We start from the raw sequence: 115,343 nt of genomic DNA on the forward strand, positions 1-115,343 counted from the left end.
TACTGAAGAACGAGGGATCGCACTAGCTGATCGAGAGAAAAAATGGGGGTTTTCTCCTCGAAGCTTCTTGTGAGATCCTTTGTTCTTCAGAATGATAAAAAATAGGTTGTTATTATTCAAACCTCTGTTAAAGTTTTAAACTTCGACAGAGGTTTTTTCTTTTTTAATTCAAAAAAAATCCGTTTTCATCTGCGTTTTTACGAAGTAAATCCGTTAAATCCGCGTCCCTTAATCTCTACGAAATTGCTATTCTTTTAATATTGTCGTAATTTTGGCACTTTAAAATTACAGCCTTGAATTCAACACCCATTATTACCGATACCCACACGCACTTATATTCTGAAGAGTTTGATCAGGATCGTGACGAAATGATTCAGCGTGCTATTGATGCCGGAATTACACGTTTTTTTATTCCTGCAATTGATGCTGCGGCAACTCAATCTATGTACGATTTAGAAAGAAATTATCCTGAAAATATATTTCTAATGATGGGTTTGCATCCCACTTACGTGAAAGATAATTATCTGGACGAATTGGCGCATGTGGAAGCAGAATTGTCTAAAAGAAAATTCTATGCAGTTGGCGAAATCGGAATCGATTTGTATTGGGATAAAACGCATTTAAAAGAACAGCAAATTGCTTTTAAGAGGCAAATTCAGCTGGCAAAACAGTACAAATTGCCAATCGTAATTCATTGCCGTGAAGCATTTGATGAAATTTTTGAAGTATTAGAAGAAGAAAAATCTGAAGATTTGTTTGGGATTTTTCATTGTTTTTCCGGAACTTTAGAACAAGCAGAACGCGCAATTTCTTACAAAATGAAATTAGGGATAGGCGGGGTTGTTACTTTTAAGAACGGAAAAATCGATCAGTTTTTAAATCAAATCGATTTAAAGCATATTGTTTTGGAGACAGATTCACCGTATTTAGCACCGATTCCGTATAGAGGAAAAAGAAATGAAAGCAGTTATTTGGTCAACGTTATAGCTAAGTTGAGTGATGTGTATGGAGTTTCTGCAGAAGAAATTGCAGCAATTACCACCCAAAACTCAAAAGACGTTTTTGGGATTTAACCTGAGCCTTACAAAACTTTAATTTTTTTTTTGTTCTTTTGCCCACTTTAAACAATTATAAATAATGCAGAAATTTGATGCCATTCGACCGTTTTATGATTCCGAAATAAATGAAGCACTTCATGCTGTGGTCAATCATCCTATGATGAAAACCATGATGAACTTTACTTTTCCGGATGTAGAAGATGAGGTTTGGAAGGAGCAATTGAAGAAAACACACTCGATTCGTGATTTTCAATGCAACTTTATTTATAACACTATCCAGAAAGTTTTAGAAAAAAGCTCTGAAGGATTAACGACTTCAGGTTTTGAAAAACTGGAACCAAATACTTCTTATCTATTTATCTCAAATCATAGAGATATTCTTCTAGATACTACATTGCTAAATGTCTGTTTATTTGAACATGGTTTAGTAATGACAGCTTCGGCAATTGGAGACAATTTGGTTAAAAAAGCTTTTCTGGCAACTTTGGCAAAATTAAACCGAAACTTTTTAGTTTTAAGAGGTTTATCGCCTAGAGAAATGCTTCAAAGTTCAAAATTATTGTCTGAATATATGGGACAATTACTGCTTCGCGAAAACCGTTCGGTTTGGATTGCTCAGAGAGAAGGAAGAACAAAAGATGGAAATGACGAAACCAATCCAGGAGTTTTAAAAATGATTGGAATGGGTTCTGATGAAGAAAACTTAATGGATTATTTTAAGAAATTAAAAATAGTTCCTGTTTCTATTTCATACGAATACGATCCAACAGATGTTTTAAAAATGCCACAATTAATGGCAGAAGCAAACAACGAAGTGTATGTAAAAGATAAAAACGAAGATTTCATGAATATCATTAGCGGTATCATGGGAACCAAAAAGAGAATACACATTTCGGTAGGCGATGTTTTAGACACTGAAATCGATCAGATTGTGGCAGAAAATGATAATGTAAACAAACAGGTTCAAGCATTGGCGCAGACTATTGATGATGTTATCTTGAAAAACTACCAATTATGGCCAACAAACTTTATTGCTTACGATATTTTAAACGAGGCAGATAGATTTGCTGACAAGTACAAAGAAAGTGAAAAACAGCTTTTTGAGCGTCGTTTAGAAATGCGTATCGGAAGTGATAATCCTGTGACAAGACAAGGATTTTTAGCTATGTATGCAAATCCTGTTGTCAACAAATTAAAATACCAAGATGTCATCTAAAGCAAAAATATTATTGGTTTATACCGGAGGAACCATCGGTATGAGCAAAGATTTTGAAACAGGAGCACTAAAAGCTTTCAATTTTGGTAAACTAATCCAGAAAATTCCCGAAATCAAACAATTGGAATGTGAAATAGAATCAATTTCGTTCGAACATCCAATAGATTCTTCAAATATGAATCCCGAAATGTGGACCAAGATTGCCGCAATTATCGAGGAAAATTACAACGCTTACGACGGATTTGTTGTCCTTCACGGATCAGATACTATGTCGTATTCGGCTTCGGCATTGAGTTTTATGCTCGAGAATTTAGCAAAACCAGTTGTGTTTACAGGTTCGCAATTGCCAATTGGAGATTTGCGCACCGATGCCAAAGAAAACCTAATTACAGCAATTCAGATTGCTTCTCTTCAGGAAAATGGAAAACCAGTTATTACAGAAGTCTGTTTATATTTTGAATACAAATTGTATCGCGGAAACCGAACTTCTAAAGTAAATGCAGAACATTTCAAAGCTTTTACAGCGCCAAATTATCCTGAATTGGTAGAATCTGGTGTTCATTTAACATTAAACAGACATTTATTTCTTCCTGTAAATAAAGACGCAAAACTGATCGTTCATAAGAATTTGGACAATCACGTTGCCATTATAAAAATGTTCCCTGGAATGAGCGAAATTGTTTTGGCTTCAATCCTTGAAACCAAAGGTTTAAGAGGAATTATTCTCGAAACTTACGGTTCTGGAAATGCACCAACCGAAGATTGGTTTTTAAACTTAATAGAAAAAGCCATCAAATCTGGAATGCATATCGTAAACGTAACGCAATGTTCAGGCGGAAGCGTAAATATGGGGCAATATGAAACCAGTACTGCTTTAAAATCGCTAGGAGTTATTTCAGGAAAAGATATCACGACAGAAGCGGCAATTACAAAATTAATGTATTTGTTAGGGCATAATATTCCGCAAAACGAGTTTAAAGATATTTTTGAAACAGCACTTCGCGGGGAAATCTCTCTTTAAATAAAAATTCCAATATTTTTAAATCCCAAATCCCAAATTCCAAGATCTAAAGTTGGAATTTGGGATTTTTTTATTGAAAATTTTATTAAAAATTTCGCTTAACCGCGTAGTTTGTCATCCTGACGAAGGAAGGATCACACAAGAAACTCGGCAACGTTAAGATAGCGAAACCCGACAGGTTTTAAAACCTGTCGGGTTTGTTTTTAATGGATTAAACGTTCAGTTTGTCATTTCGACGAAGGAGAAATCTTCGCGAGAAGCTCGATAAAGATTAGTTCATTAGCATGCGGAATTACTAGTGTAATCCTTCCTTCGTCAGGATGACAAGACTGTGGGAAATTGGAATTTAGTTTTTAGAATTTTGATATGGAACCGGGCAAGTTTCCAAGTCTTCTTCGGTTGCTTTATGTTTCTTGTAATACACATAAACAATTACAGAAAGAATACAAATAATTCCCTGAATGGCAACAGTAGTTCTTACGCCAAGCGAATGAGAAACATAACCAATAATTAAACTTCCCACAGGAATCATTCCTTGATAAGCCATCATATAATAACTGATGCTTCTAGAACGCATGCTAACAATACTGTGGGTCTGAATATAAATGTTGATAGATGAAGTTTGTCCCATCATCCCGATTCCGCTCAAAGTCATACAGATTAACGCAATTGTAATACTACTTGAAATAGCCAAAATAATGATACTGAAACCTAATAATAGACTGGCAGCAATCATTAATTTCCCCATATTTTCAGCTGATTTTAAATTGGCCAAATAAATTGCTGATATAACAGAACCAATTCCTGCAGCGCTCTCAAACCAACTGAAAGTTTCGGCATTACCGCTAAAAATATCTTTTGCGAAAACAGGCATCAAAGTATTAAATGAAATTACGAATAAACTGCTGCAAGTTAACATCAAAAGCATTCTTGCCATTTCGGTTTCTTTTTTCACATAATCCAAACCTTCTATAAGATCGTCTAGCATTTTAAGCTTGTTTTCGGCTTTGATATGAGGTGTAATTTTCATCATCATTAGCGAAATCAAAACAGGTACGTAACTCACAAAATTCCCGATAAAACAGATATCTTCTCCATATTGATGCAGAATGATTCCGGCAAGCGCAGGACCTGCAATTCGGGCAAAATTGTTCATGGTTGAGTTAAGTGCGACTGCGTTTGGAAGATCTTCTTTATTGTCGACAATATCAATCATCATAGTCTGGCGGCAAGTCATATCAAAAGCATTGATAATTCCTTGAATTAAGCTCAAAGCCAGAATAAAATTGATGTTGTAAATTTTAAGATAAATGAGCAATGCTAAAGTTCCCGCCTGAAGCATAGCGAGAGATTGTAAAAACAAAATGGTTTTATGTCTGTCGTAACGTCCAATAATACTTCCCGCAAGTGGTGCGAGAAACAAAGACGGAATCATACTTAAAAAAGTGGCTAAACCCAATAAAAAGACCGATCCTGTTATGCTGTAAACCATCCAGCTTACGGCGGTTTTCTGCATCCAGGTTCCGATAACCGAAACAGATTGTCCGTAAAAGAATAACTTGAAATTTTTTGATTTTAAGGCTTTAAACATGATCTTAATTATTTGATACAAAGGTCGGGATTATGATTTCATTAGAAAAATTAATAATTTTACTGATAATAAGTAGTAAAACTTATCAATATGGAAATCTATCAACTGCAATATTTTATTAAAACTGCTGAGGTTTTGCATTTTACAAAAGCAGCTGAATTGTGTTTTGTAACGCAATCGGGGCTTTCACAGCAAATTAAAAAACTCGAAGAAGAACTTGGAATGCCATTGTTTAAGCGAATTGGCAAAAAAGTGCAATTGACAGAAGCGGGCGCTGTTTTTCTGATTCATGCCAAAAAAGTGGTCGAAAATGTTGAAAACGGAAAACAGGCTATTGAAGATTTGAACGAAATGATTGGCGGAGAACTCCGAATTGGCGTAACCTATATTTTCGGATTATTGATTTTGCCCGTTGTAAATGCATTTGCCAAAAGATATCTGAATTTAAGAATAGTTGTAGAATACGGTACTACAGAAGCTTTAGAACAAAAACTGATTAATAATGAACTGGATTTGGTTCTAGTAATTTCATCACACGAAATTGGTCCTCCAATTCAGAAAGTGCCTTTGTTTACCTCAAACATGGTTATGGCGGTTTCAAAATCGAACTCTTTGGCTGAATTAGAAAAAATACCCTTTAAGAAATTAGATGAAGTGCCGCTAATTCTTCCGGGAAAAGGTTCCAATTCGAGAGAATATGTTGAATTGTTGTTTGCAAAACACAATATGAATCCGAAAATTTCGATAGAGTTAAATTCGATTCATGCTTTACTGCAAATGGTAGAAAATAGTGATTGGGCAACTATTGTAGCCGAAAAAGCATTGAAAGGTTGGGAGCATAGCCTTAAAGCCATTCAGATTACAGGAGTTGTAACCAAAAGAGATTCGTTTATGCTAACGATTGGCAGTTATCAAAAGAAGGCAGTTAAATTGTTTATGGAAGAATTTCGAAAAAGTATAAACGAAACTTAATTTTACTTTTTAAACTCGATTTTTTTTGTGTTATTTGCAGACCAAATAGAGAGGTGTCCGAGTGGTTTAAGGAGCTAGCCTGGAAAGCTAGTATATGGGTAACTGTATCGAGGGTTCGAATCCCTTCTTCTCTGCAAATTAAACTCAAATAATATGAAACCTCGGAATCTGTATTTCGGGGTTTTTTATTAACTTTCTCCAATTACCAAATAAACAACAAAATGTCTGAGGATCAAAAAAAACTTCTGGAACAAAAACTCTGGGCTATTGCCAATATTTTACGTGGTAAAATCAGTGCTAACCAATTTCAGGATTATATATTAGGTTTTATTTTTTACAAATATCTTTCTGAAAAACTGGAGAAAAAAGCAAATGAGTTTTTACAGCCAGATAATTTGATTTTTGCTGAAATTGATGAAGAAAGCGAACACGGAAAACAAATTTTAGATGCTTTAAAAGAGGCAACTGTTGATGCTTTAGGATATTTTCTAAAACCATCTGAATTGTTTAGTAATCTGGCAAAAAAAGGGAATGCTAAAGTAATTAATGAAGATGATGAAGAGCAGATACAAAGTACATTTATATTAGAAGATTTAGCGGCTGTTTTAAGCAATATCGAAAAAAGCACAATGGGTTCTGAAAGCCAGGATGATTTTGACCAACTTTTTTATGATATCGATTTAAACTCAACAAAAATTGGACGTACTACAAAAGACAGAAACGATGTTATTGTAAAAATATTAACAGCTCTAGATGCGATTGATTTTGATAGTACAAGCGATGGTTTGGGAGATGCTTATGAATATCTTATTGCACAATTTGCAGCAGGAGCCGGCCAAAAAGCAGGAGAGTTTTATACTCCGCAGCAAGTTTCAACTATTTTGGCAAAAATTGTAACCACTAAAAAAAGCAAACTAAAATCGGTTTACGATCCAACTTGCGGAAGTGGTTCTTTATTGCTTCGTGTGGCAAAAGAAGTGGACGGGATTGATTCAATTGGCCATTTTTATGGACAGGAACAAAACCGTACAACTTACAATTTGGCTCGAATGAACATGATTCTACACGATGTTAATTATCATAAATTTGATATTAAACACGAAGATACACTCGAAAGACCACAACACGACGGATTTAAATTTGAAGCTATTGTTGCCAATCCTCCGTTTTCTGCAAAGTGGAGTGCGAACCCGTTATTTTCTAATGAAGAACGTTTTTCGCAATACGGAAGACTGGCGCCGGCAACCAAAGCCGATTTTGCTTTTATACAGCACATGATACATCATTTGGATGATAACGGAATTATGGCGTGTATTGCACCGCATGGTGTTTTGTTTCGAGGTGCAGCCGAAGGCCATATTCGTAAATTTTTAATAGAAGATCGAAATTATGTAGATGCTATTATTGGCCTTCCTCCCAATTTATTTTACGGCACCAGTATACCGACTTGTATTTTAGTATTTAAAAAATGCAAAGAAAACCCGGATGATATTTTGTTTATTGATGCCAGCAACGATTTTGAAAAAGTAAAAAACCAAAATGTACTGCGCGATGAACATATCAATAAAATTGTAAGTACTTACCAATCCCGAGCAATAATCGAGAAATACTCAAACTTGGTGACTTTAGAACAAGTAAAAGCCAACGATTACAACCTGAATATTCCTCGTTATGTCAATACTTTTGAAGAAGCCGAAAGTATTGATGTAAATGCGATTGCAGAAAAATTACAAAGTATAGACCATAAAATGGAAACGGTTGATAAAACAATTGCTTCTTTTTGTGCAGAGTTGAATATAAAAACCCCTTTTTAAGATGGAAACTTTACAGCCAAAATTACGGTTTCCTGAGTTTGAAGGGGATTGGAAATTAAAGAAAATTAATGATACAATAAAGTCTATTGATTCAGGATGGAGTCCTCAATGTGAAGATTATTCGTCAGATATAAATGAATGGGGAGTGTTAAAAACAACTTCAGTAGTTTGGGAAGGCTTTAATGAAAATGAAAATAAAAAGTTACCAATAAAACTTAAGCCAAAAGAAAATATAGAAGTAGTTGCAAATGATATTTTAATAACAAGAGCAGGCCCGACTAATAGAGTTGGAGTTTCCGTTCATGTTGATAGAGTTCGACCAAAATTGATGTTATCCGATAAATTGATCAGACTAAGAACTAATGAAAATTATTCTAGCAAATTTATTTCTATTTTACTATCTCTTGAAAATATTAAAAATCAAATAGTAAGTAAATCAAGTGGCTTAGCAACTTCTCAGACAAATATCTCTCAGAATATTTTGTTGAATGTTAAATTATCAGTTCCTCTATTCGAGGAACAAACCAAAATCTCCAATTTCCTTTCTTCAATAGATGAAAAAATCAATTTATTAAAAGAAAAAAAAACACTTTTAGAAGAATACAAAAAAGGCATGATGCAGAAAATCTTTAATCAGGAGATTCGATTTAAAGATGATGATGGGAATGATTTTGAGGATTGGGAGGAGAAAACGATTTCTGATTTAACAAATGTAATTGTGGGTGGAACCCCAAGTACTTCAAAAGAGACATATTGGAATGGTGATATCCCTTGGCTATCTTCAGGAGAATTAAATAATGGTATAGTATCGGTAGCTAAAAAAAGCATTACTAAAATTGGACTTAAGAATAGTTCTGCTAAATTAATGAAAGAAAATACGGTGTTATTAGCTATGACTGGGGCGACTTTAGGAAAAATGGGTTTCTTGACTTTTGAAAGTTGTGGAAATCAGTCAATTGCGGGTTTTGAGCCAAATGATAGCTATTTTTCAAAATTTTTATTTTACACTTTACTTTATAATCAAAATTTAATTTTATCTATGGCAGGAGGCGCAGCTCAACAAGGGATTAATAAAGCATCAATAGAAAGTTTATTATTGATTTTCCCTTGTATAAAAGAACAAACCAAAATCGCCAATTTTCTTTCGGCGACAGATGAAAAGATTGCTTTGGTGGTAACACAAATAGAAGATACGCAGGAATATAAAAAAGGGTTGTTACAGCAAATGTTTGTTTAAACTTTAGGTAAGAATTTTTATAAAAGGTAAAAAATAGGGAGATTTTGTCAAAATCTCCCTATTTTCGTTTAACAATAATGGTAAGACTTTTTAATTCTTCGAGATTTATCAAGAATCCCGAACTATTTACAAGATATGACATCACAATCCGAATTAATTTTAGAGCAAAATTTAATCCATCAATTAACTTCAAATGGTTATGAAAAAGTAACCATTTTAGATGAAGCAGATTTGTTGGTTAATCTTAAAAATCAATTAGAAAAGCACAACAATAAAGTGTTTTCGGATAGCGATTTCAAACAAATTTTAAATCATTTAACCAAGACGAATAATGTTTTTGAAAAAGCATTATTACTTCGGGATAAGTTTGCTTTCAGGAATGAAGCGAACGAATTGGTGTATATTGAATTCCTGAATATGGATTTCTGGTGTCAGAATGAATATCAGGTAACCAATCAAATTACAGTTGAAGGAACTTACAAAAACCGCTACGATGTTACAATTTTAATAAACGGTTTGCCTTTGGTTCAAATAGAATTAAAGAAAACCGGACTGGAATTAAAAGAAGCATATAATCAAATTGATCGTTATCAAAAGCATTCGTTTTCGGCAAATACGGGTTTGTTCAATTTTGTGCAGTTGTTTATTATCAGTAATGGTGTAAATACAAAATACTTCAGCAATTTCGGAAACAAAAAACCTGATTTCAAACAGACTTTTTTCTGGACAGACGATAATAACAAACGCATTTCTAAGCTCGAAGATTTTGCCAATGTGTTTTTAGAAAAATGTCATTTGTCTAAAATGATTACTAAATATATTGTTCTGCACGATACAGATAAAATGCTGATGGTTTTGCGTCCATATCAATTTTATGCTGTAGAACGCATTATTGACCGAGTTAAAAACTCCAATAAAAACGGTTATATCTGGCATACGACAGGTTCGGGTAAAACATTGACTTCTTTTAAAGCCAGTCAGATATTATCGCAATTGCCAAAAGTAGACAAAGTTGTTTTTTGCGTAGACAGGCAAGATTTAGATTATCAAACCGCAAAAGAGTTTAACGCTTTTAAACCAGATTGCATTGACCCGACTAATAATACTAAAAACTTAGTTCGTCAATTTAATGACAACAACAATAAGTTGATTGTTACGACTATTCAAAAGTTGTACAATGCCACGACGCGAGAGCATCATCTTAAAACGATGAACAATCTAAAAGACAAAAAGATTGTTTTTATTTTTGACGAATGTCATCGCAGTCAGTTTGGCGATACGCACAAAAGAATAACCCAATATTTTGAGAATTATCAAATGTTTGGTTTTACTGGAACTCCAATATTTGAAAAAAATGCTTTATCTAAAAATAAGCAAAACCAAACTACAGCCAGTTTATTTGGAGAACAATTGCATAGTTATGTAATTACAGATGCGATTAAAGACGAAAACGTATTGCGTTTTTCGGTTGAATATGTTGGTAGATATAGAGAGAAACAAGATTCGCAAAATGAAATAGATATTGAGGTTGAAGCCATAGATACACAGGAATTACTGGAAAGCAACGAACGAATTGAAAAAATAGCTAACTATATCATTCAGCAGCATCCTATTAAAACACAAAATAAAACCTTTACAGCGATGTTTTGTGTCAGCAGTGTAGAAATGCTCATTAAGTATTACGATCTATTTTTAAAGCTCAAAAAAGAAGGAAAACATGACTTAAAAATGGCAACGATTTTTAGTTTTGGAACCAATGACGAAATGATAAGTGATGTTACAGATTTTGATGAACAAGATTTTAATAGTGTTGCTGATAGAGACGAGCGCGATGATTATAATTCTTTTCATAAAAGAGATAAACTGGAAAATTATATTGAAGAATATAATAAAACTTTTGGATCAAACTGGACAACCAAAAGCAGTGAATCATTTTACAGTTATTATAAAGATATTGCGCAAAAAGTACGCAATAAGCAAGTCGATTTGTTATTTGTAGTTAATATGTTTTTGACTGGTTTCGATAGCAAATCGTTGAATACTTTGTTTGTAGATAAAAATTTAAAATACCACGGGTTAATTCAGGCGTATTCTAGAACAAATAGAATTTTAGGAGATAAGAAATCGCAGGGAAATATTGTGGTTTTTAGAAATCTTAAAAAAGCAACAGACGATGCGATTGCTTTATTTTCGGATAAACAAGCTAAAGAAGTTATCATTTTGCAACCGTATGAAAAATATATTGAGGATATAAATGAAGCTTACGAAAAATTAAAAAGCGTTGTTCCAACTTCTGAATCTGTTGATGATTTGTATACAGAGGAAGAAGAGCTGGAATTTGTAAAAGCTTTTAGAGAAGTCATTCGATTAAAAAATATTATCAGCTCATTTGTTGATTTTACCTTTGAAGATATTGATTTGGACGAACAAGAATTTGATGATTATAAATCCAAGTATTTAGATTTATCTGATAAAGGAAAAAAAGTAAAAACTTCTATCTTAAACGAAGTCGATTTTGAACTAGAATTAATTCATCGTGACGATATTACGGTAACTTATATTCTCACTTTATTAGCCAAATTAAAAGGAATCACATTTGCAGAAAAAGAAAAGAAACAAAAAGAAATACTTGATTTAGTTTCGGGAGATGTGAAATTGAGAAGTAAACGCGAATTAATAGAACGTTTTATCGAAGAAAATCTTCCTTTGATTGATGAAAACAATATTGAGGAAGGATATAATAGTTTTATGATTGTTGAGCAGCAAAAAGCTTTTAATCAATTTGTAACCGATGAAAAGTTAAATGCAGATAAGTTAAAAAAATTGACAGAAGATTATTTATTCTCACAACGAATTCCAACTAAACAAGAAGTTGTTGCTGTTTTAGAAAATCAGCCGTCTATTTTACAGCGCGCAACAGTTGGAGATACAATTTTGAGTAAATTTTTGAATTTTATTGATACTTTTTTCAATGATTAATTTTTAAAAAAGGTGTAAAACAAAAAAGAGATTTCAAACCTGAAATCTCTTTTTACAATGCATTATATTTTATAAAACTGTTTATTTCCCGTTCAACAACTTCTCCAAATACTCATTTTTATCCTTTTCAGATTGCAATAAACGTTCGTAAAGTTTTTTGTTTTCCTCGTAAACTTCAACCAATTTGTCTAATGGGTTGAATGTGCAATGATTAGATTGTGGAGCAACAATACTACCATTAATTTCATTATCATAAATATTATTAAAATAATTAATAACGGCTTCTTCCGAAAAGTTTTTAATGGCTTCAACAGTCATTCCAAATGCTTTTGCGACTTCTTTTAGTTTTTCTTCGTCTACGGTTTCGCTGTTTTCCATAGCAGAAACACTTTGTTGACTCATTCCTAAAGCTTGTGCCAAAGCTTCTTGCTTCATGTCTTTCAGCTCGCGAATTCGGCTGATTTTTCTTCCTATATGACTTGGTTTTGTTGTTGTGCTCATACTTCAAAGGTATTTAAAATCTTAAAGAAAAATAATATTTTGGTAAAAAACAGGCTTTTTTTGTAAGATACAGCTTTCAATATATATGCAAAAATACAGTTTTTCAGCTGATTAATTAAATAGAAAACAAACGTTTAATTTATATTTTCTTATCAGAGTCCAACCAAACCACATTTTGCTCTGATTGATGATCTTGTCCAATAATATCTCTGTACAATTCTGGTCTTCGAGCTTTTATATACCGATTTCCTCCAGCCTGAATACATTTTTCTGGCGTAAGCACAGCCGTTGTGAAAGAATCATCAAAAGTGCGGCATTCTGCCAAAATATCTCCAAAAGGATCAATAATCATCGAACAGCCGTTTTTTAATTGATCATCGTCCATACCAATTGGGTTAGAAAAGATGGCATAAACAGCATTGTCGTATGCTCTTGCCGGAAGCCATTTCATTAGCCAATCACGGCCTTTCATTCCGTCAAATTCTAATCGCAGCGAAGTTGGATCTGTTTCTCGGTTTTCCCAAAGCTGTGGTGCCACAAAACCAGCGCCAGGTCGGGTCGAAGGTGTGCACATCGTAACGTGAGGCATAAAAATAATATCGGCTCCTAGAAGTTTTGTAGCGCGTACATTCTCGATAATATTATTGTCATAACAAATTAAAATACCGCATTTCCAGCCTTCAATTTCAAAAATACAATAACGATCTCCAGGCGTTAAATACGGATTTATAAACGGATGCAATTTTCGATATTTGGCGACTAAACCATTTTTATCGACACAAACATAAGCTTTGAATAGATTATCGTTTTCGTCTTTTTCGAAAAGTCCCGCCAATATTACAATGTTATTGTTTTTGGCAATTTCTATTAATTTTAGAATGCTTTCGCCACTCGGAATCAATTCTGCCAAGTCTAGCATTTGTTCTTTTGATAAATTCCTTGCAAATGTATATCCAGTTATAGAACATTCGTGAAAAGAAATCACATCGCAGTTTTCATCAGAAGCCTTTTGAGAAAGTTTTTCGATTACAGATAAGTTATAGTTCTTATCTCCGCTTTTGTTTTCAAACTGAGCTGTGGCTATTTTTAGATTTTTCATATTGTGCACTATTAATTTTGATCAAAAATAGTGAGGGCAATATCCTAGAAATTGTATAAAACCGACATTTTAAAATGTTCTTTTAATGAGATTGTTGGTTAATTTCCCAGTATTGTAAACATATTCTGTTGGAGTAATTCCCGTATGTTTTTTAAATTCTTTAATTAAATGAGATTGGTCAGAAAAACCAGTGTCATAACAAATTGCTGTTATATTAGCATCGTTAGGTTTGTTTTTTAATAGTTTTAAAAAATGATGCAGCCTTACAACGTTTCCAAATTTCTTCGGATTTAATCCAATGCATTCTTTGAACTTTCTTTCCAAATGCCTTTCAGTATAACCTGTATATTCTACTAATTGTTTTATAGAAAATTGTCCTTTATTGTTAATGATAAAGTTTAAAGAATGATTAATTATGAATTGATTTGAAGCCGATTTTGATGCAATCAGTGATTTGAAAAAATGATTTAATAGTTCAACACGAGTTTGATTATTTTGCTCTGATAGCTTCTCTTGTAATTCAATAATCTCATGATTAAAGATATCTTCAACAGGAATGATAGCATCGTGAAATTCGTTGGCAGGAATTCCTAATAATTGATGGATTCCGTTGGGCTGAAAAACTACAATAATCAAGGTTATTTCATTTTCAGAATAAAGATCTTTAAAACCATTGAGTTGTCCATATAAAAATGAAGAAGGCAGATATTCTTTTATTTCATGTTTAGTAATACTAGAAATAAGTTTGCTTTTTAAAGAAAATACGAGACCAGTATTTCCGTCTGAAAATAAACGGAATTTTTGCATAGCAGTTTCAGTATTATCTAAAAATAGATAATGCTTGATATAGGGTAATAAATCTTTCGGAACAGAAACCTGCATGTCAAATTAATTTATAGCAACATACAAAGGTACCTTTATTTTGTTTTAAAATATTTTACTAATTGTAAAACTAATTTATTTCTGCAAAGCAGTTTTAACCTGAGGAATCATTCTCTCGACAAACATCTTATAAGCAGTTTCAGAAGGATGCAGACCGTCTGAAGCAACTAAACTCGGATTGTTAAGACCTTGTCTCGTAATGTCGGTAATTGAAATAAATGCAACATTTCTGGAGATACAGCAATTCTCTGCAAAACTGTTATACTGATTTATCTCGTTAGAAATTTTCATTCGGTTTGAATCGCTATAGTTGGCAGCAAATGGAGTATAGGTATAATCTGGAATCGAAAGAACAATCACATTTTTGTTGTTGCCTTTTGCCAATGCAATTGCCTTATTGAGCAATTGTGGAAATTCTTTTTCGTAAATCGAAAAATCTAGATGCTGATATTGATTGTTGACGCCAATTAAAAGTGTAACCAAATCATAATTGGATTCTGGATTTTGAGAATCAATTGCAGAAATTAAATTAGCAGTTGTCCATCCTGTTGTTGCAATGACTTTTAATGAAAAAGCGGTTTCGGGATAAATTGTCTGTAATTTAGCTTTGAGCTGTTCAGGATAGCGACAAGTTTCGCAGACGCTTTGTCCAATGGTATAACTATCTCCTAAAGCGAGATAATTTATGGATTTTGAAATTGGGGTTGTAGGAACTTCTTCATTTGGCGGAGTTGTTGCAGGAGGAACCGAATTGTTCTCAGAATCTGATTGCTCAGCGCTACAGCTCAATAAAAATATGCTGAGTATAACAATAACTATTTGTTTGAAATGTGGTTTCATAATTTTGGCAAATTAGGTTTGTGAACATCTTAAACAAATAGTTACGTTAAATGGCTGGTTACGGTTTTGCGGCTTCTCTGTAAATATTTCTTTCCATGACGATGTTTAATCTTGTGAACATTTCAGAGATATTAAAACCTTCTTTTTTGTACTCATCCTGGACTGCTTCTTTTGCGCTTTTCAAGACCATTTCATTTTCCCAAACCGCAATTGTGATGTAAATTAAATTGCCATTTTCGTCAATACGTTCATAAGCATTGTCATTTACAAATCCGTTTAAATGTTTTATGAAGTTTCGATTGATGCGTACTCGTTCTAAAAATTCTTGTTTTGATTTTTCGGGAACAATAAATTTATCGATAAAAATTTGCTGCATGGTTTCTGATTTTTTAGGTTTAATTTCTGAATTGATAGCTGTTGATTGAGCATTTGTTCTATAGCTGAATAAGGTCAAAAAGACAATTGAGATTAAAAGATTTGTTTTCATAATTTCTGTTTTTATTGATGTAAAATTCAGAATTGTCAAAACCAAATCATTGTAAAAAATCATTGATTTACCAAAATGAAGGAAAGTTGAAAAACTCTGTTGGAGTTTGTCCTGTAAACAATTTAAAGTCTTTATTAAAGTGAGACTGGTCAAAATAACCCGCGTCAAAAGCCAGATCGATGAGGTTTTGTTTTTTTTGTTTGTGATCAATAATTGATTTTATACGTACAACATAGCAAAATTGTTTTGGAGAAGACCCAATTGTTTTTCGGAATCTTTTCTCAAATGCATCTTGACTGATAAAGAGTGCGTCGGCAAGTTCTTTTATTTTAACAATGCCTTTTTTGGATTGTATAATGTTAATGGCGGCAGAGATTAAATCGTCGGGTTTGTAATTGTGGAGTCTTGATAAAAGAAACTGTTCTATAATCGCAATTTTTTGATTGTTGGTTTTCGCTTCCGCTAATAGTTCTTCGATAACGGCAATTTTTTGCTGCGGAATAAAGTTGTCGAGCGAAACACTTTCTTCAAATAATTCATGAAGCGGTTCTTTAAAGAAGGCTTTAGCGCCAGCTTCTTTAAATTGAACGACAAGAGTTGCCGTATCTTTTGCATAATTAATTAATCGCACTGATTTGCGAATACCTGAAATTGTAGAAACGGGCAGTTTATCGTGCTGATTTTCTTTAATGTAGTTAATGCTGCCTTTGCAGCGAAAAGCAATTGCTAGCGAAGTGCTAGGCAAAACCCTGTTTGTCAATTCGTCTTCGCTTTCGATAATTCTGTAAGTCTTAATAAAAGACTTTAACTGTTCTGTTGGAATGAAATCGATAATTTTCATTTGAAAGTGTTTTTCAACAGGTTGAATGTCAAAGGTATGAAAAACAAAATTCCAATAACTTAGTTGTTTGTTGAAACAGTTAAGTTATTGGAATTTTTTAAAGAACTTATTTTATTTTTAAACCATTTCGGTTTTCATCACGATTTCTTCTTCAATGGCATCCCAAAGAGCGATACGTTTTTCTAGAGCAAGAATCGAAACTTCTTCTACTTCTTTCCATTTTTGTGCATCGTCTTCACATAATTCTGTAATCATTGTCATAGCCATCGGACCATGTTCATCAGCATCTAGTTCGATATGTCTTTCAAAATAGTATAACAATTTTGTCAAATCGGTTTCAGGAAGATTCTTTTGAAAGTTTTTCAAAATTTCTGTAAACATACTCGGAATAAGATCTTCTCTTCCGAAAGTAAATGCTGCTGCAATTTCGTGCGGTTTTCCTTCTTCGATTACTCTAAAAGTAAAATCAAGAAAAGCTTTCACATTTGGATGAAGTGAACTTTGTTTAATTGCCACGAATATATTGTGCAGAGAAGTCACTTCTGATAAAAAGCTTAAAATTCCTGTTGTATTAGCACCACAAGCTTCCATTGCTTCAAGATACATCTCGTAGTGGCTTTGTCTTCTTCCGTCTAGTGTTAAATCGGTTTCTTCTGCCAAGACAATTTCGTTAATTAAATAACGCGTTCCAGGATTTTTTGTAGCAAACCATGGTGTTGTAGTACAAGTAAGTTTAGCTTGTAAAGCTTTTAATAATGACATGAAATCCCAAACAGCAAAAACGTGAGTTTCTAAAAAACAGTGTAGGTCGTCTATATTTTGAATCTTATTGTATAAGGAATGTTTTAAAAGTTGATCTTTTTGAGGTTGTATGCTTTTGTTTATCGTTTCGATATTCATTTGTGAAAAAATTTTGATGCAAAGATAAAAAGCTTCTCCGTCAAGAAGAAGCTTTTCGCATTGATTTTATGTATATTTTAATAATTACAGATTATTTAAATGCTGGAATTCCAGTCACATCCATTCCTGTTATCAATAAATGTATGTCGTGAGTTCCCTCATAAGTAATAACACTTTCAAGGTTCATCATGTGGCGCATAATAGAGTATTCGCCTGTAATCCCCATACCTCCGAGCATTTGTCTTGCTTCTCTGGCGATATTGATTGCCATATTAACGTTGTTGCGTTTTGCCATAGAAATCTGGGCAGTTGTTGCTCTGCCTTCATTTCTTAAAACTCCTAAACGCCAGGTTAATAATTGTGCTTTTGTGATTTCAGTGATCATTTCAGCTAGTTTTTTCTGCTGTAATTGAGTTCCTCCAATTGGTTTTCCAAACTGAATTCTTTCTTTTGAATATCTTAAAGCGGTATCATAACAATCCATTGCAGCACCAATTGCCCCCCAAGCAATTCCGTAACGAGCAGAATCTAAACAGCCAAGCGGAGCGCCAAGACCAGATTTATTTGGTAAAAGGTTTTCTTTTGGAACTTTTACATTATCAAAAATTAATTCTCCAGTTGCAGATGCACGAAGTGACCATTTATTGTGAGTTTCTGGAGTTGTAAAACCTTCCATGCCGCGTTCTACAATTAAACCATGAATTCTGCCTTCTTCGTTTTTAGCCCAAACAATTGCAATATCAGCAAAAGGAGCATTAGAAATCCACATTTTGGCACCATTTAAAAGATAGTAATCTCCCATATCTTTAAAATTGGTAATCATACTTCCAGGATCAGAACCATGATCTGGCTCAGTTAAACCAAAACAGCCTATATATTCGCCAGTAGCAAGTTTTGGCAGATATTTCATTCTCTGTTCTTCGTTTCCATATTTCCAGATTGGATACATTACTAGCGAAGATTGAACAGATGAGGTAGATCTTACACCAGAATCGCCTCTTTCGATTTCTTGCATAATTAAACCATAAGAAATTTGGTCTAATCCCGCACCACCGTATTCTACAGGAATATAAGGTCCGAAACCACCGATTTCTCCAAGACCTTTAATAATTTGTTTAGGAAATTCTGCCTTTTGAGCATATTCTTCTATAATAGGAGAAACTTCTTTTTTTACCCAAGCACGAGCAGATTCGCGAACCAATTTATGTTCGTCTGATAGTAAATCGTCTAGGTTAAAATAATCTGGAGATTGAAATAGGTCTGGTTTCATGTTTTCTAATTTTTAGCAAAGCAAATTTACATAATAAAAATATAACAAATACAGGTTAAATTGTTATATTTTTTTACTGTAAAAATAAAATTAATAGGAATTTGGCAAATTAATTGTAGTTTTTTGATAATTTATAGACTATTTTTGAATACCAAAAATAAACTTAATGAGGCTAATCATCTCTTTTTTCTTTTTACTAATAATATTTTCTAGTGGGACTGCTCAAAACAGAGAGGAATTCACGGAGCAAAAGTACTTAGAATTACAGGATAAAATCCGTTTTAGCATGAATGGTAATTTTGACCAGGGGCTTGAATATGCAGCTGAATTAAAGAAATCTAACAATGATGAACATATAGCTTTTGCTTACGGGGCGGGATCTTATCTTTATCAATTAAAAAATGATAGAGCTAAATGCGATGAATGGTTTGCCAAGGCATTAGCTCATTATAACAAACTTCCAGAATCTGTTCAAAAAACAAATCTTAGAGCTTACCTATATAATTATAGAGGATTAACAGAATGGAAAAGACGAAATTTTAGTAATGCTCTCAGTAATTATCAGGAGGGAATTAAACTTTCTATTAAAACTAAAGATGTTATTCAAACCGTAAAGTTTAAAAGTAATATTGCTTTAGTTAATGAAGCTGTGGGCAATTACGAACTTGCTGTTAAAAACCTTAGACAGAACAGTGATTTTTTGGATAAGAATGAAAGTCTTTATGAAAAAGATCAATTCCAAAACAGTAAAAGTAATATTTATACCAATTTAGGAAACGTCTATGAAGGTTATTACATGAAGAACCGAAATAAGTCAGTTTTGCTAGATTCGGCTGAATACTATTATAAAAGGGCGATAACCTATTCGCAAAACTATATAGATAATAAAATGACAGCTACTTTAAGTCTGGGAAATATCTATTTGTTAAAAAAAGATTTTAAAAATGCAGAGAAAGCTTACTTTGATATTTCGATGTATGCGAAGCAAAATAATGATGAAAGTTATTATAAGACTGCAAATTATAATTTAGGAGACCTCTATTATTCTCAAAAAAAATACGATAAAGCTTTAATTTTCTTGAAAAAAGTCGATTCTCTTTACCTAAAGGAAAAGAAAATAGATATGAGTTATTTTCAGTCCAATTATATTCAAGCCAAAATTTATAATATTCAAAACGAACCTGAATTAGCTTTTAAGCATTCTAAAATTTATTTAGATTCTTATGAAAAATATGAAGGACAATTGCGAGAAGAAGCTTTAGAAGTTAATTATAAATTAGGAACTGCGAATCTGAGCGATGAGATGTTGAGCATTCAGGAGAAGTATAAATATGAGGTTTTATGGAATAAAGCCCTAAAAGTCTTCTATGTTATTTTGGTTGTCGGGATTGTATTTTTCCTAATTAAAAATATTAGAGATAAAAATAAAGCTCAGAAAAAAATGAATTCTTTAATTGAAGAATTTAAAGCTAATCTTGAGAAAAAGGAAATTGAAAAAGCAGAAATCGAAAAGGCAGCATTAGAAAAAACTATAGTTGTGGAAGAGCTTCCAGAACTAGAAGATGGTCAGCTTAAAAAGGAAAATGCAAATCTTAGTATTGATGAGGCAAAAGAAAATAAAATTGTGGAAAAATTATTGGCCTTAGAAGAAAAACTGGAATACTTAAATGCTGATTTTACGCTTTCGTATGTTGCTAAAAAAATAAAAACCAATACGACTTATTTATCTTATGTGGTCAATAAACGATTCGGAAAATCTTTTGGAGAATATTCAAATGAATTAAAGATTAATTATGTTATTAATCAGATGATTACAAATCATTTGTACCGCAAATATTCGACTCAGGCAATTGCAGAAAGTGTTGGTTTTAAAAATGCAGTATCATTTGCAAAATCGTTTCGCAAAAGAACTGGAGTATCTCCAGCTCAATTTGCGAACAATATTTAAAGCTGAATTATTAACCATTTCCTCCGCCATTAGTTTTTATTGGATAGCTTATAACGGGCGGATCAATAGTTTCCTCACCTCCTCGAATAATTCTTTGAGTTTTAGGGTCTATTTTTTCTAGTTCAAAATCTTTGAATGTCAATATTTTAGTTTTCATGATTTAAATTTTTTTAGTTGTTTTTTACATTGTGTATCTGCAAATGAGAATCAGCCGTTTCCTGCGCCATTGGTTTTAATAGGATAGCTTACAACAGGCGGATCAACAGTTTCATTTTCCCCTCCGCGAATAATTCTTTGAGTTTTTGTGTCTATTTTTTCTAGTTCGAAATCTTTGAATGTCAATATTTTAGTTTTCATGATTTAAATTTTTTTAGTTGTTTTTTACCTTGTGTATTTGCAAATGAGAATCAGCCGTTTCCTCCGCCATTAGTTTTTATGGGATAGCTTATAATGGGCGGATCAATAGTTTCCTCACCTCCTCGAATAACTCTTTGAGTTTTTATGTCTATTTTTTCTAATTCGAAATCTTTGAATGTTAATGTTTTAGTTTTCATGTATTCTTTTTGGGATTGATTTATTTGTATTTTACTGTTTAAGATGTTAGTTAACCGTTTCCTCCACCATTAGTTTTCAAAGGATCGCTTGGTGTAGCCGGATCAGTGGCGTCATTACCTCCTCCTTTAATAAGTCTTTGTGTTTTTGTATCAATTTTTTCTATTTCGAAATCTGTTAATGTGAATATTTTATTTTTCATGTTTTTGAATTTTTAGTTTATATTTTTAAAGTGTTAAGTGTTGTATACTTTTTTTAAAGTATTATCAAACGCACCAAAAAATGAGCGTTAAATGGAACTGTGCTAATAGTTTTTTTGAGTTGTTATTGATCAAAAGCAGTGAAAAAAACGAATTTATTTGTGAGGGATACTGACCAAATTATGGTTTGCTTTTTGCTTTTAGAGGAAGTTTTTTTGCTTCTGATTTGAGGTTTTTTTTTGACGATTTGAAGTCATTTTTTTGACCTCTTTTTATGATTTTCTTTCTTCAAAATCATGTCATTTTCTTGTCCTTATTTTCATGTTTTCCAATGTTTAGATTATTACCTATCCAAAACTAGATAAAAAGCAAAACCGTTAATCGAAAATGGGCTTTTTGAGCTTTTTGTTGAAAGAATAAACATGTAATCTTAAGTGTGTCAGGGTATTGCGAAGTTTACTATACTTGGTATAATTTATAAATTGTATGTGGTATAATTAATAAAATGTATGTGTTTATGTGATTTTTATCAATAAAAACCCCAATCTTTGCAGTGTAATTATGATTTTAAAACATTAAAAAACGATGTTAAAACTGGTCCAAAAATTTCTGCAAATCAATCGATACTCAGATATCAAAAATGAGTTTAAGGACCTGTTTTTGTCTCATCCAAATTATCCGAGTTTGTTTGCCATTACAGACTCGTTTGATTTGCTTTCTGTAGAGAATGCAGCTGTAAGAGTTTCGAAAGAACAGATTGAAGAGTTGCCTTCAAATTTTTTGGCGTATTTTAAAGATGAATTGACGCTAGTTGAAAAGATTAAAAGCGGTGTTAGAATTACAACTACAAAAAAAGGAGTACAAAAGTTATCCTATGATAAATTTCTCTTAGATTGGAATGGAGTAATTGTTGCCATTGAGCCAAACAATGTCGTAGCAAGAGATAATTTAAAAATAGAATACAACTGGCTAAAATATTTTCTGCCTCTTGTGCTTGTAGGGGGATTGTCTTTCTACTATAATCGTTTTGATTGGTTTAGCGCTTCGTATTTGGTAACATCAGTTTTGGGGCTAATTGTAAGCATATTTATTGTTCAGGAAAGATGGGGAGTTAAAAATACTGTAATTTCAAAATTCTGTAATTTGAGTTCTAATTCTTCTTGTCATTCTGTAATAAGCTTCAATGATGATATTGCAAATAGATGGCTGAGTTTCTCAGATTTGCCATTGCTCTTCTTTAGTTCAAGTATTGTAGCAATATTGGTTAATCCTTTAAGTTCAGCAGTTTTTGTTGGATTCTTAAGTCTTTTGGCAATTCCAATAATAGTTTGTTCGATCTGGATTCAAAAGTTTGAGATTCAAAAATGGTGCATAATGTGTCTTGCAATATCATTTTTAATATTGGCACAAAGCATTGTTTGGTTTTCGTCTGATTTTTTCACATTGAGTTTCAGTTTTAATGAAATCTTTCCTTATGTATTCTCTTTATTGCTTTTAATACCAATTTGGGCAGCAGTTAAAGTAATGATAAGAAAAATGCTTGATAACGAAAACTCTCTAAAAGAGCTTAAGAAATTTAAAAGAAATTACTCTTTATTAAACTTCTTGTCTAAAAAAGTAAAATATACAAAAGGATTTGAAGATTTAAGAGGATTGACATTTGGCAACAAAAATGCTGGAGTTAGACTTTCTGTAATTCTTAGTCCTAGCTGTGGGCATTGCTATAGAACTTTTCAAGAAGCTTTTGATTTAGTATTGAAGTTTCCAGACAAAATATATTTGAATGTTCTTTTTAATATTAATCCTGAAAACAATGACAATCCTTACAAGGCAGTTGTAGAAAGACTTTTAACTATTAACAGGACGTCACCTGGAAAAACAGTTGAAGCAATTTCTGATTGGTATATTAAGAGAATGACTCACAAAAAATGGCTTAAAAAATGGAATGTTGAATCTGTAAGCATGATGATAAATCAGGAAATTCAGAAACAATATGATTGGTGCTCTATGAACAATTTTAATTACACACCTATTAAAATTGTAAACGAAAGGCTATTTCCAAATGAATACGAATTGAACGAGTTAAAATATTTCTTGAATGATTATGTAGAGGAAGTTCAAGTTCTTGAAAAGATAGCTTAGAAATGCAGAAGCTTCGACTGCTAAAATAGAAGAAAATAACCCCGATTAAAAAACCTGCAGTTATGTTAAAGAATATTTTGAAATTGAAAGGTGCAGTAGAATTGACTGCTAATGAACTGAAAACAATAAATGGAGATCATGCTCCAATTTGTGAAGATGGATTTAAGGCCAAAAGATGTACAGAATTTGGAACCGTGCCAACATACTGGAACTGTATACCAAATAGCTATTTCGGAGGCTGTTAGAGAAAAATAAGTATCAAAAGTTATTACAGATTTGAGGCTTAAACCAAAAAACGTAAATAGCCAGTTATGTTAGAAAAGATTTTAAAAAGCAAAGAAACAAGAAAGCTGACAAAAAAAGAGCAGAAAAATATTTTGGGAAACGAGTATTTACAAGAACTTAATTGTCATGATACTGCTGTTGAGAAATACTCTGCTTGCTAATTTTTAATATTAATTAACAATAGATAAAATACTGTTGTTATATAAAAAAGGTATTGATTATGTTAAAGAAGATCTTAAACCTAGAAGGTGCTCAATGCATTAATAAAAATGAGCAAAAAAACATAAAAGGAGGAATTCCAGAATGTTGGGTTTATGCTTTAGAGGCAGGATGCTTTTTAATACCGCCAGGCGAAACTTGTCCGCTAAATACATCATCGGGTATTTGTGATACAAGTCGTCTTTGTTGTTGATTTTTAACTTTTTTAAAAGTAATACGATATAGCCTTATTTAGAATTTAGTCATGTTTTTTTTGAATGTATAGGCGCTCGATCGTGGAACATTGAGCATTTTCTCAGTATTGATGATTGGTACTGAGATTCTTAGGAGTTGGCCGATAGGTTGTTTTTATTTGGTTAGGGTAACCGCGGCCATGTCCTAAAGAAATTGTGTTGCTAAAAATTTGTTTTTAAATACTGAAACAGAGAAGATTTAGGTCTTCTCTGTTTTTTTTATGGATTAACAAGAATTTTTTTTCTTAATTTGGCCTTTAATAAATCAAAAACAATTGAAACGATTCATTCACTATAGACAAGCTGATCAAAAAGATTGTGGCCCGACATGTTTAAAAATTATTGCTAAATATTACGGTAAAACAATCAATATTCAGGAGTTGAGAGATTTTAGCGAAACAACTCGTGAAGGAAGTAATTTGCTTTTTTTGAGTGGTGCAGCCGAGAAAATTGGATTTAGGACCTTAGGCGTAAAATTGTCTGTAAAAAGAATTGAAGAAGCTCCATTACCTTGTATCCTGCACTGGAATGATAATCATTATGTAGTTCTTTATAAAATTAAAAAAGGAAGATATTACATCTCAGATCCCGCTTTTGGTCTTTTGGACTACAATAAAGAAGAATTTGTGAAGTTTTGGATTGGTAATAATGCCGACGATAAAACGAAAGAAGGAATTGCATTGCTGATCGAAGCAACACCTAAATTTTTTCAATCTGATTTTGACAAAGAAGAAAATTCAGGATTAGGATTCAGATTCCTTTTCAAGTATTTATTTCAATACAAATCGTTCCTTATCCAGCTTGCAATAGGGCTTTTAGCAAGCAGTTTGCTTAACCTGATTTTTCCATTTTTAACCCAGAGCATTGTCGATGTAGGTATTCAGAATCAAAATATCCATTTTATTTATCTGATTCTCTTTGCGATGCTTTTTGTTTTCGCTGGGAGAACAGGTTTAGAACTTATTAGAAGCTGGATTTTATTGCATTTGTCAACGAGAATCAATATTTCTCTTATTTCCGATTTCTTTATCAAATTAATGAGTCTGCCAATTTCCTTTTTTGATGTGAGAATGACAGGTGATATTATGCAGCGGATAAATGATCATCGCCGTATCGAAAAAATACTTACTACATCATCGCTTAATGTGTTCTTTTCTGTAATTAATATGTTTGTGATGGGAGCTGTTTTAGCCTATTTCAATTTGAAAATATTTCTTGTTTTCTTTGGAGGAAGCCTTCTTTACTTTGGCTGGATCGTACTGTTTTTGAAAAAAAGAAAGGCATTAGATTATAAACGGTTTGCGGAGGTTTCAAAAGAACAGAGTAAAGTAATGGAGCTGATAAACGGAATGCAGGAAATTAAGCTTCACAATGCCGAAAAACAAAAGCGATGGGGTTGGGAGTATGTTCAGGCAAGACTTTTCAGAGTTTCGATAAAAGGACTGATTTTAGAACAGACACAAACAATTGGCTCTTCGATTATTAATGAGTTAAAGAATATATTTATCATTTTCTTGTCGGCTAAATTGGTCATAGATGGTTCTATCACACTGGGGACAATGCTTGCAATAAGTGCTATAGTTGGAAGTTTAAACGGCCCGATTACTCAGTTGATTGAGTTTGTACGAGAATTACAAGATGCTACGATTTCACTTGCCAGATTGTCCGAAATTCATCAGAAAGAAGACGAATTACAGCAGGAAATTAATCAAACAAGCGATGTGCCGCAAGATGTAGATATCGAAATTAAAAATCTTACGTTTCGTTATTTAGGAGCAGATGTTCCTGTTTTAGATAATTTGAGCCTGTTAATTCCCTCCAATAAAGTAACAGCGATAGTAGGGGTCAGCGGAAGCGGTAAAACAACCTTAATGAAATTGCTTTTGAAGTTCTACGAACCTGAAAAAGGAGAAGTCCTAATTGGCAATACACAGCTTAAAAACATATCACAAAATGCCTGGAGATCTAATATTGGTGCCGTAATGCAAGAAGGTTTTATTTTTAGTGATACAATTGCTAATAATATTGCTTTTGGAGTAGATCATATTGATAAAGAAAGATTGTTGTATGCGGCGGATGTTGCCAATATTAAAAGCTACATTAGCGAGCTTCCTTTAGGTTTCAATACCAAAATAGGGGCAGAAGGATTAGGTATGAGTACTGGTCAGAAACAGCGGTTATTAATTGCACGGGCAGTTTACAAAAATCCTGAAATTTTATTTTTTGATGAAGCAACTTCAGCTCTTGATGCAAATAATGAAAAGGAGATTATGAAAAAGCTCGATCTCTTTTTTAAAGAGAAAACAGTGGTGGTAATAGCGCATCGATTGAGTACGGTTATGAATGCAGATCAGATTGTAGTTTTAGAGAAAGGAAAAATTATCGAAATAGGAAGCCATTCGGCATTAGTAGAACAAAAAGGAAATTATTTTGAACTGGTTAGAAATCAGCTGCAATTAGGAAATTGAGTATGAACGAAGATACATTTGAATTAAGAAGCGAAGAGGTTCAGGATATCCTAACCAAAGTACCGCATTGGATGATACGATGGGGAACCGTTTTGATATTTGCCATAATAATCATGCTGTTTTTTGTTTCTTGGTTTGTCAAATATCCAGATGTTGTAAAAACGGAAATTGTAATTACAACTAATATTCCTCCAGAGAAAATAGTGTCAAAGTCTTCTGGGCGCATTGAAGCTATTTTAGTTAAAAACAAAATGGTGGTTGCTAAAAATAGTATACTTGCTATAATTGAAAATACAGCCAATTATAAAGATGTTTTTTTGCTGAAAAAGATAGTTGATAGCTATGATATAAATAGTTCAAAAAAAGAGTTTCCTTTTGAATTATTACAAAATAAGCAGTTAGGAGAAATAGAAAGTGCGTTTGCAGTATTTCAGAAGGATTATCAGGCACAGGAATTAAATAAAGATCTGCATCCTTTTCAAGTGGAAAGTAGAGCGCAGCAGTCCGAAAAAATCCAAATAACCGAAAGAATAGAAATCCTGCAGCAGCAGAAAACAATTAATGAGCGCGAACTTGAGCTTCAGAGAAATGAAGTGGCGCGTTTTGAAACTTTATTCAATAAAGGAATTATTTCTGCCCAAGAAATGGAGGCCAAAAAACTGAGTTTTCTTCAGGCTCAAAAGAATTATAGAGGCTTGCTGTCGTCAATTTCTCAATTAAGGTCTTCTTTGATTGATAATACAAAATCAAGTCAGAATTCGCAGATAAATAGCACTAGGGAAGAAGTTAATCTCGGACGCAATGTTTCACAATCTTTTTATCAGCTGAAAAAAGTAATAAGAGACTGGGAATTAGCCTATGCGCTAAAATCTTCCATTAGTGGTAAAGTGACTTTTCTGCAAGTTTGGAATGAAAATCAAACTATAAACGTTGGGGACAATGTGTTTTCTATAATTCCGGACGCTAAAAACAGTTTTATAGGAAAAGTGAAAGCGCCGGCTTTAAATTCAGGAAAAATCAAAGTAGGGCAACGTGTTAATATCCGTTTAGCCAATTATCCCGACAGAGAATTTGGTGTTTTGAAAGGCGAAATCAAAAATATTTCATTGGTTCCTGATAAGGATGGAAATCTTCTTATAGATGTTGCTCTTCCAAATGGACTAAAAACATCATACGATAAAAAGATTACCTTTCAGCAAGAAATGAAAGGGAATGCAGAGATTGTAACCGAAGATCTGCGTTTAATCGAACGAATCCTGTATCAGTTTAAGAATATTTTTGAACAGGTTTAAAATTTCAAATAAAAATCTTTAGTCAGTTCAATATACTCGGGAGTATAAACATGGCGCTCGATTTCGATCACTAATTCATCGATTTCAATTTTAGAAACTTCATTTCGGCTAAAGGCCAGTAAACTACGTTTGATTTCAGATTTTGGAGTTCCTTTTACTCTAGTAATTTTTATCGGATATAATTCTGCTTCTTTTGCTAAAGCAATAAATTTTTCTTCTTCTTTGAAAGGAATTATTAAGGCAAATATTCCATTTTCTGAAAGTAATAAATCTGCAGCTTCAACCAATTCTTCAAAAGGCATTGCGTCTTGAAAACGAGCTAAATCACGTTGTTCATTTTCTGTTTTATAATCTTCAGCATAAAAAGGCGGATTTGAAACGATTAAATCATATTCATCTTCTGGTTCGTCAATAAATTCATCTAAACCAGCATGAAAACAAAATAATCTATCGCCCCACGGAGAAGCTTCAAAATTTTCTACAGCCTGTTCGTAAGCGTTTTCGTCAATTTCAAGAGCGTCAATTTGTTCTGCATGAGTTCGTTGAGCGAGCATTAAAGCAATAATTCCAGTTCCAGCACCAACATCTAAAACACTAAACGGATTATGGTAAATAGGAGCCCAAGCACCAAGTAAAACACCATCTGTGCCTACTTTCATAGCGGTTTTGTCTTGTTTAACAGAAAATTGCTTAAACTGAAACATAGTAAATTCTAATTTATTATTAAGATTTTGAATTCAGATAAGAAACTGAACACTTAAAACTGAGACTGAACACTAAATTACAAGTACATCTCAATAAGACCTTCAGGAAGATCCATGATTACTTTTTTGTTCTCACGATCGATTTTTACAAGAAATTGATCGATCATTGGAACTAAGATTTCAACTTCACCATTTAAAACTTCAAAAAGAGGTTGTGCAGTTGAATCATTAATAGAAGTTATTTTTCCGAAAACGCCTAAACGTTTGTCTTCAATTTCGAAACCAATAACTTCGTGGAAGTAGAATTTGTTGCCAGTAAGTTTTGGCAACATGGTTAAAGGAAGATAAATAGGGCTACCTACTAAGGCATCTGCATCTTCTTCGGTATTTACATCTTCAAAACGAACTCTTAAAAAGTCGTTTTTGTGTAATGAACTTGTTTCAATAAAAAAAGGAACCAAGTGTTTGTTGCTTTCAACAAACACTGATTCCAGATTTTCGTATAACTCAGGTTCATCCGTGTCTAAATAGACTAAGACTTCACCCTTGAAACTAAATTTTTTAGCGATTTTACCTAAATAAAAACAATCTTCTTTACGCATTATCGCTAAGTAAAATTATGCTTCAGTTGTTTCGTTATTCTCTTCAGCAGCAGGAGCTTCTTCAGTAACTTCAGCAACTTCTTCAGTAGCCTCAGCAGCTTGTGCAGCGGCAACAGCTTCAGCTTGTGCAGCAGCAGCGTCAGCTATACGCTTAGCGTTAACTTCTTTCTCTGCTTTTAATGCTGTAGCTTTAGCATCAGCTTTTGCTTTAGATAAACCATCTTTTTTAGCATCAACTTTACCAGCTTTTGCTTCTAACCAAGCAGTTAATTTAGCGTCTGCTTGCTCTTGTGTTAAAGCACCTTTACGAACTCCTCCATCAAGGTGGTGTTTCAATAAAGCACCTTTGTAAGAAAGGATAGCTCTAGCAGTATCAGTTGGTTGAGCACCATTGTGTAACCATTTAACTGCGCTGTCAAGGTTTAACTCAACAGTTGCTGGGTTAGTGTTTGGATTGTAAGTACCGATTTTCTCTAAGTATCTACCATCTCTTTTTGAACGTGCATCTGCAGCTACTACCCAGTAAAAAGGTTTTCCTTTTTTACCGTGTCTTTGTAATCTAATTTTTACTGACATAATCTAGTGATTAAATTTTGAGGTACTCGACCTCTGTTAATTAAGGGCGCAAAGATATAATTTTTTTATGAAAAACACGTTTTAAAAGAGATTAAATATATTTGAGCTGTTTTTTTAGCATTTTTTTGACTTTTTAATTTAAGTATTTAGCTCTTAATGCGATACTTTTGCATCAAATTCATTTTAAATATGAAAAAATACTTTTACTTTTTATCACTTTTACTACTGCTTGTATCTTGTACAGAGGATATAAAATTTAATAATCCAGCTTTTCAGTCCTTAAAAGATAATACTTTTTGGAGAGCACAAGTTTATGAAGCTGGAATCGAAACGAATAATTTTTTTAGTATTGAAGGGTCTTTAGGTTTAGAGCAAGTACGATTTCAACTTCCTGAGCCAGCTGAGAAGACATATATCTTAGGTATAAATGATGATGTAAAAGCCATTTATAAAAATACTTATAAAGGACAAGAAGCAGAATTTAGTACTGGAACTGGCAAAGGAACTGGAGAAATTGTCGTTACAGAATATAATACTGTCGATAATACTATTTCGGGGACATTTAAATTTACAGCAGTTAATACTGATCCTAATGCCGAAAAACAAACCATGCATTTTTCGGAAGGAGTTTTCTATAAAATCCCAGTGACATCAGGAGGAAACTTTGTTCCTGTTAACAATTAAGTTAACTGTTTAGATTACTTCAAATCAGAATAAAAACTTAAATAAATTGATAATATAGTGGATTAGATTTAAATAAGACTACATTTGTTTTTTATTTAAATAAATATCTATGAATATTTTCGTTGGAAGCCTTCCATTCAGTATTGAGGAAGCAGATTTAAGAGAGTCTTTTGAGGCTTATGGAACAGTTGACTCTGTTAAAATTATTACTGATAAATTTACTGGAAGAAGTAAAGGCTTTGGTTTTGTTGAAATGCCAAATGATAGCGAAGCTCAGAAAGCTATCGATGAATTGAACGGTGCTGTTGTTTCAGGTCGTACAATCGTTGTAAATAAATCTGAGCCAAAACCAGAGGGCGAAAGAAGAAGTTTTAATAACAATCGCGGAGGAAACGATCGCGGTGGTTACGGAAACAACCGTGGCGGAGATCGCGGAAACAGAAGAGAATATTAATGTTTTTTTTCTAAAATATAAAAGGGATCAACGAAAGTTGATCCCTTTTTTTGTTTCAGGTTTTATTTGTTTCAAGTTTCACGTTCCAACAACCTGAAACTTGACCCGAGGCTTTAGCCGAACGGGCGAAGCAGACAAAATAAACTGTTATACATTCGCAGCTAACCAGTCACCAACTTCTTTAGTGCCGTATGCTTTGCCTCCATTAGCTAAATCTTCAGTAACTACTCCTGCTTCTAAAGCTTTGTTTACAGCATCTCTCATCGCTTTTCCTTCTTCCATTAATCCGAAATTTTCGAACATCATAGCAGCAGATAAAATAGTAGCCATTGGGTTTGCTATGTTTAATCCTGTAGCTTGAGGATAAGAACCGTGAATTGGTTCAAATAAAGATACTTCAGCTCCCATAGATGCAGAAGGCATTAATCCCATTGAACCTGAAATTACAGAAGCTTCGTCTGTTAAGATATCTCCAAATAAGTTTTCAGTTATTAATACGTCGTAAGAATTTGGCCATTGAACTAAACGCATTGCGACAGCGTCAACAAATTCGTAGCTAACTTCAACCTCTGGATAATCTTTCTCCATTGCTTGAACCGTTTCTCTCCACAAACGAGAAGTTTCCAAAACGTTTGCTTTATCAACGCAGCATAATTTTTTAGAACGTGTCATTGCCAATTCGAAACCTTTTTTAGCTAAACGCTGTACTTCGGCTCTTGTGTAAACGCAGTTGTCGTAAGCTGTGTCTCCGTTGTCTTTTCTTCCTTTTTCACCAAAGTAAATTCCGCCAGTTAATTCTCTTAAGAAAACTAAATCAGTTCCTTCGATTCTTTCTCTTTTTAAAGGAGACTTGTCTAATAAAGATGGAAATGTAAAAGTTGGTCTCACGTTTGCAAACAAACCTAATGCTTTACGCATTTTTAACAAACCTTGTTCTGGACGAACTGGCGCAGAAGGATCGTTATCGTATTTTGGGTGGCCGATTGCTCCAAAAAGAACGGCATCAGCATTTTTACAAACTTCATGTGTAGAATCTGGATAAGGTTCTCCCACTGCATCAATTGCAGCCGCACCGGTTAAAGCTGGTTTCCAAGTAATTTCATGTCCAAATTTTTTTGCAACAGCATCTGATACTTTTACTGCTTCATTTATTACTTCTGGTCCGATTCCGTCGCCGGCTAAAAGGGCTATGTTTAATTTCATTCTATATTTTTTAAAAGGTTCTAAGATTCTGAGTTGCTAAGGTTCTAAGTTTTTTATTCTTAGTGTCCAAGTTTTTTTTATTTTAAAGGTTCTAAGGTTCTGAGCTGATAAGGTCCTAAGCTCAAAGAAATATCTTAGAACCTCACAACCTTAGTCTCTTAGCGCCTTAAGTAATTATATTAAGCATTTTTTGTGTCGCAATAATTGCCGCAACGGTCTGGTCAGAATCTAATCCGCGGGTTTTGAATTCTTTTCCATTGTTGACCCATGTAATAATGGTTTCGCACAACGCATCAGAACTACTTCCTGGTGGGATTCTCACGGCATAATCGATCAATTTTGGAAGCGTAAGTTTCTTGCTTTTGTAAATCTTGGATAAAGCATTCATAAAAGCATCAAATTGACCGTCCCCTTGTGCATTTTCTTCGATTATTTCTCCATTTAAATTTAAAGATAAAGTCGTAGATGGGCGCATTCCTTTAGAATGAACCAGCATATAAGAGTTTATTGTGATTCTTTCTTCGTAAGTATGACTGTCCAAAACATCTGAAATAATGTATGGAAGATCTTCTTTCGTAACAGTTTCTTTTTTGTCGCCTAGTTCGATAATTCTTTGCGTAACCAATTTCAAATCTTCGTTGTTAAGTTTTAAACCTAATTCCTGAAGATTTTTTTCAATATTGGCTTTTCCAGAAGTTTTTCCTAAAGCGTATTTTCTTTTTCTTCCAAAACGTTCTGGAAGTAAATCATTAAAATAAAGATTGTTTTTGTTGTCTCCGTCGGCATGAATTCCGGCAGTTTGAGTAAAAACGTTGTCACCTACAATTGGTTTGTTGGCAGGAATTCTATAACCTGTAAATGTTTCAACCAGCTTGCTTACAGAATACAAAGAGGTTTCTTTTACGTTGATATTTACTTCTGGCAGATAATCATTTATGACAGCAACAGTACTTTCAAGTGGCGCATTTCCAGCGCGTTCTCCCATTCCGTTTACCGTTACATGAAGTCCGTTGATTCCTGCTTTTATCGCTTCCATAACATTGGCAACGCTTAAATCATAATCATTATGAGCGTGGAAATCAAAATGTATGGTTGGATATTTTGCCCTGATTTTCGAAATGAATTCAAAAGTCAAAGAAGGAATTAAAACTCCTAAAGTATCTGGAAGTAAAACTCTTTTGATTGGTTGTGTTGCTAAGAAATCCAAAAATTGAAAAACATAATCTGGAGAATTTCGCATTCCGTTGCTCCAGTCTTCTAGATAAACATTGGTCTCAATGTTATTTTCTTTGGCTAAAACAATGATTTCAGCGATTTCAGCGAAATGCTGTTCCGGAGTTTTTTTCAATTGATGCGTTAAGTGATTCATTGAACCTTTGGTCAATAAATTCTGCACTTTTGCACCCGCTTTTTTCATCCAGTCGATTGAAACTCCTCCGTCAACAAATGTTAGGACTTCAATTCTGTTAATGTATCCTTTTTCTTCAGCCCAAGAAGTAATGCCTTTTACAGCCTGAAATTCTCCTTCGCTCACGCGGGCAGAAGCAATTTCGATTCTATCAATATTTAATTCTTCCAACAACAATTGCGCAATGGTCAGTTTTTCTGCAGCAGAAAATGAAACTCCTGATGTTTGTTCACCATCACGAAGCGTCGTATCCATTATTTCAATTTTTCTTTTTTCCATATTGATATTCTATATTTCTGATGTAATTTGACGCAGATTTTACGGATTTGCTATCGCAAAGACGCAGATTAACGCGGATTTTAATTTTAGTAAAAAATAAAAATCTGTTTTTTTCCGCGTCTTTGCGATAGCAAATCTGTTTTATCCGCGTCCTATTTATTCTAGAAAGACCCGACTGGTTTTTGAAGCCTGCCGGGTCTAATAGACTGAATGATATTTCTATTAGTACGGAAGTTTATCAGCGAAAGCCTTAATGTCTTCCTTCATGTCTTGTAAATAATCAATATCGTCAAAACCATTAATTAGGTTGTTCTTTTTATAACCGTTAATAGCAAATGATTCTTGCTCACCAGTTGACAATAAGGTAATTGTTTGGTTTGGAAGATTGATTTCTAATTCTGTGTTAGGGTCAGCTTCAATAGCTTTGAAAATGTTAGCTAGAAATTCCGGGCTGATTTGAACTGGCAAAACACCAATATTCAAACAGTTTCCTTTGAAGATATCAGCAAAGAAACTAGAAACTACAGCGCGGAATCCGTAATCGTAAACTGCCCAAGCAGCGTGCTCTCTAGAAGATCCTGAACCAAAGTTTTTTCCTCCAACTAAAATTTTCCCGCTGTAAGTTGGGTTGTTCAAAACGAAATCTGCTTTTGGAGTATCATCTCCATTATATCTCCAGTCTCTGAAAAGGTTATCTCCAAAACCTTCACGTTTTGTAGCTTTTAAGAAACGAGCTGGAATGATTTGATCTGTATCTACGTTCTCAATTGGCAACGGAACTCCGCTGCTAGTAAGTATATTAAATTTATCGTATGCCATTTTGATTTTTGATTTTAGATTAACGATTTCTGATTTTAGATTTGTTGTTGTGTCTTAAAATTGTAATCGTTAATGTTTTTTGTAAAATGTAAATTGAAATTTTAGAAGATTTTTTAATGAAGCGTATCGAAATCTGAAATCAAAAATCGTTAATCTTCATTCCTAAATCTTTAAAAAAGCTCTCTCGGATCTGTTAGTTTTCCTGTAACAGCAGCTGCAGCAGCCATAATTGGACTTGCTAAAAGCGTTCTTGAACCAGGACCTTGACGACCTTCAAAGTTTCGGTTTGAAGTACTTACTGCATATTTTCCAGCAGGAACTTTATCATCGTTCATTGCTAAACAAGCAGAACAACCCGGCTGACGCAATACGAAACCAGCTTCTGTTAGGATATCTAAAATTCCTTCTTCTTTAATCTGAGCTTCAACAACGTGAGAACCTGGAACTAACCAAGCGGTAACATTATCTGCTTTTTTTCTTCCTTTTACAATTTCAGCAAAAGCTCTAAAATCTTCAATACGTCCGTTTGTACAGCTTCCTAAGAAAACGTAGTCGATTTGTTTTCCAATCATTACGTCATCTTCGTTGAAGCCCATGTAAGCTAAAGACTTTTTGTAAGTTTCCTCACCGCCTTCAACCTCTTTTGCACTCGGGATATGTTTTGTGATACCAATTCCCATTCCAGGGTTAGTACCGTAAGTAATCATTGGTTCGATATCTTCAGCTTTGATATTTAATTCAGCATCAAAAATAGCATCTGCATCAGTTTTCAAAGTTTTCCAATATTCAACAGCTTTTGTCCAAGCTTCTCCTTTTGGAGCGTAAAGTCTTCCTTCTAAGAAATCGAAAGTAGTTTGGTCAGGAGCAATCATTCCTCCACGAGCACCCATTTCGATACTTAAGTTACAAACTGTCATACGGCCTTCCATAGTCATGTTTTCGAAAACATCACCAGCATATTCAACAAAATATCCTGTACCTCCAGAAGTAGTTAATTGAGCAATAATATAAAGAGCAACGTCTTTTGGACCAACACCTTTGCTTAATTTACCATTGACGTTGATACGCATTTTCTTTGGTTTAGGCTGCATAATACATTGCGTAGAAAGCACCATTTCAACCTCAGATGTTCCGATACCAAAAGCAATAGCTCCAAAAGCACCGTGAGTAGATGTATGCGAATCCCCGCATACAATAGTAGCACCTGGCAAAGTAATTCCGTTTTCAGGACCAACTACGTGCACAATTCCATTTTTTTGGTGACCTAATCCCCAGTGCGAAATTCCGTATTCGTTTGCATTGTCTTCAAGAGCTTTAAGCTGGTTTGCAGAAAGCGGATCCTGAACTGGTAAATGTTGGTTTATGGTTGGTGTATTGTGGTCGGCAGTTGCAAAAGTACGTTCCGGATATAATACGTTAACGCCTCTTGATTTTAATCCTAAAAAAGCAACAGGACTCGTAACTTCATGAATGAAATGACGGTCAATAAAAAACACATCTGGTCCATCTTCAATTTTACGCACAACATGTGAATCCCATACTTTGTCAAATAATGTCTTACTCATTTTTTATTTTTTTTAATTGTAATTTCTATAACCACAGCAATTTCCTGTTCATTATAATAGCAAAACAAAAGTAAAAAAAGATAAAAAAGCGTCAATTTCAATATTTCATTATATACGATACCCAAACTAATTTACAAATTGCCAAATGGCTTTTGCAGACTAAAATTTGAAAGAAAAATGATAAAGAAACTGATTTGCTTTTTCTTTTTCGGCTTTAATTTTTCTTGTTTGTTTTTTGTTTTAATAGTTTGCAAATTTATCTCAAAATCAGTATAAAATATAAGAATTTGTTTGAAAAAATCTAACAAAATGAATAAAAATAGTAATAATTGTTAGTTTTGATTTCTTTGTAAAAAGTGTGTTTTTTGGGTTTTTTAAAGCTTTTCAAGGTGCTTTTCGGGTATTATCTAGATTCAATAAAACATCAAAATACTACGACATCCAAGAAGTGTATTTTTATGAAATTTTATGATTTTTTGAGACAGAAATTGATTTTTTGAGAGTAGTATTTTTAAAAGTTAATTCAACGAATTTTTAAATTCTAATGGAGTAAGATTGGTTTTCTTTTTGAATAATTTACTAAATGACTGCGGATACTCAAAACCTAATTGATAAGCAATTTCTGCTACTGAAAGATTGGTAGTAATCAAGAAATCTTTTGATTTTTCTATTAATTTCGAATGAATGTGCTGTTGCGCATTTAGTCCCGTTAAGTTGCGAAGCATGTCGCTTAAGTAATGACTTGAAACATTAATCTGCGAAGCAAGAAATTCTACTGTTGGCAATCCTCTTTTTAAGGTTTCTGAATTGCTGATATAGTTATCAAGAGTTTCTTCGACTTTTAATAATAAATCGTGACTGATGGTTTTTCTGGTAATAAATTGTCGTTTGTAAAAACGATTGCTGTAATTCAGCAAAACATCAATATATGAAACAATTACATCCTGGCTCATTTCATCAATTGCGGTATTGAGTTCGTTGTCGATACTTTGCAATAATCCGATAATAATTGTTTTTTCACTGTCTGAAAGATGCAGCGCTTCATTGGTATCATAAGAAAAGAAGCCATATTTTTTGATGCTTTTTCCCAAAGGATAATTTCGAATAAAATCGGGATGAAATAGAAGTGTATAACCTCCGTATTCAACGCCTTCTTCATTTTCAGTAAAAATTAACTGAGTTGGGGAAGCAAACATAAGTCCGCCTTCGTTGAAATCATAATAGCCTTGACCGTAGCCCATTTTTCCTTTGGTAGAAAACTTATAAGAGATCTTATAAAAATCAAGCAAAAAGGCATGATTCGCCAAATCTTCATTAATGACCAACTGCGTATTGTCGACCAAACTTACCATCGGATGAAATGGTTTTGGCAGTTGAAGCAGGTCGTGAAATTGCGATATAGAAGAGATTTTTGCTGGATTATTGTTTTTCTTTTCCATGATATAAAAGTAAGAAAATTTAAGAGACTAAAATTAGCTTCGGAGAAGCGAAATATTTATAGAAATTGTTTTTAGTATTGAGAGCAGAGCTCCAGCGGAGCGACATATTCATTGCGATAAATATTTCGCTCCTCTGGAGCTCTTTTGTATCCGGATTATTGAATTTCTATACATATTTAGCTCCTCTGGAGCTTGATAAAAGAATGTTCAATGCTTTTTGGATAGCCTTATTAGGAATTATTATTCTCCAAAAAATTGTTTACCAAATTCAGAACGAAAAACTTCGTCTCCAACTTCTAGTCTTTGTTTGTAAAGCGCTTTTGCATCCTCACCCGCAACATATCTTAATTGATCTTTTCCATCTGTAGCAGCTTCATAAACCACGTTGGCAATTTGCTCAGGAGTTGAGGCCATTTCAAACATGGTGTCAACGTTTCCGAACATTTTATTGGTCATTGTTTCGTATTCTGGAAGAGTGCTTGTGTCAAGTGAACCGTGCAAAAATTCTGTTTTAATTGCTCCAGGAGAAACTGTTTTAATGTTTATGCCAAACGGATTTAATTCGTAAGCCATACTTTCGCTCCAGCCTTCCAATCCCCATTTTGTAGCATGATAGATTGATCCTAAAGGGAAAGCAATCAATCCGCCGATAGAAGTCGTTGAAATAAATGAACCATTTTTTCTTTCTCTGAAATAAGGAATAAATGCATTTGTAACGCGAATTACTCCCAATAAATTAGTGTCTAATTGTTTGGTGATTTGATCGTCAGTTAAACTTTCTAAAGGACCAATTAACCCATAACCAGCATTGTTAAAAACGATGTCAATATCACTAATTTCAAGCGCTTTTTGAACTGTAGTTTGAATTTGATCATAATTGGTAACGTCTAATGGTAAAAGCGTTACGTTTTTTAATTGAGAAAGCTCGGTTTCTTTTTCGGGATTTCTCATGGTTGCAATTACATTCCATCCTTGCTCGTGGAATAATTTTGCTGTTGCTTTTCCTAAACCTGATGATGCGCCTGTGATAAAAATTGTTTTCATAATTATTGTTTTTTTAATTGTTATAATTTGATGAAGCAAAGTTCAGAATACACTGCAGTTTGAAAGTGTTCATTTTGGTGTAATGAGTATCCAAAATGAATAATTAGAGTTTTTGGATTAAAAAGTTTTGAGTTTAATTGTTTTGAACACATAGAAACATAGTTTTTCTTTGTCTACAAAGGCGTTTCACTTATTTTAAAAACACATAGCTATGTGTAAAAATCTAGATTTTTTTAATTATCTTTTTAGAAAACTTTAATCTATGTTTCTATGTGTTTAATTTTTTTACGAACTGAATTCATGGAGTTTTAATTAACGTTTTTGTTAACAACTTTAGCTTCTTTATTTCTGTAAAAAAAGCGTAAATTTGAATTCCTCCGATTTTTCATTTTGCATTTTATTATGTTTCATGTTGTCAATGGTTTACAATGTGAAAGATATGAAATTTGGAGCTTTAAAACTTGACTTTTTATAATTCTATGTATTTAATATTCGATACCGAAACAACCGGATTACCAAAACGCTGGGATGCCCCGATTACCGATTCTGACAATTGGCCTCGCTGTATACAAATCGCGTGGCAGCTTCATGATGAAATGGGGCAGCTTGTAGAACATCAGGATTATTTGGTAAAACCAGAAGGATTTAACATTCCGTATGATGCCGAGCGTATTCACGGAATTTCAACTGAATTGGCTGAAGCCGATGGAATCACTTTGGCCGAAGTTTTAGAGAAATTCAATATTGCCTTAAGCAAAACCAAATTTATCGTTGGACAGAATTTAGGTTTCGACGTTAATATTATGGGAGCCGAATTCCATAGAATGGGAGTAGATTCGACTATGGCTTCGATTCCAGTTTTGGATACTTGTACCGAAGTTACGGCTTCGTTATTACAGCTTCCGGGAGGTCGTGGGGGAAAATTCAAGTTGCCAACTTTGACCGAATTACACAGCTATCTTTTCGATCAGCCATTCGCGGAAGCGCACAACGCAACTGCCGACGTTGAGGCAACTACGCGTTGTTTTCTTGAATTGGTTAGAAGAGAGGTTTTTACCAAAGAAGAATTAGATGTTCCGAAGGAATATTTCAAAGATTTTCAGGAAAGAAATCCAGAGCCATTTAAGCTTATTGGTTTAAAACACATCAATTTAAAAGCAGCTTCTGATAAAATCAGAGAACAGCTTAAAGCTTTAGCTGGAGAAGGAACCCAAAATGTTGTTTCAGAAGAAGACAAAGCCGATTTCAAAGCAGCAAAATTTGCACATTTACACAATCATACACAGTTTTCGGTACTTCAATCTACTATCGGAATTGGGAATATTGTTGCGGCTGCAGCTAAAAACGGAATGCCAGCCGTGGCCATGACCGATACTGGAAATATGATGGGAGCTTTCCATTTTGTGAGTGCTGTTATGAACCACAATAAAGCGGCTTCTGGAAAAAATAAAGCTCTAGTTGAAGCAGGAGAAGAACCAACAGAGACAGAGGTTAAACCAATTGTAGGCTGTGAATTTAATATCTGTGAAAATCATTTAGATAAAAGCAAAAAAGACAATGGTTATCAGGTTGTTTTGATGGCCAAAAATAAAGCGGGTTACCACAACTTAGCCAAAATGGCTTCTATTGCTTATACTGACGGATTTTACTATGTTCCAAGGATTGACAGAAAGATTGTGGAGCAATACAAAGGCGATATCATGGTTTTGTCTGGGAATTTATATGGAGAAATTCCGAGTAAAATCCTAAACATTGGTGAAAACCAAGCCGAAGAAGCTTTAATTTGGTGGAAAGAACAATTTGGTGAAGATTTCTATCTGGAAGTTATGCGCCACAATCAGGAAGATGAAAATCGTGTCAACAAAACCTTGATTGAGTTTGCTAAAAAACACGATGTAAAGCTAATTGCTACCAATAATACTTATTATTTAAATAAAGAAGATGCCAATGCCCACGATATTTTGCTTTGCGTAAAAGACGGTGAAAAGCAGGCAACACCTATTGGACGCGGACGTGGCTATCGCTACGGACTTCCAAATCAGGAATACTATTTCAAGTCGCAAGAAGAGATGAAAAAACTCTTTGCCGATTTGCCGGAAGCCATTATTAATATTCAAGAAATAATTGATAAGGTTGAAGGATATTCGCTTTATCGTGATGTATTGCTTCCGAAATTTGAAATTCCGGATGAATTTGTTGATCCAGAAGATGAAAAAGACAATGGTGTTCGTGGAGAAAATGCTTATTTGCGACACCTTACTATGGAAGGTGCCAAAAGGCGTTATGGCGAAATCACCGAATCGATTCAAGAGCGCCTTGATTTTGAGTTAATGACAATTTCGAATTCAGGTTATCCGGGTTACTTTTTGATTGTACAGGATTTCATCGCCGAAGCTAGAAAAATGGACGTTTCGGTAGGTCCGGGCCGTGGATCTGCAGCGGGTTCAGCCGTTGCATATTGCCTCGGTATTACCAATATTGATCCGATTAAATATGATTTACTTTTTGAGCGTTTCCTAAATCCTGACCGTGTATCGATGCCCGATATTGATATCGACTTTGATGATGAGGGTCGTGGCCGTGTAATGGAATACGTAATCAATAAATACGGTCAAAAACAGGTTGCTCAGATTATCACTTATGGTAAAATGGCAACCAAATCGGCAATTCGTGATACGGCGCGTGTACTGGATTTACCTTTATTTGAAGCCGATAGAATCGCAAAACTGATTCCGGGAATGATGCCGTCAAAATGGAACTTGGCGCGTTTTATTTCTGAAAGTGAAGAAGAAGTCAAAAAAGCCCTTCGTTCTGACGAATTTGATAATGTAAAAGAATTAATCGCCATTGCCAATGAAGATGATTTGGCAGGAGAAACCATTCAGCAGGCAAAAATTCTGGAAGGATCGATGCGTAATACGGGAATTCACGCCTGCGGGGTAATCATTACGCCGTCGGATATTACGAATTATGTTCCTGTTACCACTGCAAAAGATTCAGATTTATATGTAACACAGTTTGACAACTCGGTTGCAGAAAGTGCCGGATTGCTTAAAATGGACTTCTTGGGTCTGAAGACCCTTACGCTGATAAAAGATACCGTAAAACTGGTAAAATATAGAACAGGAATCGAATTAAATCCAGATACTTTCCCAATTGATGACGAAGAAACGTATGCGCTTTTCCAAAGAGGTGAAACGGTTGGAATCTTCCAATACGAGTCACCTGGGATGCAGAAATATATGAAAGATCTGAAACCAACAGTTTTTGGAGATTTAATTGCGATGAATGCACTTTATCGTCCGGGACCTTTGGAGTATATTCCGTCTTTCGTTCGAAGAAAAAATGGTGACGAAGAAATTAAATACGATTTAGATGCCTGTGCCGAATATTTGTCTGAAACCTACGGAATTACGGTTTACCAAGAGCAGGTAATGCTTTTGTCTCAGTCTTTGGCAGGATTTACAAAGGGTGAGGCCGACGTCTTGCGTAAAGCGATGGGTAAGAAACAAAAAGATGTACTAGATAAAATGAAGCCAAAGTTCGTCGAGCAAGCAGCCGCAAAAGGTCATGATGCTAAGATTCTGGAGAAAATCTGGAAAGACTGGGAAGCTTTTGCGAGTTACGCCTTCAACAAATCGCACTCGACTTGTTATGCCTGGATTGCATATCAAACGGCTTATTTGAAAGCGCATTATCCTGCCGAATATATGGCAGCGGTACTTTCGAATAACATGAACGATATCAAACAAGTTTCTTTCTTCATGGAAGAATGTAAACGTATGGGATTACAAGTTCTTGGACCAGACGTAAACGAATCGTACTATAAATTTACCGTAAACGATGACTACGCAGTTCGTTTCGGAATGGGGGCGATTAAGGGTGTTGGTTCTGGAGCTGTAGAAACCATTGTTGAAAACAGAAAAGACGGAAGATATAAATCGATTTTTGATTTGGCAAAGCGAATTGATTTGCGTGCGGCCAATAAAAAGGCGATCGAAAACTTAGCGCTTGCTGGAGGTTTCGATTCGTTTGAAGGAACGACCAGAGCCCAATATTTCCACGATGATGGAGATGGCATCACATTCTACGAAAAAGCAATGCGTTACGGATCGAAGTTTCAGGAAAATGAAAACTCATCTCAGGTAAGTTTGTTTGGGGAAACCAGCGAAGTGCAAATCGCTGAACCAGTTGTGCCTCCGTGCGAAGACTGGAGTACAATGGAGAAACTGGCAAAAGAGAAAGAAGTTGTTGGAATCTATATTTCGGGGCATCCGCTTGACGATTTTAGATTTGAAATGAAATATTTCTGTAATTCTCGTTTGGAAGCACTGAAAAGCATGAATGAATATGTTGGGAAAAATCTAATGTTTGCCGGAATCATTAATAACGTACAACATCGTGTAGCAAAGAATGGAAAAGGTTGGGCAGCTTTCAACTTAGAAGGTTATGATGAGAGTTATGAGTTTAAGATTTTTGGGGAAGAGTATTTGAAATTCCGCCACTTCTTAATTCAGAACAATTTTGCCTTTTTGAAAATATTGATCAAAGACGGATGGGTCAATCATGATACAGGAAAGAAATCTGATCCTAGAATGCAGTTTGTTGAGATTCGCCAGCTACAGGATATTTTGGAAGCTTTTGCTAAAAAACTGATTGTATTATTGAATATTAAAGATCTTCATCCTGAATTTATTCATAAACTGAGTCATTTGTTTGCTGAAAACAAAGGAGAGAATTCGGTGACTTTTGAAATTATGGAATTAGAAAAAATAAAGCGCTTAGTTGAGGTAGAAACACCAGCCGATTTTGAAGCAGATGATGCTGTTTTTGAAGCTGAAAATGAAAATGAAGATAGTGCGATGGAAGATACAAAGATTCAAGAAGTAAATGAAGTTGAAGAAATAAAAGTGGTAACCAAATTAACGATGCCTAGCCGCCGTTTGAAAGTGAAAATTTCAGCTGAATTATTGCAGGAATTGGAGAAAATGCAGATTAATTTTAAACTCAACTAAAAAATTAACAGTTAAAATTTGAACAGATGTTAAATTTTTATGTTAAAAATATGCATGCATAATACTTTTTTAGTAATATTGCCCAAAATTACAACGTTTTCGTTCCAAGTCTAACTTTACAAACTGTAAGAATGTGTTAAAATATTCTATGTTTGTACTAATCAATAAATCAAAATTATGAAAAAGAACCTATTTTTATTAGGATTATTAGTTTGCTCTATGGCCACAATGGCGCAAACAGAAAAAGCGGAAAAACCAGAAAGCTGGTATTTTAAATTAGGAGGATCATATTTCAACCAAACTGCTTCAACTGAGTTTCCAGAAGTGGGAGGTCAAGCACCAAACAGAGATGTGTATTCTGGTACTTTAGCTAATAATAAATTAGTTTCAAGAGAAAGTGTAACAGGTTCTTTTGGACAAGGTTTTAGAAGTGGTATTACTGCTGGTTACCGTTTTTCTACTCGTTTAGGAGTTGAGATGTCTGCAAACTATTATATCAGTAATAGTAAAACAATGGCTCAGACAACAGATAGACTTATTTCATATAATCCTGCTGCTAGCCCTGCTGCTACATATGTGAGTTTTACTGCGGAAGGACAAATTAAAGCTTTTGATTTAGCTCCATCACTTGTAATGTTTTTAGGAGAAGCTCATGGTTTTGAGCCTTATACTAAAGTTGGAGTAATTGTTCCAATTCACGGTACTTTAGATATTAAAACAAATAGAGAGTATACAACATTTGTAGGTGCTAACCAAGTTGCAAAAACTGATGCTTACTCTAAAGATGTAGTTAAGCCAAATGCAACAATTGGATTTATGGCTGCTATTGGTACTTCTTACAAATTAGGGAAACATATTTCTGCTTTTGCAGAATTAGAGTACCGTAACTTTACTGTTCACGGAAAAACAAAAGAAACTACTGATTATACTGAAAATGGTGTAGATAAATTAAATACAACAACTGCATTTAGAGCTGCTTCATATTCTGCTAATCATACGAACTACCATAGCAAAATCGATGCTAATTCTAATAGTATGGTTACAAATGCTGCAGGTTTTGATAATACAAAAGCAACAGACGATTTAAGTTCTTATGTTGGTATTTCTGGTTTAGGATTAACATTAGGTATCAAATACAGCTTATAGTTTTTCCATTTTTTTATAGTTTATAGTTTAAAAAAAAGAGGATATTCGAAAGAATATCCTCTTTTTTTATGCGCATTTTTGTCATTTCGAGGAACGAGAAATCTCCACAAGTAGCTCTACAAAGATTGGTGACAATTGGGATGGAGTTTCTCGCGAAGATTTCTCGTTCCTCGAAATGACAAACTACCCAGTTTTATCTTAGTCAAAGTTAAAAACTTTGACTAAGATTTTTCATGTATTAGCCAAGCTAAAGCTGGACAACTCAAATAAATACTATTTTGAAGCTTCTCTAAACTCTTTTAAAACCTGATCAATAACCCAAGTGGTTCTCGCGCCAGAAGTTCCTTTAGAAGGAGAAGCGTCTTCTTTTCCTAATAATTCAGCAATAACAGTTTCAATAAATGGTTGCTGAATATGTAATGGATTCTCGATAGTAATACTTTCTTTTTCTCCATTTACATATTGAATATGAATAGGATCATTTCCAAAAGTAGAGAATGAAATTTTTCCTTTATCACCAACAATTTCAGTATTATCGTAACGTTCAAAACTCGCAAAATTCCAAATGCCTGAGCCGTGAATTCCGTTTTCAAATAAAAATGACATCGAAACTGCATCTTCAGCAGGATAAGCCATTAACTGAGAAGTTGCATGCCCACGAACTGATTTTATTGGACCCAAAACAAAATCTAGGAAATCTAAAGTATGGCAAGCTAAATCCACAAAAATCCCGCCTCCAGAAATATGCGGTAAAACTGTCCACGGAAGATTGATTTCGTCGTCATAACGAGCTTCAAAAGGATGATACAAAACACAGTTTACATGTCTTATAGATCCTAATTTCCCTTGATCGATTATTTCTTTTATTTTCAAAAAACGAGGCAGAGCTCTTCTATAATAAGCAACAAATAACGGAACATTATGTTCTTTGCAAGCGCTGATCATTTCATTGCATTCTTCAAAAGTCAGAGCCATAGGTTTTTCTACATAAACTGGTTTTCCTGCTTTGGCGCATAAAATAGTATATTCTTTATGAGAAGATGGAGGAGTGGCAATATAAACAGCATCGACTTCTGGATCATTTATTAAATCTTCAGCATTTGAATACCATTTAGGAACGTTATGACGTTTGGCGTAATCTTCGGCAAGAGCAGCATCTCTTCGCATCACGGCAACTAAAGCAGAATTTGGAGCTTTCTGAAAAGCTGGCCCGCTTTTTACTTCAGTTACATTTCCGCAGCCAATAATTCCCCATTTTATAATTTCCATTGTGTAAGTTTTAAGTTTCTCAAATTTAAAAAAGGTTTGCCACGAATTACACTAATTTCCGCGAATTATTTTTTGAAGTTTTGCTACAGATTAAAAGGATTTCCACAGATTACAAAAAGTAAACGCATAGATATTAAAATCATTTTAATCCTTTTAATCTGTGGCAAAACAAAAAGCCACAAACTCACAAAATAATTCGTGAATTCGTGGCTTAAAAAAATCAGTTTAAAGTCTTATTTTTTAGGCAAAGCTCTAAAACCCATATTGTAAAGCGTGAAAGCTTGAATATCTACACTTTCTTGAATGCTAGCTGCAACAGATTTCCCTGCTCCATGTCCTGCTTTTACATCAATTCTAATTAGAACTGGATTTTCTCCTGTCTGTTTTTCCTGCAACTCAGAAGCAAATTTGAAACTGTGCGCAGGAACTACACGATCATCATGATCTCCAGTAGTTACCATTGTTGCTGGATAATGCGTTCCCTGTTTTACATTATGAACTGGAGAATATCCTTTTAAGTATTCGAACATTTCTTTGCTATCTTGAGCAGTTCCGTAATCAAAAGCCCATCCTGCCCCTGCTGTAAAAGCATTGTAACGAAGCATATCCATAACTCCAACTGCAGGCAATGCTACTTTCATTAAATCTGGACGCTGAGTCATAGTTGCACCAACCAATAAACCTCCGTTAGATCCTCCGCGAATAGCTAAATAATCAGATGAAGTATATTTTTGTGCAATTAAATATTCTGCAGCAGCGATAAAATCATCAAATACATTTTGCTTTTGAAGCTTTGTTCCCGCATCATGCCATTTTTTTCCGTATTCTCCGCCACCTCTTAGGTTCGCAACTGCGTAAACTCCACCATTTTCCATCCAAACGGCATTAGATATACTGAAACTTGGCGTTAAACTAATATTGAATCCGCCGTAACCGTAAAGGATTGTTGGGTTTTTACCATCTAATTTTGTTCCTTTTTTATAGGTAATAATCATCGGAACTTTTGTACCGTCTTTTGAAGTGTAGAAAACTTGTTTTGATTCGTAATCTTCACTTTTGAAATCTACTTTTGGTTTTTGATACACTTCAGATTTACCAGATTTTGGTTCCAAAGAATAGATGCTTCCTGGTGTTGTATAGTTGGTAAAGCTGTAGTATAAAATTTTATCGTCTTTTTTACCGCTAAATCCGCCAGCAGTTCCAACTGCAGGAAGTTTAATTTCGCGAACTAATTTTCCGTTGTAATCATATTGCTGTACAAATGAAACAGCATCTTTGGTATAATTGGCAAAGAAATAGCCAGCGCCAGTTGAAGGCGATAAAATATCTTTGGTTTCTTTAATAAAGTCTTTCCAGTTTTCAGGCTTCGGATTTGCTGCATCGACAGTTATGATGCGTTTGTTAGGAGCGTTAAAATCTGTTTCAATAAACAATTTGCTGCCTTGGTTGGCAATGATGCTATTGTCACTATCAAAGTTGTCAACGATTGTAACAATAGGACTGTTGGCTTTAGTCAGATCTTTAATGTATAATTCATTTCCGTAAGTAGAGTTAGCGGCTGTAATTACCAAATAATGATTGTCTTCAGTAACATACCCACCAACATATCTCCTTTTTTGATCTGCTCCAAAAATTACTTTATCGTCTTTTTGAGAAGTTCCCAGTTTGTGGAAATACAATTTGTGCTGATCCGTTTTAGCAGATAATTCACTTCCTTTTGGTTTGTCATAGCTAGAGTAGTAGAAACCATCATTTCCGTGCCAAGAGACACCGCTAAATTTTACATCAACCAAAGTATCTTCTAAAACTTTTTTAGAAAGTGCATCTATGATAATTACTTTTCTCCAGTCGCTTCCTCCTTCAGAAATTGCATAAGCAGCTTTGCTTCCGTCTTCAGAAAAATCAAGTCCGCCAAGAGAAGTTGTTCCGTCTTTAGAGAAAGTATTCGGATCTAGGAAAATTTCTTCCTTGCCATTTTCATCTTTTCTATAAACAACAGATTGATTTTGAAGGCCATTGTTTTTTGAATAATAAGTAAATTTTCCTTCTTTGGATGGAGCTCCAATTTTTTCGTAGTTCCAAAGTTTTTCCATTCGCTTTTTAAGTTCTTCGCGAAACGGAATTTTATCTAAATAAGCATAAGTAATTTCGTTTTCAGCTTTTACCCAAGCACCGGTTTCGGCAGATTTATCATCTTCTAACCAACGGTACGGATCGCTCACTTTTGTGTCAAAGTAAACGTCAACAGTTTCTCCTTTTTTAGTTTGCGGATATTGCATTTTGCCTTGTCCAAATGATATTCCTGCAGTTGTAATTGCCATTAATAAAAATGTTTTTTTCATAGTTAGTTTTTATCTGTTGTAACAAAAATAGCACTTTTTGTTGTGAAAATTGAAATGAAAAAATTAAACCATATAAGCTATATAAAATCATTAAACGGCGTGCTTAATTTTACTTATATGACTTATATGGTTTGAAATTGTTACAGATTAAAATTAACTCCCAAAACGATATTTCTTCCAATATTTGGAATACCGTCTGTCTTTAATCTAGAAAGGTGTGCAATGTATTTTTTATCAAATAAATTGTTTCCGTTTAAGTTAATGTCGAAAGCAGTTTTCCCTAATTTGACAGTTCCTCCAAAACCTAAATTTACCAAGGTATAACCTTTAGAAGCTGTTTCGAAACCGCTTACATTATCTTGGCTAAAAGTTGAAGAAACATTTAGCGAAGCAAAACCTTCACTTAACCAGTTTTTGATATTAAATTCAGTTCTAAGTGTATTATTCCAATTATTTGCAGGAATCAAAGGCAGATAATCTTTATTTTCTTTTTTACCTGTAACTGTTTCAAAACTAGTTTCAAAATGCAACCAGTCTAAAGGGTGCGGGTGAAAATGCAGACCAACTTCACCTCCATACAATTGTGCATTATCCTGAACATACGCAAAAACATCATTATCGTCTAGAACTTCTCCAGTTGGTGAAGTATAAATGTAATTGTTTACGTGATTGTAAAATCCGTTTACGAAAAACTCAAAGTGAGTGTTTTTGTATTCTAAGTTTAAATCGGTCTGAACGTTTTGTTCTGTTTTCAAATTAGCATTTCCAATTTCGTAACGATTTGTTCCTTCGTGAACACCGTTTGAGGTTAACTCGGCTAAGTTTGGAGCTCTAAATCCTGTCGCAACATTTAAACGAAGCGTTAACGGTTCTGCAAGTTTTGTTTTATATCCTAAAGAGGCATTAAAGCTGTCAAAAGATCGGTCTAAAGCTTGAAAATAACCTTCTTCGCCTTCAGTTCCGTGAGCGATCGAAGTAATATTACGATTGTCAAAACGCAATCCAGCTTGAATAACGCTGTTGTCCCATTCATAATTTGCAGTTCCAAAAACTCCAAAATCGTTCGTTGTAGCATCTGGAATTAAATATTCTTCTCCAGAATTTTTATTGGTTTGATGCATTCCTTGAACTCCCAAAATGGTTTCGATTTTTCCGAATTTAGGAAAATGGTATTTAGCATTATAATTGAAAGTGTTCAGTTTCATGTGTAAAGACGCTTCATTGCTGTCTTCAAACTCGCTTCTGTCATTGGCAATGTATCCTAAATCAACATCCAATTTTGAATTTTCGAAAAAGATAACATTGTTTAAACTCAATAAATGATTAAAAATTCCTTGTCTTGGAAATTGTGTGTCTTTGCTCGAAGATTGTTCTGCAATTCCGTCTTCTGGAATTCCAATATCCAATTTATTGTAGTTGTATCTTAAAACGCTTGAGAAACTTGAATTGCTGTAGCCAATGCCAGTTTTAAAGTCCGTTTCGTTATAACGAGAATTGGTTACGCGGTCACCGCCAGAGATTTTGTAATCAGAATGCGTGTTGTAACTTCCACGAGCTAAGAATTTCCAGTTTTCTGTAGACGTTTTTAATCCGATAGAAGAGTTGCTTCCTTGCGTATTAGTAAAATATTTTTGGCTGAAATTGGCTTTAAAATCTCCTGCATCAGCAAATTTTTCAGGATTAAAATACAAAACACCTCCCAAAGCATCAGAACCATATAATAAAGAAGCTGGGCCTTTGATAACTTCAACACTTTCAATTCCGGCATCATTCAAACCTAAACCATGCTCGTCTCCAAACTGCTGGTTTTCGATACGAACACCTTGAGAATAAACCAAAACACGATTGCCACTAAGTCCGCGAATGACAGGTTTTCCGATAGAAGTTCCCGTTGAAATCTGAGAAACTCCTGGAATTGTCGCTAAACCTTCAATCAAAGTTGAGGTTCCTTTTTGCTGTAATGTTTTAATGCTTTCATGCTCAATCTTCATTACGTTTTGCGATTGTAGTTTGTTGAAAGGCGTTGAAACCACAACTTCATCCATTTCTAAAATAGATTCTTCAAGAGTGATGTCTAGCGTATTATGCTTCAATAATTTGGCGATTGTTTTATTTTGATTTGCATATCCAACATACGTGAAAGCAATGCGAAGACTTCCGTTCGGAAGATTATTCAACTCGTATTTTCCGTTTGCGTCTGTTGTAGTTCCTTTATGTAATTCTGGAGCATAAACAGAAACTCCTGGCAATGGATTATTCTGATTATCAGTTACGGTTCCTGAAACCGAATTTTGAGCAGTAAGCATGCCCGAAAACCCTAAAATAAGGGCAATTATAAATTTTTTCATTTGAAAATGATGCTATAGTTAAATTGAGTTTTTTTCTTTGAATGAAAACCAAAAACTAACAATAAAGCATTCTGATCCTAATTGATGAAAATAGGACAAGGAAACTCAATGTTGTTTTGAATTTAAATGAAAAGAAATGTGATGTTTTTTCGAATAATCGAAACTTAAGAAACTATAGCAGCAGGTGGACCACGTAAGAAATACGAAGGAGATGAAATAGAGAAGATTTTCTCTGTAATGGGGAAGAAATAAGCAAATTCTTTTTCAAAAGAATGAAATTGAAATCGAAAAGTCTCTGGAACAACATAACTTCCAAAGGCAAAATTACAAACAAAACAAACGTCATAATCATGATGCTGATGCGTTATTTCTCCGCTCGGATCATTGTAATTATGATGACATTGTTTTTCTGAAAGCTGTTTTACAATATGCTCATAACTGTGTATCGACTGAAACAATATCGAGAACAATATTGTTACAGCAAACGATAAACTTAATATGAGCTGCTTTTTCTTCATACACCGCAAAGGTATAAAAGATAAAAATAAAATTGATTAATTTTTTCTCTCCGTGAATTGATTTATTGAAAAAAATGCAGCAATTAATTTTATTCGCACGCAAAATGAGAATATTTTCACTTCTTATCTTTACGACAGAAAGCATTATATTATATTTGTAAGTGAAATAAATGAGCGTAGAAAAGCGTTTATTTGTAATCATCTCTTAAAAAAACCGAACCACGATATGCGAATTATTTTTAGCTGCTTATTTTTACTCACTTTTTTTAACTCTTTTGCACAAGAAGACGTTAAGCCTGAGATAAAACCGGCTATAAAAATAGATTCTCTGTATCGAGAAGATCAGTTTTATTTCTCGGTAACTTATAATATGTTTACCGATATCCCAGTCGATTTCAAACAGAATAAATTCTCACTTGGACTTTCAGGAGGTTTCTTGCGCGACATGCCTGTTAATAAATCCAGAACCGTTGCTATTGCTGCAGGTTTAGGTTTGAGCTATCAAAATTATTATCAGAATCTGACTATTTCCCAAGACGGTTCGGGATCTATAATATATGGAGTAAATGATTACGGACAATTTGTATCCAATCGTTACAGACAATATTCTGTAGAGCTTCCAATAGAATTTAGATGGCGAAATTCTACTTATGAAAGCACTAAATTCTGGCGTATTTACGGTGGAGTGAAACTGAGTTATATCTTTTCGAGTGCATCTACTCTTGATGATGGCGAAAACACATATAAAATCAAAAACAACGGAGACATCAATAAATTTCAATACGGGCCATATCTTGCCGCAGGATACAACACGTGGAATGTGTATGTATATTATGGTTTAAGCCCTTTATTTAATTCAGCAATAACTTTGAACGGCGAAAAGATTAATATGAAGACTTTAAACGCGGGGCTGATTTTTTATATTTTATAACCACAAGTATAAAAATAAAAGCTGAGGCATTATTCCAATAAACAAACCTATTAGTATTTCTCTTGAAGTATGTGCATTCATTTCTAAACGCGAAGAAGCCACAATTCCTGATAGTAAAATAAGCAAAGCTGCCCAATACGGATTATGCAGCTGAAGATGAATATTTAATCCGATAACAAAAATTGTTAACCCTGAGATTGCGACCATGTGTAAGCTTGCTTTTGTCTTAAACAGTACACAGACCAATGCCAAAATTGTACTGAATAAAGCAGCAAGAAAAAAGAAGTGAAGTTCAGGATAACGCGTAATTATAATGCTTCTTTTTACCAATAAAATATACAAAAAGCATTGCAGAATAAGCGGAATTGTTCGTTCTGAAGTCTGGCTAAGCATTATTGATTTTACATGGCCAGTAGATTTTAACAGTAAATAAAATAAAACAGGAACGACTATATTAATTACTAAAATCTGAATTAAAACAAAATACTTTTCGTTCGTACTGAAAACATCATCTTTGTAAAATAAGTAAAACAAAGTAGCGTATAGCGATATAAAAATCGGATGTAATATATAAGAGAATATTGGAAGTACTTTTTTCAAAACATGGAATTTTGTGGTGTAAAAACAAATATAAACAATAAATGTTTTCTGCCACGAATTACACAAATTCACACGAATTATTTTTTTCACACTCCCGATAGCTATCGGGATAACCGGATTTAAAAGGATTATAATTAGTGATACTTTTTTAATCAGGCAAGAAGTTTTTCACGCAGATTTAGCAGATCTCACAGATTTTTTTAAAATTAATTTGCGGAATGTTTGGCTGGTCTTTTAGAAATCAGTGATAATCTTTTAATCTGTGGCTAAAAATTTTCACGCAGATTTAGCAGATTATTTTAAAAAATTAATTCGTGTGAATTCGTGTAATTCGTGGCAAATCTACTTTTTCTACACTTTCATATAAATGGAATAATTAGTGAAAATTTAGGAGTTTCGTGGCAAACCTTTTTTTAAATTTGAAAAAAAGAAATTTCCAAATGAGCCTAAATTTAAAAAGCCTGGTTTCAGTACTTAATGCCAAATGGATTGGTACAAATGCAGATGTTTTAATCGATCATATTTCAATTGACAGCCGTTCGCTTCAAAACGGATCACAGACTTTATTTTTTGCTCTGGCCGGTGTAAATAACGACGCTCATTTGTTTATTCCAGATTTAATAGAAAACGGAGTTCGAAATTTTGTGGTTCAGTATATTCCAGATGGTTATATAGATAAGGCTAATTTTTTGGTTGTCGAGAACACGCTTCAGGCACTTCAAGAATTTGCTTCTTATTATAGAAATCTTTTCCATTTCCCAGTGATCGGATTAACAGGAAGTAATGGTAAAACGATTGTAAAAGAATGGCTTAATTTTTTATTGAGTCCTGATTATAATATTATTAGAAGTCCAAAAAGCTATAACTCTCAAGTTGGAGTTCCGCTTTCTGTAATTGGTATTAATGAAAAGCATAATTTAGGAATCTTCGAAGCTGGAATTTCGACAGTTAACGAAATGATTAAACTGGAGAAAATCATAAAACCTACAATAGGAGTGCTTACCAATATTGGAAGTGCACACGATGAAGGATTTTTAAATTTAGTACAGAAGATTGATGAAAAATTACTTTTGTTCAAAGATTGTCCGATAATTATCTATCAGAAAACAGAAGTTGTAGAATCATGCCTAACCCAGTTTGCGGCAGAATATATGATTCATCCTCGAAAGCTTTTTTCGTGGAGTTTTACAGATAAAAAAGCAGATGTTTTTATTGAAAAAAGAGAATATAAAAACGACCATACTTTTATTGAATATCATTATAAAAATGAAATTTTCAATTTAGAAATTCCGTTTAACGATTCGGCTTCTATAGAAAATGCGATTTCTTGTTTATTGGTTTTATTGCATTTTAATTATGATCAGGAAACTATTCAAAACCGAATTCAGATGCTGTATCCAGTTCGAATGCGTTTGGAGGTTAAGAACGGAATCAACAACTGCAGTATTATTGATGATAGTTACAGTTCCGATTTTCAATCGCTAAAAATTGCTTTGGATTTCTTAGAAAGCCAGAAGAAAAAAGGGGCTTCAAAAACCGTTATTTTATCAGATATTTTTCAAAGCGGATTTACCAATGAAGAATTGTATTCTAAAGTAGCCCAATTAATTTCAGACAATAAAATAAATCGTGTAATTGGTATTGGACCAACAATTTCTTCTTTTGCGGCTAAGTTTCCAAACAGCACTATGTTTGAGAACACAGCCAATTTTATTGCAGCAATAGATGATTTTAATTTTCATAATGAAACGATTTTGATAAAAGGAGCAAGATCTTTTGAGTTTGAAGAAATCGTTTCGCTTCTAGAAGAAAAAACGCATGAAACCATTCTAGAGATTAATCTAGATGCCATCAGCCATAATTTTAATTACTATAAATCAAAACTGGCAGCAAATGTCAAAATGATGGTTATGGTAAAAGCATTTGGCTACGGAAATGGAGGTTTGGAAATTGCTAAACTTTTAGAACATCATAAGGTTGATTATTTGGGTGTGGCTTTCGCCGATGAAGGAATTTCATTGAAAAATGGCGGAATAAAAGTCCCGATTATGGTGCTAAATCCAGAATCGACGAGTTTTCCATCTATGATTCAGTATCAGTTGGAACCTGAAATATATAGCTTAAAAGGATTAAATGCCTTTTTGAAAATTGCTCGAGAAAAGAACTTAAAAGATTATCCAATTCATATCAAAATGGATACAGGAATGCATCGCTTAGGTTTTGAAAACAATACGATTGATGAGCTGATTGCAACATTAAAAGGAAATTCGACAGTTCGTGTTCAAAGTATTTTATCGCATTTGGCAACAAGTGATGATCCGAAACATTTTGATTTTGTGAGACAACAGATTGCATTGTTCGAAAAGCTTTCTTCAAAACTGATGTCAGCATTAAATATTAATCCAATCCGACATACTTTAAATACTTCAGGAATCAGCAATTTTCCAGATGCGCAATACAGTATGGTACGTTTAGGAATTGGATTATATGGCGTTTCAAACGATCCTGCAGAACAGAAATATTTGGAAAATGTAGGAACTCTGAAATCCATAATTTCTCAAATTAGAACCATTCCTACTGGCGACAGCGTTGGTTACGGACGACGTTTTATGGCCGATAGAGAAACCAAAATAGCAACAATCCCGATTGGTTATGCAGACGGAATTTCGAGATTATGGGGAAATGAAGTAGGATATGTAACAATCAAAAACCAAAAGGCAAAAATCGTTGGCAGTGTTTGTATGGATATGCTGATGGTTAATGTCAGCCATATCGATTGTAAAGAAGGAGATTCGGTAATTATTTTCGGCGAAAGCCCTACTGTGATAGAGATGGCAGTAGCCTTAAAAACAATTCCGTATGAGATAATGACGAGTATTTCGCAGCGTGTTAAGAGGGTATTTTTTAGATAATATTAAGAATTTCCAATAAAATTGCGTATTTTCGATATTGCTTAATTATAAATATAAACAGATACGATATGGGATTTTTTTCAGAATTTAAGGAATTTGCAATGAAAGGCAACGTGGTTGACCTGGCTGTCGGGGTGATCATTGGAGCTGCTTTTGGTAAAATTGTCAGCTCATTTATTGAAGATGTAATTACGCCGTTGCTGTTGAAACCAGCTTTAGATGCTGCGCATTTATCGACTATTGAACAATTAACTGCTTTTGGAGGTGTAAAATACGGAGTATTTATATCGGCAGTAATTAACTTTGTAATTGTGGCTTTTGTTTTATTCCTAATAATTAAAGGAATGAACCATGCAAAAAAGAAAGATGTTGCACCACCGGCTCCAGCTGGACCAACTCAAGAAGAATTATTGACACAGATTAGAGATTTATTGAAAAATAAATAAAAATATAATACCGCTACACTAAGTCTAACTTAACCGCCTTCTAAAGAGGCGGTTTTTTTACAAAATGTTTATTTTATAACATTTTGTTATTTTTTGTGAATCACCTTGCCATAACTTTTATTATACTTACTTTTGCGATACAAATTAGATTAATTGATTATTTAAAAATATAAAAATGAGAATTGCAGTTGTAGGCGCTACTGGAATGGTAGGCGAAGTAATGCTTAAAGTATTAGCAGAAAGAAATTTTCCTGTTACAGAATTAATTCCTGTTGCATCAGAAAGATCAGTTGGAAAAGAAATTGAATACAAAGGAACGAAATATAAAGTAGTAGGATTACAAACAGCTGTTGATATGAAAGCTGATATTGCTGTTTTCTCTGCTGGAGGAGATACTTCATTAGAATGGGCTCCAAAATTTGCTGCTGCTGGAACAACTGTTATTGACAACTCATCTGCATGGAGAATGGATCCTACTAAAAAATTGGTAGTTCCAGAAATCAATGCTGATGTTTTAACTAAAGAAGATAAAATTATTGCAAATCCAAACTGTTCTACTATTCAAATGGTAATGACTTTGGCTCCTTTGCACAAAAAATACAACATTAAAAGAATCATTGTTTCTACTTACCAATCTATTACAGGAACTGGTGTAAAAGCGGTGAAACAATTAGAAAACGAGTACGCTGGAGTTCAAGGTGATATGGCTTACAAATATCCAATTCACAGAAATGCAATTCCACATTGTGATAGTTTTGAGGAAAACGGGTACACTAAAGAAGAAATGAAATTAGTTCGTGAAACTCAAAAAATCTTAGGAGATAACACTATCAGAGTTACAGCTACTGCAGTTCGTGTACCAGTTGTAGGCGGACACAGTGAAGCAGTGAACGTTGAGTTTACTAATGATTTTGATGTAAATGAAGTTCGCGAAATTCTACATCACACAGATGGCGTAACAGTACAAGATAATTTAGATACTTTTACTTACCCGATGCCATTATATGCAGAAGGTAAAAATGATGTTTTTGTTGGAAGAATCCGTCGTGACGAAAGCCAGCCAAATACATTAAATATGTGGATTGTTGCCGATAACTTAAGAAAAGGTGCTGCAACAAACACGATTCAAATCGCTGAATATTTAATTCAAGCTGGTTTGGTATAACTAGAGATTAAATAAAATTGTTATAAAGAGAAAACCGTAACTACAGCAATGTAATTACGGTTTTTTTGATTTTTGTAGATGGCTTATTTTGTTGGTTTTATGGCTTGTGAGGGTTATTGTAAATATATAATTCGGATAATTTTGACTTCAATTTATAGTTCATGGAGGAAGAAATTAAACCGATTCATTTGTTGGTAGGAAACATAGTAGCTGAGAGATATTTTGGACCAGATAAAGAGATAAAAAAAGGAACAAAACATTTTAGTGGAGGAACAAAGATTTATATAATTGATTGGTATCCTGGTATGTGTGAAACTATTGTTGCAGTAGGACTCAATAAAAGAACAAAAAGAATTATTTCAATTTGTATCAAAGTAAATTTAGTTGAGAACTTAAGAATAAAATCAGTTTATAATAAAAATATAATAAAAAAAGTAGAAGAGCGACATGGTCAAATTGATTCAGAATTTATACAAGAATTAGCAGAGACTATGTTAAAAAACATACCGTATTGGCAAAAGGTTTAAACAATTTTTCAAATGAATTTAGCATGAAAAATTCCAATTGTTTAATATTTAATTCAAGCTGGTTTGGTATAATAGAGACTAAATAAAATTGTTATAAAGAGAAAACCGTAACTACAACAATGTAATTACGGTTTTTTTGATAAAAGGAATAAAGTGATTTACTTCTTTTTCATTAATTCTTCTCCACAAGATTTTCCAATTTTCTGAACTAAATCTCCATTTTTAGGATCTTGTAAATCTGCTGGACTAAGATTTTGATCCTTTATCTTAGTAATAGCACAATCTGCAAGAAATGTAGCATTTGAGCTGTTTACGCCAGAATTTAAAAACATAGCTTTAAGCATAGTTTTACATTGAGATTCGGTTTGAGAGTCCCAAGTATTTTTTCCCGTTTTAGAGAATACTTCTTGTGCGCACTCTTTCCCCATTTGTTTTACTAATGCAATATTTTCTGGAGTTTCAGAGTCATTTGGTTTTAAATTTTTACTTTTTATTTTCTCTAGTACGCAATCAGCCACATGAGTTGCTTGTTCATCTGAAAATATTCCTTTTCCTTGAGATAATAAACCTTCTTTCATCTCTTTTTTAAAGTCAGCTTCTTTTTCTGGTGTCCATTCATTTTTGTTGCACGAGAATAATGTCAATGCTATTAATGCAATACAGATGTAATTTAGATTTTTTTTCATTTTAAAATATTTTTGATTAGCTACGGAATAAACAAACTGCTTATAATCCTCAATTTTTTGCAAAAATATTTGTAATAGATGCTTTAGATGACCACTAAAAGGTTTTTGAATAATAGAATAAGGTATTTTAAAATGAACTTAATATGATAGTTTAAAAGCTTTTAAAGGCTATCTCGATTCTTGTTTTTGGCGTAGTTTTGCGTAATTAATTTATATTAAAAATGGACAGAATTAAATTAAAGAAACAACTTATAGATTTTACTATACAAGGAGTAGCAGAGTTTTTAAAAAATAATTCAAGTCTTGAGTTTTATGCATTTGCTTATGACTGCAATGCTGAATACGCGGAAGTTAATTTATCTTTCAATACGATGGAAGATTTTAATGAAACTCTTAAGGATTATCAGAACGGAAGATTTTCTGAAAATTACAAGACAGATGAAGCGATTAAAAATCTAAAATACAATACAGGCGATTGGGAATATCTATGTTTTGATTCAATCAATGTTTTGACGGAAGAAGAGTTAAATAAGATCTATAATGATTTTCCAGATGACGATTATAAGTCGTGGAATATTTTTGTAGAAGAATTAATGGAATTATTCTGTGAATCTTTAATTGAATTTAGAAATTCAAAAGTTTATAGAAGTATTCCAAAAAGTAAAGATTTTATCTCTTTTTGTATAGATCATGATGAAGATTTTGAAGATGCAGAAAAAAGATTAGAAAGAGTAGAAAACAAAAAAAGCGAGAATCAATAAATTCTCGCTTTTCTATTATTTTTAGTATTCAGGAGCTAGTTCTAATTCCAGTCCTTCCAAGTCTTCAGTAATTGGAATCTGACAACCTAAACGGCTATTAGATTTAACATAAAAGGCTTCTGAAAGCATGGCTTCTTCATCGTCTCCCATTTCTGGTAATGCAACATCATTTAGAACATAACACTGGCAAGAAGCGCACATGGCCATTCCGCCACAGGTTCCTTCAACAGGAAGTTCGTATGCTTTGCATAACTCCATTATATTCATTGCCATATCAGTTGGAGCCTGTAATTCGTGTATAACTCCTTCTCGATCTTTAATCTTTATTAATACATCCATTTTAATTATTGGAATTTTGTGTAGAATTTGAAAAACGTGTTCAAATTCTCTATTAATTTTAACTTTTCTCTTTTAAGCTAAAAGCATATTCTTTTCGATTACCGTCTTTAAGGCGCATTTTTACACCAATAATATTACCTCCTTTTTCTAGTATGGTTACTAGAGAGATAACAGAATAATAATCTTTGTCGGCCTGGAAAATTAAAGTCCCTTCATAAGTAGAGTTTAAAATTCCTTGTTTGTCTGTCTGCGCACTAAGTTTTCGCGGATGCGAAAAATCGGCGGAGCTATAAGTTGCCTTATTTGAAAACTTTGCTTTTCCGTCACAAAGGTCATATAAGAAATCATAATTTCCAATTCTTAAAGCGCCTTCTTCGGTTTTACCATTTGTAGAAAAAATGATTTGTCCTGAATATTGGAAATCTGACCATTCTTCAGACTCATTTACCCAAGCTTTTTCAGCAAAAAGTGTTTGGCCCTGTTGTGCATTTACAGCGCTTACAAAAAATAATAAAAAAAGAGCGTAAAAGTTTCTCATAAGTTTAAGATTTAAGGGTTATGTTGACAAATTTAAGTTAAAAATGTAACAATTCCTTAACAGAAACTCTTAAAACTTTGCATTGTTTTTTATGAATGTGACAAAAAGCGTTCTTTTTTCAGCGTTATTTTGTTGTTTTCTCAATTAAATAATAAATCACTTATTATTCTTGTTAAACTGTGAAGGTTTAATTTTGAGAAAAAACGACGATCTGTTACATAACATTTACCACAGTTTCAATTTGTGGCGCATATTTTTTTATAGTGGTTTCAACACCTGCTTTAAGTGTCATCTGATTAACACTGCAACTAATGCAAGCTCCTTCTAAACGAACTTTTACATGTTTATCATCTTCAATAGAGATTAATGAAATATCTCCACCGTCAGATTTTAAGAATGGTCTTATCTCATCTAAGGCCAATAAAACATTGCTTGTTATTTCTTCTGTTGTCATAATATTAATGTGTCAATTAGAAAATGTGTCAATTAGAAAATTCTTTAAAATTATCTAATTGTCACATTATCTCAATTATCTAATTATTTTTTAACTGCAGAGCAACCTGCCATTGTTGTAATTTTGATGGCTTCTGTTGCTGGTAAACTTTCGTTTCTGTTTACGGTTTCTTGTACAACATTTCTAGTAATTCCTTCGAATACTTTTTCTATTGGAGACGCTGTCTGCAATGCTGCTGGACGACCATAATCTCCTGCTTCGCGAATAGATTGTACAATAGGAACTTCTCCTAAAAATGGAACGCCTAAATCTTCAGCAAGGTTTTTAGCGCCTTCTTGTCCAAAGATATAATATTTATTTTCAGGTAATTCTTCTGGTGTAAAGTACGCCATGTTCTCAATAATTCCTAAAACAGGAACATTGATGTTATCCTGCATAAACATCGCCACACCTTTTTTAGCATCAGCAAGCGCCACAGCTTGCGGAGTACTTACAACAACAGCTCCAGTAATAGGAAGCGATTGCATGATAGAAAGGTGAATATCTCCAGTTCCAGGAGGCAAGTCAAGAAGCATGAAATCTAATTCTCCCCAATCTGCATCAAAAATCATTTGGTTTAATGCTTTTGCAGCCATTGGTCCTCTCCAGATTACAGCTTGACTTGGTGCTGTAAAAAATCCGATTGAAAGCATTTTGATTTCGTAGCTTTCAATTGGTTTCATTTTTGATTTTCCGTCAACTGTTACCGAAATCGGTTTTTCGTTTTCAACGTCAAACATGATTGGCATAGATGGTCCGTAAATGTCAGCATCCAAAACACCAACTTTAAAGCCCATTTTGGCAAGTGTAACAGCTAAGTTTGCAGTTACAGTAGATTTTCCTACTCCTCCTTTACCAGAAGCAACTGCAATAATGTTTTTGATTCCAGGAATAGCACGGCCTTTAATTTCCGGTTTTTCTGGAGCTTCAACTTTAATGTTTACTTTTACTTTTGCATCAGGTGATATTAAATCATGAATTGTTTTTCTAATATCATCTTCAGCTCTTTTTTTGATGTGCATTGCAGGTGTATGCAACACAAGGTCTACAACAGCTTCATCTCCAAATGTAATAACATTGGTTACAGCGCCGCTTTCAACCATATTTTTTCCTTCTCCAGCAATAGTGATTGTCTCTAAGGCTTTTAGAATTTCTTTTCTATCTAGTTTCATTGTAATGGGCTATTTTTTTATTCTCCAAAATCAATCTTATAAGATTATATTTATTTAAACTGATTTCAGGGTGCAAAGATAACAGATTAAGTTCGGAAATTTAGCGTTTTTGAATTGTAATTATTGATATAGAGATTATTCAAAATTATTCAAAAGTGTTTTTTATTGAAAATCATAATCAAGAATGATTTGTCGATTTAAAGTTGAGAGAAAAGTTTTCCCAATACAAATGAATATTTTTTACATAAAGTTTTCTTTCAATTAAATAAAATTCTCACAAAACTTCGTTATATTTGATTGCCCAAATCGATGATTACCAGACATGAAAAAAATATGTGAAAACTAAGGTTTTTTGAGTAATTTTTTGGGTTTTCGGTATTTTTTTTAAAGTTATTTCTACCATTTAAAACTTTAAAAATATGCGAAATTTTACTTTTACTTTAATTATTATTACAATCAGTTTTTTTGCATTTTCATTCAATTCATTAAATAGCAATGCTAAAAATAAAACTGATTTAACGAATCGAAAAACAGTTGCGGTCATCACTCTTGATGCAGCTTCGATTAATTCCTTTTTTAAAAAATATCCTAAGCTTAAAAAATATCAAAAAGATGTTGAGGATATTTATAAAGCCAAACAATACAAATCTATTTGGTACGATGATAAAAGTATAACTGAATTTGGCTCATTATTGTATCAGAAAGTAAATGTTCTGAGAGATCAGGGAATTGAAGAGAAAATGCCTTACAAAGAACAAATTGATGAGGCTTTTAATGAGAGCGCTTCCAGTAAACCATCACAGCTTGATACCGAATTACTGCTGACGAGCATGTATGTATTTTATGCCAGCAATGTGTATTCTGGAGTTGATCCAGCAACATTGAAAAAAATAGGGTGGTACTTGCCTGCAAAATCTATTTCGTATACTCACATTCTAGATTCGTTAATGGTTGATTCTGATCGATTGGATAAAGATGATAATCTTTTATTCAGCCAATACTACAGATTGAAAGATGCGCTGAAAAAATATCGTAAAATAGAAACCGATAATCTATGGCAGAAAATTGCGATTGACAGTGCTACTTTTAAAGATTTGAGGCCAGACGATACTGCTATTGCCATAAAACAAATTAGAAATCGCTTATTTGTAGTAGGAGATTTAAAAAAAGATTCTGGAAGCGATATTTATGATGAAGAATTGATGGCGGGAGTTTTAAACTATAAAAAAAGATATAATCTAAAAATAAATTATGCTTTAACAAGAGATGTTATTAATCAGATGAATGAGCCAATTGGTAAGAGAATTAGAACCATTATGCTGAATATGGAAAGATGCAGATGGATTCCGACCAAATTGGCCAAAGCAGACGAATATGTTATGGTTAATATTCCTTCGTTCAGGCTGTTTTATGTCAAGGATGGAAAGTATGATCTTGTTTCGGATATTTTTGTTGGTAACAGGCTAAGCGAGACTGTAATCTTTAGCGGAAGTATGGATCGAATCGTATTTAGTCCGTATTGGTATGTGCCAACAAGTATTATTCAAAATGAATTAAAACTCCAGATCGCTAATGATAAGAACTATTTGGAGGAGCACAATATGGAATGGAACGGAGGGAAAGTGCGACAAAAACCAGGACCTAAAAATTCTTTGGGATTAGTAAAATTTATGTTCCCGAATCCAAACGATATTTACATGCATGATACACCTGCAAAAAGTTTGTTCGAATTTGAAAAACGTACTTTTAGCCATGGCTGCATAAATGTAAAAGAAGCCAAACAGCTTGCATTGCATATTTTGAAAGATGATCCAGACTGGCCAGCAGACAAAATTGAGAGTGCTATGAACGGCGGAAAAGAAACGACTTGTATGCTTAAACGCAAAATTCCGGTTTATATAGGTTATTTTACCTGCTGGGTTCAGGATAATGGAGAAGTTAATTTTTTCCCAGATGTATACGATCGAGACCAAAATCTGGACAAGCTGATTTATAACGATGCCGTAACGATGAAAGATTAAAAAATAAAAGCCCGACGGATTTTACTGAAATCTGTCGGGCTTCTTTAAAAAAAATGGTCTACAAGCTTATTCGTATTTTAAATATTTTAAAACATCTATTTTGGTTACCTGAAACGCTTTTGTTAAAACAATTACTAAAGTTAAAATCAAAAGAGAAATCAAGGCAATTACAAAAGGAACAGATGATATTCCAATTCTAAAAGCGAAATCTTCAAGCCATTTCTGTAATAATATATAAGCAGGAACAATCCCGATTGCAAATCCTATAAGACAGAAAACAATATATTGTTTCGATAATTCTTTTAAGAGTATATCTGTTTCGGCTCCTAAAGTTTTTCGAATGGCGATTTCTTTCAGTCTTCTCTCCATCGAAAATGATGCCAAAGCGAATAATCCAAATATAGCAATTATGATTACGACTAAATTTAGGATGAAAAACAGGTTTTTTTGTTTCACTTGCTGCTCATAAGTCTTTGCAAATCCTTTGTTAACAAATTCGTAATCAAACGGATAGTCTGGGTTTACATTTTTCTCCCAATATAATTTCAATTTATCTAACGTTTCTGTTAAATTATTTGGAGAAACCTTAACAAGCACACTACCAAAGTTATTCCATTTTAAAGTTTTAAGATTTATAAAAACCATTGGTGGAACTTTATTTTGTAATCCGGTTAAATTGAAATCTTTCACTACTCCAACAATTTTAAACTTTAAATTGTCACCATTGTTGATGCTCCATCCCGAAGTTACAACGGTATTAATCGGATCTTTCAAGTTTAACATTTTAACCAACGTTTCATTCATAAGCATACCGCTTATAGTATCTGAAGCGTATTGAGGAGATAAATCGCGACCTTTAACTATTTTTATTTTCATCATATCTAGGAAACCAAAATCCATTTCAATGTTTTTTGGCTGTACGAAAATCCCATTGTGCTTAAATCCTGAACTTGAACCTGAATTACCTCCAAAAGCTCCTGCAAATGTAGTAACATCAACAACCCCTGGAATTTTTTTAATTTCTTGTTTTGAAACTAAATAATCATCAGTTCTTTTGAGTCTGTCTACAGTATTATAAGGAATAGAAATGACTTGATCGCCACTAAAGCCTAAATCTTTCTCCATCATATATTTTACCTGAGAATTAACAATTAGCGCTCCAATGATGAAAAATGCTGCAATTCCGAATTGAAAAATAAGCATCGAATTACGAATCCAGATACCACTTTTGCTGCGAGAGAAATTGCCTTTTAAAACTTTTAGAGTTTCAAAGTTTGAGATATAAATGGCAGGGAAAATACCCGCAAGAACAATAACTAATCCAAAAATAAAAATGAGCTGCAGGTAGAATTCACTGCCATTCATAGTCAGTGTTTTGTTTAAAAAATTGTTGTAATACGGTAATGAAAGTTCTACAATTGCCAAAGCAAACAAAATAGATAATGTTACAATTATTGCGGTTTCAAAAATAAACTGAATAATAATCTGGTTTTTTGAAGCACCTACAATTTTGCGTACTCCAACTTCCTTTGCACGTTTTATGGCCGATGCTGTTGCTAGGTTGATATAGTTCACCAATGATAAAACTAAAATCAAAACAGACAAGCCCGACATGATATAAAGCAATTTTAAATTTCCTACACCCTCAGGATAATTTTGCCCAGCAGAACTTTTGGTTCCGTAAAGGCGAGACGTTTTCAATTGATCTAAAATGACTTTTATTTCACCATTTTCTTTTACGTATTGAGCTACAGTCATGCCGCTTTCTTTGGCATCTTTTACAGTTCTATTTACAAAATAAACATTTTGCATTTTCTTTAAAACAGTAGAAACATCTGCATTTTTCTTTGTTTTAATAAGCAAACCATAATTAAAATTCCCCCAAGCGTCTAGGTCGCCTTCTCTCTTTACATCACTAAAAACAAAAGATGGTTCTATAGATGACGGTTTACTAATGCGATATACCGATTTTATGGTATAGTTTTTATTTCCATAAGAAATAGATTTCCCAATGGGATCTTCATTTTTAAAGATTAATAATGCCTGCTCTTCAGAAATTGCAACACTATTTTTTTCTTTTAGAATATTGCTTTTGGCGCCTTTAATAATTTCAAAAGGGAAAAAATCAAAGAAATTTTCATCACTAGAAAGGATGTCTTTTGTCATCAGTTTTTGATCCTGATATTTGATTATGTCTTCATCGTACCAAGTATGAAAGAAGCACACATTTTCTATCTCAGGAATAGAAGCCTTACAAGTCTCGCCAAACGGAATAGAATTGGAGCCCCATGTGTCTCCATTGCTAAGTCTATTAAGGACCATATAAGTATTCTCCTTTTCAGGATTCCATTGATCATAAGAATGCTCATTGTTCCAATACAAAATGGCAAAGATCACGCCCGCAATCCCGATGCTTAATCCTAAAACATTTAAAAACGAAAACAGTTTGCTTTGCTTTAAATGATATATAAATATTTTAAACCAGTTAAAAATCATTTTGAGGTATATTTTTTATAGTTGATATGGTTGTTTTTGGTAAACCTTTCGGTTTTACATCATGGTAAATATTTTGCATACTAGCTCTACCAGAACTACAAGTGCAGTAACAATAATTTTAATCATCACTTTATTATTTAGCGTCCATAAAAACATCAACATTTCGTTGATTTAACTTTTCAGAAAATATAACTCCGTCTTTCATGTGAATGGTTCTTTGCGAAAAAGAAGCATCATAATCAGAGTGGGTAACCATCAAAATGGTAGCGCCTTTAGCATGTAAATCGGTTAAAAGTTCCATTACTTCATTACCGTTTTTACTGTCTAAGTTTCCTGTTGGCTCATCGGCCAAAATAATTTTCGGATCATTTACCAAAGCTCTTGCAACGGCAACTCTCTGCTGCTGTCCTCCAGAAAGCTGTTGTGGAAAATGTTTCAAACGATGAGAGATATTTAGCTTTTCGGCAATAGCCTCAATTTTCTGTTTTCTTTCAGAAGCTTTTACATTGTTGTAAAGCAAAGGCAATTCGATATTATCATAAACAGAAAGCTCATCGATCAAGTTGAAATTCTGAAAAATAAAACCAATGTTTTCTTTACGCACTTGTGCTCTTCCTTTTTCCTTTAGACCAATCATTTCCTGATCGAGTAATTTATAGCTTCCGCCATCTGCGCTGTCCAAAAGCCCGATTATATTTAATAAAGTCGATTTTCCACAGCCCGAAGGTCCCATGATAGTTAAAAAATCTCCTTTTTTTATTTCTACGTTTATACCGCTTAAAGCAGCAGTTTCTATTTCTTCTGTTCTAAAAACTTTGGTTAAATTCTGAATTGTGATCATAATTTTTTAAGGTTTTGAAATGTTATTAAATTCGTTTTTTGATTGATGATTGAAATTATGTTTTTGTTTATTTTGTTTCAAGTTTCAGGTTTCAAGTTGGTTGCAGCGTTAACGTGAAACCTGAAACTTGAAACAAAATAAACTATTCTTTATTTAGAGAAAGCTCTTCGATATCTTTATAATCGGTATAAGAAGAAGTAACTACAGATTCGCCTTCTTTTAAACCTTCTAGAACCTCATAATACGAAGGATTTTCGCGTCCTAATTTGATATTTCTTCTTATCGCTTTGTTTCCGTTTACAACAAAAATCCATTTTCCTGCAGCTTCCTGATTAAAAGCACCTCTCGGAATTACTAAAGTTCTATTCTTTTCAGACAAAATCAGTTTTACGCCAAAGCTAAGTCCGTCCTGCAAAACAATATTTTCTTTACTTACAAAAGCAAGTTCTACAGTAAATCTTCCACCTTTAACCTCAGGAATTACTTTGGTCACGACAACTTCAAGATTCTTGCCTTTAAATTCTACTTGCCCTTTTAAGCCTTCTCTAAGTTTTTCCAGATAAAATTCGTCTACTTCAGCAATAAGTTTGTATCCTTTGTTAGAATCGATTCTTCCAATGCTTGCGCCTGCTTGAAAAGTTTTTCCTAAAACAGGTTCAAAAGACGTTAATCGTCCTGTTTCTGGTGCTGTAATTAAGAAGTTCTTTTTGTTGTTTCTTAGAATATCCAAACTCTTTTCCATTGTCTGGATAGAACGGTTTATTTGAGAAATCTGAACCTGATTGCTTTGTTTTTCTTTTTGAATACTCTGCTGAATTGTTCTTTTGCGCTCTTCTTGAAAACGTAGACTTTCTTTAAAAGTATTCCAGTCATTTTTAGAAATTACATCTTTCTCATACAGCTTTGCATTCATGTCATATAATCTCTTCGCATCGTTATAATCATGTTCAATCAAAACCAAATCTTTGTTTAAGTTTAGTTCTTGATTTCTAATGTTTAATTTTCCGGTATTCAAATTGTTGATTTGCTCAATAATAGCAGTTTCCTGAGTCAAATAATTCAACTCTGTATTTGGGTTGTACAAACGAGCCAGTGATTGTCCTTTGGTAACCATTGCGCCATTTTCTACAAAGATTTCTTTTACAGAACCTCCCTCGGTAACATTCACAAGCATAACATTCAAAGGTTCTACTTTTGCTTGAAAAACTACAAAATCTTCAAAAAAGGCTTTTTCTGCTTTTTGAATTACCAATTCGTCGGCTTTTACATTTAAAGTTCTTTTGGTGTTAAATGCGAAAACGCTAATGGTTAGCAAAACTAAAAAAACAGCAATTGCTATTGCGAGATATCTAAATTTTTTACTTTTACGAGGAATTATCGTGTCCATTTTTTAATTTATTTTACTGATAATCAATAGGTAAATACTGTGCCATAAAATTTATTATTTGTAAAGTGTTGATTTTAAAGAGGCTCTAAAGAACACTCCTAAAAAGCAGTGTCCGATAATGAACAGTTGACCGTTCGGAAGCGGACAGAAAAAAGACCACATGAGAAAAAAACTAGCCCAAATATTAGTTGTTGACGATCAGGAAGAAATTCTTTTTTCTGCAAAAATGATTCTTAAAAAACATTTCGAGACCATTTTTACAACTAATAGTCCAAAAAAAATCATTTCAATCTTAAGTGAAAATGACATTAATGTGGTTCTGCTGGATATGAATTACCGAATTGGTTTTGAAGATGGACGGGAAGGTATTCATTGGCTAAAAGAAATTAAAACGCTTTCTCCGCAGACAGTCGTTATTTTAATGACCGCTTTTGGTAAAATCGAAACTGCTGTAGAAGGTATTAAAATTGGCGCTTTTGATTATGTGCTAAAGCCGTGGAATAACGAAAAACTGCTGGAAGTTATTGATAAAGCAGTTAATGAAAGTAGAAAAAACAGCAAAAAAACAACTACAGAAAAAGCAGAGAAGGCCGAAAAGAAATATTTTGTCGGAACTTCAGCCAAAATAAAACAGGCTTATTCTATAGCAGAAAAAGTAGCACGAACAGATGCGAATGTTTTGATTTTGGGCGAAAACGGAACAGGAAAGTATGTTTTTGCGGAATATATTCATCAGCATTCAGAAAGAAAAAATCAGCCTTTTGTGCATGTCGATTTAGGTTCTCTAAGTGATAATCTATTTGAAAGTGAACTTTTCGGTTATGCAAAAGGAGCTTTTACCGATGCTAAAATTGATACTCCGGGACGTTTTGAAAATGCATCAAACGGAACTATTTTTTTAGATGAAATTGGAAATATTCCGCTTCATCTTCAGGCAAAATTATTACATGTTTTACAAACCAAAACCGTAACGCGTTTAGGCGAAAGCAAGCCACGTCCGCTTAATGTTCGTGTTATTGCCGCTACAAACAGCGATATTAAAACAGAAGTAAAAAATAAAACGTTCCGTGAAGATTTATTGTACAGAATTAATACAATGGAAATAAATCTGCCTTCTTTAAGGGAAAGAAAAGACGATATTGTACCGATGGCCAATTTTATTCTAGAACAGATTGCCGAAAAATACAATCAGGAAAACTGGCGTTTTGAAGAGAATGCTGCATCTTATCTGGAAAAATATCCGTGGAAAGGAAATGTTCGCGAAATGGAAAACAAAATCGAACGTGCTTTGATTTTAGCAGAAAACAATACCATTTCGGTAATGGATTTGGATATTTTGGACTTTGAAGAGATTCAGGAAAATGATGAAAATCCGTTATCGGAAATGGAAAAAGGCGCAATAGAAAAAGCACTTTTCAAGCACAACGGAAACATCAGTAAAACTGCCGAAGAATTAGGTTTGTCGCGCGCTGCGTTGTACAGAAGAATAGAGAAATACGATTTGAAGAATTAGAGAAAATGAGTAGCGTCCAGCTTTAGCTGGATGTTAATTTTGAGATAAGATTGGGGCTTTAGCCAAACTTACGTGTTTTGGCTAAAGCCTATTTCTGTAAATAATATATCTCTCCAGCTAAAGCTGGAGGCAATTCAAAAAAATAATGAAGAATTGGAAATTTTATAATGCTTTGTTCGTGAGAGTTCTATTTGTAATGGTGCTCTTCCTTGCTAGTGCATTATTATTCTATAAAGGATTTCAATACAATGCTTTATTGGTTGGTGTTTTCGTTTTGATTTTCCTATTCGAAATGTATTTTTTTGTCAAAAACCAATTGCTGTTTTATGACAAAACGATAAACTCGATTCTGCATGATGATTTTTCTGCTCACTTTCCTGAAGAACATAAAAAAGATAATTTCAATAGCCTGTATCTTCTGTATGATACATTAAAAGTTCAGAAACAGGAGCAGATTTCTAAAGAATTAATTTACCGTTCGATTTTGAACAGTATCGATACTGCTGCTTTGATCTTAGAAAAAGAAAATGACAATTGGTCTGTTTTTATAATGAATGACTGTTTTTCGAAGCTGTTCAAAGTGCCAAAAGTAAGCCATTGGCAGTATCTTAAAAATTATCTTCCGAGTTTGTGCAGTGAGATTGAAAAGGTCGGTTTTACAGAATTGAAAACAGCTATTTCTATCAAAATTGAAGATCAAGACCTTCAGACTTTTATGCTTCAGACATCGCATACGCAAACTTACAATAAAGAATATTTTATCATTTTGCTGGATAGTATTCAGCGTGTTATTGAGAAGAAAGAGAAAGAAGCGTGGATTAATTTGATGAAGATTATTTCGCATGAATTAATGAATTCCTTAACGCCTATTCGCGCGCTTTCGCAAAATTTGCTTCATATTGTAGATCAGGATGAATTGGAAGAAGATGATTTTGAAGACATCAAAAGCAGTATTTCGACAATCATAAATAGGAGTGATCATTTGCAGTTTTTTGTGGAGAATTACCGTAAACTGGCAATGCTGCCAACGCCAAACAAACAGATGACACCAATTAATGTTCTGTTTGAAGATTGTTTGCGAATTATGAGTCCAATTTTGAAGGAAGAAAAAATTGAGTTGATAAATGAAATACATAGTTCACGTTCTATTATGATCGATAAAAATCAGATGGAGCAAGTGATTATCAATTTGATTACCAATAGTATTCATGCTTTAAAAGAAAAAACAGAAAAGAAACTGCTAATCTCAAGTTATACCGAAAATAATCGCTTTTTTATTGTGATTGCAGATAACGGAAAAGGGGTTGATGCTGAGATTAGAGATAAAGTTTTCTTGCCGTTTTTCACCACCAGAAAAGATGGCGCGGGAATTGGATTAACGCTTTCTAAAAATATTATAGAAGCACATGGAGGCTACCTAAGCTATCAAACTGATGAAGATAAAACAAGTTTTGTGATTTGCTTGATTTGATTTTAATTCTCCTGCAAGGATTTCAAAACCTTGTAGGTATTGCTCTTTTAAATGTCTTTTAACTATTGTCAATTAAAATATTAGACCTACAAGGTTTTGAAAACCTTGCAGGAAGAGCCCTAGATTTTACGATTCAACTTCTGGTTTCCAGAAATGCTTTTCAAAGTCTACAATTTGATTGTTGACCACTTTTATTCCTTCATTTTCTAAAAGCTGCTGCATTAAATTAGTTCCATCAAAATGATGTTTTCCTGTTAGAAGTCCTTTTTGGTTTACAACTCTATGTGCAGGAACATCATCCATATTATGACAAGCGTTCATTGCCCAGCCCACCATTCGTGCAGAACGTGCTGTGCCTAATGCTTTTGCGATAGCGCCATAAGAAGTAACTTTTCCAAACGGAATTTGTCTGGCGATTACATAAACTCTTTCAAAAAAATTCTCTTCTGCCATGATTGTTTTGCCACAGATTAAAAGGATTATAAAGATTTTAAAATTACTACTTATCTGTTAAAATCTGCGGAATCTGCGTGAAAAATTATTTAGCCACAAAGTAAAAAATCATTTTAATCTGTGAAATCTGTGGCTATAAAAATTATCCGAAGTAGTAATTCAGAATATTAAAAAGTGTTGCTAGCGCAACTAATCCAGTAATGGTTCCAATAATTGTATTCATGTTTCGCATGAAGTAATCGGTTTTCTTTTCTATTCTTCCAAAGAAGGCAATATAACTATACAAAATTGCAAAAGCCCCAAGAACCGAGCCTAATACAAAGGTTAAAATAATTGTATTTTCGAATACAAAAAGGTGATACGAAGCAAGTGTTACGCTTATTACCACATAATAAGGAATAGGAAAGAAGTTTAGTCCAGAAAGTAGCATTCCGAGAAAGAAACTGCTTTTTTTGCTGGTTTTCTTTAGTTTCGTTTTTTTCTTTGCTATCGGATCTTTCGCAAAAAAGAAAAAATAAATAGTTAAGATAGAAAAAATGATAAAACCAGCTTCACGCAATACTATTACAACATCTGGACGATTGTCTATGACGCGGGCAAACAATACCGCAATGTAAGCTTGAAAAAAAATAATTAAAACCGCACCAATTACAAACGACAGAGCATTCTTTTTCCCTTCTTTCATTTTGATTTTGGCAGCCGTCATATTGAGCAATCCAGGCGGAATAGTTCCAATGGCAGCGGCAATAAAACCTGAAATTAGGGGAGTAAGGTAGATCATTTAGTTATTAAATCGGTTAGATAAAGGCTTCAAAATTAAAGTTAGTCTTTAATTTTGAAACGAATATACGTAATTGCCTTATTAATTTCTAAATATTGTTTCTCATAAAAAGTCTGGATAGAAGTCACAACTTCTGGGCTTCCTTCGTTTTTATATACGTTATGGTTTGCGTATAAAACTTCGTGACCTTCACCGTGAAGCAATCCAAGAGTATAACCGTGCATAAATTCGCTATCGGTTTTAAGATTTACAACACCGTCTTTTTTCAGGATTTTTTTGTACAATTTCAAGAACTCAGAATTCGTCATTCTGTGTTTCGTTCTTTTGTATTTGATCTGCGGATCTGGGAAAGTAATCCAGATTTCGTCTACTTCGCCTTCAGCAAAAATATGATTGATCAATTCGATTTGAGTACGAACAAAAGCAACATTATGAAGTCCGTTTTCTACAGCAGTTTTAGCACCACGCCAGAAACGAGCACCTTTAATATCAATTCCGATAAAATTTTTGTTTGGGTATTTCTCTGCTAATCCAACAGAATATTCTCCCTTTCCGCATCCTAACTCTAAAACTAATGGATTATCATTTTTAAAGAAATCAGAATTCCATTTTCCTTTTAAAGGCATTAAATCGCCTACAACTTCTTCTCTGGTTGGTTGAAAAACGTTTTGAAATGTTTCGTTTTCTCTGAATCTTTTTAGTTTATTTTTACTTCCCACTTTTACAAAAATTTTCGGCAAAATTAAGGAATATAAACGAATGAAATGGCGTAAGTGGGTTTAAATGTTTTTTTGCCACAGATTTCACAGATTAAAAGGATTTTTTTTAAATGTTTTCGCCACGAATTACACGAATTTTCACGAATCAGTTTAACTGCAATGCAGAAAAAAAATTAGTAAAAATTGGTGTAATTCGCGGCTAAAAAAAAATATTTTTTAACCGTAATGTGGCTCAGTAATTGGTTTTGATTTTGGATCTAAAGTTTCATCGTGCTGAGATAAATCCAATCCGATATGTTCTGATTCTTCAGAAACTCTCAGCGGAATAATGAAATTCGTTACTTTAAACAAGAAATAAGCTCCGAAGAAAGTAAAGATCGAAACTAGAATTAGCGCCATCATATGGTGTCCGAAAACATTCCATCCGCCGTGAAGTAAACTTGCATCTTCGCCGTGAGCGAAAATAGCAGTCAAGATCATTCCCATGATTCCGCCGACACCGTGACAAGCAAAAACGTCAAGTGTATCATCGAACTTTTTAGAGTATTTGCAATTTACAGCAGTGTTAGAAACTAACGCTGTAATGAAACCGAAAAACATACTTTCCGGAACAGAAACAAATCCTGCAGCTGGTGTAATGGCAACTAAACCAACAACAGCACCAATACAAGCGCCAAGAGCAGAGACTTTTCTTCCGTTCATTCTATCAAAGAAAATCCAAGTTAACATGGCTGCGGCAGACGAAGTTGTAGTTGTAGCAAAAGCCATAGCAGCAGTTCCGTTGGCAGCAAGAGCAGATCCAGCGTTGAACCCGAACCAGCCGAACCAAAGCATTCCTGTTCCTAATAATACAAACGGAATATTGGTTGGAATATGCTGGCTGTTTTTTCTTTTTCCTAAAACAATAACTCCTGCCAAAGCTGCAAAACCAGAACTCATGTGTACTACAGTTCCTCCTGCAAAATCTTTTACTCCAAAATAACTCCCTAAAATACCCGTCGGGTACCAAACCGCATGACATAAAGGAGCATAAATAAATATCGTGAATAAACTAATGAAAACTAAATAAGAAATAAAACGAACGCGCTCTGCAAATGAACCTGTGATAATGGCAGGGCAAATGATAGCAAATTTCATCTGAAACAAAGCAAAAAGCATAAACGGAATTGTACTTGCCAATTGTTTATGAGGCAGAACGCCAACATAATCCATAAAAGCAAAAGTAGTCGGATTACCAAAAAAGCTATAAAAATGATCTCCAGAACCAAAACCAACCGGTTCTCCAAAAGCCAAACTAAATGCTACAACAACCCATAAAAGCGTTACAACTCCTAAACAGATAAAACTTTGAAGCATGGTCGAAATAACGTTTTTCTTTCCAACCATTCCGCCATAAAAGAAAGACAATCCTGGTGTCATAATTAAAACCAGACAGCTCGAAGTAAGCATCCAGGCAACATCGGCAGGAACGATATGATCTGTAGTTCCAAATTCTGATAAAACATAATTATTTTCGGTCACTGTTGGCCAAAATGCCCCTATCGTACATACGACACTTATCATGATAAAGGAGATAATCCAGCGTTTTTCTATTTTCATTTTTAAAATACTTTGTTTAACCCTATTTTTTTTGGGGTCAAAGTTAGAAAAAAATAAAGATTCTTGTTTTTAAGGCTGTTAAAATAGAGGTATGGGTTTTATTTTGATGAATTTTGTAAAATACGGTTTGTTTTTTTGACAGTATCTTATTCTAAAGTTACAAAAAAGCGCTGTTTTTGCCGAATTAATTAAAATTAATCTGCTAACAGCGCTCCTAATGTGCTCAAAAAGTTACGTTTATAATAAGAAAAGCGTAAAATGTTTTATTTTTTCTGAAGTTTTGCAATCAAAGCGTCTTCAATTGGTGCTTTTATTTTGGTTACGGCATCAACTTCGTCATTTGGAATTGTCATTGACAGCACATAATGTTGAATTTTCCATTCGTTGCCCACTTTGATTAAAACTCCAGATCCGCGACAGATTTTCATTTGTGTATCTAGCAATTCATCAAACCAAGCAATTTTTCCGCTTTTATCAAAAAAAATATGACGTTCTAAAGCTTTAAAATTCCATGTAGTTCCTTTATCAAAAAAAGGCTTTGCCCAGATAGCAAATTCTTTTTTAGTCCAATTTTCGGTTGCATCAGTTCCGATGTAAATTGCGTCGTCTGCCAATGTACTAAAGTATGCATCATATTTTACTTCGGCAGCCGCTTTGTGCCAAGCATCTAATGTGTGATTGATTTTGATTTTGTCTGTTTGCGCATTGGCAAAAGAAGCAACAAACAAAAGGAGTAAAAGTGTTTTTTTCATGAGATATCTTATTTGACTTTAAAGGTATAATTTTTTTTGAACCATATAAGTGATATAAGGAAATGGAAGTTTTTAATCTCCTACTCATATATAATAAAAGTACTGTTTGTCATCCTGAGGAACGAAGGATCACACTAGAAACTCCGTAAAGAGATTCGCCAATCTTTGTAGAGCTCCGTGTGTAATCCTTCGTTCCTCAGGATGACATAAAATCAAAACAATTTAAAATCCTGTGTTTAATTATCATTAACATTATTCATGTCATTTAATCTCTCAAAAAACCACTATATTTGATTCTCAATAAAAATACCCCCCATCATGAATGCAAAAATACTTCTAGGCTCACTAGCTGTTACTTCTTTATTTTTTATTTCCTGTAAAAAGGAATTAGAACCGCAAGAAAGTACAGCATCTTCCGAATTAGTAAGATTAGGACTTGCAAAAGATACCACAAAACCTGCTGCGCCAGTGGTGCAAAACCCTGTAGCGAACCCAAATACAGTTTTAAGCGATACAAAAGGAATTAATCCTGCTCACGGACAGCCAGGCCACCGTTGCGATATTGCGGTTGGAGCGCCTTTAAATTCTGCGCCAACACAGCAAGTTCAAGCAACTCAAGGACAAACAGTGCAAGTAAATCCGAGTCAGCAGCAGAAAATGGTGACAACTACAACTGTTGCGCCAGTTAAAGTGGCAAAAGGAATGAATCCGCCACACGGACAGCCAGGACACAGATGCGATATTCCTGTTGGAGCACCTTTAAATTCGCCTAAAGCAACAACAACTGCAACAACGACAAATACGGCTCAAAGCGGAACAGTTACGCAAAACTTTAGCGTTACTCCTCCAGCATCAAACCCAGTTCCTGCATTGTTAAGCACAGAAGGTACTGAAGCTACGGTAGCAGACGGAATGAACCCGCCACACGGAAAACCAGGTCACCGTTGCGATATTGCAGTTGGCGCACCTTTGCCAAAATAAAATAAACCATATAAGTGATGTAAGTTAATTTAAGATTTTTCACTTGTTGTTATCCATAAAAAAAAGCGAAGCATTTTAGGCTTCGCTTTTTTTGTGATATAAGTTTTCAATAAACTCTAAAAATAACTTATATCACTTATATGGTTTAAAAAAAATTAATGTTCTTTTATCTTCTCGAAAGTGCTCGTCAATGTTTTTTTAGCTTTGGCCAATGCACCGCTAAAAGCTTTTTCTAGAGTGTCTGCGTGTTCTGTAACCGTAATTGGCTGTAGTTTTACAGGACGAACTTCAATCACACATTTTTTGTCATGCAAGCTGAATTTTTCTCCATTTTCGTCTCCAAAATGAATTTCTACGCGAGTAATTTTATCTTGAAAACGGTCTAAGCTTTTTTCTACTTCTCCAGAAAAATAACTTTCTAATCTTGCACTTCCTTCAATGTTTTTGTCGGTGTTGATTTGTACTTTCATAACAAATAAAATTTAATGATTCATTCTCAAACTTATCGATTTTAAAGATAAAAGACAAGTAGGTTAAGGAAATATTATGAAATTTTAAATTGATTTATTTTTCAATTTTGTAATTTCGATTTGGAGAAAATATACTTAGAGTATTTTATTTTTAAATAAAGAAAAAACTTACAATTTATTTTTGTTTTTCATATATTTGGAGTTCCTAAAACTTCAAATAATGAACACAAAAAAACTTTTTGCCCGTGCGGAATGCTGGCGGTATTGGAAACAACTGCAACGCGTATTTGAAGGCGTAGGACAGCTAACCCGTGCGGGTTTTATTTTCCCTAAACTTCAAAATTATGAGTACCAACACCCTTTCCAAAGAAACCGAATTGAGGTTAACTGAATTCTTCAACAATTCAATTGATTCAAAAAGTATGGCAAAAACGATTAGGCAAGTAAATTTCCTAATTGCGTTAAACGCAATAAGAGAAGATGGATTTATGAAAACCGAAACCGTAAATATTGAAGATGGTTTCTTTTGGTTAAATGAATTAGCCGAAATTCTTGATCCTTATTTGGTGATTGAGTAAGAAATGAGAAAAAGCCACTTGGAAAGTGGCTTTTTTTGTTTTTAAACATTTTTTCTTAGGGCAATCTCATTGCGAAACTCAAATAACATTCGGGATAATTCCACTCTATTCGTATTGTTCTTATTTAAGAGTATTGCATTAATTTCTTGGTTAATAAAAAATTTAAAGTATCTAGGAATGGAGCTGAAACAGATTTCGTTACTGATTAATTTTTTAACGACTTTAATTGAAATCTTAATGTATATGTCGTTGAATAAATTAATCTCATCAATACTCAATTTTTTTTTAATATCATTTTTGTTGTTATGAATTGTTAATTCCTCGTTAGAGCTAATTATGTTACCAAAGCCTAATGAAAAATTTGAATGAAAAATTTTTTCTATGTACTCTGATGATCTACAACTTAACAGAAAAACATCATGATCTTCAAAAAAATGATTTCCCCAATTAACATCTAAAAAGAGTTTTTCATATTCATGACTTTCGTCTGGTACATAAAGACCATAGGAGCTACCGTGTCCTAGAAATATTATTAATGATTTCGGATTTAAATCGCCTAATAATCTTTTTGCCATTAAAACAGAATCGTTTGTAGAATCAAAAGAAACATAATAATCACTAAATTCTTTTTCAAAATTCTTTAAAAATAATGTTGAATTATCTACGGCATGTAACATTAATATTTTTTTGTAATCATTCATTTAGTTTCGAATAATGTGCTATTGAAAGATCAATAAATTCACGAATAAATTTTAAACCTTTCATATCTATATTATCTCCGTTTAAAATTTCATTAATACTTTTTCCGTCATAATTTATATTACCTGTATTAATTACCATGTTTTGGTCAAACGACAGTATTGAATCTAGAACAATATTTGATATTGTATTTGAATCTCTAAGTAATGTAATAATTTCATTAAAATGTGTACCATCTCTTTTCCAAAATTTGATTTTAAGTTGAAGTATATCAGCAATAAAATTATTTAATGATAGATCATCAATTTTGTCTTTTCCATTACAAACTTCTTGCGAAATTTTTGATAATATATATTTGGAAGCTTTTTTTATATCTGAAGAATAAACAAAGAAAGGTTTTGATTTTAATTTATCTTTTGTTTTTATCACATATTCTAAAATATCCCATCCTACTAATCCTTTGTAGTTTTCATTACTATCTATAATGTTCCAATCTGTGACAATTAAATTGATATTTATGCCAGCAGTTTTTTCAATTATTGCAGTGGTAAATTCCTCTTCCTTAAATTCATTTTTATCAGCATCAAAGAAATCGCTTGGATTTATGTAAATAGGAATGCATTCATAACCATCAATTTTTACACTCCTCTTATATTGATTTTCTGCTTCATCGTCATCATCAAATACAAGATATCTTGATTGAAATTTATCAGTAGATGCCATATTATATAATTATTTGAAAAGCTGCTCCTTTAAGTTTTAGATTGTTACCTAAAAATTTAATATCTCCTTTTAAATTATTTACTCTTTTTTTTACATCAAACATGCCTATTCCCGAACCGCGTTCAGATGATTCTCTTACGCCTAGTTCAAAAATAGATTCAGAATTATTTATTAATTTATCAGACATGCCTAAACCATTATCATAATAATTTATCTGTATTTTATCATTTAGTTTTTCAAAATCTATGAGAATTTCATTTGCTTTAGCTTTTATGGAATTTGAAACTAAATTATCTAAAACAATGTCTATTTCTATTGGATTGATTAAATAAAATTTGTCAAAAACCCCATCAATTTTAAATTTTAAGTTTGGTCTAGAAACATTTAAATCTTCAATATATTCCCTTATATATATTGGCAAATTTATTCTCTGTTTAGTATGCTTATAATCAAAATTTGATTTGATTATGATTTGCGAAACTTTTATGGCCTTATCGATATTGCTTTTAATAGAATAAAGTTTGTCTTTTACATCTTTACTGAGATTTGATACCAGTAATTCATTGACATACGTAGAAGCATTTCCGACATAGAGATCTATTGAGTGAACTAATTGTTCAGCATCTTCACTTAAAGTTTTTCTCGTTGCATTTAAATATTGATTTTTCTTTGTTTCAATATTTAATTGATTTTTTAAATTTTTATTTTTTTCTTCCTCTTCTTTCGCTTTTTGTTCAGCCTTTATTTTTGCTAACTCTGCTTCGGCTCTTTCTTTTTCTTTTTTTAATGTCTCAAGTTCGGCTCTTCTCCTTTTTTCTTCTTCTTCTCTCTGTTTTTTTTCAGCTTCTTCTCTTTTAAAACGTTCTAACTCAGCTTGCTTTTCAGCTTCAATACGTTTATTTCGCTCTTCGTCTTCTCGCTTTTCAGCTTCTTCTTTTTCTTTTATAATTCTATTAAAACTCTCTTCTGTTAATTTGACTTGATTTAATAAATCACTGTCATTTGTTTTCTCAGCTATTTTTTCTAAATCTGAAAGAAACTTAGGCTGAATGACATCAAGTTTTTCATTAACTAAATTAACGAGTTCTCTATTGTAGGTAATAATTTTAATGTCATTGTCATCACTCAAAGTTTTTATTAAGTTTACAAAATCAATTTTACTTCCTAAATTATTTAGTGCATCTTCATAAGAATCTTTATCCTTGTCATTTTGTAATTCTAATCTAAATTGTTGAGCAATTTCGTTGTCTAAAAAATAATTTTTTCTTTTAAAAGCCTCACCCCAAAGAACCCCTACCACGTATCTTTCTAATCTTAAAAAAGCTTTTTCTTTAAATAAATCAAATAACACTTTTTTCCCTAAAGTTTCAACTAAACCGCCAGCTCTACTGGATACTTCTTTAAATTCATTAAAATTTTCAGTTATTAAGTCAACTTTGCCAAATAAATCCCTTGTGCCAAGAAAACGATTATATCCTTGTTGTTTTCTATTATCTAATTCCCAGCTGTCATCTCCAACGTTTCCATAAGGTTGAACTCGGAAGCCATTTTTGAAAAGAAAAACATTCCCATATTTTACAGGCTCTATATCCATCAATCTTCCAAAATTGATTTTAGCGCTCCTATTTAAAAAATAAAGGTTTATTTCTAAATCGTCAATTAAGGATAAATATTTATTAGGCTCTTCAATATGATAAATTAATGCACCCCTATCGATAATCTTGGTAGTTATTATTTCATCTTTTAGTTTTAAATCAATTTGAGTAGTTTTTAAATCAAGAACCTTTAAAATACTATTGTCAATGATTCCATTTATTTTAAGCTTGTTATTAGAGTTATTGTCAATCTGGATGAATTGTTTTGCTTCAATTTCAATGCTAAAACTATTCTCTTTTGAAAAGGGATTAATGAGTTTTTCTAATGACCTCCTTAATTCTCTTAGTTTGTGAATGTCCCAATTAGAATTTAAGTTTTGGATTTTTAAAATCGTGCCATGATTTTTATTTTTTGGGAAAATATTATTGTTTTCAATGCTTTCAAATGGAATTTGTATTGAATCAAAACTTTGTTGTGAATCTTTTTCAAATTCCCCCCAATCGACATCTACTTTATAAGTTTCATTAATGTCTACTTTTGATGTGATAAGTTCTAATTTAGTTCCCAATCGATCACAAGAAAAACGACCAACACCTTTTGCTCCAGCATAAAATCTTCTGGATTTTAAATTGTTTAAATGAGAATCTCTTGACAAGTCTATGTCTTCAGTTTTATCCTTTTTAGCAGAATATGCTACTGCAAACCATTTTTTTTCTAAATCATTTTTTGACATACCTTTACCGTTGTCAGCAATAATGATCTCATCTTTATTAAAAATAACTTTTACAGCATCTGCGTATGCATCGTATGAATTTTTAACTAGTTCATAAATCGCAATAAAATCATCGGTAATTAAATCTCTACCAATGATATTTTTCATTCCTGTTTTTATGTCAAAATTTAATACACCTTTATCCATTATATAAAAGTTGTTTTAAAACCAAGCCACTTTGTTCACTAAATAATGGAGGAATTGCGTTTCCAATTTGCGTATATCTAGGAACTTCTTTAGTTCTCAATATTCCGCCTGTAGTATATTTTCCTTGAAAAACATACCAATCTGGAAATGACTGAATACGTGCATATTCACGAACTGTCAAAATTCGTGGCTCAGAATAATGTATATAATCATCAGGAAGAGTAGTAATTGTAGGCGTTTTATCAAGCCCATTTAGCGGAATTACTGTTCTCTTTTTAATATTATATTTTTCTTGTATAATTTTACTAATGTTGAAATTTCTTCTTTCAAGAGAAGTTTCATCAAGAATATTTTTAAATCGATTTATTATTTCAGTTGAATGTTTTGGAAAACGATGACTGTCTGCAATTTTATCATTAATGCCTACTCGCATTAATTTTTGATAGTTTCCCTTTTCCTTGCCATAAATTCCAGATTGAAAAGTTGGATATCCGGGGGTTTCTTTTAATCCATTTTGTTTAAATAAATCAGAAATCGCATCTTGAAGATTCGTTTCGACACTTAATCCTTTTTCTTTTAAAAATTCAAAACGATTGTCTTTTAAAGATTCGAAAAACATTTCGGCTTTTTCTTGTGTAGCGTTTGGCAATGTTTTTTTAATGCCAACAAGTATAAAACGAGTTCTTTTTTGAGGTACGCCATAATCGCCAAAATTCACTAATTGACCTCTTACAAAATAACCAGCATCATTTAATTTCTGCGTAACTTGGGTAGAGTAAGCAATACCTTTTTCTTTACTTTTTTTGAATTCCATTGTAAAACCTTTTACATTTTCGAAAAAAATAATTTTAGGTTCAACAATTTTTACAAAATTTATATATGAATTAATAAGGTCATTTCTTAAATCAAATTCATTTCGTTTTCCTGCCATTGAAAAACCCTGACAAGGCGGTCCACCAGCGATCATAGTGACTTTCCCTTTAAGCTTTTCTAAACTTGAAGCATATTTATCAAGCACAGTATTGATTTCATGTGCTTGTTGAGGTAGCCAATTAGGCCAATTAAAATGATTTTTGTTTTTTATTAAATTGTGTTCAAGTGTTTTAAAAGCGTCAGGACTTTTCTCAATAGCAAAAAGGCCTTGCCATCCTGCTTGATGCAATCCTAATGATAATCCCCCGCAGCCAGCAAAAAGGTCTATGTAGGTAAATTTATTTTTCATTAAAAATTTGTAAAAATCCAAATTTATTAATAAAAAGTTCACGATGTTAATTTTTTGAGCAAAATCTTACAATATAAACAAAAAAATATTCTCAACCAATTTTTGTCTCCAAATATTCATTTACTAAAGAAATACATTTTTCGATATCTTTTTTGATTTCATGATCCCAAAATCTAAATATTTTATAGCCTAAATTTTCTAGTTTAATATTGTTTTCTCTATCCTTTTGCATGTTTCTTTCAATTTTAGAAATCCAGAAATCACGATTTGATTTTAGTTTTACTTTTTTTTCTTCCCAATTATATCCATGCCAAAATTCTCCGTCAATAAAGATCACGAGTTTTAGTTTTTTATTTGTGATATCAGGATTTCCGGGAAGACTTTTATCGTGCTTTCTATATCGTATTCCTGCTTTCCAAAGCTCTTTTCGAAATAGTATTTCAGGTTTTGTGTCTTTTCCCTTAATTTTAGACATAAGTTTACTTCTCTCAGGAGTTGTATAAAAACCATTCGCTTCTTCAAATCTTAAGACTTTTATTTTCTGTTCAGAGTAATCCATTCCATTTAATTAAAACTTATTTATCCTTCTTCCCCCACTTAACCTTCATTTTTCCTTCATTATCATAAGCAATCAAATGCAGGACAATTCCGCGTTCGCGAACAGCTTTTCGTTCTTCTTTGGTGGCGAGTTTGGCGTCGTTTTTAGAGTTTCTTAGCGGGATGGTGAGGGCGAGATTGGTGCCTCGGCCGAAAGAGTAAATGCCATTTATGTCAAAATTTAAGACGCTGGAACTTATGGTAAGTTTATTGACATCGATTTGTTCTCCGCGAAGATTGAGCGAACCAGACAAATCGCTGAAAGTAATATTCTCTACATCGCGAAACGGAAAAGCAAATTTGCCGACTTTCATAATCGGTTCAAAATTGATTAAGGCACCTTGGTTGACATTAAAATCTAGTTTTCCTTTCATAGAATTGACAATCAGATCGCCTTTACTGCTCATTAAACCTGCAACATTGGCATTGCTGGTCAATCGTCCGCGAATGTTTTTTGGACTAAAAGATTTGATTCCGAAATTATTAAAAGACCTTAAAAAACTCGCAATATCAACTCGGTTTACCTGTGCGTTTGAAGTAAAAACATAATGGTTACCGCTTGGCTGTACAGAACCGCTAAACGTTATGCTTCCGCCAGAAGTCTGCAATGTTCCGTTTTTGAGCAGAATCTTAGAATTTAGCATCTGGATTGTGGCCTGAGTGTTGGTTGCGGTAAGCGATCCGTAGGTAATGTTATCGGCTTTAAGATTAATTACGGCTGCACATTTTTCTATTACCGATCGCAACTGATTCGTAAAGTTGACATTCTTCTCAACTGGTTTTTTCTCTGCCACTTTTTGTTTTGGAGAATTTTGCAGAACGCCTAAAAACTGTTTTACATCAATATTCGGGCAGTAAATATTCCAGTTTACCACCATTTTTTCGGGTGCGTCGTAATAGAGATTCAGGAAATTATCGATTTTTCCGTCAATGCGAATAATGTTCTTTTTGTGTTTGTAGGCTATTTTTTTAATGTAAAGCGCCTGTTGAGTAAACGACAGTTGTACAGCCGTTTTTTCGGCATGAATCTTTTTCGGAATATAATCGAATGTGGCATCAGCAATATCAACATCGCCTGTAAATTTTGGTTTATTGATGTACAAATCGACAATATCAAACTGAAATTTCAAATTGGCTTTGGCATGACCGCTTTCAAAGTGAATAATTTTCTCGTTCATCATTCCGTTGAGTTTCGAAATATCAAAATCGGAATTTACAACTCCTGTGGCAATTGGTTTTTCGAGATTATTGATAACTGCTTGTGCAATTGTCAACGGAATACTTGCGTATTCGGCTTTAAAATTGGTTAAAATAATAGCCGAGTTCGGATCGCTGGATTCCTTTTCGGGTTTAAAAGTGTTAGTGAAAATTCCTTTGAAACTGCAATTGGTAAACAAGCCATCTGGAATACTCACTTCGTTATCGCGAATATCTGCCTGCACCACAATTTTTGGATCTCCTTCAACATTCAAATCGCCTTTTATGTCGCAGTTTACTTTAATCGGTTTTTTTATATCAAATTGGTTAAGTTTAGAACTGATGTTTGCTGATAATAAATTGGAAGCATTTCGCCATAAAATATCCGTTCCGATATTGATTCCGAAAAGCGAATTGTTTTTTCCAATATTAAAATAAGCGACAATATCAAAAATGTCAGAACCAATTTTAAGTCCTTTGGTTTTAATATCTATTTTCTGATTGGCTTCAGCATACGAAATATCAAAATTACCTTCCAGAACTTTCTCCTTAGCAAAACTTCCGTGAACGGTATTAAAGGCTAGACTATTAATTTTGGTTTTCAAATACAGATTGGTCTGCCAGTTGTTGTCGCCATAATTTACTTTAGATTCTAGACTTGCCACATCAAAATCAAACAATTTATGACCTAGATGATTGTCAATAATAACATGAACATCGTTTAGGTTTACTTCGTCAATTGTCGTTTCGGGTTTCTCTTTATCGGTTTGCGTTTTCTTCTTTTTCGGTTTAAAAATATTGACGTTAGAATAACCGTTTTCGGCTTTATAAATATAAATATCAGCGTCGTTGATTAAGATTTTATGAATGTTGATTTCGTGCTGCAACAAACTCAAAATGTTCAAACGCGCTTCGATTTCTTTTGCTCTCAGCAAAGTATGTTTGTGGCTCTGCCATTGGTTGTCTTTTATTTCGACATCATTTAACGCCAATGTAAAATTCGGAAAACCAGTTAGAAACTTATAATGAAAATCTCTAATATGAAATTTACCATTTATGTTTTCGTTGATTTTGGTATTGACTTTAGCAATAATTTCGGCTTTATTTCGATTAAAATATATAGACAAACCTCCGCAGGCAAGCAAAAGAATGGCAATTAAGCCCAAGATAAAATATCCAAAACGTTTGGCGTATTTTTTAAAAGAATCAGATTGCAGAAAAGATTTGGTTTTGGATAAAGCTTCTTTCATAGTAGCCGAATTTTGAATGTATTAAAGATACTACAAAAAATATTAACTTTTTATTGGTTTGATTTTCAGATAAATAAATTGTAATTTTAAAGTTATCTAGCTTATAATTAATGATAATACATTTATAACGAAAACTAATTTAGTAATGGTGTTTGATTTATTTTAAATTTTTAAATTTGTACTGTAGTTTGAAAGTTAATATTTCAGACCTAATTTTAATCTTAATATATTATGGCATTAGCAATAACAGATGCTACTTTTGATGAAGTAGTTTTAAAATCAGATAAACCAGTAATGGTAGATTTTTGGGCAGCATGGTGTGGTCCTTGTAGAATGGTTGGTCCAATCATTGACCAATTAAGCGAAGAGTACGCTGGTAAAGTAGTTGTTGGTAAAGTAGATGTAGATGCTAACCAAGAATTTGCTGCAAAATATGGTGTGCGTAACATACCAACCGTTTTGGTGTTTCAAAATGGTGAAGTTGTAGGAAAACAAGTAGGAGTAGCTCCGAAACAAGCCTACGCAGATAGTTTAGACGCTTTATTGTAATCTTAGATTACGATTGATATAAAAAAGGTCCGACGAAAGTTGGACCTTTTTTATTTGAACACTTCGGATAATGTTGTAATGATTTGTTTCACACAGGTGAAATTCGTGGCAAACTATTTTTTATTTTTAACGAATCTTATATTCCTGTAAAAATGAAAATTCTTCACAGCCTTTTTGCCTTTTTTATAATGACGACGATTGTTTTCGCTCAATCAAAACAAACAGAAGGTTTTACGGTCGAAAACGGTGTTTCAGAACAGCTGGCACATTTTCGTAAAAAACAGATTTCAGATCTTCAATACACTTTGTTTTTCGAAATTCCGAATCAGAAATCAGAAAATATAAACTCTCAACTATTTGTAAACTTGAATTTGTCTGATTTAAGTCAGCCTTTAATTTTTGATTTTAAAGAGAAAACTTCCAATATAAAAACAGTCGAAGCAAACGGAAAAAAGCTTTTGATTGTTCATGAAAACGGACATGTTGTAATTCCGGTTTCGGCTTTGGTTTTAGGGAAAAATACAGTTTCGATTTCATTCATTGCAGGTAATTTGTCATTAAACAGAAATGATGATTTCTTATATACTTTATTAGTTCCGGACCGAGCGAGTACTTTATTTCCTTGCTTTGATCAGCCCGATTTGAAAGCGACTTATAAATTGAGACTTTCTGTTCCAAAAGATTGGTCTGTTTTGGCTGGAGCCGATGTGGTAGAGAAATTGGATAAAGGTGATTTTACGTCTTACACTTTTGGAGAATCGGATAAAATGAGCACGTATTTGTTTTCTTTTGTTGCAGGAAAATTCAAAAGCGCGACACAGAAACCAGGTTTAGAAATGACGATGTTGTATCGTGAAAATAGTCCGGAGAAATTTCGCGTAAGCGCTGATACTATTTTCAATCTACATCAACAATCTTTAGACTTTTTAGAAAAATATACCAATTATAAATTTCCGTTTCAGAAGTTAGATTTTGCTTCAATTCCAGTTTTTCAATATGGCGGAATGGAACATGTTGGCGCAATTCAGTACAGAGAATCTACTTTGTTCTTGGACAACAGCGCAACTGATACCGAGAAGTTAAACCGCGCCAAACTTATTGCACACGAAACCTCACACATGTGGTTTGGTGATTTGGTAACCATGAAATGGTTTGATGACGTTTGGATGAAAGAGGTTTTTGCCAACTTCATGGCAGACAAAATCATGAACCCGATTTTTCCTAAAGTCAATCATAATCTGCAGTTTTTTACGGCGCATTATCCGAGCGCTTATGCGGAAGATCGATCTTTAGGAACACATCCGATCAAGCAGCATTTGGCAAATTTGAAAGATGCAGGTTCGCTTTATGGCGCTATTATTTACAACAAAGCGCCAATTATGATGCGTCAATTGGAGGCTTCGATGGGCAAGGAAGGGTTCCAGAAAGGAATTCAAAAATACATTCTGAAATACGCCAACGACAATGCTGATTGGAATAACCTCGTAGAACTTCTTGATGCCGAAACTCCGCTTGATATGAAAAAATGGAGCGATGTCTGGGTTAATAAATCGGGGAGAGCCATTTATACAGATAAAATAGAATACGATTCTAAAAACCGAATTAAGAGCTTTGAAATTCAGCAAAAAGCAGAAGATAAATCAGAGAATATCTGGCCTCAGGTTTTTCAGATTGGTTTAGTTTATGCTAAAGAAGTGAAAGTTTTATCAGTTAATATTAATGACAAAAATACCGTTGTAAAAGAAGCTGTCGGACTTGAAAAACCACTCGCCATTGTTTACAATTATAATGGTTTTGGATATGGTGTTTTTCCGCTTGGCGGGATTAATTTAAATTATATTACCTCTTTAAAAGATGAAATGGCAAGAGCTTCGGCTTACAGCAATCTCTACGAAAATATGCTTATTGGGAATATTTCACCCGATGATGCATTTAGATGTTATTTCAGAGGAATTCAATTAGAAGAAAATGAACTGGTTTTGCGAATTATAACTAATAATATAAACAATATATATTGGAGATTTTTTACAGAAAAACAACAAACAATTAGTCAAAAAATGCTTGTATATACTTTGTTTGCGCGCCTGCCATCTGACTTATCTCCTAATATCAAAAAGACTTTGTTTGGTTTGTTTAGCTCAGTGGCTTATTCAGATTTGGGAAAAACAAGTTTATATAAAGTCTGGAACAGAGAAATCTCGATTCCAAACTTGAAACTTAACGAAGATGATTACACCAATATGGCGATGAATCTGGCGATTTTCAAACATCCAAAAGCCGATGAAATCTTGGAGAAAACCAGAACATCTTTTACAAATCCTGATAAACAAAAGCGTTTTGAGTTTTTGCTTCCCTCTTTATCCAAAGATGAATCGGTTCGAAATGCGTTTATGGAATCATTAAAAGACGATGCAAACCGAGAGAAAGAATCTTGGGTTTCTGTTGGATTGGCAAATATTCATCATCCGCTTCGTCAGGAAAGTGCGCAGAAATATATTAGATTTTCATTAGATTTGGTTGACGAAATTCAGCGAACGGGAGATATTTTCTTTCCGAAAGATTGGCTGGATAATACCGTTGGGAAATATTCATCGAAATTTGCTTTTGATGAAGTACAGCGATTCTTAAAAGAAAACCCTAATTTTAGTCCGATCTTGAAACGCAAATTGTTTCAGGCAACAGATTTGCTTTATAAAGCACAAAATATTAAAAAAGAAACCGAATGAAAATTGAATCGGAAATAGAAAAAGTCTCCAGTTTTCAGCACCTCGAAATGCTGGCGAATCAGATTGTGGAAGGTTTTATATCGGGAATGCACAAGAGTCCGTTTCATGGATTTTCGGCTGAATTTGCTGAGCATAAAGTGTATAATGCAGGTGAAAGCACTAAACATATCGACTGGAAATTGTTTGCCAAAACGGATCGTTTGTACACGAAACGTTTTGAGGAAGAAACCAATTTGCGCTGTCATTTGATTATCGATAATTCGTCATCAATGCATTATCCTGAACTAAAATCAAATCAGCCTTTTTATGAAAAGAAGATTGGATTTGCGGTTTTGGCTTCGGCGGTTTTAATGAATATTTTAAAGAAACAGCGCGATGCCGTTGGTTTGAGCGTTTTCTCAGACAAATACGAATATTACGCTCCAGAGAAAGGAAGTGATCGTCACCATAGAATGCTTTTGAATAAACTGGAAGAATTATTGGTTCAGCCAAAAGTCAAAAAAACGACTGATACGATTACCTATTTGCATCAGATTGCGGAGAAAATGCATCGCCGTTCGATGATTATTTTGTTTACCGATATGTTTCAGACGGAAGATGATGAAAAGCTTTTTAATGCATTACAGCATCTTAAACACAACAAACATAAAGTAGTTTTGTTTCATGTAGTTGATAATGAAACCGAATTGAAGTTTGATTTTGATAACACACCAAGAAAGTTTATCGACTTAGAATCTGGAGAAGAGGTTTCGATTTTTGCTGATAACGTAAAAGAGCAATATGAAAATAGGGTAGAAGCTTATTTTAAAAACTTGGCTTTAACTTGTGCAAAGAACCAAATTAAGTACGTTCCGGTAAATGTTGGTGATAATTTTGAAAAAATATTGACTACATATTTGGTTGAAAAACAAAACTTTGGATAATATTTTGAAAAATAATTTCATTTTTTTTATAAAAACGCTTGCAGAAATGAAATTCTGTTATATCTTTGCAACCGCAATAACGCAGAGGTTTGGTAGTTCAGTTGGTTAGAATACATGCCTGTCACGCATGGGGTCGCGGGTTCGAGTCCCGTCCAGACCGCAATATTGGGAAAGCCTTTCTTAACAGAAAGGCTTTTTTGCCCAAATACGGTATCTAAGATTAGTTGTGTTGTTTTGCTACGACTTTGTAACTCGTAGCTGGTTTAGTAGTTAGACCAATGAAAAGCTTTCCACTTTTGTGGATGGCTTTTTTGATTTAAAACACTTTTGTTTTTTTTTATTTTTACCGCAAAGAGCGCAAAGGTTTACGCAATCCCGATAGCTATCGGGAGCAAAGATATTTTCTAAAGAATGCAAAGTTCGCAAAGCTTAATTAATTTTAAGCTTTGCGATTTTTTTTTGCTTAATTCTGATTTTAACGTAACAGTTTGTCATTTCGAGGAACGAGACTCGAGCGATAGCGAATAGGCAAAGCAAATCTTCGCAAGTAACTCAACAAAGATTTTCCATTCATTATATAAAAACATAGCCCGTGGTTTCAACCACGGGGACACAATGGATATAAATACGTCTCCCGTGGTTGAAACCACGGGCTATGCTTAAATCAGGATGAATATTTCTATATGAAAAAGCCTTTGTCAAAGCTTTAAACTTTGCGGACTTTGCGTTCCCGATAGCTATCGGGATAGTGCTCTTAGCGGTTAAGTAAAAGAAAGTTCCTACTTTTTGATTAAAACTTGAATTTTTAAAATATTGGATTTTAACCAATTAAAAAAATGTCTAAATTTTATTTGAAAAAACGCTTGCAGAAACGAAAATCTGTTGTATTTTTGCACTCGCAATAACGCAGGGTTTGGTAGTTCAGTTGGTTAGAATACATGCCTGTCACGCATGGGGTCGCGGGTTCGAGTCCCGTCCAGACCGCCTAAGTTGTTAAAAGCCTTTCTTAACGGAAAGGCTTTTTTTTTGTTTAACCGCAAAGTTTTGTATTACTCACTCTGATTTGTCATTTCGACGAAGGAGAAATCTTCACAAGAAGCTCCACAAAGATTGAATTATAGCGACGGAGCTACTTACGGAGATTTCTCCTTCGTCGAAATGACAAACGTTGTGGAATTGAAATTTGGAATTTCAGATATTGGAATTTAATTTCCTTATCTTTAATATAACGAAAAAAGTGCTGTATTAAACACCAATGGAACATTCCGGTCAAAAACTCGATAAATATTACATCAAGAAAGTAGATGCAGATAAAAAAAGCATTTATTGCCACCACGATTTGATGGGAGAATTGTTTATTCCACCACACAGACATGTTAAAGCACAATTGCTTTATGCAGAAGGTGATGTTGTTTTTGTGACTACAGAGACCAAAACTTATTTTTTGCCAGCAAGACATTTTATTTGGATTCCGAGTGGAGTGGAGCATAGTATCGAGCCGAAATCGGAAAGTGTGACAATGCGAAATCTGTATTTTCCTGTTGAAAAAGACGAAGATGACTTTTATAAAATAGAAGGAATTTATCCGGTTAATAATTTATTGCTGCAAATGATGCTTTTTACCAATCGATGGAATGGTGATCTTAAAAAAGGAACTCCAAACTTTGCCATTGCCAAAGCGATAAAAGCGATTCTTCCTCAAATATGCACCAATAATCTTCCTTTAGAATTACCACAGCCAAAAGACAAACGACTTGGAAAGATTCTTCGTCATATTGAAAATAACCTCGGAGAAACGATTCTGTTTGCCGATGTAGCTCACGAATTTGGTTTCAGCGAACGCTCTTTGTATCGCTTGTTTCAGAAAGATCTAGGTATGTCGTTTATTCAGTATTATACCATTAGAAGAATTTTAAAAGCGATTGAACTTTTATTAGAAAGAAAACTTTCAGTAAAAGAGGTAGCCGAAGAAGTTGGTTACAACAGTGTTCCTACTTTCAGCAACACTTTCTTCAAAATTTTAGGACAAAGACCTTCCGATTACTTAAATGGTGAGGAGATTTTGGAAAGTAAATAGTTTTTATTTCACGCAGATTTTAATAGATTTTAGCTGATTTTGCAGATTCTTTTTATTCAATGCGAAAAAAAATCTAGCAGATTCCGCAGGTTTCAGAGATTTTTAAATGCTTTATAATCTGGACAATCTGACAAATCTGCGAGAGTAAAAAGAAAAATCTGCGCGCATCTGCTAAAATCTATTAAAATCTGCGTGAAATTTCACAAACTAAATCTGTTTTGTAATAAATTGTTTTTCAGCGCTTTAATATAACGTTTTCGGAAAATGGAATTTTAACGTTTGTCCGAAATGAATATGTTCTTGGCTTTTTAGAATTATCAGTCACCAGAAAAATGAAGGAACTTTGCAGCATCAAATATTTAATTATTCATGTTCCTTAAAACAACAAATTCTACAGACGATTGTTTTCCCAGAATCCTGCTGTTAATCTTAATTGTGTTAGCATTCAATGGCTTACAAGCGCAGGAAGTTCATACTGTTTCATTGCAAGAAGCTTTGAAGCTGGCTAAAGAAAACAACAAAAAAATCCTTAGATCTCAATTGGAGGTCACGCTCTCAGAGCAGAATATCAAAGAAAGAAAAGAACTCCGACTGCCAGACGTACAGTTAAACGGCATGTATTCTCGAATTACGAATATTACCGAATTTAAAGGAAGCGGGTTTTTAAAAGACAAAGAAGTTACACCGGCAATTCCTGAAATTTATGAGGTCAATTCGACTTTTAAAATGCCAATTTATGCTGGAAATAAGATTAATAATGCCATCAAAATTGCCAATCAGGAAAGCGAAATTGCCAAAATAAAAACCGAAAAGGCCGAAAATGATATCGAGCTTGAAGTGGTGGCAAACTATCTGGCAATTTATAAAATGATGGAACTTCAGAAAATATTCGAAGAAAACATCAAAGAAGAAAAAAGTCGATTGAAAGAAGTACAATCGCTTCAAAAATATGGAACGGTTACGAAAAACGAGGTTATTCGTGCCGAATTACAGCTTTCAGATCGCGAATTGAATGCGTTAACTAACTCCAAAAACATTAAAATCGCACTTCACGATCTGAAAACGCTGATCCAGATTCCAGAAAACGAAGAAATTGCGATTGACACAACATCGAGTTTGGACGAAATGAATGGTTTGGATCCGTATGATTTTTATATGACTAAAGCTCTGCAGAACGAAGAAATGCGTATTGCTAGTCAGGAGCTGAATATCAGTAAAACCGAACTGAAAATGGTAAAAGGAAACTATTTGCCAAGCGTTCATTTCTTTGGGAATTACGGTTTTTATTATCCGAACTATAAATTCTTTCCGCCCAATCCGTATCTGTATACTTTAGGACAAGTTGGTATTGAAGCTACTTTTGATCTTTCGTCTTTATATAAAAATAAAACCAAAATGGAGCAGGCGAACACCAAAATCAAATGGCAGGAAATGCAGAATGAAATTGTAAAAGAGGAAATTCAGGACAAGTTGTATAAAGAGCATACACAGTATCAGGAAATTCTTGAAAAGTTTGTTGTTGTTGACAAGGCATTGGACTTGGCTGACGAAAATTACCGAATTGTAAAGCTGAAATACTTAAACCAACTGGTTTTAATTACCGAAATGGTTGACGCCGATAATGCTTTGCTACAAGCGAAATACAACAAAATTTCTACGCGATTGGATGCGGTTTTAAAACATTATGAACTGCTTCATACGGCTGGAATGCTTCCGCAGAGCTAGATGGTGAGAGGTTTTTAGAGGAAAGAGGCAAGAAGAAAGATATCCGAAGAAAAAGATTTTTAGAAAAGAACTAAGTAAAGAGATTAAAGAATATGGTTAAGATAAAAAATGAAACTAGAAGAAATAAAACGTTTCATATACTAATAACAATTATTGCGTGTGTGCTTGTTATAAGCGGTGTTATTTTAGGAATTTGGTTTTATGTGTTCAACAGAAATCACGAAGAAACCAATGACGCGCAAGTCGAACAATATGTAACGCCAATTATGTCGCGTATTACGGGTTACGTTCAGGAAGTTCGTTTTAACGAAAATCAGTTTGTGCATAAAGGAGATACTTTGGTTGTGATTGACAATCGTGAATATAAATCAAAATTGAATGTGGCTCTTGCCGATGTTCAAAACGCACAGCAAAACAGCGTTGTGGCGCAGAAAAATGCTATAAATACAGCAAGTGCAACGGCGATAAACGAAGCGCAGTTAGAAGCAGCAAAATCGAATCTTTGGAAAACCAAATTGGAATACGAAAGATACAAAGCTTTGGTAAGCGAAGAAGCGGCTACTTCTCAGCAATTAGAGAAAGTAAAAGCAGATTACGAATCGGCTCAGGCGCATTTTCAGGAAATGAAAAATAGAATTCATTCATCTGCTTTGAGTACTTCTGTTGCCGAAGCAAATGTTCCGACAACGCAAACGAATATTGCATCCAAACAAGCTGTTGCAGATAATGCTGCTTTATTTCTTTCGTACACCATAATTACAGCGCCTTATGACGGCTGGGTTGGAAAACGAACTTTACAGCCAGGACAATTGGTAAAAGAAGGTCAGTCTTTATTGTCAATTGTAAGTAAAGAAAAATGGATTACGGCCAATTTTAAAGAAACGCAATTGCAATATTTAACCGTTGGGCAAGATGTTGAAATAAAAGCTGACGCTTTGAGCGATAAAACTTTTGTTGGTACAATTGCCTCTTTATCGCCTGCGAGCGGGGCAAGATTTTCATTGCTTCCTCCAGATAATGCAACGGGTAACTTCGTAAAAATCGAACAAAGAATTCCGGTTAGAATTCAATTAAAAGACAGCGACAAACAAGCCGACTTTTTAAGAGCGGGAATGAATATTACTGTGATCGCAGCACACTAAAATGGAAGATAAAAGTATTTTTAAATCATGGGTTCCAAAATGGGCAATCATTACAATTTTGTTTGTTTGTCTTTTGCATTCCATGATTTTATTGGGAGTTTATACGTCAAACGTGACGTATGCGGCAAGTTTTCTGGACATTGAGCCCGAAGATTTGCAGTACGCGATGTGCGTTACGTATGGAACTCTGCTGGCTACAATTCTTATAGAAAGCCGATTTTCGAGTTTTTTTCCTGCCAAAAATTACCTCATGGGCGTTTATTCCTTAATTGGAGTTACGATTGTGACGTCGGGTTATGTCGATAATTTTGCGGTTTTTCTATTGTTGAGAGTTGCCGAAGGAATCTTAATGGCGCTTCCTGCCATTACCATCAGACAATTGCTTATTGAGCAGTTTGATTCTAAAAATGCCATTATAATTGGGTTTTCCTTTTATTATGGTTCTCTACTGTTGTCAACGCCTTTTATTATGAATATTGCAGTTTGGTTTCTGGATCATTATGATTGGAAATACATGCTGTATGTTTCGGGCGGACTGCAGGTTTTAAATGTCTTTTTAATCTTGGTTACTTTTCGTGGGCACCGAACAACAAAGAAAATTCCGTTGTATCAAATCGACTGGATGAGCTATTTTTTGGTTTTAACAGCTATTCTTTGCGGTGCCTACTTTTTTGTGTATGCCGAGAAAAAATATTGGTTCGAATCTTCTCAAATGGTTTTAATGCTTATTACGGCACTTATTACGGGAGGTTTGTTCATCTTCAAAGAGCTTTTGGTTAAAAGGCCAACTTTTAATTTTGAAGTTTTTAAATATGCCAATCTTCGAATTGGGTTTTTATTGTTTTTCCTGTTTTATATCAGCAGGGCAACGTTGAGTCTTTGCCATTCGGCGATGTATTCGATTTGGAATTGGGATCCGTCTCGAGTTGCGGGCGTACAGTACATTAACGGACTCGGAAATATTATCGGACTGGTTTTGGCGGCTTTTTTCTTGATGAAATCGCTTTCGACCAAAATCATTTTTCTAATTGGTTTTTCACTGATTGCGTTGTATCACTTTTGGTTTACGTTTCTTTTTGTGCCCGATGTGGCTTTATCAGATATTATTGTTCCGTACTTTTTGCAGGGCATCGGAGTTGGATTGTTATTTGTTCCGTTGATTTTATTTACCACTTCTTCGGTTCCTGCAAATATGGCGGTTTCTTCGGGAATTGTGGGCGTTTCTGGACGTTTCTGGGGAAGTACGATTGGTTTTTGCGTCATGCAGAATGCAACTGTATTTTTAAACAAAAAACACTTTTTGAAACTTAGTCAATTTGTAACGGGCGAAAATCCCGAAGCACAGCAAAACATTGCAAACGCTACGCAGAGTTTTATTGCCAAAGGATATTCGGCAGATAATGCGAATGTTTTAGCTATGAAAAAGATATTCGGAAGCATTGCCAAACAATCGACTTTATTGGCCGATATGGAGATTTACACCATTGTAGGTTACGGTTTATTGGTTTTGATTGTTCTTATTGCATGCAATCAGCATTTGAGACAGACGATGACTTTGGTTAAAAGCAAAATTTGGATTGGGTAGAGATTTTGTTTCAGGTTTCAGGTTCAAAGTTTCAAGTTTTTTGCGCAAAGTTTGTCATCCTGAGGAACGAAGGATCACACGTGGGATTCTGTAAAGATTGGCAACTTGCTTTAGGGAATTACTTTGTGGAGCTTCTAGTGTGATCCTTCGTTCCTCAGGATGACAAACAGTAACTTGAAAAAACTCTGAGAATCTCTGTGAAAATCCTTTGCGAATCTCTGCGTAATAACCGCTTTATTGTCCTAACTTGCATCTGTTAAAAACAACAAACAAAATTATGAGCCAGCAATGTGTAATTTTTGATATGGACGGTGTGATTTCTCATACAAATCCGCATCATGTGATCGCTTTTGAAAAGTTTTTCGATAAATATAATATTCCGTACACAAAAGAAGAATTTGAAGAACATATGTACGGAAAACACAATAGTTATATCATGACGCATTTCTTCAAACGTCCGATTGCGGGAGAAGAACTGATAAAATTAGAAGATGAAAAAGAAGGAATGTTTCGTGAGATTTACAAAGACAAAGTCGAAACGATTCCGCATTATATGGATTTTTTAAACGAATTAAAATCTCGCGGTTTCAAAACTGCAGTTGCGACATCGGCGCCGCGTGCGAATCTGGATTTGATTGCAAACGCTTTGAAACTAGGTGACAAAATGGATTCGATGATGTCATCAGAAGATGTTACGTTTCATAAACCAAATCCAGAAGTATATTTAAAATCAGCAGAACGAGTTGGCGTTTCTCCGTCGGATTGTGTGGTTTTCGAAGATTCTTTTTCGGGTATTACAGCAGGATTAAATGCTGGAATGAAAGTCGTGGGAGTTTTGAGCACGCATACAAAAGAACAGCTTCCGCCATGTGATTTTTATATTTATGATTATAGCGAGATTAATGTCGATAAGATTGTTGAGTTGTTAAACAGCTAAAATTTTAATCCTATAAGAAATATAAGTTCATTTAAATAAATGGGCTTAATTTGAATTGCCTCCTGCTTGAGCTGGAGGTTTTTTTATGTTTTGAAGAGAAAAAGGCTTTAGCCGAATTATTATTTCAAAGGAAAATCAAGCAACTCTTTAGGTTCAATATCTAAAGCATTGGCGATTTTTAAAAGAGTTTTTACAGTAGTATTTATTTCAGCTCTTTCAATTCTACCTATTTGAGTTTTTTTGATATCACAATCATCAGCCAAAGCTTGTTGTGATAAACCTTTTTTTTCACGCAATTGTCTTATGTGAGTCCCAAGATTTGCAATAAAGGTTTCTTCTGAAATATCCATATTTCAAAATTCTTAAGATTTATTTTTGTCTTGGTTACATTTATGTGTTCAAAAGTATTATATTTACCACATTTAAAAAATAAGACAATGGCTACAAATGATCTTTCAGAAGAAACAGAAAAAAGACTCTTAGATTTTTTTAATAATGTTATTGATGCTAAAGATTTGGCAAAAGCAATTCGGCAATTAAACTATGCAATTGCTTTAGTTGTTATGAGAGAGGATGAAAAAGGACATATTTATGCTCAAAAAGAAAACTTAGAAAAAGGTTTTTATTGGCTGAATGAATTGGCAGAAATTTTACATCCGTATCTGGAAGTTGAATAAGAGAAAATAACGTTTTAAAATATCTTCATTTCGACGAAAGGAGAAACCAAAGCAAAACCGACAAAAAATTCCAGGGTGATTTCCGCAATTTTTTTCATAGTTTGACAACCTGTTGGTGATGCTGAAAAGCTCCTTTCGTCAAGATGAATTGATAAAGATGAATTATCGCGTAGTTTGTCATTTCGAGGAACGAGAAATCACACTAGAAACTCCGCAAAGAAAATCGCCAATCTTTGTAGATATGCGTGTGTAATTTCTCGTTCCTCGGAATGACAAAACTAGACGGATTTTTAGGATTATTTATAAGTTCTAAATCATTTCTCTCCAGAAATCACAAGAGCATTTCCGTCAATATTGACATTTCCGTCAGGGAATTTTTCATTTACTTGTACAAAAACTTCTTGTTTGATTTTTTCTCTCATTTCGTCATTGGCATTGCTGAGAGCGGCAACAAAAGGCGCGGCAATTTCTGTGATCAGATTCCAGTAGGTTTCTGCAGTACCGCAATTTAATTTGCCAGTCAGTTCTTTTTCAGAAGTATTTTTAAATCCAGCTTGTTGGAAAATATCGGCTATTAAACCGCTTTTCGAACAGCGAAACATTCCCGGAGCTTCTGAAGGCGGAGGAGTGAGCTGCATGTTTCTGTTGATTGTTCCGCCAACAGCAGTGATCCAGAAATTTTTCTCAGGTCCGCTCCAGACTGCGGTTGCGATTTTGCCACCAGGTTTCAGAACCCGATGCATTTCTTTTGCCGCCAAAAGCATATCTGGAAAAAACATAAAACCCATTCGGCAGCTTATCGCATCGAAAGTATTGTCGTAAAAAGGAAGTTCGGTGACATCGCAAGCTTGAAATTCAACGTTTGTAATTCCTTTTCTAAAAGCATTTTCGCGGGCAATGGTAAGCATATCGTCAGCGAGATCGGTAATAATGACTTTTCCGTCAGAAAGCATTGCGGCAATGCTCAAACCCGGTTCGCCAGTTCCAGCTGCGACATCTAAAATTACGTCAGATCCTTTTGGATTTATCGAACGTATGATTTCGTCAGCAAAAGGCTTCATAAAATCTAGAATTTCATGATCCCATTTTTTCCAGCCTGGAGAAAATTTGTTCCAAGAGGCTTTCTGCTGTTCCCGAATTTCCTGTAGTTGTGATTCCATTTTTGTTTATTGTTAAGTGGTTGAAAACGAATTTTATAACCGAAACAAAATTTGGGGAATTTGTTCTGCAATAGGCAAAGAGAAGGGTTTATTGGCAGATTTTTTGGATTAGTAAAGATACGGAAGAAATCTTTTTGTTGGGTTGGATTTTGATGTTAATTTGTTGGTTTGTAATATTCTGGATATTTTTTATTACCGCTCAGTTTGTCATTTCGACGTAAGGAGAAACCAAAAGCAAAACCGACAAAAAATTCCAGAGTGATTTCCGCAATTTTTTTCATAGTGTACAACCCGTTGGTGATGCTGAAAAGCTCCTTTCGTCAAGATGATAAATGATATATGTTGTAGAGTTTTTTCTTTTCTTTACTTATTGTTTGAAATATTGTGATTTTTATTTTTTCAAGTTCTAATATTTTTTAACTAGGTATTTCCAGTTTAAATGCATGCTTAAACCATTTATATCTGGGTAGATTGTTCTATTATTAATACCAAACATTGAAAGTTTATTTAGAATGTCTAGTTTTATTTTTGCAGGAATTTCAATTTCTGTCAGCTTTGTTTTTATTTTTGAGTTGGTTTCGAGAGTAACAAACTTTTTACTTTTTGTTGAATACTTGTGAGCAGTAAACCATCCTGATTGTGCAACAATTCTTTCATTGTTAAGGGTTGGTCTTAAAATTTTTGTACTAGAGCTATCAAAAGGTGATTGGTTTTTTGTTAGATCTACTTGTAAATCCTCATCGCATGACAATATATATAGATATGAATTCTCTTTCATAGTATATTGATTCTGGCAAGCAAACCACAAAGCAACTAAGGGATTACTGCTCCAATCTAATAATCTTGTTTTTAGACCAAAATGTTGGGCATAAATTAGCCATTCCCAATCATTTTCAAAATTTTTTGTTATTAATAAAGGAGAACGCCGCTTAAAATCTTCTAGCATTTTTTTTTCAGTTTGTGTGGTATCAACGGTTGGTTCTTCTCTACAAATAGAGGGTAGTAAAGAAAAATTAGAGGATTGACCTCGAAAAAGATTAATGTCATAGCCCATTAATTCAATTATTTCAATATGATTTAAAAAATCCTTAAATGATTTTATTTTATCTTTTTCCATTTTCAATAAGTTAAAGCTCTATAATAAAAAATGTATTTTTTTTCTTTTGTTTGAGTTGTTATCTTAAATTTTTAATAGCTTCTTTTACTTTCAAAATTTCAGATTGTTCTTCGTTTATTTTCTTTATCACAAACTTTAGTAATAAATCGATGCTTGTTGCTCTTGCTAGACAATCCTGTTCACTTAGAGAATGCAGTCCTTCTGATGTTTGATTATAAAGAGTTTTAATTGGGTTAATTCCTAATGATTGTAATGATTTTGGTAAGAACTCAAAAATGTTTTCATAGATTGAATAGACTTGATTGGTAGAGCTGTATTGGTCATAAAGTTTACTTATTTGTGAATCAGCCATGTCTAATTCTGAAATTTCTTTGACAATTGTAAGTAGTTCTTTTTCAATAATTCTTCGGAAATAAGCAAATGCTCCAATTCCATAATTTTGCTGAATGCATTTATTTGCTTTAAAATACCAATTGTTTGTTTCTCTGTCAAAATGTTTTTTGATTTCAGAATCAATAATAATAGTTTGTTCAGGGAGAATACCAATTTTTTCTATAAAAATATTAGCATTAATTCCTTCAAAATCATTTTTGTTTATGCTACCTGGTGACCCACTAAGGTTGTAAAAACGAGTTTTTGGAATTTTATTATCGCTCCAAACATGTAAAGTAAGTTCGATTTTGTAATTTTTACAGGATTTACAACGTCCTAAAAAGTGTTCAACAAAATTCAAATTTTCTTCAAGGTCAAACAAGACGTCAGGTATTCTATCTCCATCATAATTACCCCACCAATTTTCTGCACTTGAAGGGAGTTCTAACTCAAAAGTTTTCTCAGCCTGTTCAGTTTCGCAATAATGCATAAATGTTTCGCCGACAAATGCATAAGGTTGGTTGTAGCTAGGTTTTTGTGCTCTATAATTCTCTACAATTTTAAAAGCTTTATATAGAGGATAATTTTTTAAAAATTCTTCTAATTTGATTTTACTCATGCTTCATTATTTTAATACACTCAATTTTGGGTAAATCAAATATAGAAAAGAATTCTTATGAAATTTAAGTGAGAATTTAATTTTCGAAGGATATTGTGTAAAAGGAGAAAAACCAAAAACAAAAAAGCTTCTGAAAAATCTTCAGAAGCTTCTTTTTGTGCGGATAATAGGACTCGAACCTACACGCCTTGCGGCACCAGATCCTAAGTCTGGCACGTCTACCAATTTCGCCATATCCGCGGTAATTGTGGGTGCAAAGATAGGCATACTTTTGAATTATCAAAGCATTTTTTGAAAATTTTTTTTAATTCTCTTTTTTGTACTTTTGGGTTTCTATAAAAATAATTTAAATGGAAAATATTAAGTCCTACGTTCAACAACATAAAGATCGGTTTATCAACGAATTGATCGAATTATTAAAGATTCCGTCGGTTTCTGCCGACACTGCATATTCTCAAGATGTTATTGACACAGCAGAGGCTGTAAAAGAAAGTTTATCAAAAGCAGGGTGCGATTATGTCGAAACTTGCGACACTCCAGGTTACCCAATTATCTACGGAGAGAAAATTATAGATCCAAATCTTCCAACGGTTTTAGTTTACGGCCACTACGACGTACAACCGCCAGATCCATTAGAATTATGGACATCGCCACCTTTCGAGCCTGTTATTAAAACTACAGATATTCACCCAGAAGGCGCAATCTTCGCGCGTGGAGCTTGTGACGACAAAGGTCAGATGTACATGCACGTAAAAGCGCTTGAATTAATGGTACAAAGCAATACGTTGCCTTGTAACGTAAAATTCATGATCGAAGGTGAAGAAGAAGTAGGTTCTGCTAGTTTGGCTTGGTTCGTAGAGCGCAATCAGGAAAAACTGAAAAACGACGTAATCTTGATTTCAGATACAGGAATGATTTCTAACCAACAGCCGTCTATCACGACAGGTTTAAGAGGTTTGAGTTATGTTGAGGTCGAAGTTACAGGTCCAAACCGCGATTTGCATTCAGGTTTATACGGTGGAGCTGTGGCAAACCCAATTAATATTTTGGCAAAAATGATTGCTTCGCTTCACGACGAAAACAATCATATTACGATTCCGGGTTTCTACGATAAAGTAGAAGAATTATCTGCAGAAGAAAGAGCCGAAATGGCAAAAGCGCCTTTCAGCTTAGAAAAATATAAAAATGCTTTAAATATCGAAGATGTTTATGGTGAAAAAGGTTATGTAACCAATGAAAGAAACTCAATCCGTCCGACATTAGACGTAAACGGAATCTGGGGCGGTTATACTGGCGAGGGTGCTAAAACGGTTATTGCGAGCAAAGCTTTCGCTAAAATCTCGATGCGTTTGGTTCCAAATCAGGAATGGGAAGAGATTACAGAACTTTTCACAAAACATTTTACAAGTCTTGCTCCAGCTGGAGTTACAGTAAAAGTAACGCCTCATCATGGTGGTCAAGGTTATGTTACGCCAATTGACAGCATCGGATATCAGGCGGCAAATAAAGCGTATACAGAAACGTTTGGAGTTCCAGCAATTCCGGTTCGTTCTGGTGGAAGTATTCCGATTGTGGCTTTGTTTGAAAAAGAGTTAAAAAGCAAAACGATTTTAATGGGATTTGGTTTAGATAGCGATGCTATTCACTCGCCAAATGAGCATTTCGGAATCTTTAATTACTTGAAAGGTATTGAGACTATTCCGTTGTTTTACAAGTATTTTGTGGAGCTTTCTAAGTAGTTTTTTAACGCAAAGAACGCAAAGGTTTACGCAAAGTTCACTAAGATTTTTTAAGTAAGATTTTATAAAAGTTCGCAAAGCTATATGATTAAGCTTTGCGAACTTTGCGTTTATAAACGTAATCTTAAATAAAAATCCTTGCGTTCTTTGCGGTTAGTTTTTTTAACCTCAAAGAACGCAAAGGTTTACGCAAAGTTCACTAAGATTTTTTAAGTAAGATTTTATAAAAGTTCGCAAAGCTATATGATTAAGCTTTGCGAACTTTGCGTTTATAAACGTAATCTTAAATAAAATCCTTGCGTTCTTTGCGGTTAAAATTTTCGGCAGTATTTTTAAAAATAGAATCCGTTCAGAAATGAGCGGATTTTTTTTGTTTCCCATGGTTTTAAGATTCAAAAGAAAAACCTTTGCCACTTTGCATCTCTGAACCTTTGCTTCTAAAAAAGGAACTTTTTCTTGCATATTTAAAATTTAACTCTACATTTGTAGAAACGAATCTATAATTGTAGAGCAATGATGAATTTGAAAAATATCTTTTTATTATTTCTTTTGGGTTCAATGCTTTTGAGCTGTAAAAGCAAACCAATCAATCAGAAAATTGACAAGAAAAAAGAAGGTGTTTGGATTGATGATTATACGCAGGATGGTACAAATTATAAATCGTATGAATATTATAAAAATGATCTTCCAGTTAAAAAGTGGAAATCGTACATTAACGGAAAAATCTACAAAACAGAGAAATACAAAAACGGAATTTGTGTCGTGAAAAGTTATTACGAAAACGGAAAACTGGAATCGAAAGGGAAAACAAAATTAGAAACAAATTCGGTTGAAACGCATTGGTTTTATTTTGGAGAATGGAAGTTTTATTCAGACAAAGGAAAATTAAAAGGAATCAAGAATTATGACAAAGGAGAATTGATTTCGGAACAAAATATTAAATAAGCTAACTAACCTCTAAACCATGAAAAAATTAATCACGCTTTCTTTTCTTTTAATGAACTGCTTTTTCTTGCAAGCTCAAACGTATAAAGAATGGGTTCGTAAAGCAGATTCATGCTACACGGCGAAAAACTATGAATTGTCTGTTTCGTATTATGAAAAAGCTTTTAAAATAGAACAGAAAGACAATCGAGATTTATACAATGCAGGCTGTTCTGCTTCTATGGCAAAAAGGAATAAAAAAGCATTCAAATGGCTGAATCTTTCTATCGATAACGGATACGAGAATATGGCGCATATTAAAATTGATAACGATTTAAAACCGTTACACTCAGAAAAAGAATGGAATAAGACAATTGATAAACTGCAAAAGAAGTTAGATGTTATTGGAGCAAATTATGATAAAGTGCTGGAAAAACAACTTGCGGAGATTTATACAGACGATCAGGAAATTCGAGGAGAATTTATGAATGTTTATCGAGCTACTAAACCTGACAAAAAGAAAATAGACAGCATTGGGAAAATTATGGAAAGAAAAGACAGTATTAACCTTATTAAGGTGATGAAAATACTGGACGAAAAAGGCTGGTTAGGAAAAAATGTTGTAGGCTCTCAGGGAAATCAGACTTTGTTTCTGGTGATTCAGCATGCCGATTTAGAATATCAGCAAAAATATTTGCCTATGATGAGAGAGGCTGTTAAAAATGGCAATGCCAATCCAGCAAATCTAGCTTATTTAGAAGATAGAGTTGCTTTGAGAGAAGGAAAAAAACAAATTTATGGCAGTCAGAGTTCAAAGAATAAAAAGACTGGTAAAATTTGTATTGCACCAATGATAGATCCAGATAATGTCGATAAAAGGCGTGCAGAAGTTGGACTTGGAACTATGGCCGACTATGCAGTAAAACTAAATATTGACTGGAACTTGGAGGAATATAAAAAGGAATTGGCTGAAACAGAAAAACTTGAAAATACAAAACCATGATACAATTATCAAATGCAGAAGAACAGTTAATGGAGCATTTATGGAAGCTTGAAAAGGCTTTTATGAAAGATTTGCTCGAAGCGTATCCGGAACCAAAACCGGCAACAACAACCGTGGCAACGCTTTTAAAACGAATGATCGATAAGAAGTTTGTGGCGTATAACGAATTTGGGAATTCGAGAGAATATTACCCTTTAGTGAAGAAAACAGATTATTTTGCAAAACACGTAAAAGGGCTGATTAGTAATTTCTTTAATAATTCGGCTTCTCAGTTTGCTTCGTTTTTTACGACCGAGACCAATTTATCGTCTTCAGAATTGGAAGATCTTAAAAAAATAATTGATTCAGAAATTCAAAAAAAGAAAAAATGATAACGTATCTTTTAAAATCGGGTTTGCTGCTTGCTGTTTTTTATGCGGTGTATAAATTGTTGTTAGAAAACGAAAGAATGTTTCGTTTTAATCGTGCTTATCTTCTCGGAAGTTTGATTTTTAGCCTAGTTATTCCGCTACAATTGTTTTCGATTGCATCATTTTTTCCGTCAAAAATTAAAACAATTCAGCTAGATGAAATAATGATTGTGTCTAGTAAATCAATCTTAAGCGAAGTTTCATACAGTGAAATCGTATATTTCTCTTTAGGTGTAATTTATATTTTTATTACAGCAATTTTACTGATTCGATTTGCTGTAAATGTGTCTTCTTTTTTCGTGAAAATGAAAAAGAATTCTGTAGAATTTATAGATAATCAGAAACTTGTTTTAATGAAAGAATCGATTTTGCCGCACTCTTTCTGGAATGCTATTTTTATTAGTAAAGAAGATTTTGCAAATGGAAGAATTCCGTCAGAATTAATCGCTCATGAAAAAGCACATTTGCAGCAAAAACATACTTTGGATATTCTTTTTGTTGAGGTTTTGCAAATCGTATTTTGGTTTAATCCGATGTTTGTTTTGTTTGAAAAAGCCATAAAACTCAATCATGAATTTTTGGCTGATGAAGCGGTAAACAGACAATTTGATGAAGTTAAAAGCTATCAGAACTTATTATTGCAATTTGCTTCAAATAAACATACTGTTGCTTTGGCAAGTAATATCAATTATCAAATAACCAAAAAACGTTTAATAATGATGACCAAAAAAGAATCTGTTGCAAAGGCTGTATTTAAAGTACTGGCGGTTGGCGCTATTAGTATGATATTATTATTTACTTTCAGTTCTGAAGCTGTTGCCCAAGACGTTAATATTGTGAATAATAAGGTGTATAAAGCTGGCGATTCTGAAATCAAGCAACCTGAATTTCCGGGAGGAATGCTGGAGTTCTACAAGTTTGTGGGACAACGCTTTAAAATTTCGGAAGAAGTCTCAAAAAATAAGATAGACACAAAAATATACATGCAGTTTATGGTTGAAAAAGACGGAAGCTTATCTGAAATTACAATTGTAAAAGATGCGGGATACGGACTAGGAGAGGAAGCAATTCGTGTTTTAAAACTTTCGCCAAACTGGATTCCAGGTAGTGAAAACGGAAAACCAGTTAGAGTGTTGTATTCTCTACCAATTACTATTCAAACTGAGAAATAGAGTTTCAGAGTAACAAAGGAGCAAAGTGACAAAGGTTTTTTTGCGCAAAGTATAAAGCCTTTGCCACTTTGTTCCTCTGAACCTTTGCGCCTCAAAATAAAAAAATCCGCTTCTTGATGGGAGAAGCGGATAAAATTAAAAACTAATTAAAAAAAAATTCTAAAATAAACATGCAGACCAAGACTAGAACAAGTCTGGGTTGTATCCAAAATAAGGTACATTTTGTTCGTTAAAAATGACCCCATATTCTTCTAGCTCTTTCAAAATAGGTTCGTAAACTTCCTTTTTAATAGGAAGCTGAACGCCTGGAGTTGTGATTTTTCCGTTTAAGATTAACAAAGTGGCAATCGCAACCGGAAGTCCGACTGTTTTTGCCATTGCAGTATAAGTTTGGTCTTCGCCAATACAAACCATTTTAGAGTCGATTTGTTTCTTTTCGCCATTCAATTCATAACCAAATTTGTGATACATCACGATCATGTCTTTATCATCTGGTTCAAGAGCCCAGCTTTCAGATAATATTTTCTCCAAAATTTGAGCAGGAGTAGCATTTGGGAGATTTACTTTTTTGTTTGGGTTAAATAAATCCAGTTCCAAAAGTTTATCCCACATAATATCGTCCTGATCGATTTTTAGAATCAATCGAGTTTTGATTTCGACAGAATCGGTTGGATGATACGGAAGGAAAGAATTGATGAACTGACGATAACTCATATTTTCTGACCCCTCTAAAACATAGCTATCATCAGTCATCCCGAGCTGTACAAACATATTCCAAGCGCGAGAATAACCCACTCTTCTAATTGTACCTCTATATAAGGTAAGAACATCATCTAAGCCATAAACTGATCTGTATTTAAGAGAGTCACGGTTAGAATAAGCTTCAAACTTTCCGTAGCCTTCTACTTCAAGAAATTCGGTTCTGCGAAATAAAGCGCTGTAGGGAATATATTTATAAGTGCCTTCTTGGATAAACTTGGCAGCGCCACCTTGACCGGCCAAAACTACACTTCTTGGTGCCCAAGTAAATTTGTAGTTCCATAAATTATTATCAGATTCAGGAGCTACAAGTCCGCCGCAGAAAGACTCAAACAAAAGCATTTTACCGCCTTTTGATCTTATTTCGTCAATGACTTTCATGGCGCTCATATGATCGATTCCTGGATCAAGACCAATTTCGTTCATGAAAATCAGATTGTTTTGAATGGCTTCTTCGTTTAAGGCCTGCATTGCATCACTAATATAAGATGCGGTAACAAGATGTTTTTTGAATTCAAGGCAGTCTTTTGCAATCTCGATATGAAGATGTGCAGGAAGCATAGAAATTACAATTGATGCATTTGCAATAGCTTTTTTTCTTTCATCAGAATTAAAAATATCTAAGGCAATCGGAGTGGCATTAGGATGGTCTTGTGTTTTTGCTTTGGCAAGATTCAATGAAAGATCGGCTACTGTTAAATGCAGCTTTTCTTCATTAGATTTTGATAGTAAATATCGAATCAAAGAAGATGCAGATCTTCCTGCTCCAAATATTAAAATGTTTCTCATGTCTTAAATATTTAACACAAATATATTTAAATGTTATAAATATAACAATTCAAATTAAAGAAAATTAAATTATTTTTTTCGCAAAACCCGAAAAATAATTTGATTTTGTTCTAAATAATCCAGAAACAAAGGCGGTTTTTCAGTTCGTTTGAATTATTTTTGTTTGAAATTTCAAAAGAGATATATTATGAAAAGAAGAATTATTCTAACTGGAGCTTTTATTGGTATGCTGGCTATTATTTTGGGTGCTTTTGGTGCTCACTTATTGAAAAAATATCTTTCGGTTGATCAATTAAATACTTTTGAAGTTGGTGTTCGTTACCAAATGTATCATGCTCTTTTTCTTCTTTTTTTATCTACCCAAAAAGACATTGCAGAAAAAACCTTAAAAACCATCTATAATTTAGTAGTTGCAGGCGTTTTGCTTTTCAGCGGTTCAATCTATTTATTGGCAACAAAAGACTACACTTTGTTCGAATCTAAAATTATCGTATTCGCAACACCTTTGGGTGGTTTCTTATTAATTATCGCTTGGGCGCTATTATTCTTTACGATTTTGAAGAGAAAATCATAAAATCCCGAAAAAAAAATTCTGTCTAAGAATTAATCTTTAATTTTGTCACATAAATAACATATAACTTTATTTGTGTGACTTTTTTGTATTTTCTTTTATGAAACAAAAATAATATAACAAATTCGCGCATAAGGTTGTAAATAAACAAATTAAGAGCGATTATTTTTTTCTTTTTGTAATTTTAAAAGTGAAATTTCTCTTTTTTAATATAAATAGAAGTGAAATTTAATTATTTTAAAAGAAATAAAAATTAATCTGTAATTTTGCTTTAAACAAAAAATCACACACAACTTAAAAATTTATGGACACTAATACAGTTTTCGCGCAATCGATTTCGTTAAAAGAGTTAGGAATTGAAAATGCAAAAGTTCGTTATCAACTATCTGCAGATGAATTACATGCGATTACTTTGCAGTCTGGTCAAGGTGTTGAGAATTCTACTGGAGCATTAGCAATTAATACAGGTGAATTTACAGGTCGTTCTCCACAAGATCGTTTTATCGTAAAAGATGATATTACTAAGGATCAAGTTTGGTGGGGGAATGTAAATATCCCATTCGAGCCTCAAGCTTTTGAAAAGCTTTATAATAAGGTAACAGCATTTTTATCAAACAAAGAAGTTTTTGTTCGTGATTCTTATGTGTGTTCTGATCCAAATTATAGATTGAATGTTCGTGTTGTAACAGAAACTGCTTGGTCAAACTTGTTTTGCTACAATATGTTCTTACGTCCAGAAGCTTCAGAACTGGCTAATTTTACTCCAGAATGGACTGTAGTTTGCGCTCCAAGTTTTATGGCAGATCCTGCTGTAGACGGAACACGCCAGTCTAATTTTGCTATTTTAGATTTTACTAAAAAAATTGCTTTAATTGGTGGAACTGGTTATACAGGAGAAATGAAAAAAGGAATTTTCTCTGCATTAAACTTTATTCTTCCAGTTTTCAAAAATACACTTCCAATGCACTGCAGCGCCAATGTTGGTGAAGCAGGAGATACAGCAATCTTCTTCGGATTGTCTGGTACAGGAAAAACAACTTTATCTGCAGATCCAGAGCGTAAATTAATCGGAGACGATGAGCACGGTTGGACAAATGAAAACACTGTTTTCAATTTTGAAGGCGGATGCTACGCAAAAGTTATCAATTTAACTGAAGAAAATGAACCGGACATTTTTAGAGCAATCAAAAAAGGAGCGCTTTTAGAAAATGTGGTTTTCAAAGCAGGAACAAACGTAGTTGATTTTGACGATGTTTCTATTACTCAAAATACTCGTGTAAGTTACCCAATTACACATATTGATAATGTTCAGCCAGGTTTGATTGGACACAATCCTAAAAATATATTTTTCTTAACAGCGGATTCTTTCGGAATTTTGCCTCCAATCTCAAGATTGACTCCAGGTCAGGCGGCTTACCACTTTATTTCTGGATATACGGCAAAAGTTGCTGGAACAGAAGCTGGTGTAACAGAGCCTCAGCCTAATTTCTCTGCTTGTTTTGGAGCTCCATTTATGCCTTTGCACCCAACGCGTTACGCTGAAATGTTGAGCAAAAAAATGAAGGATGCAGGAGTAAAAGTTTGGTTAATCAACACAGGATGGACTGGAGGAGCTTACGGAACAGGAAGCCGTATGAAGCTTAAATATACTCGTGCTATGATTACTGCTGCATTAAAAGGAGAATTGAATGATGTAGCGTTTAAAAATCATGAAGTGTTTGGAATTGAAATTCCTCAAGATTGTCCAAATGTTCCAGTGGAAATTTTAAATCCTAGAAACACTTGGGAAGATAAAGATTTATACGATAAAAAAGCGTTGGAATTAGCACATAAATTCAAAGCTAATTTCGCCAAATTTGAAGAGTTTGCAAATGCTGAAATCTTAGCAGGAGCACCGATTACAGAATAAAAGGAATTATTTAATTCAAAATAAAAAAGCTGTTCAGAAATGAACAGCTTTTTTTAGTTGGTTTCCAATCGCAGTAAAAAAAATAGACACTGAACACGGGACTGCGACTGAAAACCTTGAAACTTTATTTTTTAGCTTCGTCTATACGTTTTTGAATTAAATCCCAAGCGTAATAGTGGAAAGTCATTCCGTTGCTCATCGCTACAAAAAGTCCGTTTTTATATTGTCCGCCAAGGTTAACGCTTGTAACATCTGCACCATCACATTCAATTGTTGATGTTGGAACTTCAGCTAATAAAGGATGATTGTTTGCGTTTCCTTTTGCACCTTCTCTCGGATAAACCATAAAAGAGTTTGCTTGCTGATTTGATACTAAAATATATCCTGTAGAATCTGTTTTTTTGTAGATCGCGATTCCTTCGTGATCTGCTTTAAAGTCTTTCTGACCAAAGAAAGCCAATTCTTTATTATCGTTTAAAGCAGGATCTGCTTTGTATTTTCTAATTCCAGCTTGTTCATCACAATAGTACACAAAACCTAATTCGTTGTCTACTGCAATAGCTTCAATTTCTTTTTTACCGCTATACGTTCCGAATTTGCGAACCACTTTTGCTGTCGCGAATTTTCCATTTCCAGAAAGTTCATATTGCCATAAATAACTTCCAGAAGGCCCAGTTTTTCTTCCCACAATAGCAAAAATCTTCCCGTCGCTTGGGCGAGTGTATAATGAAACTCCCATTGGATCACGTTGAGATTCTCCTTCAAAAACAGGAATTCCGCCGTTATCAATTGGTTCTAAATCGGGTAAACTAAAAATTCTAATTTTGTTTTCTTCACGTTCTGTAGTAACGGCAACATCTACTTTTTTTTCGTCAATAATTAATCCGTAAGCGATATCAACGTTGTTAGGACGTTTTAGTGGAATTGATTTTTTAAGGATTTTTCCATTCAAATCAAAAGCGTATAAACCGCCGTCTGTATCTTTATCTGTTCCGACAATAATACTCTTTGAAGCATCAGTTGGATTAATCCAAATTGAAGGATCGTCTGTGTCGTGCGGAAGTGCTTCTGTAACTGTTGTAGGTTTTACAGCATTCGGTTGAATTGGCGCCAGTTTATCATTTTTACAAGCTGCAAATGCCAAGCTCAAAAGTAAAAAAGCAACTAAAAATTTATTTTTCATTTGTATTATATATTTTAATGCAATTAGACAGAGCATTAAACTCTGTCTAATTTAAGAATTTTAATTTTTTCAGATTACAAGTCTAGTTTCAATCCGAAATTGTAACGTGGCTGGTAATATTCAGCTTGTTTTGTGTGTGCAGCAACTCCTTGGTAGTAGCGTAACGGCTGATTTGTTAAGTTATTTGCTTCAGCAAAAACACGTAATTGTTTCGTGATTTTATAAGAAGCATTGGCATCTAAGAAAAATTGCTTGTCATAGTAGCTGTCTTTGTAAGACTCAGAACCTAATTCATCTAAATAATCAGATGTAAAGTTGGTTGAGATTCTTGCAGAAAAACGCTTGTTTTCCCAAGATAAAGATCCGTTAAACATATGTGGCGTTGTTCCTGGAAGGCTGATGTCATTTCTTTCGTTTCCATCTTCATCAGCAATTCCGCTTGCTTTAGATTTTGTATAAGTATAGTTTAAATAGATACCAAAACCTTTTAAGAACTTACCAGGCAAGAAATCTAACTGACGCTGAAAAGCAACCTCAAATCCATAAACATCTACATTTTCTCCATTTCTTGATTGTAAAAATGACCAGTTTTCTCCCGCTGGAATTGGGTTTGCCTGATTAGGGAAATCTGCAGCAAATTTCGCATCAGTATATTGATTGTCGCTGTAGTTATAGATGAAATCATTTAATCTTTTGTAAAAAACACCTCCAGAAATTAAACCAACAGATTTGAAATAGTTCTCTGCCATGAAATCATAATTGTATGAATAAGTAGCTTTAAGATCTGGATTTCCAGCTGTAATTTCTTTGTCAGCAGCAATGTTATTTACATAAGGTGCTAATGCATAATAGTTTGGTCTGGCTAATGCTGTTGTAGCTGCAGCTCTTAAAACTAGATCTTTTGTTGCATTATATTGTAATGAAATACTTGGCAATAAATTGGTGTAAGAGTTGGTATTGTTGATTTTGCTTTCTAATTCTTCTTCGTCCAATACGCGGTTTCCTGTATAATCGATATGCGTATTTTCGACACGAAAACCTAAAACCATAGAAAGTTTATCGTTAAAATCCTGATCCCATCTTACATAAGCAGCAGTAATTCTTTCTTTTGCATTATAGTTTACAGCTAAATATTCTGCTGGATCTGCTTCTTTATCAAATAAAGCAGGATTATTTAAATCTAAACTTCCTAAGAAAGCTGCAGAAGCAAAAGTTCCCGGTACATATTTACTTCCTGGATTAAAATCTTTTCCGTCAAAATAGCTTGTTGGAACTTGAGATAATAATTCCATATCATCATTAATTGGCTCATAAGAATAGAACATATTGTTTCTTTCTTTTTCTTTTAAGCGAAGTCTAAGACCAGTTCTTAATCTTCCTTTTTCTCCAGCAATAACAGAAAATGGGAAACGGATATTTACTTTAGCTCCAAATTCGCTTTCGCTTGTTTCATCTGTGTTTTCAGTAACTGAATCAAATTTAAATTTGTCAACAGATTCTCCAACTGTTGTTATTAAAGGAAATCTAATGTCTGATAAATCTTCAAACATTTCTAAACCTTTCTGACGGTATTCGATATAACGCTCACCCGGACGGTATTCTCTTGCTTTTGCATAGTTCGCAGACCAATCTAAATCTAAAGTAGAATTGATTAAGTGCTCTCCACGAATAGAATAGTTTTGAACTCTTTGATCTTCTAATCTTCTGTTTTTATTTCTGTTGTTGTCTAAACCACCTTTTGTCTGACGTTTTACACGACCTTCAAAACCTACAATTTCTTCCCCATTATAAAGTGGCTCAATATCATCGTAAGTAGTTCTGAAACGGTTTTCTCTGTCATCTCTCCAATTGTAGATTGCATTAGCAAAAATGGTATTGTTGTCATTGAATTTATAATCTAAAGCAACAGATGCACTGCGACGAATACGCTGTACATCATACTTTCTAATTTCAGATGCTTGTAAATACTCATTTCCAAAATCATCTTTTACCCATTCGTTTTCGATGTTATCAGAACCGTAATCAACATTGTTATAAGATCCGCTGAAAACTACTCCTAATTTATCATTTGCAAAACGGTTACCATAAACTAAACCAGCAGTATAAGAGGCGTGGTCGCGAATTGGTAAATATCCTCCAGCAAGAGTTGCAGAAATTCTTTCTCCGTTTGGAGTTGCTCTTGTAATTAAGTTTACAGAACCTCCAATTGCATCAGCATCCATATCAGATGTAAGCGTTTTGTTTACTTCGATTGTAGAAATCATGTCAGACGGAATCAAGTCCATTTGTACGTTTCTGTTGTCTCCTTCTGCAGATGGAATTCTATCACCATTTAAAGTAACAGAGTTTAAAGATGGAGCCAAACCTCTAATAATAATGTTACGCGCTTCACCTTGATCATTTTGCATTGTGATACCTGGAACACGTTTTAAAGCGTCTCCCACGTTAGCATCTGGAAAACGTCCCATTTGATCTGAAGAAATTACGTTTCCGATATTTTTATTGTTTTTTTGCTGATTCAGTGCTTTTGCTTGACCTTTTAAGATGTCTCCAACAACAACTTCTTTTAGCTCATTCTCAGAAGCTTTAAGTGCAAAGTCGATTACATTGTTTCTTCCTTGCTCCACTTTTATTTCTTGAGTTAAAGTAGTATATCCAATATATTTTACTTCAACTTTATAAGTTCCCTCATTAATATTTAATAATTCAAAACGACCGTTATAATCAGAAACGGTGTATTTTTTCTCGCCTACAATTTGAACCATAGCTCCAGGAAGAGGCAGTTTGTCATCAGCGTCCAATATCTTTCCAGAGATAATGGCCTTCTGTGCAAAACCTGTAAAGGCGAATAAAAAGAATGCGGTTAATAGATAAAATTTTTTCATTGTGTGTGTTTAGTTTGATTTTCGGTTGCGAAACTAAGGCCTGCGTATTACTAAAGCCTTGAAAAAAAATTAACATAGTGTTATGATTAGTCA

General features: G+C 33.7%; 100 protein-coding genes and 4 tRNA genes. 48 read left to right on the forward strand and 56 right to left on the reverse strand.

Annotated features, from left to right (window positions below; translation table 11 throughout):
• The first annotated feature begins 293 nt into the window (after positions 1-293).
• The 3 genes from DMA14_RS17770 (at position 294) to DMA14_RS17780 (ending at position 3,295) form a co-directional block, all read left to right on the forward strand.
• Positions 294-1,073: a TatD family hydrolase gene (locus DMA14_RS17770; protein WP_111425920.1), complete on the forward strand. Its 780-nt coding sequence runs from the start codon at positions 294-296 to the stop codon at positions 1,071-1,073.
• A 64-nt stretch (positions 1,074-1,137) separates the two neighbouring features.
• Complete coding sequence (locus DMA14_RS17775; protein ID WP_111425921.1) at positions 1,138-2,274, forward strand: 1-acyl-sn-glycerol-3-phosphate acyltransferase; 1,137 nt, start codon at positions 1,138-1,140, stop codon at positions 2,272-2,274.
• Complete coding sequence (locus tag DMA14_RS17780) at positions 2,264-3,295, forward strand: asparaginase (protein ID WP_111425922.1); 1,032 nt, start codon at positions 2,264-2,266, stop codon at positions 3,293-3,295. Before DMA14_RS17775 ends, DMA14_RS17780 begins: the two co-directional genes overlap by 11 nt.
• A gap of 346 nt (positions 3,296-3,641) precedes the next feature.
• On the opposite strand, the gene DMA14_RS17785 is transcribed toward DMA14_RS17780, so the two are convergent.
• Positions 3,642-4,886: an MFS transporter gene (locus DMA14_RS17785; RefSeq protein ID WP_111425923.1), complete on the reverse strand. Its 1,245-nt coding sequence runs from the start codon at positions 4,884-4,886 to the stop codon at positions 3,642-3,644.
• A 90-nt stretch (positions 4,887-4,976) separates the two neighbouring features.
• Between DMA14_RS17785 and DMA14_RS17790 the strand changes: the two genes are divergently transcribed.
• The 5 genes from DMA14_RS17790 to DMA14_RS17810 all read left to right on the forward strand — a co-directional run bounded on the left by DMA14_RS17790 (position 4,977) and on the right by DMA14_RS17810 (position 11,888).
• Positions 4,977-5,858 (forward strand): LysR substrate-binding domain-containing protein, encoded by an 882-nt coding sequence (locus tag DMA14_RS17790; protein WP_111425924.1) that lies wholly within the window; start codon positions 4,977-4,979, stop codon positions 5,856-5,858.
• A gap of 47 nt (positions 5,859-5,905) precedes the next feature.
• A tRNA-Ser gene (locus DMA14_RS17795) sits at positions 5,906-5,992 on the forward strand.
• Between the two features lie 87 nt (positions 5,993-6,079).
• On the forward strand, positions 6,080-7,672 hold the full coding sequence (locus DMA14_RS17800; RefSeq protein ID WP_111425925.1) for a type I restriction-modification system subunit M: 1,593 nt from the start codon (positions 6,080-6,082) through the stop codon (positions 7,670-7,672).
• A 1-nt stretch (position 7,673) separates the two neighbouring features.
• Positions 7,674-8,909 (forward strand): restriction endonuclease subunit S, encoded by a 1,236-nt coding sequence (locus DMA14_RS17805; protein WP_111425926.1) that lies wholly within the window; start codon positions 7,674-7,676, stop codon positions 8,907-8,909.
• A 135-nt stretch (positions 8,910-9,044) separates the two neighbouring features.
• Complete coding sequence (locus DMA14_RS17810; protein ID WP_111425927.1) at positions 9,045-11,888, forward strand: type I restriction endonuclease subunit R; 2,844 nt, start codon at positions 9,045-9,047, stop codon at positions 11,886-11,888.
• Between the two features lie 81 nt (positions 11,889-11,969).
• On the opposite strand, the gene DMA14_RS17815 is transcribed toward DMA14_RS17810, so the two are convergent.
• From DMA14_RS17815 to DMA14_RS17850, 8 genes are all read right to left on the reverse strand, one after another.
• Positions 11,970-12,389 carry a helix-turn-helix domain-containing protein gene (locus DMA14_RS17815; RefSeq protein WP_111425928.1) on the reverse strand — a complete coding sequence of 140 codons (420 nt, stop codon included), beginning with the start codon at positions 12,387-12,389 and terminating at the stop codon, positions 11,970-11,972.
• A gap of 139 nt (positions 12,390-12,528) precedes the next feature.
• On the reverse strand, positions 12,529-13,488 hold the full coding sequence (locus DMA14_RS17820; protein WP_111425929.1) for a nitrilase family protein: 960 nt from the start codon (positions 13,486-13,488) through the stop codon (positions 12,529-12,531).
• A gap of 69 nt (positions 13,489-13,557) precedes the next feature.
• Positions 13,558-14,370 (reverse strand): helix-turn-helix domain-containing protein, encoded by an 813-nt coding sequence (locus DMA14_RS17825; protein ID WP_111425930.1) that lies wholly within the window; start codon positions 14,368-14,370, stop codon positions 13,558-13,560.
• 75 nt (positions 14,371-14,445) lie between these two features.
• Entirely contained in the window at positions 14,446-15,210 is a 765-nt protein-coding gene (locus DMA14_RS17830) for an SGNH/GDSL hydrolase family protein (protein WP_111425931.1), read from the reverse strand.
• A gap of 58 nt (positions 15,211-15,268) precedes the next feature.
• Positions 15,269-15,697, reverse strand: a complete 429-nt coding sequence (locus DMA14_RS17835) for a hypothetical protein (RefSeq protein ID WP_111426234.1) — start codon at positions 15,695-15,697, stop codon at positions 15,269-15,271.
• 67 nt (positions 15,698-15,764) lie between these two features.
• Positions 15,765-16,538 carry a helix-turn-helix domain-containing protein gene (locus tag DMA14_RS17840; protein WP_111425932.1) on the reverse strand — a complete coding sequence of 258 codons (774 nt, stop codon included), beginning with the start codon at positions 16,536-16,538 and terminating at the stop codon, positions 15,765-15,767.
• A gap of 117 nt (positions 16,539-16,655) precedes the next feature.
• The gene (locus DMA14_RS17845; protein WP_111425933.1) at positions 16,656-17,438 is read right to left on the reverse strand and encodes a DUF3050 domain-containing protein; all 783 of its coding nucleotides are present in this window, start codon (positions 17,436-17,438) and stop codon (positions 16,656-16,658) included.
• Positions 17,439-17,529: 91 nt separating this feature from the next.
• Positions 17,530-18,708, reverse strand: a complete 1,179-nt coding sequence (locus DMA14_RS17850) for an acyl-CoA dehydrogenase family protein (RefSeq protein ID WP_111425934.1) — start codon at positions 18,706-18,708, stop codon at positions 17,530-17,532.
• Positions 18,709-18,874: 166 nt separating this feature from the next.
• On the opposite strand from DMA14_RS17850, the gene DMA14_RS17855 reads away from it, so the two are divergent.
• Positions 18,875-20,656, forward strand: coding sequence for an AraC family transcriptional regulator (locus tag DMA14_RS17855; protein ID WP_111425935.1), 1,782 nt, complete (start codon positions 18,875-18,877; stop codon positions 20,654-20,656).
• A gap of 10 nt (positions 20,657-20,666) precedes the next feature.
• On the opposite strand, the gene DMA14_RS22770 is transcribed toward DMA14_RS17855, so the two are convergent.
• Genes DMA14_RS22770 through DMA14_RS22785 form a run of 4 tightly spaced genes read right to left on the reverse strand, consistent with a single transcriptional unit; the run spans position 20,667 to position 21,410 of the window.
• Positions 20,667-20,813: a hypothetical protein gene (locus tag DMA14_RS22770; protein WP_157957731.1), complete on the reverse strand. Its 147-nt coding sequence runs from the start codon at positions 20,811-20,813 to the stop codon at positions 20,667-20,669.
• Positions 20,814-20,863: 50 nt separating this feature from the next.
• Positions 20,864-21,013, reverse strand: a complete 150-nt coding sequence (locus DMA14_RS22775) for a hypothetical protein (protein ID WP_157957732.1) — start codon at positions 21,011-21,013, stop codon at positions 20,864-20,866.
• A gap of 50 nt (positions 21,014-21,063) precedes the next feature.
• Complete coding sequence (locus DMA14_RS22780) at positions 21,064-21,210, reverse strand: hypothetical protein (RefSeq protein ID WP_157957733.1); 147 nt, start codon at positions 21,208-21,210, stop codon at positions 21,064-21,066.
• Between the two features lie 50 nt (positions 21,211-21,260).
• The gene (locus DMA14_RS22785; RefSeq protein WP_157957734.1) at positions 21,261-21,410 is read right to left on the reverse strand and encodes a hypothetical protein; all 150 of its coding nucleotides are present in this window, start codon (positions 21,408-21,410) and stop codon (positions 21,261-21,263) included.
• Positions 21,411-21,993: 583 nt separating this feature from the next.
• Between DMA14_RS22785 and DMA14_RS17860 the strand changes: the two genes are divergently transcribed.
• From DMA14_RS17860 to DMA14_RS17875, 6 genes are all read left to right on the forward strand, one after another.
• Positions 21,994-23,550 (forward strand): vitamin K epoxide reductase family protein, encoded by a 1,557-nt coding sequence (locus DMA14_RS17860; RefSeq protein WP_111425936.1) that lies wholly within the window; start codon positions 21,994-21,996, stop codon positions 23,548-23,550.
• A 62-nt stretch (positions 23,551-23,612) separates the two neighbouring features.
• Positions 23,613-23,795 carry a hypothetical protein gene (locus DMA14_RS17865; protein WP_111425937.1) on the forward strand — a complete coding sequence of 61 codons (183 nt, stop codon included), beginning with the start codon at positions 23,613-23,615 and terminating at the stop codon, positions 23,793-23,795.
• A 66-nt stretch (positions 23,796-23,861) separates the two neighbouring features.
• A complete protein-coding gene (locus DMA14_RS23080; protein ID WP_262510336.1) occupies positions 23,862-23,996 on the forward strand; it encodes a hypothetical protein in 135 nt (44 codons plus the stop codon).
• Positions 23,997-24,055: 59 nt separating this feature from the next.
• Complete coding sequence (locus tag DMA14_RS22790) at positions 24,056-24,247, forward strand: hypothetical protein (protein ID WP_157957735.1); 192 nt, start codon at positions 24,056-24,058, stop codon at positions 24,245-24,247.
• A 315-nt stretch (positions 24,248-24,562) separates the two neighbouring features.
• Positions 24,563-26,755 carry a peptidase domain-containing ABC transporter gene (locus DMA14_RS17870; RefSeq protein WP_111425938.1) on the forward strand — a complete coding sequence of 731 codons (2,193 nt, stop codon included), beginning with the start codon at positions 24,563-24,565 and terminating at the stop codon, positions 26,753-26,755.
• Positions 26,756-26,757: 2 nt separating this feature from the next.
• Positions 26,758-28,047: an HlyD family secretion protein gene (locus DMA14_RS17875; RefSeq protein WP_111425939.1), complete on the forward strand. Its 1,290-nt coding sequence runs from the start codon at positions 26,758-26,760 to the stop codon at positions 28,045-28,047.
• Here DMA14_RS17875 and DMA14_RS17880 read toward each other — a convergent pair.
• From DMA14_RS17880 to DMA14_RS17890, 3 genes are all read right to left on the reverse strand, one after another.
• Entirely contained in the window at positions 28,044-28,751 is a 708-nt protein-coding gene (locus tag DMA14_RS17880) for a tRNA1(Val) (adenine(37)-N6)-methyltransferase (protein ID WP_111425940.1), read from the reverse strand. The genes DMA14_RS17875 and DMA14_RS17880 overlap by 4 nt on opposite strands.
• A gap of 77 nt (positions 28,752-28,828) precedes the next feature.
• On the reverse strand, positions 28,829-29,353 hold the full coding sequence (rimM, locus tag DMA14_RS17885) for a ribosome maturation factor RimM (protein WP_008466225.1): 525 nt from the start codon (positions 29,351-29,353) through the stop codon (positions 28,829-28,831).
• Positions 29,354-29,368: 15 nt separating this feature from the next.
• A complete protein-coding gene (locus tag DMA14_RS17890; RefSeq protein WP_111425941.1) occupies positions 29,369-29,929 on the reverse strand; it encodes a 30S ribosomal protein S16 in 561 nt (186 codons plus the stop codon).
• A gap of 189 nt (positions 29,930-30,118) precedes the next feature.
• Between DMA14_RS17890 and DMA14_RS17895 the strand changes: the two genes are divergently transcribed.
• Both DMA14_RS17895 and DMA14_RS17900 read left to right on the forward strand, forming a co-directional pair.
• Positions 30,119-30,613: a DUF6252 family protein gene (locus DMA14_RS17895; protein WP_111425942.1), complete on the forward strand. Its 495-nt coding sequence runs from the start codon at positions 30,119-30,121 to the stop codon at positions 30,611-30,613.
• 109 nt (positions 30,614-30,722) lie between these two features.
• A complete protein-coding gene (locus DMA14_RS17900) occupies positions 30,723-31,067 on the forward strand; it encodes an RNA recognition motif domain-containing protein (protein ID WP_012023384.1) in 345 nt (114 codons plus the stop codon).
• A 147-nt stretch (positions 31,068-31,214) separates the two neighbouring features.
• On the opposite strand, the gene leuB is transcribed toward DMA14_RS17900, so the two are convergent.
• From leuB to DMA14_RS17930, 6 genes are all read right to left on the reverse strand, one after another.
• The gene (leuB, locus tag DMA14_RS17905; protein ID WP_111425943.1) at positions 31,215-32,270 is read right to left on the reverse strand and encodes a 3-isopropylmalate dehydrogenase; all 1,056 of its coding nucleotides are present in this window, start codon (positions 32,268-32,270) and stop codon (positions 31,215-31,217) included.
• A 166-nt stretch (positions 32,271-32,436) separates the two neighbouring features.
• Entirely contained in the window at positions 32,437-33,957 is a 1,521-nt protein-coding gene (locus DMA14_RS17910; RefSeq protein ID WP_111425944.1) for an alpha-isopropylmalate synthase regulatory domain-containing protein, read from the reverse strand.
• A gap of 222 nt (positions 33,958-34,179) precedes the next feature.
• The gene (leuD, locus tag DMA14_RS17915; RefSeq protein WP_026727052.1) at positions 34,180-34,776 is read right to left on the reverse strand and encodes a 3-isopropylmalate dehydratase small subunit; all 597 of its coding nucleotides are present in this window, start codon (positions 34,774-34,776) and stop codon (positions 34,180-34,182) included.
• A gap of 170 nt (positions 34,777-34,946) precedes the next feature.
• A complete protein-coding gene (leuC, locus tag DMA14_RS17920; protein WP_111425945.1) occupies positions 34,947-36,341 on the reverse strand; it encodes a 3-isopropylmalate dehydratase large subunit in 1,395 nt (464 codons plus the stop codon).
• 518 nt (positions 36,342-36,859) lie between these two features.
• Positions 36,860-37,780, reverse strand: coding sequence for a helix-turn-helix domain-containing protein (locus tag DMA14_RS17925; protein ID WP_111425946.1), 921 nt, complete (start codon positions 37,778-37,780; stop codon positions 36,860-36,862).
• Between the two features lie 240 nt (positions 37,781-38,020).
• Complete coding sequence (locus DMA14_RS17930) at positions 38,021-38,824, reverse strand: SDR family oxidoreductase (protein WP_111425947.1); 804 nt, start codon at positions 38,822-38,824, stop codon at positions 38,021-38,023.
• Between the two features lie 479 nt (positions 38,825-39,303).
• Between DMA14_RS17930 and dnaE the strand changes: the two genes are divergently transcribed.
• Both dnaE and DMA14_RS17940 read left to right on the forward strand, forming a co-directional pair.
• Positions 39,304-43,839: a DNA polymerase III subunit alpha gene (dnaE, locus tag DMA14_RS17935; RefSeq protein WP_111425948.1), complete on the forward strand. Its 4,536-nt coding sequence runs from the start codon at positions 39,304-39,306 to the stop codon at positions 43,837-43,839.
• Positions 43,840-44,016: 177 nt separating this feature from the next.
• Complete coding sequence (locus DMA14_RS17940; RefSeq protein ID WP_111425949.1) at positions 44,017-44,985, forward strand: outer membrane beta-barrel protein; 969 nt, start codon at positions 44,017-44,019, stop codon at positions 44,983-44,985.
• Between the two features lie 273 nt (positions 44,986-45,258).
• Here DMA14_RS17940 and DMA14_RS17945 read toward each other — a convergent pair whose 3' ends face one another.
• The 4 genes from DMA14_RS17945 to DMA14_RS17960 all read right to left on the reverse strand — a co-directional run bounded on the left by DMA14_RS17945 (position 45,259) and on the right by DMA14_RS17960 (position 51,462).
• A complete protein-coding gene (locus DMA14_RS17945) occupies positions 45,259-46,254 on the reverse strand; it encodes a Gfo/Idh/MocA family protein (protein WP_111425950.1) in 996 nt (331 codons plus the stop codon).
• Between the two features lie 233 nt (positions 46,255-46,487).
• Positions 46,488-48,596 carry a prolyl oligopeptidase family serine peptidase gene (locus DMA14_RS17950; protein WP_111425951.1) on the reverse strand — a complete coding sequence of 703 codons (2,109 nt, stop codon included), beginning with the start codon at positions 48,594-48,596 and terminating at the stop codon, positions 46,488-46,490.
• Between the two features lie 140 nt (positions 48,597-48,736).
• Positions 48,737-50,944 carry a TonB-dependent receptor gene (locus DMA14_RS17955; RefSeq protein ID WP_111425952.1) on the reverse strand — a complete coding sequence of 736 codons (2,208 nt, stop codon included), beginning with the start codon at positions 50,942-50,944 and terminating at the stop codon, positions 48,737-48,739.
• 164 nt (positions 50,945-51,108) lie between these two features.
• Positions 51,109-51,462 carry a hypothetical protein gene (locus DMA14_RS17960; protein WP_203418331.1) on the reverse strand — a complete coding sequence of 118 codons (354 nt, stop codon included), beginning with the start codon at positions 51,460-51,462 and terminating at the stop codon, positions 51,109-51,111.
• 226 nt (positions 51,463-51,688) lie between these two features.
• On the opposite strand from DMA14_RS17960, the gene DMA14_RS17965 reads away from it, so the two are divergent.
• Positions 51,689-52,393: a porin family protein gene (locus DMA14_RS17965; RefSeq protein WP_111425954.1), complete on the forward strand. Its 705-nt coding sequence runs from the start codon at positions 51,689-51,691 to the stop codon at positions 52,391-52,393.
• Here the strand turns inward: DMA14_RS17965 and DMA14_RS17970 are convergent.
• Positions 52,388-52,993, reverse strand: a complete 606-nt coding sequence (locus DMA14_RS17970; protein ID WP_238990003.1) for a hypothetical protein — start codon at positions 52,991-52,993, stop codon at positions 52,388-52,390. The genes DMA14_RS17965 and DMA14_RS17970 overlap by 6 nt on opposite strands.
• Before the next feature lie 440 nt (positions 52,994-53,433).
• On the opposite strand from DMA14_RS17970, the gene DMA14_RS17975 reads away from it, so the two are divergent.
• From DMA14_RS17975 to DMA14_RS17990, 4 genes are all read left to right on the forward strand, one after another.
• On the forward strand, positions 53,434-55,905 hold the full coding sequence (locus DMA14_RS17975; protein ID WP_111425955.1) for a bifunctional UDP-N-acetylmuramoyl-tripeptide:D-alanyl-D-alanine ligase/alanine racemase: 2,472 nt from the start codon (positions 53,434-53,436) through the stop codon (positions 55,903-55,905).
• A gap of 68 nt (positions 55,906-55,973) precedes the next feature.
• Complete coding sequence (gene mscL, locus DMA14_RS17980; RefSeq protein WP_111425956.1) at positions 55,974-56,351, forward strand: large conductance mechanosensitive channel protein MscL; 378 nt, start codon at positions 55,974-55,976, stop codon at positions 56,349-56,351.
• Positions 56,352-56,526: 175 nt separating this feature from the next.
• Complete coding sequence (locus tag DMA14_RS17985) at positions 56,527-57,516, forward strand: aspartate-semialdehyde dehydrogenase (RefSeq protein WP_111425957.1); 990 nt, start codon at positions 56,527-56,529, stop codon at positions 57,514-57,516.
• A 161-nt stretch (positions 57,517-57,677) separates the two neighbouring features.
• Positions 57,678-58,043, forward strand: a complete 366-nt coding sequence (locus DMA14_RS17990; protein WP_111425958.1) for a hypothetical protein — start codon at positions 57,678-57,680, stop codon at positions 58,041-58,043.
• A 158-nt stretch (positions 58,044-58,201) separates the two neighbouring features.
• On the opposite strand, the gene DMA14_RS17995 is transcribed toward DMA14_RS17990, so the two are convergent.
• The gene (locus tag DMA14_RS17995; protein ID WP_111425959.1) at positions 58,202-58,729 is read right to left on the reverse strand and encodes a hypothetical protein; all 528 of its coding nucleotides are present in this window, start codon (positions 58,727-58,729) and stop codon (positions 58,202-58,204) included.
• A 221-nt stretch (positions 58,730-58,950) separates the two neighbouring features.
• Between DMA14_RS17995 and DMA14_RS18000 the strand changes: the two genes are divergently transcribed.
• Positions 58,951-59,490: a DUF4303 domain-containing protein gene (locus DMA14_RS18000; RefSeq protein ID WP_111425960.1), complete on the forward strand. Its 540-nt coding sequence runs from the start codon at positions 58,951-58,953 to the stop codon at positions 59,488-59,490.
• Positions 59,491-59,511: 21 nt separating this feature from the next.
• Here the strand turns inward: DMA14_RS18000 and DMA14_RS18005 are convergent, their stop codons facing one another.
• From DMA14_RS18005 to DMA14_RS18020, 4 genes are all read right to left on the reverse strand, one after another.
• The gene (locus tag DMA14_RS18005; RefSeq protein WP_091490641.1) at positions 59,512-59,829 is read right to left on the reverse strand and encodes a 2Fe-2S iron-sulfur cluster-binding family protein; all 318 of its coding nucleotides are present in this window, start codon (positions 59,827-59,829) and stop codon (positions 59,512-59,514) included.
• A 58-nt stretch (positions 59,830-59,887) separates the two neighbouring features.
• Positions 59,888-60,367, reverse strand: coding sequence for a hypothetical protein (locus tag DMA14_RS18010; protein ID WP_111425961.1), 480 nt, complete (start codon positions 60,365-60,367; stop codon positions 59,888-59,890).
• Between the two features lie 214 nt (positions 60,368-60,581).
• Positions 60,582-60,821 carry a NifU family protein gene (locus DMA14_RS18015; protein ID WP_008466263.1) on the reverse strand — a complete coding sequence of 80 codons (240 nt, stop codon included), beginning with the start codon at positions 60,819-60,821 and terminating at the stop codon, positions 60,582-60,584.
• An 83-nt stretch (positions 60,822-60,904) separates the two neighbouring features.
• Entirely contained in the window at positions 60,905-62,032 is a 1,128-nt protein-coding gene (locus DMA14_RS18020) for an Mrp/NBP35 family ATP-binding protein (protein ID WP_111425962.1), read from the reverse strand.
• Between the two features lie 419 nt (positions 62,033-62,451).
• Here DMA14_RS18020 and DMA14_RS18025 point away from each other — a divergent pair, with 419 nt between their 5' ends.
• Positions 62,452-64,053 (forward strand): L,D-transpeptidase family protein, encoded by a 1,602-nt coding sequence (locus DMA14_RS18025; protein ID WP_111425963.1) that lies wholly within the window; start codon positions 62,452-62,454, stop codon positions 64,051-64,053.
• A 66-nt stretch (positions 64,054-64,119) separates the two neighbouring features.
• On the opposite strand, the gene DMA14_RS18030 is transcribed toward DMA14_RS18025, so the two are convergent.
• From DMA14_RS18030 to DMA14_RS18040, 3 genes are all read right to left on the reverse strand, one after another.
• Positions 64,120-66,549, reverse strand: a complete 2,430-nt coding sequence (locus DMA14_RS18030; protein WP_111425964.1) for an ABC transporter permease — start codon at positions 66,547-66,549, stop codon at positions 64,120-64,122.
• 133 nt (positions 66,550-66,682) lie between these two features.
• Positions 66,683-67,390 (reverse strand): ABC transporter ATP-binding protein, encoded by a 708-nt coding sequence (locus tag DMA14_RS18035; RefSeq protein ID WP_111376033.1) that lies wholly within the window; start codon positions 67,388-67,390, stop codon positions 66,683-66,685.
• Positions 67,391-67,532: 142 nt separating this feature from the next.
• Positions 67,533-68,777, reverse strand: coding sequence for an efflux RND transporter periplasmic adaptor subunit (locus tag DMA14_RS18040; RefSeq protein WP_111425965.1), 1,245 nt, complete (start codon positions 68,775-68,777; stop codon positions 67,533-67,535).
• A 160-nt stretch (positions 68,778-68,937) separates the two neighbouring features.
• On the opposite strand from DMA14_RS18040, the gene DMA14_RS18045 reads away from it, so the two are divergent.
• Positions 68,938-70,290, forward strand: coding sequence for a sigma-54-dependent transcriptional regulator (locus DMA14_RS18045; protein WP_111425966.1), 1,353 nt, complete (start codon positions 68,938-68,940; stop codon positions 70,288-70,290).
• A gap of 145 nt (positions 70,291-70,435) precedes the next feature.
• Complete coding sequence (locus DMA14_RS18050; protein WP_111425967.1) at positions 70,436-71,761, forward strand: sensor histidine kinase; 1,326 nt, start codon at positions 70,436-70,438, stop codon at positions 71,759-71,761.
• A 126-nt stretch (positions 71,762-71,887) separates the two neighbouring features.
• Here the strand turns inward: DMA14_RS18050 and DMA14_RS18055 are convergent, their stop codons facing one another.
• The 5 genes from DMA14_RS18055 to DMA14_RS18075 form a co-directional block, all read right to left on the reverse strand.
• Positions 71,888-72,214: an MGMT family protein gene (locus DMA14_RS18055; protein ID WP_111286436.1), complete on the reverse strand. Its 327-nt coding sequence runs from the start codon at positions 72,212-72,214 to the stop codon at positions 71,888-71,890.
• A 142-nt stretch (positions 72,215-72,356) separates the two neighbouring features.
• Positions 72,357-72,995: a LysE family transporter gene (locus tag DMA14_RS18060; protein ID WP_111425968.1), complete on the reverse strand. Its 639-nt coding sequence runs from the start codon at positions 72,993-72,995 to the stop codon at positions 72,357-72,359.
• Between the two features lie 41 nt (positions 72,996-73,036).
• On the reverse strand, positions 73,037-73,714 hold the full coding sequence (trmB, locus tag DMA14_RS18065) for a tRNA (guanosine(46)-N7)-methyltransferase TrmB (RefSeq protein ID WP_073408106.1): 678 nt from the start codon (positions 73,712-73,714) through the stop codon (positions 73,037-73,039).
• 216 nt (positions 73,715-73,930) lie between these two features.
• Positions 73,931-75,313 carry an ammonium transporter gene (locus DMA14_RS18070; RefSeq protein ID WP_111425969.1) on the reverse strand — a complete coding sequence of 461 codons (1,383 nt, stop codon included), beginning with the start codon at positions 75,311-75,313 and terminating at the stop codon, positions 73,931-73,933.
• Between the two features lie 263 nt (positions 75,314-75,576).
• Positions 75,577-76,065 carry a nuclear transport factor 2 family protein gene (locus DMA14_RS18075; protein ID WP_111425970.1) on the reverse strand — a complete coding sequence of 163 codons (489 nt, stop codon included), beginning with the start codon at positions 76,063-76,065 and terminating at the stop codon, positions 75,577-75,579.
• A 318-nt stretch (positions 76,066-76,383) separates the two neighbouring features.
• Here DMA14_RS18075 and DMA14_RS18080 point away from each other — a divergent pair, with 318 nt between their 5' ends.
• Positions 76,384-77,046 carry a hypothetical protein gene (locus DMA14_RS18080; RefSeq protein ID WP_111425971.1) on the forward strand — a complete coding sequence of 221 codons (663 nt, stop codon included), beginning with the start codon at positions 76,384-76,386 and terminating at the stop codon, positions 77,044-77,046.
• 155 nt (positions 77,047-77,201) lie between these two features.
• On the opposite strand, the gene DMA14_RS18085 is transcribed toward DMA14_RS18080, so the two are convergent.
• Entirely contained in the window at positions 77,202-77,516 is a 315-nt protein-coding gene (locus DMA14_RS18085) for an HPF/RaiA family ribosome-associated protein (protein ID WP_111425972.1), read from the reverse strand.
• A 344-nt stretch (positions 77,517-77,860) separates the two neighbouring features.
• Between DMA14_RS18085 and DMA14_RS18090 the strand changes: the two genes are divergently transcribed.
• Positions 77,861-78,094, forward strand: coding sequence for a hypothetical protein (locus DMA14_RS18090; protein WP_008466285.1), 234 nt, complete (start codon positions 77,861-77,863; stop codon positions 78,092-78,094).
• 41 nt (positions 78,095-78,135) lie between these two features.
• On the opposite strand, the gene DMA14_RS18095 is transcribed toward DMA14_RS18090, so the two are convergent.
• The 6 genes from DMA14_RS18095 to DMA14_RS18120 all read right to left on the reverse strand — a co-directional run bounded on the left by DMA14_RS18095 (position 78,136) and on the right by DMA14_RS18120 (position 86,297).
• Positions 78,136-78,795 (reverse strand): hypothetical protein, encoded by a 660-nt coding sequence (locus DMA14_RS18095; protein ID WP_111425973.1) that lies wholly within the window; start codon positions 78,793-78,795, stop codon positions 78,136-78,138.
• Positions 78,788-79,516, reverse strand: coding sequence for a hypothetical protein (locus DMA14_RS18100; protein ID WP_111425974.1), 729 nt, complete (start codon positions 79,514-79,516; stop codon positions 78,788-78,790). Before DMA14_RS18100 ends, DMA14_RS18095 begins: the two co-directional genes overlap by 8 nt.
• Position 79,517: 1 nt before the next feature.
• Positions 79,518-82,031 carry an ATP-binding protein gene (locus DMA14_RS18105; RefSeq protein ID WP_111425975.1) on the reverse strand — a complete coding sequence of 838 codons (2,514 nt, stop codon included), beginning with the start codon at positions 82,029-82,031 and terminating at the stop codon, positions 79,518-79,520.
• Positions 82,024-83,253, reverse strand: a complete 1,230-nt coding sequence (locus DMA14_RS18110; protein WP_111425976.1) for a DNA cytosine methyltransferase — start codon at positions 83,251-83,253, stop codon at positions 82,024-82,026. Before DMA14_RS18110 ends, DMA14_RS18105 begins: the two co-directional genes overlap by 8 nt.
• A gap of 91 nt (positions 83,254-83,344) precedes the next feature.
• Positions 83,345-83,812: a very short patch repair endonuclease gene (locus DMA14_RS18115; protein WP_111425977.1), complete on the reverse strand. Its 468-nt coding sequence runs from the start codon at positions 83,810-83,812 to the stop codon at positions 83,345-83,347.
• Between the two features lie 16 nt (positions 83,813-83,828).
• Complete coding sequence (locus DMA14_RS18120) at positions 83,829-86,297, reverse strand: AsmA family protein (protein WP_111425978.1); 2,469 nt, start codon at positions 86,295-86,297, stop codon at positions 83,829-83,831.
• A gap of 231 nt (positions 86,298-86,528) precedes the next feature.
• Here DMA14_RS18120 and trxA point away from each other — a divergent pair, with 231 nt between their 5' ends.
• The 10 genes from trxA to DMA14_RS18170 all read left to right on the forward strand — a co-directional run bounded on the left by trxA (position 86,529) and on the right by DMA14_RS18170 (position 97,961).
• On the forward strand, positions 86,529-86,846 hold the full coding sequence (gene trxA, locus DMA14_RS18125) for a thioredoxin (protein WP_008466289.1): 318 nt from the start codon (positions 86,529-86,531) through the stop codon (positions 86,844-86,846).
• Positions 86,847-86,998: 152 nt separating this feature from the next.
• On the forward strand, positions 86,999-89,572 hold the full coding sequence (locus DMA14_RS18130) for a M1 family metallopeptidase (RefSeq protein ID WP_111426236.1): 2,574 nt from the start codon (positions 86,999-87,001) through the stop codon (positions 89,570-89,572).
• Positions 89,569-90,495, forward strand: a complete 927-nt coding sequence (locus DMA14_RS18135) for a DUF58 domain-containing protein (RefSeq protein ID WP_111425979.1) — start codon at positions 89,569-89,571, stop codon at positions 90,493-90,495. Before DMA14_RS18130 ends, DMA14_RS18135 begins: the two co-directional genes overlap by 4 nt.
• 86 nt (positions 90,496-90,581) lie before the next feature.
• A tRNA-Asp gene (locus tag DMA14_RS18140) sits at positions 90,582-90,655 on the forward strand.
• Positions 90,656-91,405: 750 nt separating this feature from the next.
• A tRNA-Asp gene (locus DMA14_RS18145) sits at positions 91,406-91,479 on the forward strand.
• A 271-nt stretch (positions 91,480-91,750) separates the two neighbouring features.
• Entirely contained in the window at positions 91,751-92,572 is an 822-nt protein-coding gene (locus DMA14_RS18150; protein ID WP_111425980.1) for a helix-turn-helix transcriptional regulator, read from the forward strand.
• A 369-nt stretch (positions 92,573-92,941) separates the two neighbouring features.
• Positions 92,942-94,297 carry a TolC family protein gene (locus tag DMA14_RS18155; protein ID WP_111425981.1) on the forward strand — a complete coding sequence of 452 codons (1,356 nt, stop codon included), beginning with the start codon at positions 92,942-92,944 and terminating at the stop codon, positions 94,295-94,297.
• A 92-nt stretch (positions 94,298-94,389) separates the two neighbouring features.
• Entirely contained in the window at positions 94,390-95,439 is a 1,050-nt protein-coding gene (locus DMA14_RS18160; RefSeq protein WP_073408093.1) for an HlyD family secretion protein, read from the forward strand.
• Between the two features lies 1 nt (position 95,440).
• Positions 95,441-97,024 carry an MFS transporter gene (locus DMA14_RS18165; RefSeq protein WP_111425982.1) on the forward strand — a complete coding sequence of 528 codons (1,584 nt, stop codon included), beginning with the start codon at positions 95,441-95,443 and terminating at the stop codon, positions 97,022-97,024.
• A 277-nt stretch (positions 97,025-97,301) separates the two neighbouring features.
• Positions 97,302-97,961: an HAD family hydrolase gene (locus DMA14_RS18170; protein ID WP_111426237.1), complete on the forward strand. Its 660-nt coding sequence runs from the start codon at positions 97,302-97,304 to the stop codon at positions 97,959-97,961.
• Positions 97,962-98,080: 119 nt separating this feature from the next.
• Here DMA14_RS18170 and DMA14_RS18175 read toward each other — a convergent pair whose 3' ends face one another.
• Entirely contained in the window at positions 98,081-98,311 is a 231-nt protein-coding gene (locus DMA14_RS18175; RefSeq protein ID WP_111425983.1) for a helix-turn-helix domain-containing protein, read from the reverse strand.
• Positions 98,312-98,398: 87 nt separating this feature from the next.
• Here DMA14_RS18175 and DMA14_RS18180 point away from each other — a divergent pair, with 87 nt between their 5' ends.
• Positions 98,399-98,638, forward strand: coding sequence for a hypothetical protein (locus tag DMA14_RS18180; protein ID WP_111426238.1), 240 nt, complete (start codon positions 98,399-98,401; stop codon positions 98,636-98,638).
• Positions 98,639-98,952: 314 nt separating this feature from the next.
• On the opposite strand, the gene DMA14_RS18185 is transcribed toward DMA14_RS18180, so the two are convergent.
• From DMA14_RS18185 to DMA14_RS18200, 5 genes are all read right to left on the reverse strand, one after another.
• Positions 98,953-99,798: a class I SAM-dependent methyltransferase gene (locus DMA14_RS18185; protein ID WP_111425984.1), complete on the reverse strand. Its 846-nt coding sequence runs from the start codon at positions 99,796-99,798 to the stop codon at positions 98,953-98,955.
• A gap of 155 nt (positions 99,799-99,953) precedes the next feature.
• A complete protein-coding gene (locus DMA14_RS23085) occupies positions 99,954-100,079 on the reverse strand; it encodes a hypothetical protein (protein WP_262510337.1) in 126 nt (41 codons plus the stop codon).
• A gap of 125 nt (positions 100,080-100,204) precedes the next feature.
• On the reverse strand, positions 100,205-100,915 hold the full coding sequence (locus DMA14_RS18190; protein WP_111425985.1) for an FRG domain-containing protein: 711 nt from the start codon (positions 100,913-100,915) through the stop codon (positions 100,205-100,207).
• 58 nt (positions 100,916-100,973) lie between these two features.
• A complete protein-coding gene (locus DMA14_RS18195; protein ID WP_111425986.1) occupies positions 100,974-101,906 on the reverse strand; it encodes a hypothetical protein in 933 nt (310 codons plus the stop codon).
• Between the two features lie 158 nt (positions 101,907-102,064).
• Positions 102,065-102,146, reverse strand: a tRNA-Leu gene (locus DMA14_RS18200).
• 110 nt (positions 102,147-102,256) lie between these two features.
• Here DMA14_RS18200 and DMA14_RS18205 point away from each other — a divergent pair.
• The 5 genes from DMA14_RS18205 to DMA14_RS18230 all read left to right on the forward strand — a co-directional run bounded on the left by DMA14_RS18205 (position 102,257) and on the right by DMA14_RS18230 (position 107,154).
• Entirely contained in the window at positions 102,257-103,645 is a 1,389-nt protein-coding gene (locus DMA14_RS18205; protein WP_111425987.1) for a dipeptidase, read from the forward strand.
• 513 nt (positions 103,646-104,158) lie between these two features.
• Entirely contained in the window at positions 104,159-104,590 is a 432-nt protein-coding gene (locus tag DMA14_RS18215) for a hypothetical protein (RefSeq protein WP_111425989.1), read from the forward strand.
• Between the two features lie 19 nt (positions 104,591-104,609).
• Positions 104,610-105,572: a DUF6624 domain-containing protein gene (locus tag DMA14_RS18220; protein ID WP_111425990.1), complete on the forward strand. Its 963-nt coding sequence runs from the start codon at positions 104,610-104,612 to the stop codon at positions 105,570-105,572.
• The gene (locus DMA14_RS18225; protein WP_111425991.1) at positions 105,569-105,943 is read left to right on the forward strand and encodes a BlaI/MecI/CopY family transcriptional regulator; all 375 of its coding nucleotides are present in this window, start codon (positions 105,569-105,571) and stop codon (positions 105,941-105,943) included. Before DMA14_RS18220 ends, DMA14_RS18225 begins: the two co-directional genes overlap by 4 nt.
• Positions 105,940-107,154, forward strand: coding sequence for a M56 family metallopeptidase (locus DMA14_RS18230; RefSeq protein WP_111425992.1), 1,215 nt, complete (start codon positions 105,940-105,942; stop codon positions 107,152-107,154). Before DMA14_RS18225 ends, DMA14_RS18230 begins: the two co-directional genes overlap by 4 nt.
• A 183-nt stretch (positions 107,155-107,337) precedes the next feature.
• Here the strand turns inward: DMA14_RS18230 and DMA14_RS18235 are convergent, their stop codons facing one another.
• Positions 107,338-108,702 (reverse strand): saccharopine dehydrogenase family protein, encoded by a 1,365-nt coding sequence (locus tag DMA14_RS18235; protein WP_111425993.1) that lies wholly within the window; start codon positions 108,700-108,702, stop codon positions 107,338-107,340.
• Positions 108,703-108,889: 187 nt separating this feature from the next.
• Here DMA14_RS18235 and DMA14_RS18240 point away from each other — a divergent pair, with 187 nt between their 5' ends.
• Together DMA14_RS18240 and pckA are read left to right on the forward strand one after the other, a co-directional pair.
• The gene (locus DMA14_RS18240) at positions 108,890-109,276 is read left to right on the forward strand and encodes a DUF423 domain-containing protein (RefSeq protein ID WP_111425994.1); all 387 of its coding nucleotides are present in this window, start codon (positions 108,890-108,892) and stop codon (positions 109,274-109,276) included.
• A 301-nt stretch (positions 109,277-109,577) separates the two neighbouring features.
• Positions 109,578-111,182: a phosphoenolpyruvate carboxykinase (ATP) gene (gene pckA / locus DMA14_RS18245; protein WP_111425995.1), complete on the forward strand. Its 1,605-nt coding sequence runs from the start codon at positions 109,578-109,580 to the stop codon at positions 111,180-111,182.
• Positions 111,183-111,306: 124 nt separating this feature from the next.
• On the opposite strand, the gene DMA14_RS18250 is transcribed toward pckA, so the two are convergent.
• A complete protein-coding gene (locus DMA14_RS18250; protein WP_111425996.1) occupies positions 111,307-112,365 on the reverse strand; it encodes a phytase in 1,059 nt (352 codons plus the stop codon).
• A gap of 74 nt (positions 112,366-112,439) precedes the next feature.
• The gene (locus DMA14_RS18255) at positions 112,440-115,250 is read right to left on the reverse strand and encodes a TonB-dependent receptor (RefSeq protein WP_111425997.1); all 2,811 of its coding nucleotides are present in this window, start codon (positions 115,248-115,250) and stop codon (positions 112,440-112,442) included.
• Positions 115,251-115,343 lie beyond the last annotated feature (93 nt).

It is taken from the genome of Flavobacterium sharifuzzamanii (assembly GCF_003254585.1).
In the GTDB taxonomy this organism is placed as follows: Bacteria; Bacteroidota; Bacteroidia; order Flavobacteriales; family Flavobacteriaceae; genus Flavobacterium; species Flavobacterium sharifuzzamanii.

Coding starts and splice junctions, on each gene's coding strand:
- DMA14_RS18235 (WP_111425993.1), bottom strand. CDS start 108,702: ATGAGAAACATTTTAATATTTGGAGCAGGAAGATCTGCATCTTCTTTG.
- DMA14_RS18025 (WP_111425963.1), top strand. CDS start 62,452: ATGCGAAATTTTACTTTTACTTTAATTATTATTACAATCAGTTTTTTT.
- DMA14_RS17835 (WP_111426234.1), bottom strand. CDS start 15,697: ATGAAAACAAATCTTTTAATCTCAATTGTCTTTTTGACCTTATTCAGC.
- leuB (WP_111425943.1), bottom strand. CDS start 32,270: ATGAAATTAAACATAGCCCTTTTAGCCGGCGACGGAATCGGACCAGAA.
- DMA14_RS17825 (WP_111425930.1), bottom strand. CDS start 14,370: ATGCAGGTTTCTGTTCCGAAAGATTTATTACCCTATATCAAGCATTAT.
- DMA14_RS18225 (WP_111425991.1), top strand. CDS start 105,569: ATGATACAATTATCAAATGCAGAAGAACAGTTAATGGAGCATTTATGG.
- DMA14_RS22770 (WP_157957731.1), bottom strand. CDS start 20,813: ATGAAAACTAAAATATTGACATTCAAAGATTTTGAACTAGAAAAAATA.
- DMA14_RS18080 (WP_111425971.1), top strand. CDS start 76,384: ATGAATGCAAAAATACTTCTAGGCTCACTAGCTGTTACTTCTTTATTT.
- DMA14_RS17895 (WP_111425942.1), top strand. CDS start 30,119: ATGAAAAAATACTTTTACTTTTTATCACTTTTACTACTGCTTGTATCT.
- DMA14_RS17810 (WP_111425927.1), top strand. CDS start 9,045: ATGACATCACAATCCGAATTAATTTTAGAGCAAAATTTAATCCATCAA.
- DMA14_RS18110 (WP_111425976.1), bottom strand. CDS start 83,253: ATGAAAAATAAATTTACCTACATAGACCTTTTTGCTGGCTGCGGGGGA.
- DMA14_RS17805 (WP_111425926.1), top strand. CDS start 7,674: ATGGAAACTTTACAGCCAAAATTACGGTTTCCTGAGTTTGAAGGGGAT.
- DMA14_RS17890 (WP_111425941.1), bottom strand. CDS start 29,929: ATGTCAGTAAAAATTAGATTACAAAGACACGGTAAAAAAGGAAAACCT.
- DMA14_RS18100 (WP_111425974.1), bottom strand. CDS start 79,516: ATGGCATCTACTGATAAATTTCAATCAAGATATCTTGTATTTGATGAT.
- DMA14_RS18135 (WP_111425979.1), top strand. CDS start 89,569: ATGAAAATTGAATCGGAAATAGAAAAAGTCTCCAGTTTTCAGCACCTC.
- DMA14_RS18085 (WP_111425972.1), bottom strand. CDS start 77,516: ATGAAAGTACAAATCAACACCGACAAAAACATTGAAGGAAGTGCAAGA.
- DMA14_RS17815 (WP_111425928.1), bottom strand. CDS start 12,389: ATGAGCACAACAACAAAACCAAGTCATATAGGAAGAAAAATCAGCCGA.
- mscL (WP_111425956.1), top strand. CDS start 55,974: ATGGGATTTTTTTCAGAATTTAAGGAATTTGCAATGAAAGGCAACGTG.
- DMA14_RS18120 (WP_111425978.1), bottom strand. CDS start 86,297: ATGAAAGAAGCTTTATCCAAAACCAAATCTTTTCTGCAATCTGATTCT.
- DMA14_RS18195 (WP_111425986.1), bottom strand. CDS start 101,906: ATGAGTAAAATCAAATTAGAAGAATTTTTAAAAAATTATCCTCTATAT.
- DMA14_RS18190 (WP_111425985.1), bottom strand. CDS start 100,915: ATGGAAAAAGATAAAATAAAATCATTTAAGGATTTTTTAAATCATATT.
- DMA14_RS17950 (WP_111425951.1), bottom strand. CDS start 48,596: ATGAAAAAAACATTTTTATTAATGGCAATTACAACTGCAGGAATATCA.
- leuD (WP_026727052.1), bottom strand. CDS start 34,776: ATGGCATACGATAAATTTAATATACTTACTAGCAGCGGAGTTCCGTTG.
- DMA14_RS18030 (WP_111425964.1), bottom strand. CDS start 66,549: ATGATTTTTAACTGGTTTAAAATATTTATATATCATTTAAAGCAAAGC.
- DMA14_RS17775 (WP_111425921.1), top strand. CDS start 1,138: ATGCAGAAATTTGATGCCATTCGACCGTTTTATGATTCCGAAATAAAT.
- DMA14_RS22780 (WP_157957733.1), bottom strand. CDS start 21,210: ATGAAAACTAAAACATTAACATTCAAAGATTTCGAATTAGAAAAAATA.
- DMA14_RS17945 (WP_111425950.1), bottom strand. CDS start 46,254: ATGGAAATTATAAAATGGGGAATTATTGGCTGCGGAAATGTAACTGAA.
- DMA14_RS17900 (WP_012023384.1), top strand. CDS start 30,723: ATGAATATTTTCGTTGGAAGCCTTCCATTCAGTATTGAGGAAGCAGAT.
- DMA14_RS17925 (WP_111425946.1), bottom strand. CDS start 37,780: ATGGAAAAGAAAAACAATAATCCAGCAAAAATCTCTTCTATATCGCAA.
- DMA14_RS18130 (WP_111426236.1), top strand. CDS start 86,999: ATGAAAATTCTTCACAGCCTTTTTGCCTTTTTTATAATGACGACGATT.
- DMA14_RS18095 (WP_111425973.1), bottom strand. CDS start 78,795: ATGAATGATTACAAAAAAATATTAATGTTACATGCCGTAGATAATTCA.
- DMA14_RS17785 (WP_111425923.1), bottom strand. CDS start 4,886: ATGTTTAAAGCCTTAAAATCAAAAAATTTCAAGTTATTCTTTTACGGA.
- DMA14_RS23085 (WP_262510337.1), bottom strand. CDS start 100,079: ATGAAAAAAATTGCGGAAATCACTCTGGAATTTTTTGTCGGTTTTGCT.
- dnaE (WP_111425948.1), top strand. CDS start 39,304: ATGTATTTAATATTCGATACCGAAACAACCGGATTACCAAAACGCTGG.
- DMA14_RS18050 (WP_111425967.1), top strand. CDS start 70,436: ATGAAGAATTGGAAATTTTATAATGCTTTGTTCGTGAGAGTTCTATTT.
- DMA14_RS18055 (WP_111286436.1), bottom strand. CDS start 72,214: ATGGCAGAAGAGAATTTTTTTGAAAGAGTTTATGTAATCGCCAGACAA.
- DMA14_RS17780 (WP_111425922.1), top strand. CDS start 2,264: ATGTCATCTAAAGCAAAAATATTATTGGTTTATACCGGAGGAACCATC.
- DMA14_RS17830 (WP_111425931.1), bottom strand. CDS start 15,210: ATGAAACCACATTTCAAACAAATAGTTATTGTTATACTCAGCATATTT.
- DMA14_RS18165 (WP_111425982.1), top strand. CDS start 95,441: ATGGAAGATAAAAGTATTTTTAAATCATGGGTTCCAAAATGGGCAATC.
- DMA14_RS18240 (WP_111425994.1), top strand. CDS start 108,890: ATGAAAAGAAGAATTATTCTAACTGGAGCTTTTATTGGTATGCTGGCT.
- DMA14_RS18155 (WP_111425981.1), top strand. CDS start 92,942: ATGTTCCTTAAAACAACAAATTCTACAGACGATTGTTTTCCCAGAATC.
- DMA14_RS17865 (WP_111425937.1), top strand. CDS start 23,613: ATGTTAAAGAATATTTTGAAATTGAAAGGTGCAGTAGAATTGACTGCT.
- DMA14_RS18020 (WP_111425962.1), bottom strand. CDS start 62,032: ATGAAACTAGATAGAAAAGAAATTCTAAAAGCCTTAGAGACAATCACT.
- DMA14_RS18060 (WP_111425968.1), bottom strand. CDS start 72,995: ATGATCTACCTTACTCCCCTAATTTCAGGTTTTATTGCCGCTGCCATT.
- DMA14_RS22785 (WP_157957734.1), bottom strand. CDS start 21,410: ATGAAAAATAAAATATTCACATTAACAGATTTCGAAATAGAAAAAATT.
- DMA14_RS17790 (WP_111425924.1), top strand. CDS start 4,977: ATGGAAATCTATCAACTGCAATATTTTATTAAAACTGCTGAGGTTTTG.
- DMA14_RS18175 (WP_111425983.1), bottom strand. CDS start 98,311: ATGGATATTTCAGAAGAAACCTTTATTGCAAATCTTGGGACTCACATA.
- DMA14_RS17990 (WP_111425958.1), top strand. CDS start 57,678: ATGGAGGAAGAAATTAAACCGATTCATTTGTTGGTAGGAAACATAGTA.
- DMA14_RS18000 (WP_111425960.1), top strand. CDS start 58,951: ATGGACAGAATTAAATTAAAGAAACAACTTATAGATTTTACTATACAA.
- DMA14_RS18075 (WP_111425970.1), bottom strand. CDS start 76,065: ATGAAAAAAACACTTTTACTCCTTTTGTTTGTTGCTTCTTTTGCCAAT.
- DMA14_RS18005 (WP_091490641.1), bottom strand. CDS start 59,829: ATGGATGTATTAATAAAGATTAAAGATCGAGAAGGAGTTATACACGAA.
- DMA14_RS17975 (WP_111425955.1), top strand. CDS start 53,434: ATGAGCCTAAATTTAAAAAGCCTGGTTTCAGTACTTAATGCCAAATGG.
- DMA14_RS17880 (WP_111425940.1), bottom strand. CDS start 28,751: ATGTTTCAGTTTAAGCAATTTTCTGTTAAACAAGACAAAACCGCTATG.
- DMA14_RS18015 (WP_008466263.1), bottom strand. CDS start 60,821: ATGACAACAGAAGAAATAACAAGCAATGTTTTATTGGCCTTAGATGAG.
- DMA14_RS17910 (WP_111425944.1), bottom strand. CDS start 33,957: ATGGAAAAAAGAAAAATTGAAATAATGGATACGACGCTTCGTGATGGT.
- DMA14_RS18150 (WP_111425980.1), top strand. CDS start 91,751: ATGGAACATTCCGGTCAAAAACTCGATAAATATTACATCAAGAAAGTA.
- DMA14_RS18160 (WP_073408093.1), top strand. CDS start 94,390: ATGGTTAAGATAAAAAATGAAACTAGAAGAAATAAAACGTTTCATATA.
- DMA14_RS18170 (WP_111426237.1), top strand. CDS start 97,302: ATGAGCCAGCAATGTGTAATTTTTGATATGGACGGTGTGATTTCTCAT.
- rimM (WP_008466225.1), bottom strand. CDS start 29,353: ATGCGTAAAGAAGATTGTTTTTATTTAGGTAAAATCGCTAAAAAATTT.
- DMA14_RS17850 (WP_111425934.1), bottom strand. CDS start 18,708: ATGAAACCAGACCTATTTCAATCTCCAGATTATTTTAACCTAGACGAT.
- DMA14_RS17840 (WP_111425932.1), bottom strand. CDS start 16,538: ATGAAAATTATCGATTTCATTCCAACAGAACAGTTAAAGTCTTTTATT.
- DMA14_RS17855 (WP_111425935.1), top strand. CDS start 18,875: ATGAGGCTAATCATCTCTTTTTTCTTTTTACTAATAATATTTTCTAGT.
- DMA14_RS17845 (WP_111425933.1), bottom strand. CDS start 17,438: ATGAATATCGAAACGATAAACAAAAGCATACAACCTCAAAAAGATCAA.
- DMA14_RS18070 (WP_111425969.1), bottom strand. CDS start 75,313: ATGAAAATAGAAAAACGCTGGATTATCTCCTTTATCATGATAAGTGTC.
- pckA (WP_111425995.1), top strand. CDS start 109,578: ATGGACACTAATACAGTTTTCGCGCAATCGATTTCGTTAAAAGAGTTA.
- DMA14_RS22775 (WP_157957732.1), bottom strand. CDS start 21,013: ATGAAAACTAAAATATTGACATTCAAAGATTTCGAACTAGAAAAAATA.
- leuC (WP_111425945.1), bottom strand. CDS start 36,341: ATGAGTAAGACATTATTTGACAAAGTATGGGATTCACATGTTGTGCGT.
- DMA14_RS18010 (WP_111425961.1), bottom strand. CDS start 60,367: ATGAGAAACTTTTACGCTCTTTTTTTATTATTTTTTGTAAGCGCTGTA.
- DMA14_RS17930 (WP_111425947.1), bottom strand. CDS start 38,824: ATGAAAACAATTTTTATCACAGGCGCATCATCAGGTTTAGGAAAAGCA.
- DMA14_RS17955 (WP_111425952.1), bottom strand. CDS start 50,944: ATGAAAAAATTTATAATTGCCCTTATTTTAGGGTTTTCGGGCATGCTT.
- DMA14_RS17985 (WP_111425957.1), top strand. CDS start 56,527: ATGAGAATTGCAGTTGTAGGCGCTACTGGAATGGTAGGCGAAGTAATG.
- DMA14_RS18255 (WP_111425997.1), bottom strand. CDS start 115,250: ATGAAAAAATTTTATCTATTAACCGCATTCTTTTTATTCGCCTTTACA.
- DMA14_RS17800 (WP_111425925.1), top strand. CDS start 6,080: ATGTCTGAGGATCAAAAAAAACTTCTGGAACAAAAACTCTGGGCTATT.
- DMA14_RS18040 (WP_111425965.1), bottom strand. CDS start 68,777: ATGGACACGATAATTCCTCGTAAAAGTAAAAAATTTAGATATCTCGCA.
- DMA14_RS18045 (WP_111425966.1), top strand. CDS start 68,938: ATGAGAAAAAAACTAGCCCAAATATTAGTTGTTGACGATCAGGAAGAA.
- DMA14_RS17875 (WP_111425939.1), top strand. CDS start 26,758: ATGAACGAAGATACATTTGAATTAAGAAGCGAAGAGGTTCAGGATATC.
- DMA14_RS18220 (WP_111425990.1), top strand. CDS start 104,610: ATGAAAAAATTAATCACGCTTTCTTTTCTTTTAATGAACTGCTTTTTC.
- DMA14_RS18185 (WP_111425984.1), bottom strand. CDS start 99,798: ATGGAATCACAACTACAGGAAATTCGGGAACAGCAGAAAGCCTCTTGG.
- DMA14_RS18090 (WP_008466285.1), top strand. CDS start 77,861: ATGAGTACCAACACCCTTTCCAAAGAAACCGAATTGAGGTTAACTGAA.
- DMA14_RS23080 (WP_262510336.1), top strand. CDS start 23,862: ATGTTAGAAAAGATTTTAAAAAGCAAAGAAACAAGAAAGCTGACAAAA.
- trxA (WP_008466289.1), top strand. CDS start 86,529: ATGGCATTAGCAATAACAGATGCTACTTTTGATGAAGTAGTTTTAAAA.
- DMA14_RS17960 (WP_203418331.1), bottom strand. CDS start 51,462: ATGAAGAAAAAGCAGCTCATATTAAGTTTATCGTTTGCTGTAACAATA.
- DMA14_RS17820 (WP_111425929.1), bottom strand. CDS start 13,488: ATGAAAAATCTAAAAATAGCCACAGCTCAGTTTGAAAACAAAAGCGGA.
- DMA14_RS17995 (WP_111425959.1), bottom strand. CDS start 58,729: ATGAAAAAAAATCTAAATTACATCTGTATTGCATTAATAGCATTGACA.
- DMA14_RS17860 (WP_111425936.1), top strand. CDS start 21,994: ATGTTAAAACTGGTCCAAAAATTTCTGCAAATCAATCGATACTCAGAT.
- DMA14_RS18205 (WP_111425987.1), top strand. CDS start 102,257: ATGGAAAATATTAAGTCCTACGTTCAACAACATAAAGATCGGTTTATC.
- DMA14_RS17940 (WP_111425949.1), top strand. CDS start 44,017: ATGAAAAAGAACCTATTTTTATTAGGATTATTAGTTTGCTCTATGGCC.
- DMA14_RS17965 (WP_111425954.1), top strand. CDS start 51,689: ATGCGAATTATTTTTAGCTGCTTATTTTTACTCACTTTTTTTAACTCT.
- DMA14_RS18180 (WP_111426238.1), top strand. CDS start 98,399: ATGGCTACAAATGATCTTTCAGAAGAAACAGAAAAAAGACTCTTAGAT.
- DMA14_RS18230 (WP_111425992.1), top strand. CDS start 105,940: ATGATAACGTATCTTTTAAAATCGGGTTTGCTGCTTGCTGTTTTTTAT.
- DMA14_RS18215 (WP_111425989.1), top strand. CDS start 104,159: ATGATGAATTTGAAAAATATCTTTTTATTATTTCTTTTGGGTTCAATG.
- DMA14_RS18035 (WP_111376033.1), bottom strand. CDS start 67,390: ATGATCACAATTCAGAATTTAACCAAAGTTTTTAGAACAGAAGAAATA.
- DMA14_RS18250 (WP_111425996.1), bottom strand. CDS start 112,365: ATGAAAAATAAATTTTTAGTTGCTTTTTTACTTTTGAGCTTGGCATTT.
- DMA14_RS22790 (WP_157957735.1), top strand. CDS start 24,056: ATGTTAAAGAAGATCTTAAACCTAGAAGGTGCTCAATGCATTAATAAA.
- DMA14_RS18105 (WP_111425975.1), bottom strand. CDS start 82,031: ATGGATAAAGGTGTATTAAATTTTGACATAAAAACAGGAATGAAAAAT.
- DMA14_RS18115 (WP_111425977.1), bottom strand. CDS start 83,812: ATGGATTACTCTGAACAGAAAATAAAAGTCTTAAGATTTGAAGAAGCG.